The organism is Vibrio sp. 1402, from assembly GCF_033340275.1.
In genome coordinates this window covers 57,672-171,260 of record NZ_JAWOWE010000004.1, presented here as the reverse complement: position 1 = coordinate 171,260, position 113,589 = coordinate 57,672, and the positions used below count along the sequence as shown (strand labels likewise).

The following is a 113,589-nucleotide window of genomic DNA, read 5'->3' as shown; positions in this document are numbered from 1 at the left end:
GTACAAACAATACAGTAACTAATTGCCCTAACAAACGCTTTAAGACGGATTCGCAACGCTCGGCGGTTTTGGTTTGATTTGGCTTTTGTGTTTACGGTGTAGTGGTTGAGTTCTGTGGTACGTTGCTCACCACTTAAGCGGGCGTTAGGTGAAGCAGCGCACAGCAAACAAAAATAATCACCATAACCCCTTTATTTGCGCGGATAAAGCCTCCATATGAGATACGTTGCCCATTCTTTCTAGGAGTTCAAATGAGGGTTTCAGAGTATTTCAACATTAATCGAACACAAGCATATCTAGACTTTGTGGACATTCCTTTAGATACAGATTTAGCAGTGTTTTTGGATCCTAACGCAATAAAATCATTAGACTCTTCTTGGGGGAATGAGCTTTCTTCTTTTCTCCAATCGTTTTTTGAAACGGTCCTTAAGTTAATAAAAAATGGTGAGAATCAGAGGGCTAAAAAGCTTTTAGCGTCATTAAGCGAGGGTAATGAATTTCACCTGGGCTACTCTGTTGGTAAATCTCGGGGTCATGGTTTTGGGGACGAATCAGCCGACTCTGTATGGGATGCATTAACAAAGAGTAAAGCTGCAACCTCTGGTTTACTTCAAGACCTAGAAGATACAGCCTTACTTATTCATGGTATCGGCACTGACATGATTTCTGATGCTGTTTGCAACATTCTTCGCCGTTCTCTGATCAAATATACTCAGGACATGTGCCGATACTATGGTATTCCTTTAACACCTAACGTTGCTTCAGGTCCCTTATGGAATCCTCAGAAAGAAATCTGGGAAAACGAGTTTGTTGATTTACCTATAACCGATTATGGTAAAGTCATCTTGGTTCCTAAGGTTCTAGTGCGCAGCCGTCTTAGTTTTCAATATGATGAATACTATAGATACTACTTGCTTCCACAAATGCAGTCAGAGCACCTTAGAAACCAGACATCGCTTGTAGAAACTCTTAAAAACGGTTCTCAGCGAGTCACTAAAAAGGCACTAATGGAGAAATATGGCAAAGATAAACTTGCCGTAGTTGAACAGACGATTTTAAAACCATATGTCTTGGATGAATATCGTGAAGCTAAAGCAGACAGTCCTTCGAGCCCTCTTTCTCATGAACAGTTTTCTGAACTAGAGCAGATAGATAAACCAGACCTTGAAGAGTTGCTCGCAGAGCTCAAATCTCTGCCTGTCGGCAGAGAGACAGCAGAGGCGTACGAAGACATTATTGAAAAAATCCTTTCAGTAGTTTTGTATCCTTCGTTGTGCAATCCGACGAAACAGCACAAAATTCATGGTGGTCGCAAGAGAATTGACATCACTTACACCAATGAAGCCAAAGGTGGCTTTTTCTATTGGCTGGCAATGCATTACCCAGCTCCACAGATATTTGTTGAGTGTAAGAACTACGGAAAAGAAGTAGCTAATCCAGAAGTAGACCAATTGTCAGGGCGATTCTCCCCAAGTCGAGGTAAGGTAGGAATTCTTATATGTCGTTCTATCGAAAATAAGAAGCTACTGTACAAACGTTGCGTGGATACAGCACGAGATCAACGTGGGTTTATTATAGCTTTAGATGACGGTGATCTTGAATGCTTGGTGAATGAGTACATAGATAACCAAGGCTCCCAAGAATTCCCTCTGTTAAGAGAGTTTTGGAAACAATTGGTGAACTAATCACCTAACAAAGCATTTAAGAGTGATTCGCAACGCTTGGCAGTTTCGCTTCGCTCAAGTATAGCCAAGCGTCGCTCACACCTTAATGCGGCGTTAGGTGATAGGTACATTGGAGTATTTAAGTTGGATGATCCAAAAATATATACAGCTATAGTTGGTGTGATTGCTGCGTGGGTAACAGCAGCATTTGCTTTCTTCAATATGCTTAATACAAAGCATGCTAAGACATCCGAGTTTAGGCAGCAATGGATTGATAAGTTACGGGATGAGACTGCGGAACTACTCAGTACAAGTATGCTTGTCAGCCATTTGAATAAAGAAAGAGCTGAATTGATACAAAATGGTTCAGAAAAAAATAAAGCAGAAATCAAAATCAAAGAAAAAGAAATTTTGGACAGCTTTCAAAAAATAATGCGATTGAGAGTTACAATTTCGCTAAGAATTAATAAAAATGATAAAAATGCGAGTTTACGTAACTTAAACAACGAGTTTTTATCATGGCTAAATAACGTTTCGTGTATGGCAGATAGCCAAGATTTTGAAAGTTGCAAAAAATGTGCAATATCAGCACAAAAAATCGCTTCCCAAATCCTTAAAAAGGAATGGGAGCGAGTTAAGACTGGTGAGTTGGCATTCAAGTTAACAGTATTCTTATGTGTGCCATTTTTGATTGTAGGACTAACTGGTATTGTCTATTTGGTTACAAAAATCACCTAACAAACTGTTTAAGAGCGATTCGCAACGCGTGGCATTTTTACTATGCGGTGGTTTTAGTGTTTAAGGTGGTATGCGGCAGCTTCGGTATTGCGTCGCTCACACCTTAACAGAGCGTTAGTTCTCAAAGTTGTTTTAATATCAGTGGAGTAAGTATGTTTACAGGCATAATTCAGGCGGTAGCCGAAATTGTTGATGTGACAGATCAAAGAGGGATTAGAACTTTTGTTATCGACTTCCCTAAAGGGTTTTGTACTGATCTAGAAATTGGGGCAAGTATTGCTATTGACGGTGTGTGTCTGACAGTCACTGAAATACAGTCAGATGTTCGTGTTAAGTTCGACGTAATGCTGCAAAGCCTCTTGATCACAACTCTGAGTAAGTATTGCTCATCCCAATTAGTTAACGCTGAGAGAGCCGCAAAAGATGGGGCAGAAATTGGCGGTCACCCGCTATCTGGTCATGTGGACTTTAATGTAGCTATCGTCGACGTAAAACAAATTGAGGATAACTATTGTGTTCGCTTAGCACTCCCTGATGCTTGGAAAAGATACGTTTTCCCTAAAGGTTATATAGCTCTAAATGGAGCGAGCTTGACTGTAGCTGACGTAAATAAGCATGAAGGTTGGTTTGAAGTTTGGCTTATTCCTGAGACTCGTAGAATGACTGTTTTCGAATCAAAAGCCAGTGGTGACTTTATCAATATAGAAATCGAGCGTGGTACCCAAGTAGTTGTTGATACGGTTCGTGACACGTTAAATGAAAACCTTGGACCACTATTACCATTGTTTGAAAAACTCCTTTTAGAGCAAGGTGTTGATTTGGATTCACTAGGCTATAAACCTCAGGCACTCAGTGGTTCAAAGAACTAACAAACTGTTTAAGAGTGATTCGCAACGCGTAGCATTTTCACTATGCGTTGTGTTTAGTGTTTAAGGTGGTATGCGGCGGCATCGGTATTGCGTCGCTCACACCTTAACAGGGCGTTAGTACGGGTTTGGCATTAAATGTCATCAGTTTTGGTGTTTATCTGTTTTGGTGCTCGTCTTTACACCTTTCAGTTAGTGCCTTTCACGTTCTTTCCGGTGGCACTATATGCGGAGTGTTTGCTTTGATTTCGCCGTTTACGGTTTCTAACTCTTAGTCTATTTCTTTGACGCTTCTTCTTTTTCATGGTTTTTACTAAGTCAGAATTGTCTTTCTTTGGCGTTGCCGTCGAAGTGCGAGGATCGAATCCTTTTTCAATTTGAAGTCAGTAAAAGTAGGGGAGTTCAGTACGTTTTTCTTCTAGCCAACGTTCGTCTTCCCGACGGGGTAAAGTTTTGTAGCTACCCGTCTCACTTCAGTGTTCAAAGCCTTTCATATCATCTCAGTTTTCAATATCTTGGAGCGCATAAATAGAAGTGGCGCATGTACTAACAAATTGCTTAAGAGTGATTCGTAACGCGTGGCATTTTTACTTTGCGGTGGCTTATGTGATTAAGGCGTCGTGCGGTAGCTTTTGTATTGCGTTACTCACACCTTAGCAAGGCGTTATGTGTGTTGAGGAATTCCATCATGAAGTTAGAGAATAAACCCAAGTTTCCAATTTCAGTTACTTTTCTGGAAGATGGGGAAGTATGGGTACTTGATAATATCAACGAGCTTGGTTCAAACCTTGAGTGGTTCGACTCAAGTGACCCAGAAGAGGAAGCTTTGGTAAAGGATGCTGAGAATCGAGACGTTGTTCTTGTTGTAGAAAAACTTGAAGTGAAAGAGTTTAAGCTTGCTTAAAGCTGAATTATACAAGCTCCGATCGTCTTACAATAATGCAGGTAGTAGAGTCTGATAAACTAAAAGCCTTTAGCATTCGCGTTACCAAAGACCGGAATGGCAAGCGAAAATAACACACATAACAAACTGTTCAAGAGGGATTCGCAACGCGTGGCATTTTCACTATGCGTTGGTTTTGGTGTTTAAGGTGGTCTGCGGCGGGTTCGGCATTGCGTTGCTCACCCCTTAACAGGGCGTTATGTTCTTGGAGGTTTATGGAAAACTTCAAAATTAGCAGAGTCCACACAAAGTTAGGTATTTTCCGACTATCTGGAATCCTCAATAATGAAAGTGGTATTAAAAATATCAGCTATATTTCTGCTGAATATATGGGAACTGATGGCTGGTGCGAACTTAATTTACAGTCGGAGCATACTCAAAATTTACTGAGAGACATTCAAATTGAAGTGTTGCAGTACCTAGCGTGAGCAAGTTTGTTGCATCGACCAGACATAGTTTTGTAAATATCAGTGGCTTCAAATAGCTACGAACATAACAAAGCGTTCAAGAGGGATTCTCAACGCTTGGCAATTTTGGTTTTAAGTTTAGCTTTTGTGTTTATGGCACAATAATTTAGGTTTGGTGGCTTGCGTTGTTCACCCCTTAACGCGGCGTTATGCATCGGAGGTAAGTAAGTGAATCTTGAACAAGTGGTTGAATATATATGGAACAATAGCCATGAGATCAATTTTGGTGAGTCTGACGCATGGGATGACAACACATTCTTGTACGCATGGTTTAACGATAATTACCCCGATAAATGGGTCACTGGAAAGGATAGGCCTGGTTGGTATTGGTTTTCAGTTGATAGTAGCCTCCTAAGTGAGCTGGAGTCGATACAAAGACCAGAACAATTACCATTAAATGCATGTAATTTTGGTGCAGTTTTTACAGAAAACGAAATGTTGTTTGGTGGGGAACTTGTTCACAATAAACTGGAAACTAAAGTTATATATAATGGACATGAGTCAAATGTCATAAGCCGAATTAGGTCTCATTTTTCCGTATCAAATGATAGGACAGGAGCTCTTGGTATCAAGCATTATGATAGTCTTTCTGCTGAACGATGGACTGTTCATATGTTCCTGAAGCAACACCTAGATCTCGATGATGACCTATCTAATGAAGACAAGCTTCAAATCAAGCGTTTATGCGATTCAAAAACAGGACGTGTTGCAATAGAACAGGCGTGGCGTAGCAGATTTGGTTGGCCTGCGTTGTCCAAAGCATAACAAAGCATTTAAGAGTGATTCCCAACGCTTGGCATTTTTCATTCTATCGTTTAGTTCAGTGTTTACAGTGGTCTGGTTTAGTTTCGTGGTAGCGTTGCTCACACCTTAATGCGGCGTTAGGCGACATGAGACAAACGATAGACTAGTGGGTAGTATCTTGGCGTGAATCTAGCTTCAGTTAACAGAAAAGGAGTGGATTAATGAATGGTAAAGCATTTGATAATTGGCAAAAATCTCGAAAGAAAGGATGTTTAAATTGGCTTTTTAGAACCACTTTCGTCACAGCCATTTTGTACATGATTTTTAATGTTACTTTCTTTTACCCATCTTCTAATGCGGCAAGCATTACGATTTTCTTATCGGATAATGCTCTTAATTACTCAATTTACGCGATCGGGATGTTTTTCACATTTTGGGCTATCTGGTTATACAACGAATCTTCGTATGAGAAAGAAGTTAAACGTAGAAATGTCGCCTAACAAACTGTTCAAGAGGGATTCGCAACGCGTGGCATTTTCACTACACGTTGGTTTTAGTGTTTAAGGTGGTATGCGGCGGCTTTTGTATTGCGTTGCTCACCCCTTAACAGGGCGTTATGTAGCCGCGAGAGGACGGTAAGTTAAAAGGATTTATATATGTTAAATATTCGGCAAGCTCGCATTGAAGATATCAGTGTTATCAAGAAACTACAGTTTCAGCTTAATGAGTATCATCAAGCAAATTTACCTGATGACTTTTTATCACCGGAAGAAATTGAACAAAAAATAGACCTACACAAGATAATCAAAAGTGAAAGCTCGATTTTTCTGGTAGCCGAAAGTAATGGGCAGTTAGTAGGTTTTGTTTTTGGTGAGCTATGGGTTCGTAAGTCTTGGACACTCAAACAGCGAAAGATCGCAAGCGTTGAACAGATTGTTGTGGATTCATGCTTTAGGAGTCAGGGGGTTGGACGGGCGCTAATAGAGGCATTTGAGGAAAGGGCTATTTCTAACGGCGGAGAAGAGCTGTGGTTAGAAGTATATTCTTTCAATGAATCTGCTCTAGCTTTGTATCGCAAAGCTGGTATTGCGCCCAAAATCCAAATTGGACAGAAAGCACTACCCTGAAAGTCGGCTACATAACAAATTGTTCAAGAGTGATTCGGCACGCGTGGCATTTTTACTATGCGTTGGTTTTAGTGGTTAAGGTGGTATGCGGAAGCTTCGGTATTGCGTGCCTCACACCTTAACAAGGCGTTATGTGCTTTGGTGTTGATGACTAATAGATGTGCATGAAAGTCATTTTAAATTAGTAAAAGGAATTACTATGTCCAAAAAGGAATCGAATAAAAGTACTGCAATAAAGTTGGGTTTGTTTATGGCTGGCTCGGTATTTGGTGCAGCCTTGTATATCTTTTTTGCGTTTCCAACATCTTGATTGTTCGGGTTGCGAAATTTCGTCGCTTGAATAGTTCATGGTCAGGCTACATGTAGGGATAGAATGTAAGTTGCCATCGTATACATCATTGTCACACTTCTTATGGTTAAAGTGCTTTTAAAGAAGAAAGTCTCCAAAAGTGTACTTTTTTATTTCGCTCATGAACTCTATTTTGGTCCAGTTGCGGTCGCCTCTTATATCGATTTGCTGTTCTGTGAGCAAAGGTGTTCAGTTTAAGCACGCACATAACAAACTGTTTAAGAGTGATTCGCAATGCGTGGCATTTTTACTATGCGTTGGTTTTAATGTTTAAGGTGGTATGCAGCGACTTCAGTATTGCGTTGCTCACACCTTAACAGGGCGTTATGTGCTCTTCTTTCCCATTACCTATTGATTTTAAGTAAATTATCTCCATATCTACAGTTACAAACTTAATCGCATTGAGACATTTAAATGACTAAAGAAGAGTTGTTGGAAAAGATTGAAAGTAAAGAGGCGCAACTTCTCAAAGCGCAGTCTGAAAATACTGCTTGGAACAGAGGTAAGTATAACAAAAGCTCTATCGCGGAAGTCTCAAAAGTCTTTGTGAGCTCTCTACAGTCTGAAATCGCAGATCTCGAAAACCAGTTATCAAAACTAGAATCTTAAAGCCGCTAGAGTGTCTGTTTTGGCAATATAGTGAATGACTTTTAAGTTTACGACAAATTGGTAGCTAAAAGCCCTTAATAAGGGCTTTCTCATTAGGTTACTTATGGTTGTGTGTTTTCAAACTTGGATGTTTGGACTTGTTTTCTGGAGTAACACGACGTCTCTGGTCTGTTTTTCCAGTAGATATCGCTTTAGGTTTTGGTCCACGTTTAATGCTCATATATGTCACCTCTATAAGCTGATGGTTAGCAAAATTGCTTGGCGTATTATACTAGTGGCTTAGCTGGGTGTAAAATCAGTACTGTATACTAAAGCAGGTGTCTTTATTGTTCGAAAACGAGCACATAACAAACTGTTTAAGAGTGATTCGCAACGCGTGGCATTTTTGCTATGCGTTGCGTCTAATGTTTAAGGTGGCATGCGGGAGCATCGGTATTGCGTTGCTCACACCTTAACAGGGCGTTATGTGGCCGAGTACCCCACGTTTAGTAGACACTTTACTAAGTTAGATCTAGGGTCTAATTGAGAGGTGATTTATGGCTAAACATCGTAATCCAGCGTACACCGAAGAGTTCCGTAAAGAAGCAGTTCGCTTGGCCAGTCTTCCTGGCCGAACAGCCGTCTCCGTTGCCAAGGAACTGGGTATCAGTGCTCAGCAGATCCGGAACTGGAAGCGCCAGTTCACACGCCTATCTGATAAACAGTTTAACACCTTAGATGGTGTCGACTATTCGAAGAAAGAGTCCGAAGAGCTTCGAGCGCTAAGGCGCGAGAACAAGAGACTCAAAGATGAAATGGAATTCCTAAAAAAGGTCTCGGCGTACTTCGCGAAGCAGCAAGAGTGAAGTACGAGTTCATTGAAAGCTATGTCGGTGAGTACTCCATTAGCTTAATGTGCCGTACGTTAGAGGTGAGTCGAGGCGGTTACTATAAGTGGTGTCATCATACGCCGAGTGAGCGTTCAAAGCGGCGAAAGCGCTTTGAACAGCTCGTCATGTGTACCTTTGCCCAATATCGGGCACGTTACGGCTCAGTGCGAATAGCAGAAGAGCTAAACGAAGCAGGCCATGCCTGCTGCGTGAATTATGTCGCTGATATCATGAAGGAAAAAGGTATCAGGGCACGTAATGGCAAAGGGTTTAAATACAGCAAGGATGTAGCTGCGATGACGAATGTTGCCGACAATTTACTGCGTAGAGACTTTGAGTCCGAGACACCAAATCAGAAGTGGGTTACGGACATTACGTATATCTGGGTGAAGAGCCGTTGGCTCTTCTTAGCGACAGTGATGGACTTGCATTCAAGACGCATTGTGGGTTGGTCGCTTGGGACAACGATGACCGTCGAGCTAATCACTAACGCTCTAAAAATGGCGTTTGAGTCACGTAAGCCGCCTAAGGGCGTCATTATCCACTCAGACCGTGGTGTACAATACAGAGCCTACAAATATCAAGACTTCATGCGCAAGCATGGAGGTGTACCGAGCATGAGTCGGCAGGGTAACTGCTGGGATAATGCGGTGATGGAGTCGTTCTACAGTCGACTGAAAGTCGAACTGATATACGCAGAAGACTATCAAACTGTCGAAGAAGCCCGAATGGGCATCTTCGAATACATCGAGGTATTTTACAATCGCAGAAGAAGACACTCAGCGTTGGGGCATGTCAGCCCAGTTGAGTACGAAAGTATGTAGTTATGTACTGTCTACTTTTTGTGGGGTACACCAGTGGCAGGAGAGAATTTATGAACCCAGCAGCAGTTCTTGTTCATGTCCCTAATGTAGAGCAGGGATTAGATTGGCATCAAAAGGCCTTTCCTGAAGCGACGCCTGTCTACCACTCAAATTTTGATTTTACGGTATTAGACCTCAATGGCTTTTCTATTGAAATAGTACAAGCTGATGAAAAAGTGGGCTCTGGTAAAAATGGAACTGTTCTTTATTGGTCAGTAAACAATTTATCCAAGTCATTAGCATACTTTGAGGCTCTTGGTGCAAAGCTTTACCGAGGCCCAATGGAAATAGAAAATGGGCTTTCAATGTGTCAAGTTGAAGACCCATTTGGCAACTTAATTGGCTTGAGAGGCAAAGCCACATAACAAAGCGTTCAAGAGGGACTTGGCACGCGTGGCATTTTTAATTTGCGTTGAGTTTAGTGGTTAAGTTGTCATGCGGTTACTTTTGTATTGCGTGCCTGCGCCCCTTAACGCGGCGTTAGCTTTCTGGGGAGAGATAATGAGAATCAGACAAATTAAGGCTTACCGAGTAACATCAATTATTTCTTTGCTGTTAGGCATTACCGCACTACAGGAATTATATATAAGCGAAAACCTATTAATTATTGGTTTTGCTGTCGGTGTGCTGGGTACCTTCTTGCTAGGTAGTGCTGGGTTTTTTACGGTATTTCGATTTGTGTTTGCGTTTTTGAAGGAATCAAGTTTAAGCCTGTCTAGCCGTGTTCTAGGGTGTACTTATTCGGTGTTACCTGTTTTACTTTGGTACTTATGCAACGTTAAGTTCATATTGGTGCCTGCGGTGAATGCTAAAGAGCTTTCAACCTTCTTTATTCCATCGGCTTTGGCTGTGTTAAATGGAGGTATAGGGATAATCTTATTCTTCGGAGTCGTTGAAATAAATAATAAACTTCTGGGGAAAGCAGCAAGCTAACAAACTGTTCAAGAGGGATTCGCAACGCGTGGCGTTTTTACTTTGCGTTGATTTTAGTGTTTAAGGTGGTATGCGGCGGCATTGGTATTGCGTTGCTCACCCCTTAACAGGGCGTTATACGTTTTGGGAAGATCGGAGGCAAGAAAATGTCTGAAGAAGCGATTAAACTAGCAAAGAACCTACTCGAAACAGATGATAATTATATAGAAAACATAATTGCATTATCGCGTATTGGAAACGAAATGTATGGGCAATGCTGGAACACTGATTACCACGTATTTGGTCTCATAGCATCGGAGACGGACCATTTACCACTTAATCATGTTCGTTTGAATTGCTCAGAGGAGTTTCTCGTAAAAGCTGATAAAGAGCTAGTTGAAACGATGAAGTTTTATCGTTCCGATGTTGTTAGTGCTTGCAATAAGATCATCAGAAATATAAACGTATAACAAAGCGTTTAAGGCAGATTCGCAACGCGTGGCATTTTTGGTTTTAATCGGCTTTAGTGTTTACGGCACAATGTTTTAGGTCGGTGGTCTGCGTTGCTCACTACTTAACGCGGCGTTATACGAATAGAGGGAAATTATGTACAAAAGTAATGATTTTAACTTGGATTCAAAAGAGTTCAGGTTTAAGAAAGACTCATATCCTTTGTCTAAGATAAACAATGTTAGGGTTAAAAAGTTAAGTTTTCTTGATAATTTAGGTCAAGTTTTATTCTGGGTATGTGTTTTTTCAGGGGCAGTTTGGTTAGTTATTCCAAGGTTGGAAGAGGTGCCACAATGGCTACTAGTTTTAGTTCTTAGTCTGACGGTTGTAGGTTTGGTTTTTGCTCTTTTTCGTTGTTCTAAATATGCACTTCAAGTCGAGTTTCGTCACATAGATGAAACGGGCGTTCAATGGGTTAATGTCGCTAAGTCATACTCAAAGTCAGATTGTGAGTTATTTGAACAGCAAGTGTTGGCACTGAAGAAATTCGTATAACAAATTGTTCAAGAGTGATTCGGCACGCGTGGCATTTTTACTATGCGTTGGCTTTAGTAGTTAAGGTGTTATGCGGAACCTTCGGTATTGCGTGCCTCACACCTTAACAAGGCGTTAGGTGCTTGAAGGAAAAGGTAAGTATGGAAATTGCTTTTCAGCAGATAAACATTGATGATTTCGAATTGTGCGTAGCTGCGAGAAAAGATGCATACTTTTGTAGTTTTGGGCATTACGATGGTTTCGACGACTTCATCAGTGGTTATCGTGAACGAGTATTAGACCGGCTAGCAACATCAGGATGGTTCTATATCCATATATTTGTGGATGGTCAGTTTGCAGGGCAGTTAGAGTTTCGTAGCTTTTCACCCGAGCCGGAGACTGGCTATGTGCATCTCATTTACTTAAAGCCGAATTTTCGTGGTTCAGGTCTCGCTGCAAAATTGCAGGATTATATTGTAAGCGCATTGAGTACAGCGGGTTGTTTGCGTGCTGTACTTTCAGTAAGCCGAACTAACCATAGAGCTCTCACATTCTACAAGCGCCATGGTTGGGAGTTCGTGCGCAAGAATCCCAAGCACGATGAAACCGACTTTTACCAACTTTGGCTACGCACCTAACAAACTGTTCAAGAGGGATTCGCAACGCGTGGCATTTTCACTATGCGTTGGTTTTAGTGATTAAGGTGGTATGCGGCTGCTTCGGTATTGCATTGCTCACCCCTTAACAGGGCGTTATGCGCTAGTGCATTTAAAGATCGAGGGATGTATGGATAATGAACTACCAAAAGCGATGGTATTGAAAACAATAGATGGTAGACATGTGGGTTTCATGTTGTTAGCTCCCAATTCAGGCGAGTCGGGGGAATGTGTTTTCAGTTTATCTGCGTCATCTGCAGAGGTAATCGATAGCAATTTAGGTGTCGTTCTATCTGAGCTTAAAGTTTCTGGCGAGCATAAATACGTGGTGGAAACCATAAAAGATGGGTACTTAATTAATATTGCACCAATAGGCCTACCTAACGTTCAAGTTCAGCTTAATCATCAGTTCTCCGGAGATATAGTTACTGATATTGAAGGACGAGTCGCTTCTATTGGAACAGCTGAATTAGTGGAGCAAAGCGCATAACAAACTGTTTAAGAGTGATTCACAACGCGTGGCATTTTTACTATGCGTTGACTTTAGTGTTTAAGGTGGTGTGCGGCAGCATCGGTATTGCGTTGCTCACACCTTAACAGGGCGTTATGCGCTCGCAGAAATGGAGATAATCAATCATGGAAGATTTAGCTAATTCGTTAAGAAGTTCTGGCCTAAAAGTCAAAATTAAAAAAGGAAAAATTGCAGTTCGGCTTGACGGGCTTTCAAATCCGGTTTCGATAATAAAAGATATACCTGATGATGAGTATAAAGTGAAAACTAATGATTCGATTCCATCGATAATTGCCTGTCTTTTGCTTTTTATTGGTCTGTCAGGTATTTATGAGTTTAGTGGTAATGCTTTGATAAATATTGCACTTATCTCCGTTTCTATATTGTCTTTTGTTACAGTGTTACTTACAGAGTTTAAGCTGACTAAATTACGCGCTACTGTAGTTGCTTTCAATCGTGGAGAACGCGCATAACAAATTGTTCAAGAGTGATTCGGCACGCGTGGCATTTTTACTATGCGTTGGTTTTAGTGGTTAATGTGGTTTGCGGAGACTTAGGTATTGCGTGCCTCACACCTTAACAAGGCGTTATGTACCTAAGGGGTAACTGGAATTATGAGTGATTTTGTTCGTAAGGTTGGTGAAAACTGGAGTCAGATTGGTGCTGGCGCTAGTATAAAACGTCAATCAGCTGGTGCGACGAATCATGTTTTTCGTATCCAATCCTCAGAGACTTATTATCTTAGAAAATATAGTGTTCGCAATGTTGCTAAGATCAAGTTAGAACATGAGCTGCTGAGAAAGTTATCGCAAAATTTGAATACTATAATTGCCCCTGTTTTGACGCGCGATCACCACTCCTTTTGTAAAATAGGTGATGAGTTTTATGCTCTATTTCCTGAAGCAAAAGGAACGTTAATCGAAAAAAGTGCTCTGTCTGAGTTTCATGCTTTTCAGTTGGGAAAAGCCCTTGCTGACCTGCATGTTCAACTCGCTTCCGAGGTTGGAAACGACTTTCCAACAATTGAGCTTTCTTGGGATAAAAGTGCTTGGGTCGATAGACTACAAAAAATAGTCGCTGCTATTGAAACAAATAGTGAATTTGATATGAATAACTCGGTGCTACGAAGAGTAAAACAACAGCGTGATTATCTAGCTAGCTCAGAAGCTACGCACTCATATACCCCGTTAACAAGCAGGCAATTAATCCACGGCGACTTTCATCATTTCAATGTCTTTTTTGATTCTAATTGCACAGTAAGCGATGTGATCGACTGGGATTTAGTGCAAAACATGCCTCCTGGTTATGAGTTGGCGAGAGCATGCATGTATATGTTCGATTTGGAGCTTCATAGGTCATTAGCTTTATTAAAAGGCTATCTGTCTGTCAAGCCTCTATCCCGATTAGAGCTTCACGATGGAGCAAAGGCGTGGGCTGTTTACGCCGACCACCATGTGTGGGCTTTGGAGGAAGTATTTTTAAAAAATAATACAGCGGCACAGAAGTTCATACCTCAAAGGGACTTTATCCCTTTTATGGAGCAGTGGTTCCAAATTGAAAGTGCCTTGTTTTGAGGCGGTACATAACAATCTGTTTAAGAGTGATTCGCAACGCGTGGCATTTTTTACTATGCGTTGGTTTTAGTGTTTAAGGTGGTATGCGGTAGCATCGGTATTACGTTGCTCACACCTTAACAGGGCGTTAGAACTTACTACTGAAAAATCATAGAGCGAGAAATGAAAGAGTTACTTTTATTATCAGCTTTGCTATTTGGAGCAAACGTTTTAGCACAAGAAAAAATCGACCTTGATAGCTCCTATTGGGAAATCGTTCCTAATGGTCATACTATAATTGAGGCTATTCATGGTGACCTAAATGGAGATGGTAGAGACGATATTGTTTTGATGATACAAGGTACAGACCAAAACAAAATGGTCACTGATGAGTACCGTGGTCAGTTAGATCTCAACCGAAGAGGAATTATTGTTGCTTTAAGAAATAACGACGAGTACGACGTCGTTGTTGAAAATGACAATTGCTTCTTTTCTGTTGATGAAGAAGGAAGGGCTGAAGAAATCTTAATGAGTATTACAAAAGGAAACTTACATATTGATTTTTTAGATGGTCGATTTGAGAACCAGTGGAGTTACAACTTCCGTTACCAAGATTCAGATCTTGAGTTAATCGGTTATGACGCAATGGCTAATCGAGGTCCTAGAGTGGAGGTAGTTACTAGTATTAATTACCTGACAAAAAAGATGCTCACTACAGAAAATGTTAGTGAGCTTGATGATGATGTCCCAATATTTAAAGAGAAGTGGTCAACCTTTGTTCTTGAACACAGATTTAAGTTAAGCCAAATCAGCGACTTTACTGAATTTGGTGATGGTGTACGAAATAGATAGATCCGCAGTGAGACGTAATTCTAACAAACTGTTTAAGAGTGATTCACAACGCGTGGCATTTTTACTATGCGTTGATTTTAGTGTTTAAGGTGGTTTGCGGCAGCTTTTGTATTGCGTTGTTCACACCTTAACAGGGCGTTATAAGCCCGAGTTTTACAGTGGAGAAAAATGGTTGGATAGCAATACAGTTACTGGGTTAGTTTTAGGGGCAGTTATTTCGTATGTACTTCCAAAAATATCGCCATACATTGATGCAAAGCTTAAGACGTTTGGTAATTTAGTTCGAGATAAGTGCTTTGACCCAATTCGAGGTATCTTCAGAAAAAGGCGTTTGAAAAAACTTAAGCAACTACGTATTACAAGGAAGAATAGCTCTGCGGTCACTTTTAAAATAGTATCTGCTCATATCTACTTTCTACTGTTCTGGGGCGTGATTTTCTTCTATGCCCATTTACTAATTCAAACGGATTACGCCAAATTGTTTGAAAGTAATTTTTGGTTTGGAATGCTCTTGTCTACTCCAATTTACTGTTTTGAGTTTGCGTGGCTTCGAGCAGATGGTCATGCAAAAGAACTTGTTAAGCAGCGAGGGCGTCTGGGCTTATAACAAACTGTTTAAGAGTGATTCGCAACGCGTGGCATTTTTACTATGCGTTGATTTAGGTGTTTAAGGTGGTATGCGGTGACTTCGGTATTGCGTTGCTCACACCTTAACAGGGCGTTAGCATACTTTGATAGGAGTTCAGATGACTACGATAGTCGAACAAATTGTTAATCGTGAAATTGACTCGGTCATCGTGTATGAATCTGACCAAGTTATAGCTTTTGCAGATCATGACCCAATCAACTTTGGACATATTTTAATCTGTCCTAAGACTCAATATTGTACTTTCATCGACCTGCCTGAGTCTGTGTTTTTAGAGATCACCGACGTTGCAAGAGATTTATATAAACGTATAGAAGCTAAGTTCAATCCCGATGGTATCGGCTTTATGCAAAACAATGGAGAGGCACCTCATTTCAACGAGCTCGATCACTACCATTTGCATATTTTCCCTAGGTTCCATGGCGACCAGTACGGTTGGGTTAGTAGTGAACTTGGAATTCAAACTATGGATAAACTAAGAGAATCACTTAAAGAACTATGAGCATTGAAAAATATGCTAACAAATTGTTCAAGAGTGATTCGGCACGCGTGGCATTTTTACCATGCGTTAGTTTTAGTGGTTAAGGTGCTATGCGGAGGCTTCGGTATTGCGTGGTTCACACCTTAATTGGGCGTTATGTTCTTGGAGGAAATGGTGGGCTATCAGAGGGATAGGGTAACTTTCAGCGTTTTCCATAAACTTGTTTTAACTATTTACAAGTGCCTAAAATTTAAGATGTTAGGCGAAACTGAAAGCTAGAGTGGCAGCAAATTTTGGTAGCCGATTGTTTGCGTGTTATTAGGTTTTGTAGTTTGGCTTACTGGCTAGCTTCCAAAGTTCAAATGTCGACATCTAATGATAAGCACAAGTTTTGGTCTACTCATATTTTGGGTATTGCGTCACAATACGCAGGTGATATGGGTGGTGCTGAAAGAGCATATTTACAAAGCCAAGATTACGGTTGTGAGCTTTCTTTGAGTTTTAGTTTACAACATTTGGGTAAATTAAACGTTGAGCTTGGTAACTATGAACTCGCTGAAAAGCAGTTTATTGAAGCATTGGCTATTCGAACGAAACTGAAGCGCACAGACTTAATCGATTCGACCAACCGAGCAATACAAGGGTTACAAAAGCTACGAACATAACAAACAGTTCAAGAGGGATTCAGCACGCGTGGCATTTTTGGTATGCGGTGGTTTCGGTGTTGAAGTGCTATGCAGTGGCTTGGTCATTGCGTGCTTCACCCCTTAACTGGGCGTTAGGTGCTTGAAGGAAAAGGTAAGTATGGAAATTGCTTTTCGGCAGATAAACATTGATGATTTCGAATTATGCGTTGCTGCGAGAAAAGATGCATACTTTTGTAGTTTTGGGCATTACGATGGTTTCGACGACTTCATCAGTGGTTATCGTGAACGCGTCTTAGACCGGTTAGCAACATCAGGATGGTTCTATATCCATATATTTGTGGATAGTCAGTTTGCAGGGCAGTTAGAGTTTCGTAGCTTTTCACCCGAGCCGGAGACTGGTTATGTGCATCTCATTTACTTAAAGCCGAATTTTCGTGGTTCAGGACTCGCTCTAAAAGTGCAGGATTATATTGTAAGCACTTTGAGTAAAGCGGGTTGTTTGCGTGCTGTACTTTCAGTAAGCCGAACTAACCATCGAGCTCTCACATTCTATAAGCGCCATGGTTGGGAGTTCGTGCGCAAGAATCCCAAGCACGATGAAACAGACTTTTACCAACTTTGGCTACGCACCTAACAAACTGTTCAAGAGGGATTCGCAACGCGTGGCATTTTTACTATGCGTTGATTTTAGTGTTTAAGGTGGTTTGCGGCGGCTTCGGTATTGCGTTGCTCACCCCTTAACAGGGCGTTATGTTTCCACGGACTCATCTGTGAAATGTATCGACTTTATTGCAGGTGAGACAGCGTTTTCATTGTCTTATAAGCTACTTGTTTTATATTCTTGCTTTTGTTCAATTTCATTGTCAAGGGGCCGCTATGAGCGAAGGAATACTTGAAAAGCGAAAAGGAAATTTTTGTCAGATACAAGGTTTCAAACCAAGCAGAAGATCTTTAAAAGCTATAGAAGAAATGAATCAAGTGATAGAAATGGGCAGTTTGTTGGAAAAAATAATCCCACTTTTGCCTTTTTATTCTATTTTTGCAGGTCGTAAAACGTACGATATAGTAACTATAGGTGCTGCTGGTTGGCAAGCAAACACTTATGATTGGGAAAACTTTCGTAAAGCTATGCTAGTAGTTCCGGCCGTAAAGAGAAGACGATTAGAGAATATTGCAAATTTACAACGACTTCACTCAAAGGGAAAAGAGTATGAATTTTGGACGTGTGTATACAATTCTTTATAGTTTAGTTTCCGTAAGTATTTTTCTCCCATCATATGTATCCGCGCAAGACTTTATTGTAGACATAGAAGATGCATATCGTAACCTAAAGTCGTCGTATGTCAGATTAAATAATGTAGTTGAATCTTGTTTGGATAAGAAAGCTCGAAAGATAGTAATAAGCGATACTTGGCTTAGATCTCAACCAATCGAAAAAAAGAAAGCTATTTTATTTTTTCTACAATATGAAGCAGAAAATAACTGTGTTAAACAGGCAGAACTGGAATACTTACAAGCAGCTTATAAGCTAGCCATACTGGGAGATTCTCAAGCGATAAATGAGTACATCCAGCTAAATAAGTTTGGTGCTATTAGTGAAGATATTCAAAATCAGATAAATAGTGTCGATCGAGAAGAGTTGTCTAGACTTTTAAAATTAGAGAAGTATCAAACTCCATTCGATATTTTCTCTGCTTTTTAGTAATGCGGAGAAAAGAAACATAACAAAGCATTTAAGCGTGATTCCCAACGCTTGGTATTTTCAGTTCAAGGTTGGGTTTCGTGTTTACGGCGCAATGGTTTTGGTTAGGTTGTAGCGTTGCTCACACCTTAATGCGGCGTTATGCTCTAGGAGGTAATTTTGCTCGATTTATTCAAAAAACTGCTTCTAATTAACCTCTCAGCGGCTCTTATTGTTATCGCTCTAGCTCAGTTTGTTCCATTCTTTGCTACGACTCAGTTGGTCGACTTTCTTTTCTTTGTTGTCATCATCATATGGATTTTAGCGAAGCTAATGTGGGAAGGTGGTGTCCATAGTAAGACGACTCGGTTAGATGATCCTAAAAGAGATAAAGTTTACAAAATGGTAGAAGGGCATGATTTCGAAAAAGACGAACGAGAGCACTATCGAATGAACTACCAAACAGGCTTAGTTTTCTTCATAGCCGGTCTACCGGCGTTTATTGCTTGTTTAGTCCTTCAATTTCTTTAAGTACGAGCATAACAAAGCGTTTAAGACAGATTCGCAACGCTCGGCATTTTTGGTTTGCTTTGAATTTAGAGTTTACGGCACAATGTTTAAGTCTGGTGGTGGCGTTGCTCACTACTTAACGCGGCGTTATGCTTAATCATGTAAAATCAGTGGTTTATGTTTTTCTCTGTTCCCTTGGCTGATTGGCTTTGTGCTCATCGGCAAGTTAGCTTCATTGGGCGCTGTTTTCTAGACATCAATTCTTTGGCGCTAAAAATTCGGAGAGTTGCCTCATTCGGTTACAGTGTAAGTGCGAGGTTAGGGCGGCTGGCTCAACCAGAAACCAGCTTTTAGTCAATAATTGTCCAAGCTTGAATTGTCAAAAGTCTAAGTCTGATTTTCAAAAATCATGAGTCATTTCAGTTTTCTAGATTTTGGCTTTTGTTTGTAAATTAAAGCCGAGTTAATCTTGTTTTTGGTAAAGTGTAACCCGTTGAAGCTTAAGCATAACAAGGCGTTCAAGAGGGATTCGTGCCGCGTGGCATTTTTGGTTTGCAGTGAGTCTTGTGGTGAAAGTGGTCTGCTGAAAGTAGGTTTATGCGGCACTCACCCCTTAACGCGGCGTTATAAATCAAGATTGAGATTCGTGTCTGAAAACAGAATATTAAGATGACTTTATTGGTATGTGATTTGTATCATATTTGCTTTGATTGAGGGAATAAGACATGAACGACATACCTGTTCTGAATAAATCTGCGGAAAGGAAGTTAAGCATTATCAATGATACACCTGCAATATTTACTATCGTTGATAGCGATAGCGCAGTCGGTAGAAAGCCATTATACGAAATTGATAGCTTCAGTGAAGTTGGGAAATGGTGCGGTTTGATAATTCATCAATCAAAGAAACATGGTGTAGACCCACGCCTAGTCGCAGCAATAATGTATATGGAAACTACTCATGGCTGGTATGATAAAGTCTATCCTTTGAGAAAAACCATACTGCCGATGAATCTACATTATTCATATTGGAAAGACATTGGCGTCACTAAAGAAGCCCTAGGCTGTCCTTACTACAATATTGAGTTCGGGTCGCTCTATTATCTAGAATACAGGCTCGTATTGAAAATCCGACGATAAGAAAAATAGCTACGATCTATAATTTTTTGGGTGCTGAAGTAGTTAGCGATTACGGTGCATGTGTAGCCAAGCTATATCTTGAGCAACCATGGAGCCCAGCCAAATGTGCCGTTTAAAACACTTTATCGTGTCTATTGTTGTTTCTAGTATTCTAGCTTGCATTCCCCTGTATATTGCAGTTAAACATAACTCAATGGGAGAGTTTTGTACTGCTAAATCTCTAGCTCTAAGTACTTGTAGGTATGACTTTAACTATATTTTTATGGTTTGGGGTAGTTGGTTTGTAATTATCTTTGTTTGTTTAATTGTGCTCACTTTTTTAATGCTAGTCGTCAAACGGCTCGTACAAAAACAGTGGCAATGATTTATAACAAACTGTTTAAGAATGATTCGCAACGCGTGGCATTTTCACTATGCGTTGGTTTTAGTGTTTAAGGTGGTATGCGGCGGCATCGGTATTGCGTTGCTCACCCCTTAACAGGGCGTTATGGCGCAGGGCAAAATTCAGCTAAGGAAGCTAGATGAGTGATAAAGTTAAAGTAGCCTTGCAGTGGCTCAAAGAAATCTTGGATGCAGAGGTTGTGGAGTATCAAATAGTAGGTGGATTAGCGGCAACTATTTATGGTGGAAGTCGGGAAGTCGCAGATATAGATCTTTATATTCGAAACTCAGACGCAGATAAAGTGTTATCGCATGTATCAAAATACATATCCAAACCGTTAACTCATTATGTCGAATATGGTTGGGATTTAGAGTATTTCCAATTGGTTTACCAAAATCAAAAAATTGAAATCGGTTTGTCTGAACATACTAAGATACAATCACATCAAGATGGCTCTTGGCACCAGCTTGAAATCTCCTTTTCAGAATCAGTTATTAAAAATTATCAAGGCATAGAGTTGCCAGTTATCCCAGTTCATCGTTTAGTCGAGTACAAGCGGATATTGGGCAGGGAAGTAGACCAAATTGACATACGAGAGCTAACGTTGAGCGTAGCTCCATAACAAATTGTTCAAGAGTGATTCGGCACGCGTGGCATTTTTACTATGCATTGGTTTTAGTGGTTAAGGTGTTATGCGGAAGCATTGGTATCGCGTGCCTCACACCTTAACAAGGCGTTATTGGAATTTAGATTTAGATATTTAACGTTAAAGGAGTAAAAATGAAATAAAAATCAAGATCTAAGGCGAAAAAACAGGAAACTTTCCCCTCTCATTATGTTGCTATAAATAGAGCAAAAAGGAGCTTTGAGCGTGCTAAAGATAGGCAAAGTGAAAGTTTCACTGAATTTGTAGAAGTCAAATAAAAGAGAAACGGTTTAAACATGGAGGTCAAAGTATACGTAACTAGGGTTCTCAGTGAGGAAAGAAAACTTAACAAAGACCTAGATTTATTAATTCATGACTTTAAGCCGTCACAAGCAAGGTCATCAGATATCATATTTTGGTAAAGAAGTCCCATATCATAGACCAGCTCCTGCAGCAGAAGATGTTGGGTTAATGCATATTCATATACTAGATAAAGTTAAAACGCTAAAACTTGGCTATATTAATACAAGTGATAGTGTCTTAATTTATACTGAGGATGCTACATGCATCAATACTTACTTTATAATCGATTTCTTGGTGGATGGTGCTCATGCGCCGGCGAGAAGACCCGAGTCTATGAGTTGGTTAATTGATAAGGTGGAAGCATTTAGGAATCAGAAATAATGAGTAAAGTTAAGATCAAAGCTACATGGTTTGAGGGTACAGAGCCTAGCGAAATTGGTGTCTACTTAGTTGCAATAAGACATCTTAGTGGTTTTGGCTCGTATGACTACTTATACTGGGATGGTAAATGTTGGTTGAATAAAACGACTTCTGATATTGTCGGCTGGTCGCCAATATCTGACATGCTGACACAACTAGATGCTGGTTGGCCTACTGGTGACTTAGAAACAGATATAGAGTTTGAAAAATACAAGAAACAACATGGTGGTAAGTGTGATGATGATTTCATCGAAGTAGAGTAGCCCATAATAAATTCAAATAACAAAGCATTTAAGAGTGATTCCCAACGCATGGCATTTTTCACTCCATCGTTGGGTTTTGTCTTTATGGTGGTCTGGTTAAGTTTCGTGGTAGCGTTGCTCACACCTTAATGCGGCGTTAGTTTACATGGATAAACTCTCACCCTAATTATGCTTCTAAGGTGAAAATCGTGTTATTTCAGATGATTCTGGGGTAGCTGTGATTGACCTAATACAGCAACAACTAAGATAAAGTTATCTTCTTTGGTGAAATAAGCTGTGTGTTTTCCTATCGGGAAATAAAAGCCATTTGGGTACATCTCGTCACAACTTCTTCCTAAATCTGGATTATCAGCTAGCATCTGAAACCCTGATAGCAGAGTATCTTTACTGTTTTTGCTGATTTTTACTGGCTCGCGTTGTGCGCTTAGAAGTAGTTCGTCGAAATTTTGTTTGGCATCATTGGCTGTTAATGTATGCATGGCCAGTTCCCAATTGAGTGTACAGTTAGATCATAATGTATCGCATGAAATGTTCAATTTAATTAAATCGCGTGATTCGTGCGAAATGTAAACTAACAAACTGTCTAATATTGATTCTCAACTCGTGGCATTAACTGGGCGTTGAGCTCAGTGATTAAATCGGTATGCGGCGGCTTTTGTATTGCGTTGCTCAACTCCAAAAGGTCATTAATACTCAAAGGTCAAATATGGATATTTACCCAGAAATCGAGTTATCTAAAGCGCAGCATAATGCAATTGAAGCTCTTAGAAACAAGTCGTTTCCTGAACACCAAGTTACTCGCTCTTACTATAAGCAACTCCCGCATATGAGAGTTCTGAATTACGAAGGTGATCAGTTAGTTGGTTACATGGGATTAGACTACAGAGCTGTTCGCGTTGGTGATGAAATTTATAAAGTATTAGGTGTGAGTGACTTTTGTGTCGAGAGCACAGTTCAAAGACAAGGTATTGGCACAACAATGTTGTCTCAACTCAGCGAGTATGCGTCCACTAAAGATGTCGACTTCATCATTTTAGTCTCCGATTTGGAGCGTTTTTATCTGGCTAATGGTTATCAGCGCCTTAACTCTCTAAGTTCTTGGTTGCGAGTTCACGAACATAAAAATTACGGTGTTGCTGTAGAGCAACTAGATGATTTATATGTTAAACCTATCAGCGGCAAAACTTGGGCTTTTGGTCATATAGATTGGTTAGGGTATATGTATTAGTCTGTAGTGGGCTAATAATTGGTTCACAACAAGAGTGGTTACACATGGCATTTTCACTATGAGTTGATTTAAGTGATGTGGGGCAGTTTTGTATTGTGATACTCTCTCCTTAATAATGTGCTGTAATTCTTAGGAAGCAAAAGGTTTAATTTATGAAATGTAGAGTACTAGTAACCAGCATAAGTATTGCTCTTTGTAGTGTAGGAGAGGCCGCGAATCCACTAAGTATTCAAAGCGATGAGCAACTGTTTAAAAACTTCGCTCTCTCATCTTGCATTGCGACTAATTACAAAGGATCAGCTGTTGCGAAAGATGCGATAACGGCGATGCAAGGCTACAGAGAGTTTTCCGAGCTTCCTTTGGAGTCACTCTTTGGGGTTAGCGAGCTATTGGAAAAATATGATATGGCTATTTACAAATCAAAAAATGGTAACGTGATCAAATTGGCCTACTGTATAGACTTTTCTAATTCAGACGATGTTCATAAGCTATACATTAATGCGAAATCAGAGTTATAACAAACTGCTCAAAGTTGATTCGCAACGTGTGGTATTTTTACGGCGCAATACGTTGAGTGATTAAGATGATTTTTAGTGGCTTCTGTATTGAATTACTCATCTCTTAGCGGGGCATTATGCGGTGATGTAAATATGAAGATATTTTTAATAGTAGCAACACTCGTTCAGTTTACTCTCCTGAGTTTCTCGAAATACTATTGCTCAATTGCAAATGAGGTGCTTAGAAAGGCGGTGGAAACTAAAGAGAGTAATTTTCTATCTTTCCTTGATAAGTATGATTATTACAATGACTTAGATAATTATCTAGGCTTAGCGTCCGCTACAGTGTGGGTTATGGTCGTGCTCGTGATAAAGTTGAAAAATGTATCAAGCACCGACATGGCTCATGTGGCTGTTTGTTTGCCGTTATTTTTTCATATGGTTTTGATGTCGATGTAGTTTCAATAGTTGTGGTTGGGTGATTAGGTACAACAAACGGTTCAGGCTAGCGTACCATACATGGCATTTCCAATTAGCGTTGCTTATACGTTACGAGAGCGTTTTCCCACAGGAGTAATATGTGATTGTAGTAGCAAGGTTTTCTTTTCCTCATGAAGCTCATATTGCGAGAGCAAGCCTAGATAGTGTCGGAATAGAAAGTTACATCGCTGACGAGCACACGGTAAATACTCAGTGGCTTTATTCAAATGCAATAGGCGGCGTCCGTCTGATGGTGGCCGAAAGTGATGCAGAAGATGCGAAACAAATACTTAGTAGCGATTTCTCAGAATCATTGGGAAATGAAGTTGACGTTGATGAAGAAAAAGACGTTTGCTCTAAATGTGGTAGTAAAGATCTATTTGCAATTACAAAAGGTAAACGCCCAGCTTTCTTAGTTTTTATTTTACTGGGTTTTCCACTGTTTTTTTACAAGCATGGTTATAAGTGTAAGCAGTGTGGGGAGTTTAGTGAAAAACTTTAAATCTTTAGATAACAAGGTATTAAAGAGATAATTTGTACTCGTAGTATTTTTACGATGAGTTATGTCGAGTGCCTATACAAGAAGTCAGAGTTACTGCTTGCTTACAAGCAAAGCATTATACGATAGTGAAGGAATAACATTGAATGAGTGAAATTAAAACAATAGAGCAGTTAAAAGAAATTTACGCAGAGCCAAGTGCGAGAGCTAAAAATAAAGCGCTGCCTGTGCTGGATGTTCATGCGATTACATTAATTAATAACTGCCATTTTGCAGTTCTAAGTACCGCTGATTCACAAGGGTATATCGATCTCTCTCCTAAAGGAGGGGAGCCTGGCTTCGTAAAAGTTTTAGATGAATCAACATTGTTGCTCCCTGATAGCTCGGGGAACAATCGTATAGATAGTCTAAAAAATATCATTAGTAACCCCAAGGTAGGGTTGTTATTGATGGTAAATGGTATTGATGAAGTGCTCCGTATTAAAGGAATCGCAAGTATTCACACCGACTCCAACTTGATATCTGCTTGCCCCGATGGAAGTAAAGATCCTAAGGTTGTTATCAAAATAGTCATAGAGAGTATGTACTTTCATTGTGCGAAAGCGGTGATGAGAGGGAAACTTTGGTCTGATGACTATAAAGTAAATCGCTCAATTCTCCCTTCATTAGCTCAAATCTTTAAAGATCAACAAAAGTTAGAAAGTAAAGCGCTTAATCAAGAAGAGATGTTGAAATATTACCAATCTAGCCTTTAGAACGAGCGTGGTAATATATTGAAAAGATAGAAAAATCAGGTTCGACCGTACTATGAGGAAGTATGGATTAGGTTTAGTGGGGATGTTACTGTCTCAATAGCGTTAGTTCACAAATAAACAATTGTTAGTCCAAATTTTAAAATGAAAAATGCAGGAAAATTTACTCTAGAAAATTACGTTTTGGCTAGTCCGGGAGTTAGGTGTGTTGGACAAATGATTGATCTTTTTGTCAGTTTTAGCATTTTTACTCTCGTTTTATGGGTCGGCTTAGAAATCGGTATTGAAAAAGAGCTTGTGCGCGCTATAGCAGTAACTGCGACTGTATCGTATTACCTTTTTTCTGATTGTTTACCAAATGGTCAAAGTGTGGGTAAAAAACTTTTGGGCATTGCAGTTATAAGTGCAAGAACGGGTAAAAAGTGCAATATTTTTCAGTCGCTCTTTCGAAATGTTATTACTCCATTCTTCGGTTTTATTGACTCAATTTTCATTCTTGGTAAAAAGAGGCAACGTCTCGGTGATAAGTTAGTGAGAACGGTGGTGGTAGTGCACTAAATTGATAGCGCTGAGGACTAGGGTTCAAGTCGGGCTTTGTTTTCGTGGTGGAACAGCCTCGCTTAGGAGGTAGCGTTACTCACATACTTAATGTAGCGTTGTAAGAAAATTGGTATTGGAGTCCAAGTTTTATGTCAGAAAAAGAGAAAATGTTAGCAGGTGAGCTTTATGACCCAAGTGATGAAGAGTTATTAAAGTTAAGGTTGAGCGCTAGGTTACTAACTGAAAAATTGAATGCCACGTCTGTTGAGCATAAACAAAAGCGAGTTCAAATAACTAAGCGCTTGTTCGGCACAACAGGGGACGATATTCATGTTGAATCTTCTTTCAATTGCGACTACGGATCCAACATTCACGTTGGAGATAATTTTTACGCTAATTTTGGTTGTGTGATTTTGGATGTTGCGGAAGTTAAGTTTGGTGATAACTGTTTACTTGGGCCTCAAGTTGGCATTTATACTGCGACTCATCCCTTAGATCCTATCGAGAGGAACAGTGGTTTAGAGCTAGCAAAGCCCATAAACATTGGTGACAATTGTTGGATAGGTGGCCATGCCGTAATCAACCCTGGCGTAACACTTGGGAACAACGTGGTGGTAGCCTCTGGCGCAGTCGTTACAAAGAGTTTTAGAGACAATGTCGTTGTTGGTGGCAACCCAGCCAGAGTACTGAAGGAAATCGTCACTAAGTGATAATAAAGTATATGGACTATTTTGAGCCTGAGTTTAGGACTTGTGATCAACTCACCCCAAGCTTTGATGCGTTCAACGGTTACTTGTTGACGCACTTGAATGTCTAAAATTTGCTTCAATATAGAGTCGTTACACGTGGCGCTTTTGTCGTGCGTTGAGCTTGTTTAAAAGTCTCATACGAAATCATTTGTATTACGTGTCTCATACTTTTATTGGATTTTCGTCACCAATAACAAACCAAAAGGCTGACCCCAAAATGTTAGTAACAAAGATTGAAACGGAACGATTAATTCTAAGAGAGCTAGTTGAAGATGATGCAAGCGAATTGTTTGACATCTTCTCAGACCATGAGGTCATGAAATATTGGAACTCTGGCCCTTGGGTTTCAATTGAAGAAGCGCGGACATTTATAGCCAAGAGTACACAGGCCATGAATAGCAATACAGAAGTGACACTAGGCATCTTCCTAAAGAGCAATGGCCAACTTCTGGGTAAGATAATGCTGTTTAATCACGTGAAAGAGTCTAGGCGCGCAGAAATTGGCTTTGGCGTTAGTCGTCATTTCTGGGGTAAAGGCATTGTATTAGAGGCGGGAACTGCATTAATCGAACACGCATTCAAAACACTGAATCTACGTCGAATCGAGGCTGAGATAGATCCAGACAATGCTTCTTCAGGTAAAGTCTTGGAACGGTTAGGTTTTATAAAGGAAGGTTTCCTAAGGCAGCGTTGGGAAGTGAATGGAGTAGTCTCAGATTCCGCAATTTACGGGTTGTTAGCTAAACCCCTGGACAGCGTTTAGTACCCGGCCTTAAAAGCATCTAATAGATCTAGCCTGCTCGTACTCAATACACAGCCTTACACTTGACGGCGAGGTTTCTTGAATTGACTTGGTGGTCACTGAATGTACTATCAAGGATAGGACTTACTGCAAGGATAGCAGCATGAGCGAGAAATTATTTTGGGTTAATCCCTACCAAACAGAACTTAACTCAAGAGTGACCAATGTAGACGGAAATAAGGTTGAATTGGACCAGACTATCTTCTTTGCAGAGTCTGGAGGCCAAGAGAGTGATAAAGGAACGATTAATGGTATTCCGGTTTTGATTGCTCAAAAGTTAGGTGTTCGACTTATTTACACATTGGAATCCTCTCCAAATTTTACTCTTGGTGACATTGTAACTACGAATATTGATTGGAAGCGTAGATACGCCTTAATGAAGCTACACTTTGCGGCTGAAGTGGTGCTCGAGATGTTTTATCAGCGTCGGGAAGGCATTGTTAAGATAGGCGCGCATATTTCTGAAAATAAGAGTCGCATAGATTTCGAGTGGTCTGAAAGTATTGGCCCGCTATTGAAACTGATGTGCAAGATTTGATTAACTCTGATTCAGTTATTATTAGTGACTTTTCCGATCAAGAGAGCGAAAGAAGGTATTGGAGAGTGGATGGGTTTGCGCAAGTACCTTGCGGTGGCACTCATTTAAAGCGCACATCAGAAGTCGGCCAAATTCAATTAAAACGCAAGAACATCGGTAAAGGCAAAGAAAGGGTAGAGATAACCTTATGCTCGTAAGTCGATAGGGCATTAGAAATAGATTCCTAACACGTGGCATTTTAATTCATGGTGAGATTCACATTTGCGATATGATGGTTGAGATTGAGGGCGTGTTGGCTACTTCTTAACGAAAGGTTACAGGGGCGAGAGGATGATATGTCGAAAGTAACATTGAAAGGCTTTATTTTAGTTCCGGAAAAGGATTTAGAATTAGTAAAACATGCGTTAATAACTCACAAAAGGCTCACGTTAGAAGAGCCGGGCTGCCTTACTTTTCTTGTGACTCAAAGCTCGACTAATCCTTTTCGTTTTGATGTCTATGAGGAGTTCGTCGACAAAGCCTCTTTTAAGCAACATCAGGAAAGAGTTCAAGCCTCACATTGGGGAAAAGTAACTGCCAATGTTAAACGTCAATACGAAATCTTTGAATGTGTGCATGACTAATCGAATCGGAGTGATTTAGAGCGTTTACACTTTGCTTTTCATGTTGCTCTACGCTCTACTATGTTGCTTTATTCAGCTATTCACCTGGCTTAGTGTTCTTAATACTTTGCCGTATTAAATCTAGAAATTTTAATGGAAGTGTTATGTTTAGAGTTGTGTATGAATGGCGTGTGCCAAGTGAAAAAATGGATGAGTTTCAAAATATATGGCGTTCGACGACAGATTCAATTCATCAGTCAGTAGAAGGGGCGCTTGGTAGTTTTATGCTTCGTTCTTACGATGTACCGGAAAAGGTTTTAACTATTGCCAAGTGGCGAACACGTGAAGACTGGGAGCGGTTTTGGGGAACTAGTAACCCAGAAAAAATGAAGAAGATGAGTGAAATTGCAGAGCGTATTTCAGTTGAACCATTCGATGAAATTGAAGATAGAACTAAGTAGGGCAATAGAAACGTTAAAGTGATGCCTAATGAACAGTTTGGCGGACAATATGAAAGACAACCTTAACCAAGGAATAGGGTTATGCAGATTTTAATCGTTGGAGGTAGTAAGGGTCTAGGAAGGTTCTTGGCTACGAACTTACAGGGTACAGAAATTTATGCGATTTCTAGATCAAAGCTAGTTGAGGAGGGAGTCGCTTCTGCTTGTATTGACGTTGATCCCGGTAAAAAGCCAGATTATACGTGCTTCAAAGGTGTAGAGTTTGACATCATAGTTTATTTGGCGTCCATGTGGGGAGAGTCTTCAGAATTGACAACAAACGAACTGATTGAGTTTATGAATGTTGGCCCGATTGGGTATCTTAATTTAGTCAATGAGCTTAACGCTTTAGGTTCACTTAACGATAAATGCAATATTGTATCTATTGGCTCTACAGCAGAGCTTTCAGAAAGTAGTGAATACCCTGCATTCGCCCTCAGTAAAAGATTACTCAAAGATATTTCTAGCCAGCTGCAAAACGTTTATCGTGATTACCGCTTTACTCACTTTACAATAGGTGGGATCGGGCATGCTGAAGAGGAACGTATTGAGTATTCGAGTGTTTTGGAGATTATAAATATGCTAACCAAGCTTGATCCAAACACATACCTTTCAAATATGCATATAAAGTCCAAGCTAGGAATGTAGCTCTCAAGCTGTATTACGTACCTGCTTCTATGGTTTGGCATCATGTGCATTCTTTTTATTGAGCTATGGTTATAACTCCAATGAAAGGAGTTTACTTATGTCATACATTGATGGGTTTGTCGCTGCAGTGCCGACAGCGAATAAAGAAAAGTATATCGCACACGCAAAAATAGCAGCAGAAATGTTCAGGGAGTTTGGGGCCTTAAAGGTTGTTGAGACGTGGGGGAGTGAAGTACCAGATGGTGAGATCACATCATTTCCCATGGCAGTTAACGCTGAAAGCAACGAAACCGTTGTGTTTTCGTGGGTAGTCTGGCCTTCAAAAGAAGTTCGGGACTCATTCGAGGATCATGGGTGATCCTCGAATGAGTCCAGACAATAACCCAATGCCCTTTGATGGAAAGCGTCTCATTTATGGCGGATTTGATGTTATTTTGGAGCAGTAAAATACCAAAGAATCTCAACTCGATTCGTGACACTTGGTGTTTTAATCAGTATTACGCTTCTGATGTACGTTCAATAGAGTATTCCGCGATAAGTGTTGATAAAACTCCACTTGGAGGCTTAGAGTAAAAATGGAAGAGATAAATTATTCACTGATTGTCGTATCAGCTATCGCTGCCATCGCTAGCCCCGGACCTGCAACTCTTGCGATAGCAGGCACGTCAATGAACCACGGTCGACGCTTTGGAGGGTATTTGGCTGCAGGTGTTTTAACGGGGTCTTTATTTTGGTCAACCTCAGCCGCTTTTGGTCTCGCAACCATACTCTATAGCAATGTTTGGCTTTTTGAAATTCTTAGATATTGTGGGGCATTTTATCTTTTATTTTTGGCTTTAAAGTCCGTACATTCTGCCTGCAACATCGAGCAGCTAAAGTTACCCAAAACATACGTAACGACAGAGAAGGGTAACTACTTAACCGGAGTGTTAATTCACTTAACTAACCCAAAAGCTATTCTGTTTTTTGGTGCGCTTTATTCGATAGGGGTTCCTCCTACGGCCAGTCCGTTGGAATTGTTGTCGGTCATTTTTGTTGTAGGGCTGGTTAGTGCTTTGGTTTTCTTTGGCTATGCTTTTCTTTTCGCGTATAAAAAGGTCAGGCAAACCTATCTCAGATCCAAAGCAGTTTTTGAAGGCGTGTTCGCGTTATTTTTTGGTGTGGCAAGTATTAAGTTGCTGCTTAGTGAGGCAGGAAAATGAAGCAAAAAAGGCTTGAAGAAATAAGAATAGATAATCTATCTGATTTGACGGTCTATTAAGTATACTAAGTGGCCGATTTGTTAACTTCCATAAGAGCTGCTGGCTAGAAAAAGCTTACAACCAAACGATGCTAAATATTATCATTCAAAGGGCTAACAAAGGCCCATAATTTAATTCGTATCACTGTTCATGATTGTGCTCTTCGCGCAGTGCTGTAGTATTAGTAACGTGTTGTTAATACTAAATATAACCAATTGAAACCTGGACGTTGCATTACTTGTAGTTCGATGAAATGTTATCCCGCAAGACGTTAATTTGGAGAAAAGAATGGATTCAAACTCACTATTATTATTTGTTGTCGCTTGTCTCGCTATCAACATGATTCCTGGACCTGATGTAATTTATATTGTTTCCAATACAATGAAAGGTAAATTATCTGCTGGGTTGAAAGCGGCTCTGGGGCTTGGTATTGGTTACTTTTTTCATACACTAGCGGCATGTTTAGGTTTGTCAGCAATAATTCTGAGTTCATCTTTGGCTTTTAGCGTTGTTAAATGGTTAGGGGCCGCTTACCTAGTTTATTTAGGTGTTCAGTCATTACTGTCTATGTGGCGTGGAGAAAGTAAAATCGTTGAAAACAAAAATGTTGATAATAATAAAAATGTGTTTGTTCAGGGGGTTATCGTCAGCGTCTTGAATCCAAAAGTAGCGCTATTCTTTCTCTCGTTTCTGCCTCAATTTATTGATACGTCTGCAAGCTCAACATCAATGCAATTATTAGTACTTGGCTTGCTGTTCAGCGTACTTGCGACGACATGTAACGTTTTGTACGCCTCTGTGGGTAATTGGGTATTTAGTCGTCCACACTCTCAGCGTTATTCAAGAACTCTTGAAGGTGTTTCAGGTATTCTACTTATCAGTCTAGCGAGTAAAGTGGCATTTAGTGATCGTTAGATACAGGGCATTTTATTCTCGTGATTATTATATGGCTAATGTTTGCTCAATCTATACGCTAAATGAGTGCTATTGCATAGGTTGAATCACAAATTTCAAAAATACCAATAAGTGAACGTATTTATTTATAGTATGGTTGGCGCGATTTTATCGTAGCTAGGTTAATAACATGAAAAATAAAGTAATTCTGTGTTCCGCATTCCTTTTGGGTTTGTCAGGTTGTGCTTCTGTTCCTACTGTTGATTCGACAGTATCAAATCAAATGAAATCATTTGAAGCACCTCAAAAGGGGAACGCAGGGATTTACATTTACCGAGAAGATGCTTTTGTCGGAGCAGCACTTAAAAAGTATGTTTACGTCGATGGAGAATGTATTGGTGAAACCGCTCCTGGTGTGTTTTTCTACCATGAGGTCGAAGGCAATAAAGAACATCAAGTAAGTACAGAGTCTGAGTTTTCTGAAAATCACTTAACTATCTTAACGGAAGAGGGCCGTAATTATTTCGTTAATCAATACATTAAAATGGGTGTATTTGTTGGTGGTGCGGGCGTAGAACTCGTAGACGAAAGCAAAGGTAAAGCAGAAGTACTAAAAGTCGACATGGCAGAAAAAGGAAACTGTTCTTCGATCTAGTTTTACAAACAGACCGCTTTTTAGATTAAAAAACACATTATCAATGTAACCCAACGCTTGATGAGATCCATTCAGCGTTGGGTTTTGTATTTTTGGCAAACAGTATACCTATTTCAGACCGCATGATTTGCCACCTCCTAGCTTGAGCCCACTTATTGTTCAAAGAATCTACTTGTGAAACGTGAATTTTCGAGAGGATTTCGTAGGGAGCAATCCTACAAACGCGATTAACAGATATGCCATTCCATCATTAACCTTGTCGAGTGTATTGCTAAACTAGGTAGCGGTGTGTCTCCTCTCATTAAACAAATAATAGGTATATCAGTTTTAGCTTCTATGCCTTTACATCATGCACTCGGAGCGCAATTTAAAATCAAAGGGCTAACACCAATATTAGAGAAAAATCTTGAAAGTCACCTTACACCACTAACGAAACTCTCTGTTTCAAACATTACCTCAAATCGACTAACGCAGATGGTTAATAACGCATTAAACCCTTATGGCTACTATCATTCCGAGCTCAGAGTTCAGAGACCAGAGAATGATATCATCACGCTTGAGGTTGACGCAGGGGAGGTGATGTTGGTGGCAAAATCTAACCTTGCTGTGTCGGGGGAGGCCAGTAACGACCAGGATTTCATCGAACTAATTAATCAAGCTCAACTTAAACAAGGGCAGCCGTTGCTTCATTCTGAGTACGACACGCTAAAGCGAAACTTGATTTCATTGGCTCAGCAAAAAGGTTACTTAGATGGACGTTTTATCGAATCGTCGTTGGAAGTCATTCCAAGTTTGAATCAAGCTCATGTGAATCTGCATTTCTTTAGTGGTTCTCGCTACCAATTTGGAGAGCTGTCTGTTCTTACATCGGGTATCGAAACGGCTCGAATAGAAGCGATGAGAACCTTTGAGCGGGGCGACGATTTTGATACTTTGAAATTGAGTCAATATCAGGCCGATCTCTCCAGTACTGATTGGTTTCGCAGTGTGATTGTGAAAGCGGATTTCGAGGAGATATCCGATGGTCATAAGGTGCCGATAGAAGTGCTCGCAGAGCCGAATTCACGTAATATTGTGCAAGTCGGTGGAGGGTATTCGACAGACTTGGGATTACGCGCTTCGCTAAACTGGACCAAGCCTTGGTATAACGCACGTGGACACAGTTTTGAGGCACAAGCGTACGCTTCCAAACCGGAACAATCGCTATTACTAGGTTATAAAATTCCCACCCAAAATGTTCTAACGGATTACTACGGGATTCAGTTTGAATCTAAGCATGTCGACTATCGAGACACATCGAGTTTTTCTAATGATTTATCGTTTGAAAAACACTGGCAGTTAGACAGTGATTGGCAAAGCACCATGCACGTTCGTTATTTGCAAGAAAGTTATCGACAAGCGTCGGAGAATAACGAATCACAGTTGTTATTACCGGGGGTGACATTTTCACTGCTTGATCGCAAGAACGATCAATTAGAAGTAAAGCACCGTCACGTCTACTCATTGGAATACTCAGACCCTAATTTTTTCTCCGATTCTCGTTTGCTGCGTATTGAGGGCAACAGTGTGCTGTCTTGGGATATTAGTGAAAAACACAAGTTTCACTTTCGTTCTAATGTCGGTATTAATGTCGCTGACACTTTGAGCGATATTCCATCCTCGTTACGCTTCTTTGCGGGAGGTGATGGCAATCTTCGTGGTTATGGTTATGAGTCTATCTCTCCGAGAGATGAAAATGGCGATTTAACGGGGGCTCGTTACATGTTTACTGCTGGGTTGGAATATCAATATCAGGTCTACCGCCAACTGTGGCTTGGGGCATTCTATGATGTTGGTGATGCCTTCAACGATAGGGTGGATTGGAAAAGCGGTACAGGGTTAAGTTTGATATGGAATTCAAAATACGTGCCTGTCAAAGTGGACTTTGCTTATGGTTTAGATGCTCCTCAAGGAGACCAATTCCGTGTTCACTTCTCGCTGGGAACGCAGTTTTAGCGGGCATTAAAAGGCTCTCATCCTTGCAGATAGAGAGCCTTTTTAAGTCTTGATTGTTTAGAGTTCGAACTCACCATTCAGTTTCTTGAATATCCAGTTAGGCGCCTTATGCCATCCACCATAGTTTGGATTCTTAGTATGGATCTCATTCATTGATTGCCACTGAGTTTGGCCTTGTCCATCTCGAGATACTCGCCAAAACAGTTCATCTTGTTGTCGAGTTAAGTAGTGCATGACATGTTCTGCAAAGGCTTCGCTTTGGACCAACACACCAAATTCCACATTGAGGAAATCCGATCTTGGGTCGAAGTTTGATGAGCCGATATAAGTCAGCCGATCATCGAGTATCACCGTCTTGTTGTGATAATAAGTATCCTCATGGAAGTAATGGTCATCATTGTTCGCTTGGTTTTTGTACTCAAGTATATGAACGCCCTTATCTAACAGGGTTTGGCGATGCTCCTCGTAATAAGCCGGAATAAAGCCAGAATCATTAGAGGCAGACGAGTTCGTCATTAACGTGATGTCCGCTTTTTGCTCCATCAAGGTATCAATAAAGGCAAATTCACCATCACTCGGTACCACATAAGGCGTTGATATCACTGCTTTGGATGCAGTGGTTATTTGTTGCCAAACTTGGTGTTCTACACGTTTTCTAAAGTAGGGTTTGTTGTTTTCTAACTTGTCTAATGAGTCGAAAACGGGGGTGACTTGCGTAGCAATGAAGTCGGGACTGATCAGTTGTTTTACCTGTTTTTCAACTTCAGCCAGAATGATGCTTTTGTCTTTCTCACCTTTATTAAGCGCTTTAGTAAACGCGGAATAGTTTGGGGTAACGTTAACGATGTTTTCTATTGGCGTAACATGCTCGCTGTCCCAAAGCTGTTGGTAGTTTTTGTCGAACGCTCGAATAATGCTGCCTTTGAACAAGACATCCATATCAAAGAAGTTGGCTTTGCGGCTGTAACCAAAATAGTCGTCGCCAATGTTACGTCCACCTAGAATCATCCATTGATGGTCGACGTTGAAGTACTTCTCGTGCAGACGATTGTCCAAACGTTGTTGGTGAGTAGAGAAGTTGACGGCGCGACCAATCCAACCTGACTTACGTGAATCAAACGGATTGAATAAACGAATTTGAATGTTGTCGTGAGCGCTGAGATCAGCAAGCCATTTCTCGTTAAACACCAATAAATCATCGAGAGTGAGTCGAATTTGCACGCCTCGATCTGCTGCTTGTTTGAGTTCATTGAGTAGCATCAAACCAAGCGTGTCACTCTCCCAAGAAAAGTAAGTCATATCGATGCTTTGCTGAGCGTTTCTTACCAGTTCAACGCGACGAGCAAAGGCTTCTGGAGCGTTAGGAATTAAGTAAACTTCGGCTTGATGCTGAGTAGTTTGCCAATTGGCTTCAAAATCCGGTTCAACTTGTGGGTAGGGCTGAGCACAGCCAACCAACAGCGCGCCGAAGATAAAGAGTAGCAGAGCACGGAGGGCGTTAGGAAACATGAGTAAACCTTCCTAATTATGTTCAAGGAATAAGGATGAAAAAAGCCAGCGAACTGGCTTTTAGGTATTCGGTAACGAGTTTTGAGTGGCTGAGGATGAAGTTACATGTGGCTAAGAATCAGCCCAAGTTCCTCGAGACCGTTGAGGCGACCTTGGCGCAGTTTTGGATCGATGCCTGAGTGATGAGCATTGTCCCAGTCTTGTGTGGATTGAATACCGCCATCGTTATCGATCAGCAATACTCGATCAGTCGCGCTGTTGTATTGGAAGTCTTCAAATAAACGTTCGTTAAACCACATACGAGAGAGCTCGTTCATCATTGCTTTGTCTTTGCTACCTGGGCGAACACTTGAACCATCAAGCTTTAATGCTTTATTAAACACAAATGGTAATTCAGATGCATTACAAGCGCCCACAATACAACTGATGCTTTTGAGTAAATCACCAACGTCGAGATCGCCATTTTCACCTTTGGTGTTGTAAGTCCATACGTTGAATCCAGGTTTGTAGTCAAAGTAGTAGAAGCTTGGCGTCGCTCCTGTTGCTTCTTCAATTGAAGCTTTATGACGGTTTGGACCCGTGAAGAGCAAATCATGCAACGTGGTTTTGAATTGCTGCATGTTTTTGGCCGCGCCATTCAGTTCGCTTTCATCGTTAGGGAAGAAGTCAGTCAGAGCAAGTAACTCCGTGGTTGAATCGGAGTTCCCCAAACCGAAGAACAACTTAGTCATCGCCTCATAAGCGGTGCTAGGTAGCAGTTCAAATAAGTCAGAAAGATCGAGTTCAATTGAAGCTGAATCGCTGAGTAATGAACGATATTCAGCACGTAAACGGTTTAAGTTCGTTTCCGATTCTAGCCACTCAACCATGTATTCGACGATTAAGGTTTCGTCACCACTTTCAATGATTTCTGGCGCTTCTTGGCTCAAGATTTCAATAATAGTTGGGATCAAAAATGTCAGGCTCGGCAGCATGCCCAGAGTATTGCTTTCTGCACTGTTTGAGCCAATTACCGTCGGTACGATCCATTCACTCTCAATCGCTTGTTCAGTAAAGTGATAGCCCGGTACTTCTTTCACTAGAAACGCTGGTGGGCGATGCTCGATGTAAGGCGAAAATGGCATCAACGTAGCTAATGGGCTGTTGTCGCGTGTTGGGCTTATAACCGGAATATTCGCGGCGGTCAGTACCCAGTTCTTAAGACGTTGAATAGGGTCAAGCATCTCGCTCTGTACCTTCATAACCTCTTCAAGTGGCAGTAACGCAAGATCTTCAACGCTTTGCTCTGGTCTTTGGCTCTTGGCTACATCGTAACTTTTATATTCAAAGCCGTAAGCGTTGCTTTGCATGATGGCACGTTGAAAGTGCTCACCTGCGATTGCTGCATCGCCTTTTGATTGCTGTAAAACTCCCACTGACATGGCTCCCGCACCTTGACCCATGAGTGTCACGTTTTGGGGATTACCGCCGAATGCCTCTATGTTTTGTTGAACCCATTCAAGCGCGTGTTTTTGATCGCCTAGGCCAAAGTTACCGCCTTCAGGGTTGTCCAAACCATCAACCCAAACACTGCCCAACAAGCCCAAGCGATAGTTAAAAGTAACAGCAATAAACGGGTTACCATCGTCAGCACCTTGTGCAACCACCATATCACCATGAATCAACGGTTCTGAGCCCGCGCCGTATTCAAAGTCACCGCCGTGAATAAAGACATAAACTGGCAAATCTGCGTACGCTTCTGTCCCGGCTGGTCGCCAAATGTTTAGGTTCAAACAATCTTCTGACTGCGTTTGTGTCGTTGTTTTTAACTGCGGACACGCATCACCGAACTGAGTCGCATCAATATCGCCTTCAAGTGGGGCCACAATGCTGTGTTGAAAGCGGTCTGCTTGCGCAAATTGGATACCTTTGAACGCCTCTACCGCTGCCAGTTTTTCATCCGCATCAAGGGGTGTGATGACAAGGGACTCTTTGGTCGCTTGAATGGTTGCATCGCCAATTTCCAAAGCGATTTGCTCTGGTGGTAAGGGTTGTAGTGGCTTCGGGCTGTTAGGAACGCTAGGTTTACCAGAGTCATCACTGCAAGCTGCTAAGGCAAGAGTGATGGTAATGGCTAAAGTTGAGCGATTGAGTAAAGTCATTGTTATGTCCAAAAAGTCATTTGGTGCGTGCACCGAAAATGTTAAACGGCATCTAACAAGCGACGTCCTGACGCTTTGGCATTAATCCGTGAATGGTTGGATGGCTTGTTGTATTGATGGCTCAAATGGTAGGACATCGGCGACAGTTTCAGTAATCGCCTTTGTAGGATGCAGTCCTACCATCGTCTAGGGGCGGGCTCTTTATGAGAGCTAGAAACGGTAACCAAGATTTAAGGTTACTGACTCTCGAGTTTCCCCTTTGTTATAGAGAAAGGTCAGGTTGTAGTTTTTGCCGATTTGCTTATTGAAACCAGTCAAAAACGCCCATTGATTAAGATCTACACCAATGTCGTAATCGAATTCGATATCACCACTTTTTACATGCCCGTCCATTCGAGCGTCCAGTCCTTGATATTCTGCTCCGACAAAGAACTGCGTGCGATAATCGACAAGTTGATAACCCAACATCGGCTGCACAGTAACAATACCATCGCCCCAATCATCTAAGCCCTTTAAGCGAGTTTGCGAATAGGTACCAGTGACAGAAGCAAAGAATTCTTTATAGCCAACCGAAAGGGTTGTACCTATACCTCGAAGGTCATATTCCAAATGCAACGGCACGTCTAAGCGTCCGCGACTACAAAGTGCAGATAAACCATCGCAAAACTTATCACCTAATCCTGGCAGTTTATCGTTCAGCTTATCTTTTATGTACTGGCCACCTTCACCCGTGTAGGAGGCATCAACATTGGCATCGACATTAACTTTTCCGATGTAACCAAATACATTCCAAAATGGCAGGATGTTTACATCGCCACGAAGCGTCATGCTCTCAGCACTGACGATGCCGACACTGTCTTCTGGATCAAACAGTTCATTAAGGCCGATACCTTCAATCGTGAAATCATTAAATGGAATATTCATATCTTGATTTCGATACGCTAGCGACACACCAAACGGCAGAGGCAAATCGATACCTTGACGACGAACCATATCACCCATTAAAGGAAAAACGCGGTCTAGCTTAACACTGGCTTCTTGCATGCGTGGATCAGAGACCTCATTCAAGCGTTTTTCGTCTAGTACTTGCACGCCAAGCTTATCTTCATAAATCGCTACCGGTTTTACGCTGCTCATCATTTCGAGGGGTTTATTTTTCTTTGAACCAACTATCTTGGTGTTTTTACTGGCAATCGCAATTTTGCCTGATGTTAACTTCTGGAAGAGGATCTCTTGATCGTAAGAATCCACTTGGTAGTTGTGATGTGTGAACGGTTTATCGCTGGTAATGACCATACGTTTCGGTTCACCATTAACCAACTCAATATCAACGCTTAAAAAGCGGAAGTAGGCGATATCTTGAGGAAGACCGTATTTTGAGTAATTGAAGCTGATGATCACATTACCGTTCTGATCCTCTTTTGCTCTTACTGATGACGGATCAAAACTCTCCGCGTAGTTTCGAAGGCGGTATTCTGTTCGTGTGAAAGCTTCGATCTCATCAAGTACTTTTTCATTTTCATCGAGTTGTTCAGGGTTGTACTTGATACGCAGATCAATGTTGCCTTTGTTATCGGTGTTCTTAACCAAGTAGACGGACGAATCGCGAACGCTATCACCGATTTTAACACTTCGGTGGGCATGCTCGACCAAATGCTCGCCTTGAACTAGAGAGCTGATGGCCAGTTTTGGTAAATCATGACTGATACCGTATTTGTCGAACAGCGCTCGGCCTTGCTCGATTACTTCGTTGTAGGTCGTCGTCTCTTCAGCGGCGAAGCCAAAAGTGGGGGTAGTAAGCATTAGTGCGCTCACGAGCACAGTAAGAGAAGACGTCTTGCCGGCGCGTAATTCAAAAAAATTCATGACAGTTTCCACTCTGAATAGTCTCAAACCTTCGAGACTCAGACAGTTAATGTGTCACTGAACTTCTTGTTCAGTTAGATAGATGTGTTTGCTGTGATTGACGTTGTGAATGCAGAGTTTTCGATTGCATTTCGTGAATCAATGAGAGGATTTTATGAGGTGAAGAGAGATTCCGTTAATCGCTTTTGATGGATACTATCCTCGCTTTATGGGTTACGGAGGAATAATGGCTAGCTCACAAACAAACAGCCCCGCAGAGCAGAAGCAATGCAGGGCTTTAGTTTCAAGAACGGAGGTGACGCTTAGACCGTAACGCGAACACGAAACAGATCAGTAAACAACTTGGCAATCATCAAAATAATCATAATGTTTACCAGCATCAGCAAGGGCGTTTCAATTCGATACGCTGGGGTTAAATTGAGCGCTCCTGATGTCAAGACAACCAATAAGTTAATACCTAGAATTCTGTGTACCATCAGCTTTGGTGTGGAAAATACCTTCCAAATCACGATGATGTTGATGAAGTAGAATAGCCCAAGCTGCCAAAGCTCGGTCATCATTGGCATTAGGAAAATGTATTGCAATAGAATCACCGTGCCAGTGCCTATCACACCAAAAAATGCATCTTTAATAATGCTTGGTGGCATAGTAGGAACGATTGAAGAGAACACGCCAGCTAGCATCGGAAAAATGAAACCTCCGGGTACGGGCAGATAAATCCAGATCAACAAAGAAGTGACGAACATGGATACACCTTGCAATACCTTTCTGCCGTCTTCATTCAAATGCTGGATAAACGTTCGATGCTCGTGATGCCAAACTGTGTTTTTCTCTCTTTGCATGACACAAGCAACGTGACCGATGAGAGACGTACTTGGATTTTTAATATCAAAGCTTTGAAGTTGCTGCGTTAGCGTTGGCCAATCGATCTCACGACTTTGCGATTGATCTGCTTGTTCTAGCAATCGGTCTTGGATTTGTGCCATCTCATTTAAACGCGCACGCCATAGCTGACGATGTTCTTTCAAGTGGTAGCTGCCAGTAAGTGGTAAGCCGACCAGTTGGAATAACTTTTCTATGTTGGCGCTGTTGGTCTCAAGAGCTTCAATATCTGTATCATTGGGCGATTTCATAGCGTTAAGCATCGCCTCTCTGCTGGTCTCAAAACGTTGAATGAAGTTTTGTTCTGTACTGACTGGCCAGACTAATCGGTACACAACAGAAAACGTGATCACACCAAGAATAGTCTCTTGCATGCGAAGAACAGCGAAGTGGAACGTTGCTTGACTATCAAATCCTCCCATACATGCGATGATGGAGCACACAGCAAAACCGATAGAGAACACATAACCATACTTTTCGTCGCTCGACATAAAAATGCACGCACCTAAAAACAAGGTGAAGAAGGTGAGAAACAAAAAGCGATCTTGAGAAAACGTCGTGATGAGGAAAAAGGCATAACCGATGCCAAGGAGGGTTCCTAATAAGCGATTATGACCTTTGTTTATTGAGTGAGCGAAGCTTTCATTTAATGCCATTACCGCGACTGCGATCGCTGCCCAATACGGTTTCTCCCATTGAAACCATAAGGCAAGGCAGATCGCGATAACGATAGACAGCGCAGCTTTGATTGCTTCTTTGGTTGAGGCATTAAACATACATTCCACCGCATTATTGTTTGATGATTTTGATAGAGGCCGTCATACCAACACGTAGTTGAAAATCTTTCGGTAAGTGATCTAATTTAACTTTAATTGGAATGCGTTGAGCTAAGCGTATCCACTGAAAGTTAGGGTTCACATTGGGCAAAAGATCGTTACCAGTACTACCATCTTGCTTCGCAATGCCGTAGCCAATGCTTTTGATTTTTCCTTCCAGCACAGCTTCATTGTGCATCATTAAGGTCACGTAGGCTTTATCTTGTGGATCAACGCCAACTAAATCCGTTTCTTTGAAATATCCTTCGATCCAAAAGCTGTCTTCATCAATCAAAGCCACGACTGGAGAGTTAGCGACGACTTGAGAGCCGACGCGTAAGTTCAAATTAGTTATATAACCATTCGTTGGCGCATAAACTTTTGTGTAATCAAGGTTTAGCTTGGCTTCTTCAACATTGGCTTTCGCGAGTTCTACGTTGGCAACGGCTGTCTCCACTGCATTGTCTAGGTTATTCAATGTCAGTACAGGTACGGCGCCAGGTGTGCGCTTTTCTAACTTAAGTGCTCGCTGCTCTTCATTTTTGGCCTTTGCTAGTAATGCAATGGCTTGCTTTTGAGCTGCTAGCGCTTTGTGGTACGCCGCTTTATAGATGCTTGGGTCAATCTCAAACAGCAAATCGCCTTGTTTCACTTGCGAATTGTCTTCAACGTAGACTTGGATGATTTGTCCTGTTACGCGGGGGGTTATAGAAACGATGTGCGCGCTAACTTGGCCATCTCTAGTCCAAGGGTTGTCAGAGTATGATTGGTAGTAGCTGAAAATCACGGTGCCAGCGGAACACAGTAGTAGCAGTGTGATGAGATAACGTTTTATCACGGAATTTGCCTCAAAATATCGTAATGAATCGACCAATAACGCCAGTAAAAATCACAATTAGGCTTAGCTCTGCGAGTGCAGGAAATGCAACGTATTTGTGGAGTCCCAGTTTTGTAGCAACGGTTCCGACCAAAATGGTGAGCATGTAAGCCAATGCAATAACCAGCAACAAGGGTGGGAAGTAAACTTCGCCCCACACAAGTTCATGTGGCATTGAGTTCATGGTGTTTTTCTCTATTAACTTGATGAATGGAAAGATAAGGCAAATGATGGCATCCGTGATAATCGCTTTTGGAGGATCTAATCCATCAAACGAAAGGTGTTATGCGCTATATAGAGGGAATGATGCAACCAAACCGCTTTTTGAAGCGCGAAAACAAAAATAAAATTATTTTGCGATTTATCTGGTGTTCATTGCAGAACGCTAAGTTATTAAATTTTCGACAATTATTGATCGATTTTTGCTTTTGAATATGCGAAGTGATGGTTTCATCCTTCAAATGGGATTACGAGTTGTGAGGTTTTGTTCCTAATATTCGCTTCGAAGCAAACGAGATGCTTTTTAAATTAAATAATCCAACAAATATGAGTGACAGATTATTCGTTAGATTATTTGAGTTTTATATTTATTAGTAAGAGTAAAATTGTCATGGAAATTATTTCTAATCTTTTTGACATGGCACCATTTGTTGCTCTCTTTATTACGCTCTCTCTCGGTTATATGGTTGGTAAAATTACCATTGGTCGATTTGTTCTTGGCGGTGTTGCCGGAACATTATTAATGGGTGTAATTATTGGGCAATTTGGTGTTCATATTGATCCCGGCGTAAAAAGCATTTTCTTTGCGCTCTTTATTTACGCAGTAGGGTATCAAGGTGGTGCGCAGTTCTTCAAAGCATTGAACTTTAGAACCATCAACATTCTACTTTCTGCTGTAGTGATGACGGTGTCTGGCCTGCTTTGTGTACTAGCAGCAGCTTGGATGTTTGATCTAGACAGAGGTACGGCAGCAGGCCTTGCAGCTGGTGGTTTGACTCAATCGGCAATCATCGGTACAGCGGGTGATGCGATCGCACGTCTTGGTGGTGTGACAGAAGAAGCGAAGCACCTAATGCAGACCAACGTCGCAGTAGGCTACGCAGTTACGTACATCTTTGGTTCGCTTGGTCCAATTCTGATGGTGACATGGGTATTCCCAACACTGATGAAGTGGGATATCCGAGCAGAAGCGATTGCGCTAGAAGAGAAAAATTCAAATGGTAAGCGTGATTTAGCGCCGGGTGAGTTCAACGCTGTCACAGCGCTGGTTACACGAGCATTTAAAGTGAGCAAAGATGGTGGGCTAGCAGGCAAAACCTTAGCCCAGTTAAACCAACACGCTCTGGCTGCTTGTATTGAATTGATTCAACGCGATGGCAAAGTGCTAGACGTGGACAAATTCACAGCACTGAAAGAAGGGGATGTCATTGTTGTAACAGGTCGCCGTAATGCAGTACATCAGCTGCAAGATGGTTTGGCTGACAACGAGATTGCACTTCCAGAAGGCTATGAAGTTATTGAAGAAAACCGTCAACTGATCGCAGACAACCGCAAACTGATTGGTAAGTCGCTGCAAGAGATTAAAGAGGCTTCGAACCAAGGCTCTATGCGCGGTATTTATGTGACAGACTATATTCGTGAAGGCAACTCAATTGAAATGACGCCGGATCTTGTGGTGAAGAAAAATGACGTCATCCAGCTTACAGGTACCGCAAAAGACATCAATCGCGTTGAGAAAAACATTGGTCAGCGAATGGGCTCAGCAAACGTGACTGACTTAGTCGTGCTTGGTATGGGCATGGTGGTGGGTCTATTAATTGGTCTAATCAGTTTTAAGATTGCTGGTATTCCCGTCACTATCGGTTCTGGTGCAGGTTGTTTGATCTCAGGTTTGATTGTGGGTTGGTTGCGTAGCCGCAATCCGCATGTTGCTCAGTTTCCTGTGGGGGCCGCGAACTTTATTCGAGATTTCGGTTTGGCAGCATTTGTGGGCATTGTTGGCCTTGAGGCTGGGCCTCAAGCGGTCGACACCATCAAAGAACACGGTATGTCTCTGTTGTTCCTTGGCATGGGTGTAACGATTATCCCTCAGATTATTTCGTTCTTCTTCTCATATTTTGTATTGAAGATTAAGAATCCAGTTGAAGCACTTGGCTGTGTGACAGGTGGACGAAGTGCGAACCCAGCATTTGCGGCTTTAATGGAAAAAACAGGTAATGCAACACCAGTATTCTCATTCACCGTGACTTATGCAGTCGCCAATGTACTGCTTACCCTATGGGGTCCAATTATTGTCGGCATTATTACTTTAAACGCAGGCATGTAATTTAAATAAATTCGAACACTCTTATCGCCTAATTAAATAGGCGGTAGGGGAAGTATTATCCAAATTTTACTAAATAATAAATTCAGGTAAATATTATGACTACGCAAAATACAACAATTGATTTTTCAAAATTTGCAGATTTAAGCCCATTTGAATTAAAAGATAAACTTATTGAAGTGGCACAAACTGTTCCTGACCGCGCTTTATTAGATGCAGGTCGTGGTAATCCTAATTTTCTTGCGACACTACCGCGTAAAGCGTTCATTCGTTTGGGTGAGTTCGCAATATTGGAAGCCGAGCGCACTTATTCATACCTAGATGGTGGTTTCGGTGGCATTCCAGATGGTGTGGGCATTGTTGAACGCTTTGACACGTTTGCAAGCGACAATAAGAAAGACCAAGGTGTGCAGTTCTTAGAAAAGTCGCTGAGCTACGCAAAAGACCGTTTGGGTCTAGAGAAGCAAGCTTTCTTGAATGAACTGGTTAATGCATACCTTGCATGTAACTACCCAGTGCCACCACGTATGTTGACGAACATCGAAACCGTTGTGAAGCAGTACATCGCAGAAGAGATGTACGGCCCAATGCCAATGACAACAGACTTCGATCTGTTTGCAACGGAAGGCGGCACAGCGTCTATGACGTACACGTTCCAAACTATGTTCAACAACGGTCTGTTGAAGAAAGGTGACAAGGTCGCGCTAATCACTCCAATCTTTACGCCGTACCTAGAAATTCCAGAACTGAGTGAATACGAACTGGAAATCGTTGAACTACGTTTGGATGAGACAACATGGCAGCTGCCGATGTCTGAAATCGAAAAGCTTGCAGATACAGGCATCAAACTGCTTTGTGTCGTGAACCCAGCAAACCCAGCGTCTGTGAAGTTCTCGGATGAGACTCTGGATAACCTATCAAATTTTGTGAACAACGAACGCAGCGACCTGTTCATTGTGACTGACGATGTATACGGCACATTCGCGGACGACTTTGTCTCACTGTTCGCGAAACTGCCATACAACACGCTTTGTGTTTACTCGTTCTCGAAGTACTTCGGTGCAACAGGCTGGCGTTTAGGCTCGATTGCGATTCAACACAACAACGTGTTTGACGATGCAATGCGCAGCCTTCCTGAAGCGCTTCAACTTGAGTTGGACGATCGTTACAAAACACTGACTCCGGAACCTCGTGAGATTAAGTTTATTGACCGTATCGTAGCAGACAGCCGCAGCGTAGCGCTTAACCACACAGCAGGTTTGTCTCTTCCTCAACAAGTTCAAATGGCGCTGTTCTCTTTGAACTGCTTGATGGACTCGGAACAAAACTACAAAGAAGCATGTAAACGCATCATCCGCGAGCGTTACAAAACTCTGTACAAAAACATGGGTGTAGAAATTGAAGAAAACAAAGATCGTGTGGACTACTACACACTGCTTGAGCTCGACACTCTGGGCGGCAAATTGTACGGACCAGCATTCGTTGAATGGTTCAAAGCGAGCGAGAAAGGCAAAGACTTCCTGTTCCGCCTTGCACATGAAACCGGCGTTATCCTACTTCCAGGCCAAGGCTTCGATGTAGTGCATGCATCAGTTCGAGTTTCGCTAGCAAACCTTACTCACCACGAATACGAGCTTATCGGTCGTGCAACACGCAAAGTGTTGGATGAGTACTTTGCTGAGTTCAAAGGCTAATGAATCCAACCTGATTAAGAATAAGCCTCGGCGTTGTCGAGGCTATTCCGACCAAATAAGCACAGTGCGCAATATTGTGTTTATTTAGTCGCCAAGCTAACAAACTTCTCAATTAAGAGTGACTTATGAAAAGCATTATTTCTATTCAATCTCATGTGGTTTATGGCCACGCAGGAAACAGTTCTGCCGTCTTCCCGATGCAGAGAATGGGCCTCGAAGTCTGGCCAATTCACACGGTTCAGTTTTCAAATCACACTCAGTACCAGCAAGGTTGGACTGGACAGAAGTTTGGGGCAGATGAAATTCATTCTCTAATGAGAGGCTTAGATAACATTGAGAAGTTAGGCGAATGTGGCGCGATACTGTCCGGTTATCAAGGCAGCGCAGAGCAATGTCGAGCGGTGGCCGAAGCGGTAAGTTTAGTCAAATCGCGTAACCATAGTGCACTTTATGTGTGTGACCCAGTTATGGGTGATCCAGACAAAGGTTGCATTGTGGCAGACGGTGTCAAAGAAGCGATAAGCCATAGCTTGTTGCCCATCGCTGATGTGATTGTTCCTAACCAGTTTGAACTGAGCGAGTTAACAGGTGTGAAAATTGACTCTCTTTATGATGCGGTCACTGCATGTAAAAAAGCCTTAGAGTTAGGACCGAAAATGGTATTGGTGAAACATCTGCATGCTCTAACAGATGACGCCTTCAGTATGATTTTAGCGACGCCGAAAGCAAGCTATTTGGCCCAACGCCCTAGTGTTGAATTTGCTATGCAGCCAGTCGGTGTCGGTGATTTAATTTCTGCGATTTTTACCTCTTGTTTGGTGAAGAAGATGTCTCCTGTCGCAGCCTTTCGTCATACACATAACGCCGTTTACGGTGTATTGGAGATCACCAAAGGCTATGCACATGGGAGCTACAGACGATCAATGCCCAATACGAATTTGTCGAACCGACGCATGAGTTCAACGTCGTGAAAATTGCTTAGCGCAGTACCTAATTAACGGAGAAGCGTAAAGTTAGCATATAGAAACTTGGCATAATTGCTTTGATGGATAGCATCCTACAATCGCGATTATGGGGTTTAGCCGTGCCTAGCTATAGTAACTCCACACAACGAAACGGACTTCATTTTGACCCAATTAACTTCAAACTGAGTCTCTGGTCATACGCCAGAGAACATTAAATGAGACTGATTATGAATCGTTTAATTTCCTCTGGTGTGACGGTTGCACTTTCGCTGCTGATAGTAGCTTGTAGTTCACCTCATACGCTGGATGTTCGTGTTTCTCAAAGCAACTATAAAGATGTCGAGATCGCGAGTTCGACACCAAATGAGCCACTTCGAATGTGGGCCAATGAAGCGCCGGATTTTCTCTACTCAGCGCACAATCAAACCACACCGATCAAAGTAGAAGGTGAACAGCTCAATATTTTGGCCTTATCGGGTGGTGGCGTAAACGGCGCATACGGGGCCGGCGTTTTGATGGGGCTACAGGAAAAGGGGGAGCTAAAAGATTATGCCATCATTACTGGAGTCAGTGCTGGTGCCCTAATCGCTCCTTTTGTTTTCATTGGCGGTGATGCGATGCCAAAGATGAAAGAAGTCATGCTCAACATCAATGATAAGAATATTTTGGGTAAGAAGAACTTCTTAAATACCCTGTTTAAGGACGCGTTTACCGATGGTGAGAACCTCTATGATTTCATCGCAGACGCTTACCCTGAGCCCATGATCGAGGCGATGGCGCAGCAACACCGCAATGGTAAACGCCTCTTTATTGGCAGTACCCATTTTGATTCAGGCGAACTGGTGATTTGGAATATTGGTGCGATTGCGAACAGTGATTTAGCGGACAAATCTGAACTGATTTACAAGGTGCTTGCTGCGAGCGCATCGATCCCTGGTGTTTTCCCTCCACAATTTATCGATGTTGAACATGATGGAGAAACTCTTGAGGAGTTACACGTAGATGGTGGTCTCGCAGCGCAGGTGTTCTTTAATCCGTCTAACTTCAACTATCAACAAATCTCAGATGCTTTGGGGTTAGAAAAAGCGCCTCAGTTGGATGTGATTCGCAATGGTGCGTTAAAAGCGCCGTATCGTCCACTAAAAGACAAAGGTTTGGACTTGGTATCGAAAAGTGTCTCAAGCCTTACGCTAGCGCAAACTCGTGGTGATCTCTATCGAATGAAATACATCAGTGAAATCAACGATATCGAGATGCAGTTTACCTATATTGATCAAGATTTTAGATACGCCAAAGTAACGAAAGATATGTTCGATCACCGCTACTTGCTGACGATTTACGAATATGGATTCAAAAAAGCCACCCAAGGGCAACTTTGGGTAACTGAACTCCCTTAATACAGGAAAACGATACAATGAAAAAAGCCGTTCTTACACTCATGATGCTTACCGCTTCCGCGACTGCATTCGCCCAAAGTGGAGCCCATCTTGACCAGCAAAAAGTGGATAGTGATATGCAGCAACTGTCTGCAATCAAAGAAGAAGGTGCAGCCTTTATCATGATTGACGAGAACTCGAGTTACGTGGCGGTCGAGTTCGTGGGAAAGTGGGAAGAGATCAACAACTATGTGTCACACAAAGAAGCGAAAAAACGTAAATTGGAAAAAGTGAACAAGCAGTTCGTGTACTCTCAGGTCGGTGAAACGTTGGAGTCACTTGAGCAAAAAGTCGTTGACCACATTTACGCTGATCAACCTAAATATTTCAGTGTCGATGTCTACCGTGATTACTATGGTGACTCAGGAGAATTCAACTATTTAGCTCGTGTCGTTGAGTACAACTAAGTGAGAGAAAACCTACTGAAGCTAGTAGGTTTTTTTGTGTCGTCGAGAAGGAATTCAAACGCAGATTGTTTCCGTTACCAAGTAGCAATTCTACGATCTTGTGGTAATTTAATTAGATAACTCTAAAAAGTAAGCACAACCTATGAATTTTAGTTTTGAACAACTTCTCGCGTTCGTAACCGTTTATGAACAGCTTTCGTTTAGTAAGGCGGCGGTCAAACTCAATAAGCACCGAACCACAATAGGGCAGGTGATTACCAATCTTGAAGATCAACTGGCGGTCAACCTGTTTGAGCGAGTGGGGCGCTCGGTAGAACCGACAGAAGATGGTCATCTTCTTTACCACTATGCTAAGCAAACCATCGAACAAGCACGTACTTTCGATAAAGTCGCATTAAGTCTGGCTTACGGTGGGTTAGAGAATGTTAGTATCGCCTATTCAAGCGCTATACCACACCGTTTTCTTGTATTGCTTCGTATTCAATTAGCGGCAGATTTTCCGATGATGCGAGTTAACTTTCTTGTTCGTAATCGCAACGAAATTAAAGAGGGTTTACAGAATGGTGAGTATCAATTCGGTATTGTCAATGTGCATGATAGTCGAGCAATACATAGTCTGGATGCGACGTTTTTAGGTCATTTTGAATTTGTTCCTTTCGTCCAGAAAGGTGGTGAACTCGCTTCTGTGGCACCAGATCGAGTATTGACAGCCTTGAGGAATAGTAAACAATTTGTACTGCGTTCTCTTATTGAAGAGGGAATGGGCGAAAAAGTCATCGTAAGTTCGAACCATGAAGAGGTCGACCAATTGGCCCTAGTAGTGAAAATGGTTGAAGCAGGTTTAGGATGGGCGATTCTCCCCAGAACGTTTGCCCATTCGGAGTTTTCTAATAATCATATAGAGCCAGTGGAAGCTTCTGAATTATTGGAAGGTTTTAAGTTTGGTTTTGGCCTATGGTGCCAACCCTCTAAGCAAGTCGGTGATGTAAAAAATTCAATCATGAAGGTCGTTACAGAATACCGAGAGAAAATAATCCGCGATATGACTTAGCGGCGACATGTATCTTGCTCATCCCTATCAACAACAAGACTCAATGTGAGTCTTGTTTTTTTGTGTCTGAAAAACGTTATCTTTCTAGCGAAGACTAATGTCTATTGGAAGGATATGACCCTCTATATGAGAGTATGGAATCCATACTTTTTGGCTTAATCTAATCTCGCTCAATGGGTAAGCCCAGAGCAAAAAGTGTTTTTACCATATGTCCGCTGCAAGGACGCAGATTTTCAGCCGGGTTTAGTTACCCGGCTTTTTTTATAGTAATAGAAAATGTCAGCTGTCACCCCAAGCTCTCTGTTACAACTGGCTTGTTACTTCGCTTAGCAATCCAGTACGCAACGCTACCCCAAAGCACGGTGAGTGCCCAAAGCGCCGTCCAATGTGGAGCGACTTGTTGCCAGGTTGCCCCCATTTGGTTTAGCGCTAAGAAAGCTTTGATCGCCCAAGTGCTTGGGCTTAAATCAGCAATCCATAATAAGGGAGTAGGTATGGCTTCAATCGGCCAAATAAAACCAGCCAAGAAAATGAGCGGCATAGAGCTCACTAGGACGACTAAGGTGACAAGTTCACGCCGAGGTAATAAGTAACCTAGCCAGAAGCCTAGTCCGCAACAACCTAAAAAGAACGGTAACAACATAGCCAGCAATTCGCCCGCGTTGGCGATATGGTTTACGTTTAAGCGTTCGAAGCTAAAACCAAAATAATAGGCGCCGAGTAAATAATAAATTGCCACAAATACTAACGTTCTCACAAGCAGCAGCGATCCCGTTGATACTTGTGACCAATAGCCACGACCATGACGCTGTGTTCCCGTTTGCAATCCAACCGCCATGATCAACGTTTGTTGTAAAATCAGAACAAATACTGCCGGCACTACGTATTCGATGTAACCCATGGTTGGGTTGAACGTCGGTTTCATGTTAAGCTTAATAGCTGAGTAATTATGGCTAGCCATACTCATGGGCACACCATCTATCACCATTTTACTGACTTTCACTTGGGCCCCTAATGTGCCTCCCGCTTGGGCCAATCCTTCTACCACGGTTCCGTACACGAGAAAATACGAGGCGTCCGCAGCGTAGGCCAGAGTCGGGCTTTTACCTAGCATTAGGTCTTTGTAAAAGTGTTCCGGTATGACTAAAAAACCGGTGATCTCTCGTTGTAAAAATGCTTGCTTTGCATCGGCAATCGTATGAAGTCGAGTGACTACGTTGACTTGTGGGGTGGCATCAACCATACGTTCCAGCTTTAAACTCGTCTGACTACCATCTAGATTAACAATCGCGATTGGTTGTTCACGAGGCGTTTGTTGTGCATAAGGCAAAGGGTATAAAAACGAGTAAAATACGACACCACCAAACACGGTCAACGTAACGACTGGATTGGTTAGAACGGCCTTAAGTTCCGCTTTAATCAGTTGCCACAATGTCATACCGCCTCCTTCGCTTGGCGTGTTGATGAAGCTGTTCGATGTTTACCCATCAAGGCTGCGGTAATGAGCAGGGGCACAACGTAACCAATCATAGGCCATAGCGAGCTTAAAGATTGTGCGGCCGATGCTCCATAGCTTGCTTGACTCACTTGTACTTCAATGTAATGGGTAATCGGCAATAATGAACGCCATGCATAAGCGAGCGTGTTCATGTCAGAAACTGGGAATGTAATTCCCATGAACGCGAAGCTTGGAGCCGTAAATGCGCCAGCAAAACTCATCGCACGTGCAGGATCCATCGACAAGAAGAAGAATAACGCTCCCATAATGATACAGGCGATAACCGTCGCCAATTGTGCTAATAGCATAACCACAAAACTGCCTTCCATTGGCCAATCAAGCACGGAATAAAACCAGTACAAGAACAACGCACCTTGCGCCATAAAGACCGGAATGTACTGACTTAATAGGGTAGTGAGCCTGGCGTATGGCTTTTCGCCCAAAAATGCAAAGCTATTCTTTCCACCATAAATGCGAAAGTGCGCGGCAAGAATCAAAATAGTGCTTACTACAATACATATTTGCCAAATGGCTGGCACGATAGCCGTTACCAAAAATTGTGCGTAGTTATTGTTACGGTTAAATAATGCGGTTATTTGTGTCGACACGGGTACAGCCTGTCCAGCCGCTGCTAACGTTGTGGTGTTACCCTTAGCCAAGTTGCCCATTACTTCAACCTGAGCGTCGAAATAGCCTTGTGCTTGCGCAACGGCAGAGTTGATCAGTTTCGCTACCAAAATGTACTGACTGTTGTAAAAGACAGAAAGTTGAGGTTGGCGGTGCTGGAGAATATCTTGGTCGAACTTAGATGGGATGACCGCGTAAGCGTAGATATCGCCTTCAATCATCGCATTTTTTGCTTCGCTTGCACTGGCGTAATGATAGTTAACAGCCAGACTCGACGACGCATCCAAAGATTGAATGAGCGTTCGAGAAAGTTGGGAATGTTGTAGATCAACCACACCGATTGGCAGATCTCGGGCAATGCCCGCAGAGAACACTCCCCAAATCATCATCGCGAGCAAAATCGGTATCCAAGTAAGGCACGAAAGCAACCACTTGTCTCGTCGTAAGATATGCCGCTGTGAAATCTTAATCGTCATAGCATTAACCTAGTGGTTGTGATTAAAGTTCAACGACAACACTCATTCCCATACGCAGTTCAGGTTCGGGTTGAGCTGGACGAGCTTCTACTTCAAAGGTACGAAGATCAAAACCTTGAGAAGCATCGGTTGCTCTCCACGTTGCAAAGTCACCCATAACGGCAACATGCGTTACTTTGAACTCAACATTTTTATTTAAGGCAGGCAAATAGGCATCAAAGGTTGCTCCTTTTTTAAAGTGTTGAAGGTAATCTTCACGCACATTCAGTGTCGCCCAGGCATCTTCTGTATCTATCACAGTAACGACTGGGAAGCCCTGAGGTGCTAATTCACCACTTTGAAGCAGAACTTGAGAGACTTCGCCGTCGAACCAGCTGTAGATCTGAGTATCTTTCGCATACGCTTCTACTTCGGCTACCGCACCTGATGCCATGCGCGCTTTTTCCGCCGCAGCCACTTTGGTTTCACTTCTAGCGCCTTCTTTTGCCATTTCGTACATTTGAAACGCGGCACTTTCTGTGTATTTCGCTGCTTGCCACTGAGTTAAAGCTTCATCGCGTTTTTGTTCTGCAACCACGCCATCGTTATAAAGGTTATTCACACGATTGTAGGTTTTTTCCATTAAATTCGCAGCGGCTTTGGCTTTCATCCACTGATCTTTTGCTGCTTGGATTTGTTGCTCACGTGCGCCTTTCTCAGCTTCTTGAGCTAAGGCGTCTGCCGCTTTTTCACCTGCTTTTGCTTGTTCTAACTTCGCTTCAATTTCAGGACTATGAAGGGTAAAAATAAGCTGACCTTTCTCTACATCGTCGCCTTTACGTGCCATGACCTCATCAATACGCCCTGGGACTTTTGAGGAAATGCTGTATTGCTGGGCTTCAATTAATCCCTGTAAGCGGATCGGTTCTGGTTGATAGGCTTGGTAAAATTGATACCCAACCCAAGAGGCAACACCCAAAGCACAAAGTGAGAGTAAAACGGGTTTTAGTGATTTAGCTGCCATGATTTATTTCACCTCTTTGGATGTTGAAGCAGGGATATAAGCGGTATTTTGATATTGTTCGAAGCTGTTCATTTCACTGCTCAATGCGAGTAGCTTGGTTAAAGATATTAAATAGCGGAAACGCGCCGCTGAACGTTGTGTTTCTATACTCGCGACATAAAGTTGTGCATCCACAACATCCAGAGAAGACGACAGACCCTGAGTAAATGCTTTTTCACGCAAGCGCAGATTTTCGTTAGCGAGTTCAATGCTAGATGCGAGCCCTTGTACTTCATCAATGGCTTGCTGAGCCTCCAAGTATGTCTTTTGGACTAACAGCGATAAGTCTTGTTTGGCTTGGGACTTTAATGAGTCGACCTGCGAGACGACGCTTTGAGCGGCTTTGACTTTTTCGCTTCGCCCTGATGATTCAATCAGTGGAATGCTGACACCAACACCAACTAACCAGTCAGGCTTCATTTGGCTTGCGAGAGAATCGTCTTCATACAAGCTGTAGTCGCCGTAAAGATAAACTTCAGGGTAGTATTTCCCTTTTTCTGCTTTGATTAAGCTAGAGGCTTGTTTGTGTTTAGCGCTCAGAAGTTCTAACCCCGGATAGGTAAGCAACGTTTGATCGACAAAAGCAGTAAGAGGGGGAAGACTGTCGTTGATAAACAAAGATTCAGCGGGCTCTACGGCATCATTTTGTGCGAGTAATTTACCTAATGCAGCCTGAGCGATACTCAAATCGCTGGCTGCTTTACGTGTTTCTACAGATGCTTTATCTAAAGAAGCCTCGGCTTGCAGGCGCTCAACGTGCGCGATTTGTCCTTGCTCTTCAAGCTTAATGGCAAAATCTCGATGCTTTTTTAGCCCTGCTTCAACCGCTTGCCGCGTTGCGAGTACTTCCTTTGCCAGTACGACAGAAAAGTAGTACTTCGATAAATCTTCAAAACGCGCTTGTTGTTCCATTAGAAGCTGACTTTTCGCCTCATCCGTTTTGCCTTCTGCTGCTGATTGAGCCGCAGAAATTCGACCACCAGTAAAAATTGGCCAAATCGCACGAATAGACGAAGAGAAAATATCGCGCTCGGTTATGGTCGAAGTGGTATTAGCTAAGGCACCAAAAATAGGCTGAAAAGCAGGAGGTACGTTAATGTGTGCTCCTGTGCTGTCTAGGATCTGTTTTCCCGAAAGCGTGATATCGGTATCTAAACGCGTGTAATTCGCGCCAATAGTAACCTGAGGTAAGTTGAGATTGCTGGTGGCACTCTCTTGGTATTGGTAGTTCTCGACGTTTGAGCGTTGAGCTTTGAGAGAATAGTTGTTTTCTAGCAATAGCTGCCATGCGGTATCAAAAGTGATCGGTGCCGCATGACAGGCAAGGGAAATCGAGCTGCTAAGTAAGCCCAGTATCCAAACCTTTCCTGTTTTTTTCATAATGGCTGCTTTGTCGTAGAGTATTAGCTCTAATATAAAGGATTCGTAACTGCGTGTTAAGTAGGAGGGAAAATTGGGCAGTAGTATGCGCCCAGTTATATTTGTGCTGGGCGCGGGAGATGTTACAAATTTATTTCGTATATGGACAGTGAAACTCCGCTCTCCACTCGAGCTGACGAGAACCTCGCATCGTATTCAATAGATCTTTTCCACTCATTTGAGGGAACGATAACAGGACTTTGAGATCAGAAGTACCGCCTCCGTTTTTTTCATAAGCCCTGACGTGTGTAAATGTTGAATACATATTCTCTGACAGCATCGCCTTATTCAGGCATATTCCAAAGGTATCGCGTTCCATGTTTGGTGTTCCTTCTAACTATAAATGCACCTCTGTTTATAGTTTTCCAGTTTTCAGATGGTGTCTAAGTGTTTGTCATATAGTCAGTATTTGTATTTTGTTTTATTTGTGTCCAAACCACTGACATCAATGTTGAGCTTTTAATAGACTTCCAGCTTCACTGCTTTCAAACCGAAACTCTCATTGGTTTCGTTGATTAAAAATTATACGTTGTAAAGTCTAAAAACGCCTCAAAAACCGCTAAAATCGATGTGATCACGATCATGATTTTAAGGGCAATTTATGTATGGAATTGAGTATCAGAGAGGAATGCTAAATTTGGTGAATGGTTGTAATTTTATGTTTCAGCTCGTCGATTAATTAACCGTAAACTCTGCGGTTTGCTTGTCTTCCTCACAGATTTATCACCGCGACAACGTCATGCTGTTAACTGAGTGTTAACGTTACGCTCAAGAGTGAATCACAAGGATGTATCAATGAGTTGGAAAACCATCAGCTTTCGTAAGCGGATGCTCATTATCATGACGCTATCGGGGTTGATAGAGCTGTTATTGCTTGTCGCCGCGGGGTTCACTTATCTCAAAATCAATCAAGAGCAAGAAATGGGAGAAAAAGCACTGGGTGTTGCCCGTTTTTTAGCGGACTCAGCGGTTGTTCGTGAAATGATCGAAACCCAACACCCCCAGCCATACCAACTTCGCTTTAGAGAATTAACCGAAGCCATAGGTGCTGCATTCATCGTTATTGGCGACCATAAGGGAGTACGCTTAATCCACCCTGTTGATGAGCGGTTGGGCAAGCCAATGAGAGGTGGCGACAATCGTCGAGCGCTAGAGCAGGGGTTGTCTTATGTTTCGACGGCACAGGGCTCGTTAGGTTATTCAGTTCGTGGTAAAGCTGCGATTTTTGACGAGCAAGGGAACATCATTGGTGTGGTTTCGGTTGGCTATTTGCTCGACCGACTGCAAGACCGCATCGAACCATTTTTGGCCTTTTTGATTTTAATGGTCATCGTAGTTGTCGTCGCTAATGCCATTGTATCCAATTATGCGTCGAGAAAGTTTCAGCGCGCCATTTTAGGCTTTGAGCCTGAAGAGATAGGGCGGTTGTACGGCGAATTAGAAGTGACGATGAGCACCATCAAAGAGGGCGTGTTAAGCATTGATGCCCAAGGGATACTTCGCTCGATAAATCGTAGTGCCTGCCAGATTCTCGGTATTGATAGAGAATCAGCGCTCAATAAACCTTTGACTGACACGCTGCGTGATAGCGATCTATATACAGTGTTAGAAAGCGGGCAGGAAGATCATGATATTGAGATATTCCTTAATCATAAGCGCCTGATTGCAAATCGCTCTCCAATTTATGTTGATGGAAAAATCGTGGGGGCGGTATCGAGTTTCCGTTTAAGGGATGAAATCAATGATCTAACTGAGCAGCTATCACAAACCAAGGAATATGCAGATTTGTTACGTTCGCAGACCCATGAGCATCGCAATAAGCTCAACACCATTAGTGGGCTAGTACAAATGGGTGAACTTGATGCGGTGCAAAAGTTAATTGGACAAGAAACCGCACACTATCAGGCAATGATTGAGTTTTTAAGAGATACCGTTAAAGACCCGCTAATTGCAGGTATGTTGCTTGGAAAAACTGAACGTGCTCGCGAGTTAGGCTTACAACTGGTGGTTGAGGAAGGCAGTCGTCTGGAGCCCCTGCCTGAGTGGCTAAATTCGGAAGACCTAGTCACAATTTTGGGTAATTTGATTGATAACGCTTTCGATGCCACGTTAACTTCAATTCGCGATGAATCAAATGTTGCGTCAGAACGCAGAAACATTGATGTGTCCGTTAGCGATTACGGAAATGAAGTGATACTTGAGGTGATAGATCATGGCTGTGGCCTCCCAAAAACAATGGATCCACAAACATTATTTACAAAAGGCGTTTCGACGAAATCTCGCCAAAATCGAGGTGTTGGGTTACACCTTGTCAATCAGCTTGCTACTCGATATCACGGCCATGTTGAGATGATACCCAATACAAATTATGGGACAAGAATAACGGTGTACTTACCCAAGGAAGAACAATTATGAGTATGGCGACTCGCGTAATGATCATTGAAGATGATCTGGCTATTGCTGAGCTGCACCACAAATACTTAAGCCAACTGACAGGTTTGGAAGTGGTTGGAATTGCGACCACGAGAATGGAAGCAGAAATGCAACTCGACATTCTTAAGCCAGATTTACTATTGATGGATGTCTATCTTCCCGATGGCACAGGGCTTGAGATACTAAATACACTGCGTGCAAGTAACCAAACGTGTGATGTCATTTTGATTACAGCCGCAAGGGATGTCGATACATTACAACAGGCGATGAGGGGTGGCGTTGTCGATTACCTGTTAAAACCCGTGATGTTTCCACGCTTAGATGCCGCACTGAAAAAGTATGTGTCCCAACGCCAACAACTAGACATCGTGGAGAGTTTGGATCAGAACCTCGTTGATAAAATGCTGCAGTCTCATGCCAATCAAGACAACTTGCCGAACCGATTACCAAAAGGGATTGATGGTGTAACCCTAGACAAGATCAGAGAGTTGTTCCCAAATGGCAGTGCGCTGACCGCTGATGAGGCAGGCGAAAAGATCGGCGCGAGCCGAACAACGGCGAGGCGCTATTTGGAGTATCTGATCAGCACTGGTGAACTAGAGGCTGATTTAAACTATGGGTCGGTAGGTAGGCCGGAAAGGTGCTATAAAAAAGTGACACGGTAGCGTTTATATTGATGCTCTATGCAAAATAAAAAGCGATGGCTTATTGTAGAAACCATCGCTTTACAAATTACAGCTGTTCCGCTCTAAGAGGTTAGAAGTTGTATTCTAACTTCGCTTCGATAGAGCGCTCAGCGCCAAACCAACAGTTATTTTTGTCGTAACAAGAATAGTATTCTTTATCGAATAGATTGCTTGCAGAAAGCGTGACGCTAGCCCCTTTCATTGATTCAGATACCGTTGAGAAATCGTAACTTGCTGCCAAATCAAACAAGGTGTAGTCCGGTACTTTTTGACTATTCTGTGCATCAATTTGTGCTTCTCCGACATAGCGAACGCCAGCACTGGTACGAAGGCCTGAAAGATTTCCTTCAAAGAAGTAATTTGCCCATAGAGAGGCCGTTTGCTCAGGTACCCAAACCGGCGTTTTACCTTCTTGGTTGTAATAACTGTCCTCGGTAATCTCCATATCGGTATATGTATAGCCTAGAGTGAAATCAGCTTGTGCTGTGGCTTGCCATTTTGCCTCAAGTTCAATACCTTGTGATACCACTTCGCCCGCTTGATAGTTCGGTGCATAAGGATTATTCGGATCGGTCAAGATCGCGTTTTTCTTCGTAATATGGAAGAGTGCTAAGTTACCTGAGATATCACCAGATAATGGGGCGTATTTAAAGCCTAACTCCCATTGATGACCGGTTGATGGCTCAAATGCTTTACCAGAAGAGTCGGCACCCGCAATTGGCTCAAAACTTTCCGAGTAAGTAAGATATGGCGAGAGACCAAAGTCTAGCTCATACAAACCACCGACTCGGAAAGATACGTTGGTATCGTCTAACTCTTCCTTGCTGTTGGATACTGCTCCTAGATAATCGCTAACGGCGTCTGTATTTGAATCGTATTTATCCCAACGAAGACCTGCAATCATTACAAGTTGGTCGTAACGAACTTGATCTTGGAAATAAACGCCAATCTGCTTCGTTTTGATATCTAAGTTTTGTTTGTATTGGAAATTCAGTGCATTACGATCAATGCTGTTGTGGTCAGGATTAAAAATGTCCTGAGTTAGCGAATACCCAAGCGTGTCTTTGTATTTTACATCTGAATCTAGATACTGATAATCAAGCCCGAACAATAAGTTATGTTCAAAATTTCCTGTTTTAACGTAGCCAGATAGTTGGTTGTCAATCACAAAGGATTTGGACTTTTCATCGGTTAAATAGGCATTTCGACCAACGGTACGGTTATCCGCTTCAAGTGCACCGTTATATGTGTTTTCCTGATAGGCATCGGCGGTCATGTAGCGGGCATTCTGTAGAAATTGCCAATTGTTGTTAAAGTCGTGTTGGACTTTGTAACCCATCATCAGAACTTCGCGTTCGTAAGTGTTCCAGTCCTCATCCCCCAAATAAGTGCTTGGTGACATCGAGCCAAGTGGGTTTTTAATCACTGAGCCAGACGCAGGCACAGTCGTGTAGATACCTGCTGATGGATCATTTTGATAGTAAACATTCACGTTCACTAATGTGCTTTCTGTCGCTTGCCAATTGAAAGATGGGGCGAGTACATAACGTTCGTCTTCAGACGTATCGGCTTGACCATCTCGCTGTTTAGCTAGGCCTACAATACGGTAATCCACATTAGAATCACCAATTTGTCCTGTGGTGTCGAACGTCAGTTCTTTTAGGTTGTTAGTCCCAGTACTAATCGAGACAGAGTGTGAGGGTGTTGACTGAGGCGCCTTGGCGATAATGTTGACCATACCTCCTGGTGGAATATTGCCGTAAAGAACAGACGTTGGCCCTTTAAAAACCTCGATTTGCTCAAGAGCAACGGAATCGACCTGCGGTTGAAGGTTCCAACCGTTGTACAGCAAAGGAAGACCATCATAAAAGTTGGTGTAGTTAATAAAACCACGAATATTGAATAGGTCAAGTCGGGAAACGGCACCGCCACGCAATTCTGTATTTACGCCAGGCGCGTAACGCAATGCTTCGCTCACCGAGTTTACGCCGCGCAGGTCCATGTCATCTTTAGTGATTACCGTGATCGCTTGCGGTGTTTCCTCCGGTTCTAAAACGGTTTTAGTTGCGGTGTTTCGGTATGTTTCTCCTAGCACCGTAATCGTTTCGTGTTGGGATACGCTCTCAGTCGCATTGGCGTGGCCAGCGAGCAATGCGGATACGACGATAGCAACCGCTGAACGATGAAATCGAATCGGACTTTCCATATTTATAAATTCCACTACTTTTTCTATTTATTGATAATGATTGTTATTTGTATTCTATATTCAAAGAAATAGGAAAAGTTAACAATTTGGTGCAAAACACTAATCTTTGGAACTTATTCTTCTGTTCTTAGGTTTTAAAGATAGCGCGTCGTTTGGCTCGACAGGAATCCAATACTGCATTTGTGCTTGTTCGCTATCAACATCATAACCTTCTGGATAAAGCTCTAACTCATAACCATCGATAGCATGATAATTAGAGTAGGGTAGCCAATGTAAAATAAACCATTCCAGCGTTGAGGCGAGCTCTGATGCTTTGCCTATGTGTGTAATGACGGCGTAGGTTTGCTCAGGAACAGCCAAGAGGTCTAACCCCGAGTTGGAAGAGTTCGTTGATCTTGATGCACCTGCTGTTGGACCGCACTCATAACCTGCCCAGTACTCAAGTTGTTGGTTGTTTGAATACGCTTGAGTCACATCAATCACGCCAAAGTAAGTACTTTCCGAATTGTTAAGGTTTTCAGATGAATAAAGACGTGACCAAAGTGACGGAACTTTGTATTGGAAATCGGGCGTAGCGGAAAACAATCCGTGAATAGGTTCATGATAACCAGCAAGTTCAAAAGCTGGTTTAGTTTCTATTCGAACTTCAATAAAGCGCTGATGTTTTTTCTCTTCCTCTGGTGTCTTACGCAGCGTTAAAGGTTGTCTCAACCCGGAGAGTTGTTGCGTTTTGCGATATTCGCGTGGGCTTTTTGAAAACATATTCCTGAACGCTCGGCTAAATGCGTGTTCAGATGTAAATCCCATTTCTATCGCTATATCTAACGAGCGGTCAGAAGTATGGATTAAGCGCTCAGCCGCAAGGCTAAGTTTAAGCTCTCTGATGTAGTGAGCGACGGATACGCCAGTGTGTTGTTGAAATACGCGTTGCAGTTGCCAGCGCGACCAACAACTTGCTTTCGATATTTCATCTACGCTCAGAGTGCTGTCTAAGTTGGTGTGAATGTAGTCAAGCACCGATTGTATTCGGTTTATGGGGTGTGGGTTAATGGCGCTTGATTTCATGGCGTTCTACTTTCACATTAATAGTGATTTCATTATCTTTAATTGAGTATCATTATCAATAGGGTGATGAAATAAAAAGTAAGTAACACAGATCACGATAAAACTGTAATGGATTGCAAGTATGAGTAATTATTGCCCATATTAGAGTTTTTGCTTAAATTCTGGAGCGTTCAGATGAAACTTTTTTTATCAATAAAATACAATCGCTTATGACGTTTTGTGCAACTTATTTAAACGTTTGCACTGGCAAGTGTTGATGTAAATCAAATAGTCGTAGACAATATTGCCCCGTGTCGGACTCTCCTCCAGCGAGTACAGTGTGTACTTTTGAGACATAAGTGACTTAAATGACCTCAATACGTCGTGTTTCCAAGAATCGGAAATGCAACTTCTTGAGGTTCTTTGGGCCCATAGACTTTACCTATCAACGTAATAGGTAAGACCAATTTTCTATTTTGAGGTGCCATTGATAGGGTTGGCTCATTCTCTAGCCGTATCCGGGCACACAATAAGTACCTCGTTTTTAAGGGAAAGATGATGGTAATACCAGAAAACAGCAGCATCGTTATTTTTGGTGCTTCAGGTGACCTTACGTACCGTAAGCTCATTCCTGCTTTATACCACCTCTACGCGAACAAGCAGCTTCCAGAGAATTTTGCCATTCTGGGTGTAAGTCGCACTGAATACAGTGATGAGTCTTACCGCGCGAAGCTGAAAAAATCGCTTCAGGAAATGGAAAAGACTGAGCCAGAAACGCTTGATGCATTTATTAACCATCTGCATTACCAAGCAATTAATACTTCTGACACACAAGATTACGGTAAGCTATCTTCTCGCTTAGACCAACTTGCGGACGAATATCAATTCGAGCAACGCAATACGCTTTTTTACTTAGCAACCCCACCAAGTTTATACAGTGTGATCCCTGCAAGTCTTGCAGCACATGGTCTTAACAGTGAAGAAGATGGCTGGAAACGCCTGATCATTGAGAAACCATTCGGTTATGACCTTGAATCGGCGCGTATTCTGGACAAAGAAATTCACGAGCACTTCCAAGAGCATCAAATCTACCGAATTGACCATTACTTAGGTAAAGAAACGGTACAAAACCTACTTGTGCTTCGTTTCTCTAATGCGATGTTTGAGCCGCTTTGGAACCGTAACTTCATTGATTACGTTGAAATCACAGGCGCAGAATTCCTTGGCGTAGAGGAGCGTGGTGGTTACTACGACAACTCTGGCGCTGTGCGCGACATGTTCCAAAACCACTTGCTACAAGTATTAGCAATGGTAGGTATGGAACCACCAGCGCAAATCAATGCAGACTCGATGCGTGATGAAGTGGTAAAAGTGCTTCAATGCCTAAAGCCATTAGACGAAAACGCTCTGCGCAATGACCTAGTATTAGGCCAATACACGGCGTCTGAAGTCCGTGGGCAAAGCCTACGCGGCTACCGTGAAGAGCCGGGAGTTGCAGACGATTCTCGTACAGAGACTTACATCGGTTTGAAAGCGTACATCAACAACTGGCGTTGGAATGGCGTGCCATTTTACGTGCGTACTGGTAAGCGTCTTCCAACACGCGTTACTGAGGTGGTTATCCACTTTAAACAAACACCGCATCCTGTGTTTGGTCAAAACGCACCAGAAAACAAGCTGATCATTCGTATTCAACCAGACGAAGGCATTCAAATGAGCTTTGGCTTGAAAGAGCCAGGCGCAGGCTTTGAAGCGAAGGAAGTGAAAATGAACTTCCATTACGCTGACCTGCAAGAAACGCAAATGCTAACGGCATACGAGCGTCTTCTACTTGATGCTTTGAATGGTGATGCTACGCTATTTGCACGTAGTGATGCGGTGGAAGCGTGCTGGCAATACGTACAGCCAATCTTAGATTTTAAGCAAGATCCACAATCCCTCTTCGGGTACGCATGCGGCACTTGGGGACCTAAAGAGTCAGATGACTTGTTACAGCGTGATGGCCGCGCTTGGCGTTTCCCATGTAAAAACTTAACAGATACGGATTACTGTGAACTATGATCAACCATAAGATCTACCAAACAGCAGAACAGGTAGTTGAAAGCCTAGCTAACGATATGAAAGCGTTTAGCGAAATGGGCAGACCTGTTCACATCTCTCTTTCTGGCGGCAGCACTCCTAAAATGCTGTTTAAACTACTGGCTTCAGAGGCTTACGCAACCTCCATTCAATGGGAAAACCTCCACTTTTGGTGGGGTGACGAACGTTGTGTTGCCCCTGACGATGCAGAAAGCAACTACGGTGAAGCGAACACGTTGTTGTTTAGCCAAGTAAATATTCCTGCAGAAAACATTCACCGCATCCGTGGTGAAGATGAGCCTAAAGCAGAAGCCGAGCGCTTTGCAAAAGAGATGGCAGAGGTAATCCCGAATGAAAACGGCACACCTGTGTTTGACTGGATCTTATTAGGCGTTGGTGCAGATGGTCATACAGCTTCTCTGTTCCCTGACCAAACGAATTATGATGATGCGAACCTATCTCTTGTGGCGTCGCATCCTGAATCGGGCCAACTTCGTGTGTCGAAAACCGCACGCGTATTAGAAGCAGCGAAACGCATTAGTTACTTAGTGCTTGGTGCAGGAAAAGCGGACATTGTTGAAGAAATTAACAGTTCACCAGCACACGCACTGCCATACCCAGCGGCTAAGATTCAAGCGAAATCGGGCCTAACGGAATGGTATTTAGATTTAGACGCGGCAGCAAAAATTGCTTAAGACGCTGCTCGTCGATGAAATAAAATTGGAGAGAAACAATGAAAGGTGATATCGGTGTAATTGGCCTAGCAGTAATGGGTCAAAACCTTATCCTAAACATGAACGATCACGGCTTTAAAGTGGTTGCTCACAACCGTACTGCTGCTAAAGTAGACGAGTTCCTGGAAGGTCCAGCAAAAGGCACGAACATCATCGGTGCATACTCTCTAGAAGAACTAGTAGAGAAGCTAGAAACGCCGCGTAAAGTAATGTTGATGGTTCGCGCTGGTGACGTTGTAGACAAGTTCATCGAAGCGCTAGTACCTCTGCTAGACAAAGGCGACATCATTATTGACGGTGGTAACACTAACTACCCAGATACAAACCGTCGTGTTGCTGCACTACGTGAAAAAGGTATCCACTTCATCGGTACTGGTGTATCTGGTGGTGAAGAAGGTGCGCGCTTCGGTCCATCTATCATGCCTGGCGGTGCTGCTGAAGCATGGGAAGCGGTTAAGCCTATCTTCCAAGGTATCGCTGCGAAAACTGACGCTGGTGAGCCATGTTGTGACTGGGTTGGTAACGATGGTGCTGGTCACTTCGTTAAGATGGTACACAACGGCATCGAATACGGTGACATGCAGCTTATCACAGAAGCTTACCAGTTCATGAAAGACGGTCTTGGTATGTCTGCTGACGAGATGCAAGCAGTATTCGCTGATTGGAACAAGACTGAACTAGACAGCTACCTTGTTGAAATCACGGCTGACATCCTTGGCTACAAAGATGAAGACGGTGAGCCTCTAGTTGAGAAGATCCTAGACACAGCAGGCCAAAAAGGTACTGGTAAATGGACTGGTATTAACGCACTAGACCTAGGTATTCCACTAACACTTATCTCTGAGTCTGTATTCTCTCGTTGTCTATCTGCACTGAAAGACCAACGTGTTGAAGCTGAATCTCTATTCGGTAAGACAATCACTCCGGTTGAAGGCGACAAGCAAGAGTGGGTTGATGCACTACGTCAAGCGCTACTAGCTTCTAAGATCATCTCTTACGCTCAAGGCTTCATGCTAATGCGCGAAGCATCGAACGAGAACGGTTGGGACCTAAACTACGGTAACGTAGCACTAATGTGGCGTGGTGGTTGTATCATCCGCTCTGCGTTCCTAGGCAACATCCGTGATGCGTACGAAGCGAACCCAGACATCGCATTCCTTGGTTCTGATGAGTACTTCAAAAACATCCTACAAGGCAGCCTAGCAGCATGGCGTAAAGTAGCAGCGAAATCTCTAGAGTCTGGTATCCCAATGCCATGTACGATTTCTGCGCTATCTTTCCTAGACGGTTACACAACAGCTCGTCTACCAGCGAACCTGCTTCAAGCTCAACGTGACTACTTCGGTGCTCACACTTATGAGCGCATTGACCGTCCACGTGGTGAATTCTTCCACACTAACTGGACTGGTACAGGCGGCGACACAGCGTCTACAACTTACGACGTGTAATCGTTTTAAGTAAACCGACTAAATATAAAGATATAAAGGGATGCCCAAGTGGCATCCTTTTTTGTGTCTGTAAGATATTGGTAGATTTAAAAGTTACATTAAACGTTGATTCGTCACGCACTTCTCAGAAATGGGAGAGCAGGTTTTTTTCTTCCGATTAGAATATGCCGAGTTAAAAAGTCTAAGGAATAGTGGAGATGACCACCGATAAGTTTCAGTGTTTGAGTAAAAGAAATAAAGTTAAAAGAAATGGTTGCTTAAAGAAAATTGAAGAAAATGAAGTAGATATATATGTATTAGATAGCAGAGGCCTCGTTGATCTTTGGATATTTGAAAAAAGATTCAAAGGATTAAGTGAAGAACAAGTTAAGGATCTTGCAGCATCTATGAAAGTTGCTGAGTTTGTTAGCTCGAGGGGAAGTTTATTACATGATATTGCCGCATTCTATATACTCGCAGAAGACCTTCATAAAGGAGGGACGATAATCGGGAAATATGAGATAACTAGGAATGGTTCTAAAAGTTACATCACCTTTAAAGGCAACCACAGACTCAGAAGTATAGTAAAAGGCACACGTTACCTTTTGAACAATGCCAACATTTTGGCTTTAGGAATAGGACAAGCTGGTCTGAAAGTGAGTGCTAAAGGTGGAGTGTTTCTCACAATTATTTATTCAGTCCCCTATCGAACTCTAGAGCTTGCATTTAAAAAAGATTATTTGTTCAGTAATTGGGTTGTCAATGTGAGTTCTGACGTTATAAAAGCTTCAATTTCAGCGACAATTGGATACTTAGCAGGAGCTTATTTTATAGGTGCTACAGGAGTCGTATTATTACCTATTGGAGTTGGTATTGTTGCTGCTTTATTAGTTGGAGAGGTGCTAAATTCTTTGGAAGGAAAGCTCGAATTGAAAGAAAAAGTTATTGCGGCTATCGATGAGCACTTTGAGAAGAGGGCTATACAAGCAATTGACGAAATCAATGAAGACATTGTGAGACGCAAATCTATAAGTCAACTTAAGCGTGCTACCACCAAGGCTATTTTCTTATGATAGAACAGAAGCACCCGGCGCATTCAGCTTTCGTTTTGGTAATATGTATTACCTTGAGTGCGTACTCAAGTTATCGGTTGTATGAGTATTTAACATTAGAGTCTCTCCAACATCAAATAAATAGTAACTTTTTAGTCATATATTTAAGTACGTCTCATGTGATTAGTGTTAGTGGCCTGATTCTAGCTCCGACTTTAAGTGTATTTATAGCTTCTCGTGTTATTTTTAAATCTTCAAGTGTATCGATCAAATGGATGGGTTTTGCAACTGTACTTGCTTTGCTAGTTGCTATTCCTGGAAGACTTTGGGAGTTCGGACGACTGCAAAATATTGCCGAAACCAACGGTTACTTGACATGTCCACCTTTCACAATTGCATCAAGCGGAATGTTTGTAGAAGCTATGGTAAAAGAAGAAAAATACTGTATAGAACCAGAAATTAATCGTATTGGTATGTATGGCTATTTTCACGAACTCGAACGGATTGATAACTATATCAAGTCACACGGAAATGACATCCAATAGAAAAGAGCGCCTAGGCGCTCTTTTCAGTGGTCGTTTTCTTGTTTTGATAAAACCTGTCTTTTAGGTAGAGAATTGCACTGACCACAAGAGCCACTAAAGAAACAGTAAATAGGGCGTACATGCTGAGAATCCATGCGAATGTGGCCGTCAAGAATGCAATGAAGGAAAACATCCTGCTGAAAGACATTACATGGCCAAGTTTGTTACTTTTCATAAACGCCTCCCGAAGCTAAGTGGGAATAGACAATTGTGGTCATATACCACACTTTAATTGTCTGCTCTTTTGGGACGTTTCACACAAAAAAGTGGCTAAAGATTTCTCAAAAAAGGTGAAATATTGAACTGGTAGACAAATCGTTAAACTGAGTTGCACAGATATGACTTCGGTTGTCTATCACTTCAAAGTTTTTAACTACGCAGATTAAGGGCATGTAGCGCTATTATTATCGTATTCGAACTCTACGATACACAATTGCAAGTGAACCTACACTCGTAAGCTCATCCCTGTCGTCAGTTACAGTAAAAGCTTTTTTCTCTGTTTAACAATACCTTAGTAACTACGGGCAATTAAACCCGTTTTTCGATCGAAACTCAGATTGCATAAAAGGTGAAAAAGAGTGCTAGGTAAGCCTTTAAACTACGCCTATAATTAGCGCCCACATGGAGGATGTTTACTATATGAACATCCTTTATTTTTTGAAACTAGCAACAAGGATCCAGTAAAACATGTTTTTCTGGTTTTGTTTACGTCGACCAAGAAGGTAATTAACACAGCAAATTGAGGTTCTAAGATGACTCTTAACAAGTACTTTGTTTTCATTCCAGCAGAATTGGAACAGGAAATGCACAAGGACAATCAAGTGATCTCTGAGAAGGAAACTCAACGTCAGGCATTAGTAAAACAGGCACAACAACAAGGCGGCCTGTAAGCTAGGTTTCAAAGAGAAAGAGCACCGCAACGGTGCTCTTTTTGTATCTGAGGTCGTAGAATTAACTTAATATGCCAAGGCTTTTCAACTTTCTGTAAATGGTATTTCGGCTCACACCAAGCATACGAGACGTTTTGCTAATGTTCCCCTGGTTGGCTTGATATGTTTTGAGCAACTTATCTTCGACGGTTGCACGCAGTTCTGAAGTTGGTTCAGCGGATGCTGCCCCTTCTTGAGCTTGGCTGAGTTTCTTACTTAGGTGGGCTGGGACGTGTGTGAGTTCCAATATTTCTTCACCTTGCGCCATTAAGGCGGATACTTTGATTAAACTATCGAGTTCACGCAAATTTCCTGGCCATGAGTAAGACAGCATCAGAGAAAGTAGGTGAGGGCAAAGCTGTTGTTCAGATTCGGCGTGACGCCGATGAATGTTCTCAATCAGTTGTCGTTTATCTTCACGCTCCTCAAAGCGAGGTAGCTCAATGATCAAGCCATTAAGGCGATAATACAAATCTTGGCGGAACAATCCTTCGCTGACCAAATGTTCCAGATCTTTATGCGTGGCTGCAATGATTTGCGTATCGACTTGAATGCTTTGGTTGGAACCCACGGGAAGCACGGTTTTATCTTGCAATACATGGAGCAATCGGCTTTGAGCTTCCAAGGGTAAATCTGCGATTTCATCTAGAAACAAAATCCCTTTGTGTGCTTGGCGAATTTTTCCCTGATAGCCTTTGCTGTTTGCGCCAGTAAAGGCACCGGCTACGTAGCCAAATAATTCAGATTCAACCAGATCTTTTGGTAGCGCTCCGCAGTTGACGGAAACTAACGGTCCCGTTTTTCTCTGGCTGTTTTTATGGAGTGCTTTCACAAACTCGTTTTTGCCAACACCAGTCTCTCCGAGAATCAACAAACTGATGTCTTTATCGATGACGCGATTGGCTTGCTGCCAACAGTGCTCAACAGCGGAGTCGCCATAATGAAGATCATTGGACGCCGCTACAGCACGAGACTTGACCTTGCTATCTTTATCGGTAAGCGGTTTTGTTTTGAAAACGAAAGGGTGCTCATTTCCCCGAGTGGATAGAATGTCGTCTAAGGATTGCCCAATGATACTTTTTTGCGCAAAAAGTTGAGAGGCTACTTGATTGTGAGCCAAAACTTGTCCGTCTTCATTTGCAATGATAATTCCTTGCCAACCACTATTCAGTAAACCTTTTTCGCACGCTAAATCCACACGAATATGCCCTTGTGGAATCAAGTTAAGTAGTTGATTCTCCACTTGCTGGACCATGTTTTGTACTAGTACTTGCGTTGAGAAGTCATGTCTCTTTTGCTCGCTCGTAATATCTAATACGCCAATGAGGTTACCAAGATGATCGAAAATAGGATTAGCCGAACAGCTAATAAAACGATGGTGTTGGATAAAGTGCTGATCACCAATAACAGAAACGGGCTTTGCTTCAACCAAGGCTGTACCAATCGCGTTGGTGCCTTTGACCTTTTCTTGCCAGCATGCACCAGAGCTTAGCGAGATTTCCGTTAACTTTTCACGAAATCTAGGCTGTCCCCAACTGCCGATGATGACACCATCTGAATCCGTCAAAATTAAGCGACTGTCGCTATGAGCAAATAGCTGATTAAACAGAGGGAGCGCAAATTGAGTGACTGTCTCTAGCAAAAAATTGAGTTGGTGACGCCTATCTTGGAGCGTCGCTGGCGTTACTCGAATATCTTCAGGGCGTCGACGCTGTTTTAAACCCGCTTGTTCACTTCTGACCCATGAAGTTGAAAGCCAATTGTTATCGCTAATATGTTGAAGTTCCATGACTGTACCATTTTGTCACAGTGAGGGTGTGCCATTTTGGAACACTTGAACATTGGTGTTCACACCATACATCCGCTCAAACATCGCTCACTTGGTTTGTTATCGCTTGGTAATCATAGTTTTACATTTAATTAACAACAAGTGTGGCGTAGTTGGCGTGTGACTTGCGTAATGCTCTTTGTGAACAGTGCGATACGACACTGCAATAACACATTGAACGAGAAACAAAAGGAAGAGTTATGATCTATGCACAGCCAGGTAGTGAAAATGCCATTGTTAACTTTAAATCGCATTACGATAACTTTATCGGTGGGGAATGGGTAAAACCAACGGGTGGTGAGTACTTTGACAATATCTCACCAATCAACGGACAAGCGTATTGTAAAGTTGCTCGCTCTGGCGAGGAAGATATTAATTTAGCACTGGATGCCGCGCACAACATCAGAGCAAAATGGGCCAAAACCAGCGTGACAGAACGTTCGAACATCTTGCTGAAAATTGCTGACCGTATTGAGCAGCATCTAGAAGAGCTTGCAGTTGCAGAAACTTGGGAAAACGGCAAACCAGTTCGCGAAACCTTGGCGGCAGATTTACCTTTAGTAGTGGATCACTTCCGTTACTTCGCTGGCTGTATTCGCGCACAAGAAGGCAGTGCGGCAGAACTGGATGAGCACACCGCAAGCTACCACTTCCCAGAACCGATTGGTGTGGTTGGTCAAATTATTCCGTGGAACTTCCCAATGTTGATGGCGGCTTGGAAACTAGCACCGGCACTAGCGGCGGGTTGCTGTGTGGTATTGAAGCCAGCAGAGCAAACCCCAACATCCATTCTGGTTCTGATGGAAAAAATCGGTGACCTTCTTCCTCCTGGTGTCATCAACGTTGTAAACGGATATGGTTCTGAAGCGGGTCAAGCATTAGCAACCAGCAACCGCATTGCGAAACTCGCTTTTACCGGGTCTACGCAAGTTGGCAACCACATTCTGAAATGTGCAGCAGACAACTTGATCCCATCGACAGTTGAGTTAGGTGGTAAATCTCCAAACATCTACTTCTCAGATATCTTCGATTACGAAGATGAGTATCTTGATAAGTGTATCGAAGGTACGTTACTTGGTTTCTTCAACCAAGGTGAAGTTTGTACTTGTCCATCTCGCGTACTGGTTCATGAAGCGATTTATGACAAGTTTGTAGAGAAACTGACGGAACGTGCACAGCTGATTAAACAAGGTAATCCGCTCGATACCGATACTCAAGTCGGTGCTCAGGCTTCTCAAGAACAGTTTGATAAGATTTTAAGTTACCTGGAAATCGGCCGTGAAGAAGGCGCAAAAGTGGTCTTTGGTGGTGGAGTGTCAGAACAGCCAGAGTCTATCAACCAGGGGTACTACATTCAGCCAACCATGTTGGAAGGCCACAACAAGATGCGAATCTTCCAAGAAGAAATCTTTGGCCCAGTGATCGCTATCACCAAATTCAAAGATGAGGCTGAAGCGTTGGAAATCGCAAACGACACTGAATATGGCTTAGGCGCAGGTGTTTGGACACGTGATGCGAACGTTGCATATCGTATGGGCCGTAATATTGAAGCTGGTCGGATCTGGATTAACTGTTACCACGCTTACCCTGCACACGCAGCGTTCGGTGGTTACAAAAAATCGGGTATCGGGCGCGAAACGCACAAGATGATGCTGGATCACTACCAGAACACGAAGAACTTGCTGATTAGCTACAGCATCGACCCGTTAGGCTTCTTCTAGTGAAACTAAGTAATTAATAAAGAAAAAGCAGTATGAATCAAAACCCCGAATCTTCGGGGTTTTTTATTAGCGTGAGCTTGTCGGCTGAAGGGTAACTTAGATGTTTAACCTGCTTATATTGTGATATCAGGAACGTTGAATTATCGCCACTTTTCGTTCCATAAGCTTTTCTACGGCGGCGTTTTGCTTGTCAATATTGAGTTGTGGATCAAAGTCCAAAACGCGATTGCAAGATTCGAGACTGGCAAATTGATTTAAACATTCACCAAGCTCTCTTTTAGAGCTTGTTCGCATCAGACTGCTTTCTGATGAGGAGAGTAGGGTGACTTTACGGCCATGAAACGTTCCTTGCGGCACTGCATCACTTTGCTGCGCTTGTTGAGCGTCATGAACCGATGAATTGGTGTATGTGGATTGGATGTCATTGGACATAAAGACACCTAAACTCTCAAGTCTAAAGTTTGTGGCATCGGTGGTGCCTCATCAATGGTTACATGAGAAGACAATAACGCTTCCCACGACTCGCTGTGCGTCAGCAATTCTGCTAAAGCTGTTTCAAAATATTCGTAATCCAGTCGCCTAATGTTAATGAGTCGGTTTAAACATAGGACATGTCGGTGGTTATCTAAACTAAAAAATAACTGGTGCTCAGGCCAGTGATAATTAAAGGCCAAGAAAGAACGATAAAGATCGGAATTTACAATTTGAAGGCCAACAATCTCAGCTTCGAGCTGCAGAGTTGTCGATTCAGGATGAAAGATGATATGCACCCTTAGATTATCATCAAAGGCTAAGCTTACTTCATTTTCCGTTAGATGCAGTGCAGGCAAGCCTATTTGATGAGCAAACTTTAGCAAAATCTCATCGATAGTTTGGCGTGCTGACATAGGAATAGTCCCTTTTGAAATTTTATCAAGGAAAATATTAGATGTATCTCTTCATGTTTATCAATATTAGTCGGTTGTTATTATATTTTGGCTTTTAAATGTGTTGAGAGAAATAGAAAGGCAAAAGTAAATGTGTTCAGATGCATATCTCGATGGTAATGATATATATGAATATCATTTTTCTCTAATAAACTTCAATTAAGGAAGGAATGAAAGTGAGCAGAAACTGCTTTTGAAATTACAGTCCATGTTAACTACGTGTTGTTGAAAAATGCGATTTATTGTCCGCTTGTAGTATAAATATAAGTTGATCTTTTATATTTTTACATAAAGAATTGTGTGGATTTCAAATGAGCTAGATTATATAAAATAAGTTTATGGGGTCATAATGAACAATTCTATATGGGCTGGTTTTATTGGGTTATTCATACTGAGTGGGTGCAGTCAGACTGTGTCCGTCAATGGGGTGGATGACTTTGATACACAGAGTCAGGCATCAGTCTATGGTTGGGTTTCTGTCGACGGCTACTTTCCACCTTCGATTACTTCTCTTGAAGTGGAAATATGTAAAGTTATTGATAATCAATGTCTTAAATCGGTATCTCAGAGCTACCAAGGCGTTCAGTTGCCTGTGCAGTATTCGTTTTTAATTGCACCAATTCAAGCTGGTGAAGGAAAAATGAAGATTATTGGAAAGCTTTATTCAAACGGTGAGCTCGTTGCGGAAAAAGAAAAGAACTATTTATTTTTAGAGGGAAATAAACAAGAAAACTTGATTCTTGTTCCAAAAATAAACAGATAAAATTTTAAGCACTACATTTTTATTAGAATTTTCTAATTTATAAAAATAAAGACTATATCTTTCCTGTTGTGAAAGATTTGTTGTCTTTTATAAACATTAATTACATGACTTTGAAGTCATCGGGTCAGTTGTTTTTTAGACTCATACTTGTTGCAAAAACAGTATTTTTTATGATTATATCTCGCTCCTTGAACACGTTGGCTTGGCGTTTTAGGCTATAAAATATACATTTTTATGATTTTGGAAATTTAATTTTGTTCTCGAAACGGTGCCGAAATCTATTTAATTGTATTCTAATGTATAACAAAACAACCAAACTTAAATAACGAAATGATATTTAAGTTTTGGCTAATGATAAACGCTATCTGATAAAAATAATAAAGACGGACAGCAGAAATTTACTAAGTCAAACCTTTACCTTCAGGTAAAGGTAATGCTTGGGTTATTTGCTAATTATTCGGGGGGTATGGTAAGTGATAGAACTTCTATGCTCTTTTCTTTGCTTCTTTAATTCATACAGCAGTACTTAGAAATAACAACGATCAAAGTAGTGCTTTGAAAGTTTCTCAACATTTGCACTGAGAAACTCAAAATAATGAAGGGTAGAAAATGGATGTGTCAGGCCAACTAAACTCAGAAAGGGTCGACTCGAGTTCACGAAAAATTCGTAGTTTTTCCTGCTATGAAAAATCTGACGAAGTATTTCACTCAGACCAGTCTCACATTGTTGTCGTTCACAATGGTCAGCTTCGAGTTCAAACAGGTGATTGCACAATCGATGTTGCTGCAGAAAATGGGGTATTTCTATCTCAAGGGGATTACTTGTTAGAGTACTCTCCGCTAGATGGGGCATACAAAGCGTCGATTATTGCTTACGACAATGAACTCGTTAGTCAGTTGCTGCAAAAACACAGTGATCTCTTGATGATGCTGCCTAAGGTAGACAAAGTTTGTTCTGGTTTGTTTACTTTTGGTTTGAACATACTCGTTGAACAAGTGCTTTCTAGCATGCAGACGCTTGAGCAACAAGCGTACCCTGATGCCATTATGTGCCTAAAATACGAAGAACTACTCATTCTCTTGCTACACAGCAAAGGAGGAGAATCACTGTATGCGTTGCTGTCACAACAAACAAACCGTACGTCGGAACGGTTACGTCGATTTATGGAACAGCATTACTTAAAAGAATGGAAGTTGACAGACTACGCGCAGGAGTTTGGTGCCAGCTTAACCACTTTTAAAGAGCTTTTTAATGAGCACTATGGCATTTCTCCAAGAGCTTGGATCAGTGAGCGTCGACTACTGCATGCTCATAAACTGCTGTTGACGAGCAAGATGAGCATCGTAGATGTGGCGATGGAGGCAGGGTTTTCCAGTCAGTCTTACTTTACGCAGAGTTACCGTCGTCGTTTTGGAACGACCCCAAGCCGCGTACGTTCGGGAGACGATCAAGTGGCTATCGCGAAATGAAATGACTTGGGACTAAAATTTTCTGACTAATTTTGAAAGTCACTCACCAGTGTAAATTCTATTATGTATCGTGTAACAACGAACGATTAAAAATTATTACATCTCTTTCTTTCTGGATTGTTCGAAAGGGGTGCGGAGACGAACATAAATGAAAAAGCAGCATTGGCGACGCCGTTCGCTTTTTCCAGACAGCATAGTGACACAGCGGAAAGTGACTGTTTTACAAAGAGGAGCTCGTTATGAAAGCGCCTCGAAACCTACGCAGGATCTCAATGTTGTGCACGTCAATCACCGACAATTGTTGAGTGAAGGCGTCATAAATTATGAGCAGTTATCTTTACTTCAACGCTTGTTGGATAGAAATGTCGTCGATAGCCTATGCGCTAGCCAGTTAGTTAAAACGTATCAAAAACTTGGTGCTTCGATAGACCGGTTTGCCATGCGTTTATTTTTGGAGATTGGATCGCAGCTCAGTGATAGCAGCACAATCACAACGTTCGAACAAAGGCTGGACTACATCAACTCTCGTCTGGGCTTTCGCTTTAATTTGGCTGTCCCAAAAACGTTGATGCTTTGTTTCCATTTATCACTCAACGAGTGGATTAACCGACAAGTCGATCAAAGTGCTCTTCATGCTTCGATTAAAGTTGAACAACTTATCAATCAACTCGATATTCAGAAGGAATATTGGTCGAAGCTATCAGGGGAAGACACCAGTGCCGTCTTTGTTCAACAGCAACTCGATCTTATTAAGAGCCAGCAGCATCAACTTAAAAAGCAACTTGGGACGTTAAGCGAACAACAGTTGCAAGTGATTGAATGTCATCGTTTGTTAATTGAGAAGTGGCAACCGTCTTTAGACGAGCTGAAAGGGTTCGCGGAGTACACCTCTACAACCGAACAATTTATTTCTGAGTGGAAAAATTGGTGTTCGGAAGTGCGACTTGAAGCCCCCGAGCTGAACGAAGTTTGGGATGCATGCGATGTGGTTTACAACGACCAAAATGCGGTTGCGAAAGTATGGCAATGGTTCAAGAACATGCAAACTGTTGGTGATATCGATCACTACTATTTTGATACTCAAAGTGGTCAGTGCGGCCAGGCTTGCAATCACCTCAGCCAGATCTAAATAGGGCGTTAAATGTTAGATAAGATGATGAAATCTTTAGCGGAAGCGCTAAAGGTAGGGGATTTTATTGCCTCAGAAAATGGTTCTTACAACATCGAGGTTGACCAGTTATCACTGACCATCAAGCAACATGCGTCATGGATTTTATGGGAAGCGACGTTACCCTTCCAGTTTAAAGAGCATCTAGATTATCAACAAGAACAAGCGTTACAACGTTGCATGCAGCTCTCATTAAAAACCATTCGTGAGGATGGCGGCGTACTGACAACCAATGATGATCAGCAATTGATTTTGCAAAGTAAAGTAAGGGTTGAGGACTGTTCGGTGGAACGGTTCTCTGCTTTGCTTTCTAAGCACGTCAATCTATGTGAGCGTTACATTGCATTATTGGAACAAGAACGCGTGAACCACACAATCAACCATACAGTGTGGTTACCATGATGCTAAAAATCTTTCCCAACATTAGGCGTGCTGCAACAAAGGCATTGTTATGCGCAGTGAGTGTTGTTCCTTTGGGATACGCGCAAGCAACAGACTTACACTGGCCCGAACAACCGTTCCGCTACTATGCAGATAATGACTCATTAAAAGAGTTGTTGAATAACTTCGGTGCAAATTATCGTGTCTCGGTTTCTGTTAGTGACAAAGTCAACGATCGAGTGAATGGGCGTTTTACCCCTGAAGATCCGGCGGAATTCCTCGATTACTTATCGCAAGTGTACAACTTGATGTGGTATTTCGATGGAGCCGTCTTACATGTCTATAAGGCGACAGAAACTCGCTCACGTTTACTTCAATTGGAATTACTTACGGCTAGAGAGCTACGCAGTACGTTAATTTCCACCGGCGTTTGGGATTCTCGTTATGGTTGGAGAGCTGCTGAGAGCAAAGGGTTAGTCTATCTTGCGGGTCCTCCACGTTATGTCGACTTAGTGGTACAAACGGCGGAGGCATTGGAAACGCGCTTGCTGCAGAAATCGAATTCAACCGACGAATTATTCGTTGAGATAATTCCTTTGAAGTACGCTTCTGCAACGGATAGAGAAATTGCATATCGAGATCAGACAATTACGGTCCCGGGCATCGCATCGGTGTTAAAACGGGTCGTGTCTGGTGTTCAAACGCAAGTGGCGAGTGCGTCTAGCAAAGAAGTTACCAGTCCAGATAAGCCTGTAAAAAGTAATAAAACCGCCTCAGTTCATGGTGGCGCAACAGTTGAAGCAGAGCCGGGTCTTAATGCGATTATCGTTCGTGATACTCAAGCACGATTACCGCTCTATCGTAAACTGGTCGCGCAATTAGACCAGCCGCAATCAAGAATTGAAGTCGCGCTATCGATTGTCGATATCAGTGCCAACGATTTAAGTCAGTTAGGCGTGGATTGGCGAGCGGGAGTGTCTGTCGGAAACAACCGCATTGTCGATATCAAAACAACAGGTGATGTGAATTCGGGGGATGTGACGCTCGGCAGTGGACAGAACTTTAAGTCCTTGCTTGATTCAACCAACCTAAATTACTTGCTGGCTCAAATTCGTTTATTGGAATCCAAAGGCAGTGCTCAAGTGGTTTCAAGACCAACATTGTTAACTCAGGAAAATGTCGAAGCGGTACTGAACAACAGCAGCACTTTTTACGTCAAGCTGGTTGGTAAAGAAACCGCAGCGCTGGAAGAGGTCACGTATGGCACGTTACTGAGAATTGTCCCACGTATCGTTGGTGATAGATTTGCTGCACGACCTGAAATTAACCTGAGCCTTCATCTCGAAGACGGTGCAAAGATCGCTGATGGTGGCGTCGATGATCTTCCTTCCGTTCGTAAAACTGAAATCAGCACCTTAGCGACGGTTAAACAAGGGCAAAGCTTACTTATCGGTGGTGTGTACCGAGATGAAGTGAGCCATCAGTTACGTAAAGTGCCATTGCTAGGAGACATCCCATATTTAGGCGCGCTGTTTAGAAGTAATACCAACACTAAGCGCCGCACAGTACGAATGTTTATTTTAGAACCTCGAATTGTTGTGGATGGTATTGGCGATAGTGTGTTGATTGGCAACGAATATGACTTGCGACCAAGTATCGGCAAGCTTAACAACATCTCCAACAATAGCGCTGAATTTAAATCGGTAGTGGAAGTATATAGCTGCACATCGAGGGTTCAAGCCGAGCGCTATCAACAAGACTTATTGTCACAGCAAAAGTCGTCTCAATTAACGCAGTGCCAATTACCAACAGGGCAAAAGGGTTGGCGGGTGAAAGTATTGGAATGTGATGACTCACAAAGTGAGTGTGTGCGCCCTTCAGAGGAGTCTTAACCGCGATGCAGCAATGGAAAATTCGTATTTTATCAGGCGTGCATACCGGAGTAGAAGTCACCTTACCTGAAGGTGCTCTCGTGCTTGGCAGTGACGACTTTATTGCTGATCTTGTACTGTCTGATGCTGGGGTCGAAGCGAACCATTTCACCCTCGTTTGCCAGCAAGACTCGGTCATTTTACGAGGCTGCGAAGAGGCAAATATTAACAGTGAAGACATCGCTGTTGCAGGTGATGGTATCGAGTTGTCACGCCATGCTGTTGTCTCGGTCGGCGTTGTGAAGTTCGCTCTGGGATACGCGGAAGATGCGTTAATTGTGAGTAACGTCAGCGACGAATCTAGCCAACAGAATACACCTGTGGTTGCTGTGCAACGCTCTAGCTGGAAAAAAACAACGCTCATCGCTTTGCTCTGTAGTTTTGTCCCGAGTGTCATTTTTGCCGGTATGTGGTACAGCCAAGCTAACGGAAACAACAATGAAATTGTTACAGAAGCAGAACCCATTGTTTTGGTACGTAACATCTTAGGCGAGCTCAAACTTAGCGACGTTCGTGTGGAATGGAATGCCGCCGCACGCCAAGCAGTCTTAGAGGGCTATGTTGAAGACCGAACACAGAAACTCGATCTGCTTGGTCGAATTGATGTATTGGGCATCAATTACAAAAGTGACTTAAGAACGATGGAAGAAATCCGTCGCGGGGTTCGATTTATTTTGCGCAACCTCGGCTATCACCAAGTGAAAGTCGAAAATGGCGATGAGACCGGCACACTGCTGCTGACGGGCTATATCGATGATGCAAGCCGCTGGAACCAAGTTGAACAAATCTTGGAGCGAGACGTGCCGGGTCTTATTGCGTGGAAGGTTGAACTGCAGCGAGCGGGTGCCTACATGGATACGCTAAAAGCGTTATTGACGGATGCGGAGTTACTGAAAAAAGTCCAGTTGGTCACCAGCGGTGATCGCATCGAAGTTCGTGGTGAGCTTGATGATATCGAAACGACTCGATTTTACGGTGTGACCCGAGACTTCCGGGAACAATATGGTGAGAAACCGTACTTAGTTTTGAAATCCATACCTAAGGTGAGTAAAGGCACCAACATCGATTTCCCGTTTCGTAGCGTCAACTTTGGCCAGGTTCCATATGTGATTCTGACCGATAACGTTCGCTATATGGTCGGTGCAAGAACGCCTCAGGGCTACCGAATATCCAGTGTTACACCTGCTGGTATTGAGTTGGTTAAAGGCGGGCGGGTGATAACAATAGAACTTGGATATGAAGGTGAGACGAACAATGACAAATCTTGAACAAATTTTAAATAACGACACAAACGGTGCGGAAGTGCACAAGATTAAGAGCAAGCTCTTAGAAGCACAAGCGATGGTGAAACGTCAGTTGGATTTAGGGTGCTCACCACAGCAGTACCAATTGCTACTCAAACAGTATGAAGCTTACACAGCCGCCCATGCGGTCGTTGAATCATACGAAGCTAACTAAAAAATACGAGGAAGTCTTATGTCATTTTACGATGCTAGTAACAGTGTAAACCTTGATGATGTTAAAGCTAAGTTAGAACAACAAGCGAAAGATGCCAACACAGAAGTGACGGCAGCCATCAAGAACCTAGAAACCAATGCCGATGATCCATCAAAGCTTGCCGAGCTTCAGCACGCGATCAACAAATGGTCTGTTGTTTACAATATCAATGCGACCACCACTCGTGCGATTAAAGATGTGATGCAGTCGATTCTCCAGAAGGTGTAAAGCATGGAACGAGAAACGCGCCAACTGCTGGCTGAAATCGCGCTGATGGCAACAGGTATGCATCGTCATCAAGAAGCCAACACCATTGCAGATGGCCTTGAAGCAAGCTCAGGTTCTGAAGAGACCGTTGCGATGATTCGTGCAATGAGCCTCATGAATAAAGGCTTGTATGAAGAGGCTCATCAATTACTCGAACCACTTTGTAACGCCTATCCAGATCTGATCAGCTTAGCGGCTCTTGCTTCTGCCAAAGCCGGTTTACTGAGCAAAGCGGAAAGCTGGGTAGAACTTGCGTCACAAGGAAGCGAAGAAAGCCAAGCATTTGCTGCGAGCTTTTCTCAGGACATTAGGAATCTTGGATGATCATTGATTCAAGTAACCTAAGTCTTCAACACCAATCTTTGCGTCAGTCGGAGTCGCGCCATTATGAGCGGAGCGATGAAGACAAGATGAAAGCACTCATGGAGCGAAGTAACAAGCAAGAGCAAGTTTCACATGTTTCTCCAAAAGAGACGCTAGAGAAAACAGAAGCCAAACTGGCGGAGATTAAAGCGTGGTACGAATCATTAAAAGACGCAGAGGTTGTCAGTAAACAAAGTGTCTTATCATCGTTAAATGAAGCGTTCTCCGACCCTCAAGTTAAACGAGAGGCAATGTGGTACGCCTTTCATGAGGCGAAGAGTGCAAAAGGCAACGAGCAGCCACAATCTGATTTGTTAAAGGTGTTGAAGCAGGAGTTACTAGGGAATTTTTCGGGACAGCTTATTGCCGAACCACCTGCTGATAAAACAGCACTAAAAGCAATGCTAGCGCAGCATTTTCCACTGGGTGCCCAGAAAGAACAAGCCTTATGGCATTGCTGGGCAGAGTTGAAGTCGTTACCTGATATGGCATCAACACTGGACATGGTTCGTGATGAACTTAGCTTCATGATCCAAAAAAATGCGATGGTGAAAAACATCATGACTCACAGTCACAAGTTAGATTTATCTTAGGAGTACATATGATAAACACGCAGTACACCGAGGTGATGCAAACCAACATTGATAAGTTACAGGATGCGCAAGTCGAAGACGGTTTAAGCGAACGTTTTGAGCAAGCTATGTCGGTTCCCGAGGCAAATAATGGCCTGGAGGGCGGTTTGCTAGAAAACATCAGCGAGTTGAAAAACACTATCGATAACGCGAAAAGTAACCTGCAAGACAACATGAAGATGGTGGGTGATGATCCGGCGCAATTGCTGCAAATGCAGTGGGCATTGACACGCATTACTTTTCAAGAAGAGCTGATCGCGAAAACCGTGGGTAAAACCACACAAAACGTAGAAACGTTATTGAAGGCACAATAGTGATGATGAATAAAATGAGAGCAGTTTTCATCATGCTCACGTTGTTTCTGGTAGGTTGTCAGACCGAGCTATACACCAACGTTACTCAGAAAGAGGGTAATGAGATGTTGTCGATCTTACTATCCGAAGGTGTCGTTGCAACAAAAGAACCTGACAAAGACAACACCGTCAAGTTAATGGTAGACAGTTCTCAAATCGCCTTCGCGGTAGATGCGCTAAAGCGAAAAGGTTATCCAAGAGAGCAGTTTTCCACACTGAAAGAAGTGTTTCCCAAAGACGATTTGATCTCGTCACCATTAGCAGAACGAGCACGTTTGGTATACGCGAAATCTCAAGAGCTCTCGTCAACCTTATCTCAGATTGATGGCGTGCTGGTGGCACGTGTTCATGTTGTTTTGGAAGATCAAGATCTGCGTCCAGGAGAGCGCCCAACTCCAGCTTCTGCCTCCGTATTTATTAAACACGCAGCAGATATTGCGCTTGATTCATATGTTCCGCAGATCAAATTATTAGTGAACAATAGCATTGAGGGGCTGAACTACGATCGAATCAGCGTAGTGATGGTACCCTCATCAGAGGTTCGAGTTGCTACTCAAAACAATCAATTTAAAAGCATTTTGTCGGTTCAGGTCACCAAAGAGACGGCGAATAATCTTATCGCCATTTTGGTGTTCTTGGTAGCGGCACTCATCGGCTCGAATATCGCTACTTTTACATGGTGTCGTAGGAACACGAAGCGTGGTTAAACCAGAAACACCACTCGCGCAGGTACAACACCAGTTTAACTATGCGCCTTGCCAGTACATCCATAGAAGTTGGATAGAGCAAAAGCAGCCTTGGTTACTAAATATCGAAGGTTGGAGAGATAACCCCATGTTCAACCAATGGTGTATCAATGAGTGGGCGTTATCTCCCGTTCCTGAGACGGCTTTTAACAGACCTTGTCATAGTTTGGCATTGCTCCCGACAGACGCGTTGAATCAACTCGTATTGATGGTGGGTGGAGCTTTGCATTGTGTTGCGATGCGAAGCGTTGTCTTAAAACATCCTAAACAGGTTCTGAACAACGTTTTTGGTTTGGAAGGCGCTCGGTTCTTAATTCAAAACGGGCCGATGCTGTTATCCTGCTGGCCGCAAGGCTGGCAGCGTTCGTTACCAGAACTACTGGATGAAAGGTCTGTTGAAGCAAGCATGAGGGCGCTGGGATATTTTTGGATGAGGTTTATTTTGATTAACTCACCGGAAGATGTTGTTCTTCGTTGGCAATTCAAATTGGAAAAGCAACTTAGCGAAAACGCAGAAACAGCTAACTGGTTGGAAGCGGATCAACGAGATCTGGCGTATCGACTCACAAAAAAAATCGCAAAACAGGTTATTCCTCAATGGTTTCATTTGTTGAAATAAAAACAGACAATTTGCAGCTGGCACCTGGCTTAAAGGTGCTGAAAGCGAAAGATTATGCCAGTTATCTGGATTCGCAACACTTAGTTGAAGCCGCGAACTCCAAAGCTGAAAGCATCATTGCTAATGCCCAACAAGCCTACGAAACCGAAAAACAACGTGGTTATCAAGATGGCCTTGCACAAGCCAAGATTGAAAATGCGCAAACGATGGTTGAAACCTTAGCACGTTGTAATGACTACTATCAGCAAGTCGAAGAAAAAATGACAGGTGTGGTGTTAGAAGCAGTACGTAAGATCATCGATACCTTCGATGATGTCGATACCACGGTGAGTGTAGTTCGAGAAGCGTTGCAACTGGTGAGTAACCAAAAGCAGGTCATTTTACATGTCCACCCAGAGCAGGTTGTTGAGGTGAGAGAAAAGGTGGCTGGTGTATTAAGTGATTTCCCTGAAGTCGGTTACGTTGACGTGGTAGCAGATGCGCGCTTGAAAAATGGAGGCTGCATTTTGGAAACAGAAGTTGGGATCATCGACGCTAGTATTGATGGACAGCTGCATGCATTAAAGCAAGCCATGGTGAAGCAGCTCAGCGAGCGTAAAATTACGATTCATGAATGAACCTCAAAAACTCAGCACTTGCTGAGTTTTTTCATTTTAATGCCTTTAAACAAAAAAAATCCGACCATTTCTAAAATATTCACTGCCATAAATCCTTAAGAATACACCTAAGAAAGCTGCTTAGTTGATAAGTCTTGCAACTAAGCAGCGCATCTAAAACAACAAAAATAGGATTATTTAGTCGAATGGCTAATGGATTTATAACTTCTTTACTGACAGATTTTGCCAGCCGCTGCCAATTGGAGCCGTTGGTTTTTGATGAGGATGATTGTTGCCATCTACTCGTTGAGCAAAACACAGCAATCACAATTCGTGCACAAGAAGATCGTGTGACGCTTATCGGGCTGATTTCAGGTAATAAACCGAGTGCTGATATTTTGCATCAACATATGAAAGATGCCTTAACGCAAGGCTCTCCAGCGGTATGCTGGGAGGAAGAGACCGGATATATCGGTTTCATACACCTGCCTCAGCAACTGCTAACTGCATCTTTTTTCGATGAGTCATTTGCGAATTTCATCGAGTGGTTAAAAAGTGCGAATACACAAGAAGTAACCAATAAAACAACCGAAGTACCGGAAACGAATACCACTCATTTTTCCACATTAAGGGTTTAAAACATGATCAGTTTTGGAAGTGTTAGCGCGTTGCAGGCTGCCATGCCGCAAGCTCGTAACGAGATACTTAACCAAGGTAAGCTGAGTATTGGTGGCAAAGAATACCAAATCAACGCAGCGACCCAAGAATTTACTCGCGCCAATCCTACGAATGGTGCAGTAGCGCGATTTTTTGAAGCGACAGGAAAACTGTTTCGCGAAGGTAGCCCACAATCGGTAGCGAAAGCCCTTACAAAAGCCGTATTTGATAATGAGCAAGGACAAGCTCAGCGTTTACAAGCTGCTTCTTCTGTTGAGCATGGACAAATGTTCTTCAAAGATGGAAGCATAAAAACCGCATCAGATGTCTTAAATGCCTTTGCGAAGTTAGACAGTAAATCAGTTCAGTCGAACTCTGCTGAGCTAAACCAGTTAGCAGAGCGAGCGATGACAGAGGCAATGTTAGAAACCGATTCTGGTAAAAACCTCACATCACTGATTGGCGAAAGTGCAGCGAAGTCGCTTGCTGGACGTGTAGTAAAAGACTACGGCGGTGGTGTATCTGCAGCGCAGAAAAACCCGGCAGGTAGCATTAATCAAATGCAAGCGGTGTTTGATATGGAGGTGATGCATCTTAAATCGGCGCAACGTCATATCGAAGGTCTAGCAAGCACCGATCTAAGCCAAGGTGTATACGCTGAAGGACTGGCGGAGGGTGCGTTTAACAAAAGTGGCGTAACCAATAATGTTGAAAGAGCTGCGGCGTGGATCATTAATGCTTCTAACTCTAAAGGAAACGATGCCGAAAATATTACGTCTTTACTGAAAGAATACGCGTCTAATGGTAAAGATTTATTGAATATGGAAAACCTAAAAGAGCTACACGCTCGATTGGTGCCTAATGTTGAGCGTGATTACCGAGGGCCAAATATTTCGGGTGGCACTTTGCCGTCAAGTATTGGCGGTGAGGGCATGTTAAAGCAGCACATTGAAGGCTTTTTGAAAGAGAACCCTGTAGAAGATAAAGACTTAGGTAAACATTTGTTCGCCGGAGTTATCGGGTACCATGGCTTTACCGATGGAAATGGTCGCATGGGGCGCATGCTATACGCGATAGCAGAACTTCGTAACGACTCGTTCAATCCTTTAGCTATGGATGCAGAAAATAGCCTTCACGGTATTAAGTGATTTTCTACTTCTATTTAATTTTTGGAGCGGCGATTGCCGCTCTTTTATTTTCCAGCTTAACCTTAATTTTTCTTCTCAATAAAACGGCTAATAGCAATAAAAATGAGACGTTGAAATAAAGTGTCGGTTTCTATCTCGCCATAAAATCTCTTTTATCCTTATTCGCTTATTTAAATGAGCCGTTATACCCAAGTGGCTTCGCTGAAATAAATATATCGATGTCACTTAGTTATAATAAATTAGACAGGACACAACATGGATACAGGAAAGATTAATATGCTTCTCTCTGAGCTAGGAGAAGTGCTGAACCTTGAGCGCGTGACAGCGTATGACGATCAAATGTGGTCACTGCATTTTGCTGAAAACAACAGTGTCGATGTTCTGCTCGTAGAGGAAAAAGGCGAGTTATTGATTTCCAAAAACCTGCTTATAGAACAAGATGATATTACGCTAGATAAACTTCAAGTTTTACTTGAATACAACTTCTTGTATCGAGAAACAGGTGGTGTGCAGTTTTGTGTGAATCCAACACGCAAAGACGTTGTTCTTCAAGTTGCTATCGCGGCTGGAAGTGAACTCACCAACATTGCTAACTTAATCATTCAGTTGAATGAATTAGTTGATACTTGGGGACAGTTATTTCAAAACAACACGGTTGTAGATTTTAGCCAAACAGACGTACACGCATTTATTCAAGTTTAAGGCATCACACATGGTCAATATTAATACATCGCACATGCACTCGTTGAGTCAGTTAACGTCACATTTGGCGACACAAAATCAGGCTGACGACAAAGAGGTTCGAGCACACAACGGCAAAGATATTTTTGTTAAAGAGGGTGCACCAAAAAATAAAAGTATCAGCGCGCGTATTAGCCACCAGAATAAAGCGAAAGATATTGTAGTGAACCTGCTTACTAAGCAGGGTATTCCTAAAGATGTTGCGAAGCTCATGCTGAAAAATGTGTTGAACGGTGAGAACAAGTTAACGCTTGGGAGCCTGAAAAATCTTGAGAGATTGTCGTCTGGCCCTAGCTCAAATTGGCCAACGGCACAAACGGCAGCCTCTTCTTCCAAAACCAATAAAGCCTCATCGAGTGTCGCGCTTATCAACGAACATAAAGCCAACCTTCAAAAGCTTGGTGATTTTGCCTGTACGGACTTAAATACGTTCGGTGTTAAGGGGTCACAGTTTTATGAAACAAAAGGAAAGCCACGACTAAAAGAGCTTCACGCGGATCAAGCGCGAATCATGCAAGATCACAGAGCGACGATGTCCGCAAACGGAGTTCAAGCTGCAGCACAAAGAGGAACCGCACCGCAATTAAGCACTCTACAGAACATTGCTAAGGCAGTACAAACCGCGAAAGCCGGCTGCTGTACTACATTTGCTTTTGCTGCCGCCGCTGAGATGATTCAAGGCATGTCAGGAACACCTGAAAGTGAACCCAAAGTAGAAGTGGTTGCGTTTAAAAAGGGTCATTCAGGTACACACCTTTATGTACTGGTTGGTCGACAAGAGGGGAGCGACATAAAAGATCCATCAACGTGGAGTAAGGATGTGAAAATTGTTGACCCGTGGGCGACATCTGCATTCGGTGCACCAATGTTTGGAGATGCACAACGACCACCTGTTTCGAATATGTTCCCGCCAACAGAAGTCATTTTTGATAGCCATAAACTGGGTTAGTCACTCTGCAAAAGAAGTGAGCAAATACACCATGCTAAGCATCTAACCTTTATTGAAAGAGCAGCTCTTTTTTATTACTCTGGCAACTCGTTTTTAGAGCGAGATTTCTGCGGAAAACCTCACAATGAAGGCGAAAAAGTGACAAAAATAAAGCCATTACCGACATCGTTCAATCTGCAATCGTTGTTCAATAGAGTTATTGAAACAAAAGGAAAAAGTTATGAACACGATTCAACAACTGCTCTTGGAGTTTTGCCAACTCAATGAGTTGCCCGAACTGAATTTTGAAGAAAATGAACGTTGTCAGCTACTGGTCGATGATCGCTACATGTTGTATTTCATCGCTACAGATACGGATGATTTGATGCTGTCTGTAACGTTCGGAGGGTTAGAAAAATCCGGTGAACAACGACTAAAAGGTTTAGAGCTTCTTGCTCATGCTAACTATCAAGGAATTGGTAGTGGCAGCCTCGCACTTGCTTTAGCTCCAAATGGTCGACAGCTTGTCTTAGCAGGACGTAAACCCGTTGAGCATCTAAATACGACGAACCTTACCGCTTGGTTTCACGAAGTTATTGAACAGGCCGAGCTGTGGCAAGCGCGTTTCGCAATGTTGGATCAAGCGATTCCAACCACCTCTAATCATGAACAAGCTCATGTTCAATCACTTCGTGTGTAGGAGAGAAAAATGGTTAATACAACACAAAAAATCAGCCAAAGCCCAGTACCTGATCTAGAGCAGTTTCGTGCAGTTGCTGCGCAAAAAGATGACCGAGTGATCAGTAAAAGAGGTGAAGTAAAAGAACCTTCCACATTCCACAAAGGTCACAAGTTTGCTTCTATTCACGAAGGCGTATTGAGAAGCAAATACACTAAGTTTTTCCAAGAAAACATCAAAACTCACCTTGATTTAAAGCAGGCGCTACTTAAGCAAGAAAAACCTGAGGTTGCGCTGTTGGCTTACTCCCTAGTGAGTCCTTCAGGCTATCGCGGTGAGCCACTTACTGAGCGTAAAATCTTAGAAGTTGTCAGCCTATTGGATGAAATAAAAGTGAGCAGCGATACGTACCAGCAGCTTAAAAATACGTTTGATGCGATCAGCAAAGATCCGCGTATGCAGGTAAGCTTAGAAGCCCAGTATCCGGGAAAAATGGATGGCTTTGCTGCTGAACTGCTGCAGATGGGCAAAGAAAAGCTAAAAGGTTCTGGTGTTAACGCCGTTATTAACTTGGCATTACCTGGCGTTGGCTTATTGATTTCTACAGGTCGAGAGCTACACAAAGCGGCCGTAAATGGTGATGCTGAGGCTTACCATCATCAGTTAGAACAAATTTCACAGCTGCCAGGGCGAGATCAACGTCTTTCTATGCCGATGCAGCAAACCTTGGCTCAAGGTCATGCGGTACTGTCGGCTGAAGGTGGCATTGGAGCTACATTAGGTATGGCGACGGGGAGCCTGGGCACGTTCGGTGTTAGCTCTGTAGCAACGGTGGGCGTCACACCGATAGCAAAAGAGGCAATCGGTTCTGCGGCAACGACTGTTATCATGAGCGGCGGTGGTTTTGTGGCGAACCAAGCTGGGGCATACGGGTTAAATACGGAAGTAAAAGAGCAACTTATGCAAGGTGAAATGTCTGGTGTTTTACCTAGACTTGAAGTTTCCAATGCAAAAGGAGACTTTACCTTCAGTATGCAAGATCCGGCTTCTGTCCGCGCATTAATGGCGTACCTTGGTCCTAAGGAGAATACTGAAATGACTTCTCCTCAAGCGCCTAAAGAGGCACAAGAGATGGAAGCCGCTCGATTAACACTGAAAAAGATGTTGGGTTCAGAGCCAAGTGAGCACTTGGTTCCTGACGTAGATTCTATCTTGAAGCTAAGCCCAGAGGATGCACCAAGTAAAACCGAGTCTATTGCTAACGGGGCGTTTAAAAAACTGTTAGGAGAAGATTGGGATTGGCTCATGCCAGCTGTTCGAGCGATTGATAAAGGGGAAGCAAGTAAAATAAACGAAAAGTTAACCTACAAGCTCCCCCTAGATGCAGCAAACGGACGAGTTTATCTTGATAAATGCCCAAACCTGAGTGACGTCCAGTTAGATGCGCTAGAAAAATTAGGCTCACCAAGTCAATTGCGATTGATGTACTTGGCAGAAGGCTGGGTGTAATTTCAAATGGTAAAGTAGGGAGTAGGTGCTGCTCCTTACTTTATCTACCGTCAGCGTTCCTTTTTGGGGCTGGCTAATATCGGTTGAATTTAACTTTTCGACTGAAGAAACAAACACACAAGTGTCAACGTTATACCAACCCAACCAATGAAAGAAATTTCTTCCCCAACAATCGCAACTGCTAGTGCTGCTGCGATAACAGGTTCAAATAGCGTGAGTATGCTAGCTCCACTGGCTGTAACAAATCGTAACCCAAACCCAAAAGCGACGTAACCTAACCCCATTGGAATCAAGGCCATGTAGAGCATGACCGTCGTATTAGTTGACGATGCAAATAGATTATCACCCGTGATGAAAAGTGTTGGTAGAAGCAAAACTCCACCAATACCAAAAACACTTCCCATGGCCGTTTGCGATTCAATGCCGTGGTCAATCATAGCCTTTACTCCCCATGAGTAAATGGCGTACGTCAGACCTGCCAATAGGCCAAGTAATACACCCCAATGCTTCATATCATGATCAAATAAGCTATTTGCGGATGACTCAGAAGCCAACAACAAGGTAATACCAATGACCCCGATTGCGAAACTCATCACCCAGCGCTTGGTTATGGTCTGATTTCGGCTAAAGAGACACTCTAACAAAGCAGAAAAGAAAGGTGCAGTGGAGATAGAAATAACCGTACCAATAGCCACACCAGCGAATCGCATTGATGAATAAAAAGCCAGTGGGTAGGTGGCTAAGGCGATAATACTAATCAGTAACGTTTTCTTCTTATGTACGACTTTTCGAAAATCTCTCTTCAGTGACTTCGCAGATAGACATGCTTGCATAAAACCACCAATACCCATAGAAAATGCGCCAATGGCGAGAGCACTGACATCCGGTGCCAAGCTAGCAGCGGTGCCCGTCGTCCCCCACAGGGTTGAAGCAAAAAGTATGGATAAAGTTCCTAATTGATAGTCGGTGAAATGTTTTTTTAACACTGTAGTTTCTACCTAGTGAATGGCTGTTTTAGGGTAGAAAGAATAAAAGAAAGCGATAGAGAGTTTTGTGCTGAAAAGACGGAATACTTGTTCCAGAAGACTATTTTAGTGACTATCGGGAAAACTCTCTAGGAGACATACCAAAATGCATTGAAAACCGTCGACTAAACGCGGAAAGGTCACTATAGCCAACTCGTTCAGCTATCAACTGAACTGGAAGGTCTGTATGAGTCAGTAGTGCTTTGGCTTTTTCCATACGTTGTAGTGTAATGTACTTATGGACGCTTACTTTTAATTGCTCTTTAAAAAGCTTTTTAAACTGCGTCGGACTCAAGCAAGCGGCATTCGCTAATGAGGCAATGGTGAGTGGCTGATCAAGCTGCTCGGCGATCACAACCTGTACATCTCGAATACGCGAATCTACGGAGCGAGACCGCTTTTGCTGCTCTAGCAACAGATAGAAGGTTGCAACCATTGAGTTTTCAATTTCATCATTAACCTGATACTCAAGTTGCTTTTCGACAAATTGGATAAAGCTCAGTAGAGGCGGGCTAATCGAAAACACAGCCACACTATTATCCATCAAATGAGTGGGCAAAGTGGTCATATCCGCAACAATAAAGCGTGATGACTCTTCGGCATTAAAACCGTGAGCACAACTTTTGGGGATGACTATGCAGTCGCCAACCGCCACCTTTCCGACATAACTATCCATATCAATATGTATGTTGCCCTGGAGAGGAAGCACCAGTTGATGATAATCACTATGAGTATGTCGGCTCATACGTTTCGTGTAGGAGCGAATGCTTAAGCTAGATTTCATAAAAACAACATACAGTTAAAGGATACCGCATTATAGCGTTGAAAGTATCGAGGTTGAAAGCTGGGCAGTTGTAAGCCCAGATCTTGAATGGGATGTGGTTTGTCAGTCCGCCTCGGACTCTAACGAGGCCAACCAACGAAGCACTTCCGCAGTTGCTTCAATAAGATCGCTTGGGATGTACTGGTCGACGTTGCCGTCGGCGTATAGTGCACGAGCAAGAGGGACTTTTTGCATCACAGGAACGCCTTCTTCTTTAGCGATTGCGACCATACGTTTGGCTACCGCCTCGGTTTCCATCAAAGTGATGACGGGCAGGGGCGTTTCGCCTTTCTTGTAATAAAGGCCAACCGCGATATGTGTTGGGTTTGTAACTAATACATTAGAACGTTTAACGTTTTCGCGTTGATTGGAGGCTTGTAGCTCTTGGTGCAACTGACGACGTTTGCTTTTTATTTCTGGACTGCCTTCCATCTCTTTGTATTCGCGCTTCACTTCGTCCTTGCTCATTTTGAGCTTTTTCGTGTGATCAAACTTCTGGTACGCAAAATCTGCTGCAGCGATGACGATGAAGCCTACCGAAGAGATAATCATTAATTGTTTAATCATGACGCCAGTAATGGTCGGGACACATTCTAGCCCACAAGTTGGAATTTGCATTAAAGCGTTGATGTTACCGCGTAATGTCACCCAGATAATGCAGGAAAGAAGAGAGACTTTAAGGATCGACTTGATAAACTCAATCACACTCTTGAGGGAAAAAATGCGTTTGGCCCCTTCGACGGGATTGATCTTTTTGATGTCGGGTTTAACGGATTCACCACTAAATAGGAAGCCGAACTGCCCCATATTGGAAAAGATGGCGACGAGTGCAGCAACCAGAATAATCGGGGCGAGTAGATAGGCAATTTCTTTTGCGATGGCAATAGCGACATCGACTAGCGCATCTTGGAAACCCTGATAAGCAAGCTTACTTGGTAGTAGAATAAGCGCTGAGATGTGCGACATGTAATAATCGGCGAACGCAAACAGTACAATTATGAGCGCCAAAATTAATGCAGACGATACGATTTCTTGGCTTTTGGCAACCTGACCTTTCTGTCGAGCATCGCGTAACTTTTTTGCGGTGGGTTGCTCTGTTTTTTCTGCACTCATAAAGAATCCTAAGCGTTATTGCCAAATGGTATTGAGTTGTTCTGCGAATCGGGTAATGCCGTAAAACTGTACTTCAAAGTGATCCATCATTATTCCGAGATACACGATCAGTAAAACACTCGCGATGGCACTTTTTATTGGCATGGCAAGGAAAAAAACATTCAATTGCGGTGCAAAACGACTGATAAGCGCCAGACCAAACTCAGCAAGAAACATTGCCAACACTAATGGAGCGGACATCAACACACCAAGCCACATAAGCTGTTCAAATTGCGCGTAGAAGAAGCTCACCCATGCGTCGCTAACGGTTGGGAGAAAGTCCACGATCGGCCAAGATGTATAGCTTTTGAATAACGCATAGATAAAAGTGACAAAGCCCCCGCCAGAGAAGAACAGGGTAATCAACGTTTGGGTCAGTAATACCGCTGTTGGTGTGGATTGTGAGCCTAGCGTTGGGTTAAACATACTTGCCATGGCAGCCCCACGTTGGTTGTCGACCAGAAAACCGGCCGCTTCTATCGCCCAAAAAGGGATAGCAGCAACAAACCCTATCAATAGCCCAATTAATACCTCCTTACCCAAAATCACTATCAGCCAAATGCCTTCGGTTTCTGCAGGCAAGCTTTGCTGATTAATCATCGGAAATATAAACAGCGCGAGTGAGCAAAGTACACCATTTCTCACCATGGTGCCGCCTAGCATTTGCTTGCTCAAAATAGGCAAAAAGATGAAGCATGCCATTAACCGAGGTAACGTCAGGCTGTACAAAAATAAAGCCTGGTGTAAGTCGTGATAACTCATCGTATTTGAGGAATTTTATCCATAGCAAGCGAGGCGAAGGCGTGGAGCTCTGCCCCTAGCCATTGCGTTGTGACGAACAGCGTAATAATGACCGCGATAAGCTTGACCACAAAGCCTAACGTTTGTTCTTGGACCTGAGTTAACGCCTGAATAAGCGACACCAATGTACCAACCAATGCTGCGACTAAAATCGGCGGTAATGACAAGTACAACACTAGGGTTAATGCTTGAGTCGTGAAATGAATGATTTCAGCAGAATGCATACTTTCTCCGTGATTAACCGTAACTCAACACTAAGCCGTGGGTGAGCTTTGTCCAGCCGTCAAGCAAGACAAAAAGCAACAATTTGAAGGGGAGGGAAATCGTCATTGGCGATACCATCATCATCCCCATCGCGAGTAGGATATTCGACACAATTAGGTCAATAGCGATGAACGGTAAGTACAACAGAAAGCCAATTTCAAAAGCGCGAGTAAGCTCGCTGACGGTAAATGCGGGCAGTAAGAGCAATAAGCTGTCCGACTCTAAACGGTCTACGTACTTCTGTGGCCACAATGTGCGTGCAGCATCAGTGAAGAATATGGCTTCGGTTTCCCGAATATGCTTTTTCAAAAATTCTCGATAAGGCTGTAAACCGCTTTCAATGAGGCCTTCTACACTTGCAGAATCTTCAAGGGAGATATCATGCTGCTTTACGTAGTCGTAGGTTTCAAACCCGACGGGAGCCATGATGAAAATTGACAGAATGATAGCCAATCCGTAAAGCGCCATATTCGGCGGAATTTGCTGTACACCGAGAGCGTTACGCAGCAGTGAGAATACAACGGCGAGTTTCACAAATGACGTCGCCATCATGGCGATAAATGGGATCAGTGCCAGCAGTGCTAAGCTGACAATGAGATTGAGCTCGTCGGGTAACTGGATCATGCTGGCTCCTGCGTGCCACCGAACAGCTCCAGTACGCGCACACCTAAATGTTCGTTAACATTAACCAGTTCACACTCACCAATGATTTTGCCGTTGGCACGCAATGTTACCGGCTTAGATACAGGCTGGTTTAGCTCGAATACGTACCCTGGCTGAAGCTGGTTAAGCTGCTCTAGCGTGATGGTTTGATGGCCGATATCAAACGTGAGTTCCACAGGCAGTTGCTGGTGGTCGGTTAACATTTCTGAAGTGTTTACGTCATTCATATTGGTTTCTTTTTCAATAATGTGAAGAGTTTGGTCATCTAACTGGCAGCGCCAGAGATTCTGGTTAGATACTTGAAAAATGGCTTGTTGCTTGGCGATGTAACCATCGTCAAAAAAGATGACATCTCCCAGCTCGAGCGAATTAAATTCGCTTAACGTCAAATGGGTCCTTCCAAGACTTAACCACACAGGTAAAGCGAGGTGTCGAGCTTGTAGAGCAGCGCTGTTTGGTAGCGCATCCAACAACACGTCTGATCCTTCGCTAACCCACAAACAAAGAGAGCCGTTAGGCTTATTGAGCGTTAACATTAAAGTATGCTCTTGGGCCTGGCTCGCCTCTAACGGCTGTAGTTGACTAAGAATGGGTAACTGACCAAATAGCGCTTTGATTGCCTCACTATGCGGTTCTATCTGTGAGCTCAAAAGTGCTAACTGGAGGGAGTTAGGCAGGGACTCAAACGCAGTAGCATTTAAGGTCGATTTCAGCCAATGTTGGAGCTGCGCACGAGAAAAGTCTACTTGTAGGGTTTGCCCTCCAATCAACGTGGTTAAACGGAACCCTTCAAATGAAGGGATTTGAGCAACAGTAATCGATACGCTCTGACCATCAGTCCCTTGGAAGTGGCACTGTTTTGCACAAAGTTGATTGCTGAGCGCGATACTTTCTGCATCCACTTTGGGTATTATTAACGGTGTCATAGGTCATTCTCCGCTTGCCATTCTTCATACACGCTGCGTTGTTGGCGTGAGTGTTGTTGTTCATGTTGTTGTTGATCGAGCTGTTGAGTTTGTTCGCTGATCGCTAAGCGAAGTGGCTGCTCACCACCGAATCGGTTTAGCCGTTCAGCAAGATCTTGTCTAGCTTGCTGGCTAATAATGGAAAGGGCATGCTCTTGTCGAATCGTCACGCTATACCCTTGAGCGTCCAACTTGATGTGGATTTCGCCACCTTTTAATTGTCCTTCACTTAGAAACAGCCGAACCTCTTTGTTGTCCGATGCGGTTGGCAGAGCAACATAGATTTTATCCACCAATTGCTGGAGTAATTGGTTTACGTCTCGCGTTGGGCTTGGTTGAGCCTGCGAAGCAACACTTTTTAGGATGACATCGCCTTGTGTTACCGCACTTGCAAGGGGTTGAGAAGGCACTTTTTCTTCATCCGTTTTAACGGCGACTAGTGCGCTTTTCGTCACGATTTTTTCAAGAGGCTTGGTTTCAGGCAGGCCACCAGTTTGGTCTGATCGTTTGCCTGTATTCTGTAGCGGCGGAGTTGCACGCTTATTGTGCGTTTTTTCAGTTTGCCTTTTCGTTAAGCCAACAATGTTAATCCCATCTTGAGCGAGCTCTGTCGCTGTCGCATTTTGGGGGAGCAAGCCAGATTCAAGCGTAGAGAGATACTCCGGCGAGGTATGTTTATCCATCGGCGTCGGTTTATCATCTTTCAAATGAGCTTGAAAGTGAGGATCAACACGCTCGGTAGAAGGGGAGCTTAGAACTGTGTCGCCATCGCTTTTTCCATCATGTTTAAGCAATTTATTGTTTTTGCTAATTATTTCTTCGCTATTTGCTGCGTCGTCTTGCGATTTCTCTATATCTCTCTTACTGACGACGTCACTTTGACCTTTTAAAGTGGAGATGTTTTTGTCAGCGTTGGCTTCTTGGTTCGATAGGTTAAGTTTCTTATCTAGACCTTGAGATGTCTTATGCCTTAGCGGTATGTCTTCTTCGCCAGTATGATTTTTTTGGGGATTCCCAACGATAGACTCCTTTCCCTTGCTAGGCTTCTTCGTCATTGCATGCTCGAATTGTGATTGAAGCTCGGCCTCCTTCTCGAGAGGCGCTTGTTCCGGCGTTGATTTGTGCAGCGTATTCGATGTTTCAGTTGTTGGGGTAATGCGCATAGTGAACCTTTAGATAATGTCGACAGTGCGAAACTCTTCCTGTTCGAGTTCTTCTTGGTATTGCCTTTCTCGCGATTTTTCCGCGACTTCTTGTTGCTGCAACTGAACGAATTTTTCTTTGGTTTTATGGGCTTGTCGCGCCTCTTTTTGCTTTTCTTTAAGTGCCGAGCGTTCGATTTCAAGCGCTTTTTTTGACTCGGCCACACGTTGTTTAAGTTCGGCTTCTCTCTCTCTTAACAACGCGATTTCTTGTCTTAATGTTTCCAGCTCTTTAAGAACGAGCGTTTGTTGTTTTGCTTTAGCAAAACGTCGCTCTTCTTCTTCCTGGCGCCAAACGTGATAGTCCGCGACAGAACGTTCGGCCTTTTGAACCTGTGCTGCGGCGTTTGACACTCGGTATTCTTGACGCTTGACGGCTTTATCCGCACGGTCAGCGCGAATTTTTTTGATTTCTAATAAGCGTTCTATCATTGTTTCGCCATCCCTTTAAGTTGAGCGATAGCGCCATCAAGATCGCTTAGTTCATGAGTGCCTTGGCGTAAAAAGGCGCGTATATCATCACTTTGTGCAATGGCCATATCCGCTCGGCTATCTGCGCCATGTTGGTATTCGCCAATTTTGATTAGCAGTTCAACTTCTTCATACTTAGCTAACATTTCGCGAATATGAGCAGCAGACGCCTGATGATCGGATTCAACGATTTGATTCATCACTCGGCTTGCTGAGCGAAGTACATCAATGGCGGGATAATGGTTCATTGCCGCAAGTTTGCGCGAGAGAATGATGTGCCCGTCTAAAATTGAGCGAGTTTCATCCGCGACAGGCTCCGTCATGTCGTCACCTTCCACCAACACGGTGTACAGTGCCGTAATTGATCCTTTGTCTGATTGTCCAGCTCGTTCCATCAGCTTTGGCAAAGCGGCAAAAACAGAAGGCGGATAGCCACGTCGTGTTGGTGGCTCGCCTGCGGCTAGTCCAATCTCCCTCTGTGCGCGGGCGAAACGCGTTACAGAATCCATCAGCAGTAGCACGCGTTTACCTTGGTCACGAAAATATTCTGCGATAGAAGTGGCAACAAAGGCGGCTTTGGCGCGCTCCATTGCTGGGCGATCAGAGGTAGCGACCACTAAAACCGATTTGGCCATTCCTTCTTCGCCTAGGTCATGCTCAATAAACTCGCGCACTTCGCGTCCACGTTCACCAATCAAAGCGAGAACGGTCACGTCAACTTCTGCGGAGCGAATCAGTTTTGCCAGTAGGGTACTTTTACCCCCGCCAGCCGCTGCAAAAATACCCATGCGCTGACCTTCACCACAGGTCAGTAGCCCATCAATGGATCGAACGCCAAGAGAGATTGGCTTTTCAATCAGTTTACGTTGCATTGGTGGTGGTGCATCGCGATAAACAGGATACCAAGCGCTTGGTTCTTGACTTTGCGTACCATCGAAAGGACGTCCAAGCCCGTCAAGCGTTGTACCTAACAGGTGGTCGCCAACACCCACTTCGTGCATTTTACCCATTGGGCTTACTTCTGTATTTGAGGAAATCCCAAACATATTTCCTAACGGAGTGAGCAAAGCGTGATGCTGCTGGAAGCCAACCACTTCCGCTAACAAAGACAGAGTTTGATCGGGATTACGCAACTCACACAGTTCACCTACACGAACGCCAGGGACGACAGCTTTGATAATGGTGCCGGTGACTTGCGTAACGCGCCCGCGAATTTGGATCAAACGCGTGTGTTTAATCGCAGATTGTTGGATATCAGTGATGTATGAGAAATCGTTCAAGGTAAAAATATGCGCAATGATTGATGCTGAGAGAATAGAAAGTATAAGAATCAATTTATAGTGAATATCAGTCGGGAGTTTTTAGAAAACTGAAAGCGCACTAAAAAAACACGTCTGATTTTGACAGCTTCAACAAAGCGCACTTCCTATAATTCGCCTGTATTGTGCGGAAGGAGTGCAAGTGAATGAGTATTATCAACAATCATATCGCAACAAATCCAAAGTTTGATGCGTCTATCCAAAACGGGTTGGAATCGTCTCGCCCCGACGTTTCACAAAAAGGCAATTATCGCGGTGAAACCGTCCGTGTTCACAATGCCACACAATCACTTTTTGATGCGATGGAAGAACTCACTTCACTCGGTTCCGAAAAAGCAGAGAAAGATCTGACTAAGCGCAAAGTGAAAGACAGTGGTGTTCGAGTTAATGAAGCACATGAACTCGTTTCGGACTACTTAAGAAAAGTCCCTGATCTTGAAAAGAATCAAAAGATCAAAGATTTGGCTACAAAAATGGCGGGAGGAAATATCTCGACCATCGCGCAATTACAAGCCTACTTGAATGGGTTTTCCGAGGAGAAAAGCCATCAATACCTCGCGCTAAAAGCCGTTAAAAAGTTTTTGAGTGCGAGTCCAGAAAGTAAACACCTACTAGCGCTGATTGACCAAGCACTTCTAAGAATCGAGCAAAACCCAGATACATGGTCTCAAATCGATACGGAAATCCGCGTCTCAAATTTTGCTGATGAATACAGCCAAGAGCAAGAGTTTAGCTCTTTGCATCAGCTGCGCGGCTTCTACCGCGATACCGTTCATAGTTATCAAGGGCTCGGCGCGGCTTATCAAGATGTTGTGGCGCGCTTTGGTGAGCAGGAGGTATCGACCGCTGTTGACTTTATGCTGCAAGGCATGAGTGCAGATCTTAGTGTTCAAGGTAGCAGTATCGATTCGGTTAAGTTGAAGTGGTTGATGTCCGATATGCAAAAACTCAAAACTCTAAATACGTTGCAAGATCGTGTGAGTCAGCTGTTCCAAATGTTTAAATCGGAAAGGACGAATTATGGCTTATCAAGTTTCTAATTTGATGGCTGATGTGATTGCGTTGGTAGAGCAGCGATGGGTAAGCAGTGATGAGATATGGAAAGTCGTCAACGCAATGGAATTGACGGCGGTAGAACAAAAAATCGATTTTTTTCGAGAGTTCCATAAGTTAGTTCGCGCAATCCCAATTGACGTATTCGCCGATGAAGAACAACGACAGAATTTAATCCAAGCGGTACAAAAGGCGCTAGACGAAGCCATTGATATAGAAGAAGAGGAAGCGTGGGAAGATGAGTTGGATTGATGCATCCGTCGATGAATTTTGCCGAGGAATGGGGCTCGATGCCGTCGATTTCTCATCAGCTGGACGGGTGCAGTTGGATTTTGAGCAAAGTGGTACGCTGCATATTGAGCGACAGGGTGAGCAGTTATTCTTGATGTTGTCTCGAGCGTTATCTTGGCATCAAACCAGTGACATGATTCAAAGTGCACTGTGTTTGTGTCATGCCGATCAAGGCTGGCCTTTCGAAATTAAAACCGGCTTGTTAGATGAACAAACTCTGGTTTTTTCAGCAAGGCTAAAAGGAGAAGAAGTAACACTTCCGACCTTAGAGCAAGCGTTTACGCTTTTGGCTCGTCTACATAACGATGTGGCAGGCACATGACTCGAGTCAGCACTTTAAACGTAGGCATCGAAGCCTTTACGCATGTTACTCATAGTGAAGTTAAGGCCGATTTCCCAGAGCGATTTCAATTGCTTCCTGATGGTCAGGCGGTCGCTACACATTTAGAGAAGCTCTATGATCTCAGGCCTTCAGACCAATATCTCATCGCGTTAACTAAGCCCAAGCTGCTGCACTCAGAGTTGTTGCGTCCAGAAAAATACCGTCAACAATTTGATGAAACGTTATCTCAGCTGCAAGTTCTTGCACAGGATTCAGGCTCCGCTTCTTTTATCAAAGCATCTGAAACGCTACAAAGTACGCAACTAGATCAGCGTTACCTCACTATGGCGCTCAATCTCCTTATTCAGGTCTAACCAACATGTTGAGATCCAAAGACATTGAACTCTTACTTGTTCACGCTGCGCTACAAGTTCAATACCAAAAGCCAGAGCATGCCATTTCTATTCTCGATGCGGTTCTAGAAATAGAACCGCAGCACAAAGAGGCGATGCAAACACTTGCTGTGGCGTGTTTACAAAGTGGTCGATATACCCGGGCGATTGAGGTGTGTGAGCACTTATTAAAATCTGACCTTCATCCTGACTCGGCAGGACTCTGGTTTTGTTTAAGCCAAGCGCGTTGGAAACAAAATGACGTCGATGGGGCACGCCAAGCGCACCGACGCTATCTGCAATCTTTAAATAGTGAATCACATGAATAAGTTGATCGATATTCTAAACAAAGTAGGGCAACGCAAAGACATCATGCTTGCGGTGATGTTACTCGCGATCGTCTTTATGATGATATTGCCACTTCCTACCGCACTGGTGGATGTGCTGATTGGCACCAACATGAGCATTGCGGTGGTGCTGCTTATGTTAGCGATTTACATCACCACGCCACTTGAGTTCTCTGCATTTCCTGCGGTGCTATTGATCACGACATTGTTTCGTCTGTCTTTATCTATCACGACAACCCGCTTGATCTTGCTACAAGGCGATGCTGGTCAAATCGTTTATACATTCGGTAACTTCGTTGTGGGCGGTAACTTAGTGGTCGGTATTGTTGTGTTCCTGATCATTACCATTGTTCAGTTTATGGTGATCACCAAAGGCTCAGAAAGGGTAGCAGAAGTTAGTGCGCGCTTCTCACTCGATGCGATGCCTGGTAAGCAGATGAGTATTGACGGTGACATGCGTGCTGGAGTAATTGACGTACACGAAGCTAGGCACCGACGATCACTGATTGAAAAAGAAAGCCAAATGTATGGCTCGATGGATGGCGCGATGAAGTTCGTTAAAGGCGACTCCATTGCGGGTCTGGTCATCATTGTGGTCAACATCTTAGGTGGCGTCACGATCGGGGTAACGCAAAAAGGCATGAGTGCTTCTGAAGCACTTGAGTTATTTGCGATTTTGACCGTTGGCGATGGTTTGGTGTCGCAGATCCCGGCACTCTTTATCGCGATTACCGCCGGTATTATCGTGACGCGTGTTTCTCATGAAGACTCTTCTGATCTTGGGTCGGACATTGGTGGACAGGTCATTGCTCAGCCACGTGCGCTTCTTATTGGTGGTGTGCTTTTGGTGCTGTTCGCACTCATTCCTGGGTTTCCAAAAATCACTTTTCTGGTCTTGGCCGCCGTGGTTGGTGGTGGTGGTTTCTTCCTTTTCTATCAACAGAAAAAACAAGCGGAATCAGATAGCACCGACTTATCAAGCTTTGTTTCGCAAGGGGCCGGTTCGCCAGCGGCGAAGCCAAGCAAACCCACGCCTTCTAGAAACAGCAAAGGTAAGTTAGGTGAGCAAGAAGAGTTCGCCATGACGGTCCCGCTGTTGATTGATCTTGACGCGAGCCTTCAGGAAAGCTTGGAAGCGGTCGCATTAAATGAAGAGCTAGCAAGGGTTAGACGCGCACTATATCTCGACCTAGGCGTGCCTTTCCCAGGCATCCACCTGCGCTTTAACGAGGGGATGCAAAATGGCGAGTACTTAATTCAGTTACAAGAAGTCCCGGTTGCACGAGGACGAATTGTTAAAGATCAACTCTTGGTGACAGAAGGGAATGAACAGATCGATTTATTAGGCGTGCCTTATGAGCAAGATGAAGATTTTCTACCCGGCATTTCTAGCATTTGGGTGGCACAGAGTTATGAGCAAAAACTCGTAGCCAGTCATGTCGGTTTTCTCACACCCGACAGGATTTTAACGTACCACTTGTCTCATGTTCTTAAGGAGTACGCACAAGACTTTATTGGTATTCAGGAGACGCGTTATCTGTTGGAGCAGATGGAAGGCAGTTATTCGGAGCTAGTCAAAGAGGCCCAGCGTATTGTTCCGTTGCAAAAAATGACGGAAATCTTGCAACGCTTGGTTTCTGAAGACATTTCTATCCGAAACCTTCGCGTGATCTTGGAAGCGATGGTTGAGTGGGGCCAAAAAGAGAAAGATGTTGTACAGCTGACGGAGTACATTCGTTCCAGCTTAAAACGTTACATTTGCTACAAATACGCGAGCGGACAAAACATGTTGCCCGCTTACTTATTGGATCAAAATCTCGAAGACACAATACGCAGCGGTATTCGTCAAACCTCAGCAGGGAGTTACTTGGCGTTAGATCCGTCAGTAACGCAACAATTTGTCAGTGATGTGAAACAGACCATTGGTGACTTAAGCCGCATGCCGAATAAACCTGTGCTAGTTGTGTCTATGGATGTACGCCGATATGTGCGAAAGCTTATTGAATCGGAATACTACGATCTGCCCGTTTTGTCATTTCAAGAACTAACCCAGCAAATCAATATTCAGCCACTTGGAAGGGTGGGGATGTAATGAAAACAAAACTAATACTCTCGCTGGCGCAAGCGGGGATCGAAGTGACGCCATACTTTTGGCAACAAAGTGAAATTCAACTTGGTTATCGAATTGAAGTTGAGGGCTTAGAGCTCGTTTTTCGGGTGGAGGACGGTGAAATCATCATCGTTCTTCTGAAACGCGTTCGTCCAAAATTGGGGTTGAGTAACCCCTTTGCCGGCTTATTTCTCTTGGCTGAACATGCCATTCAACTTTATCCCTCCGATTGGGTCATTCGCGGCAACGTCGATGTGTTACGTGGTAGCAACATGAGCAGCCAGCGATTGGCACAGTTCTATCTAAAAGCATGCGGTGCAAGCCATGATGAGCTAGAAGACTGGTACTGTTTACGCCTAGCAGATTATAGACCTTTGAAAAAGTTGAAAAAGTAAAAACTCACGACTGTTACTGACAGCACCGATGAGATGACCCGCTTTAAGATAGGAATCAAGATGAAGCAACCGTTTACCGATGCGATTGAGAACGCTGAGCTTGCCATTAGAAAAGCTGAAGACAGAACCGATATTTTTAACGAGCTATTGGAAGGCTTAGGTGTTGGTCCTGTTGCGGGGGATGTTTTACTTGGCGGCATAAAAGCGCCAGTAGATACCATGAAACGTGCAGAGCAAGAGCTAATAGACGAAGTCCAGCGCCGCCGGCAGCAACAAACTCAGCTACAAGGTACGTCAGGTAAACGCAGAAAGCGTCCCACAGTGATGCGCGGCATGATGATTTAGAGGTTTGGAAATGACGAATATGAAAACGACTGGCTCTACGACAGGAGCAACAGACACAGCTGCGAGTAGTGCACCATTACCCACTTTCCAACAAAACTTGATAGAGGCATTTACCCCTGTACTGGGTGAAGCAGAGACTCAGCAACTTGCCTCGATAATCTCTTCATTGCCAACTATCTCGGGACAAACGGAATCACAAAGCATCGCGCTTTATGTTGATACGCTTGAAAACCTAAAAGCGAAAAATAACGCGTTTGCTGGTATATCATTGACCGACACCGCATCGGTTTGGATAAAGTCGCTACAAAGTGCTAACTCAGATGGCGAATTAACCGCAGCCGAGTTTAATGCTCAAACAAACCAAACGCTATCAAATCAGTTTCAGGCTTGGTTTAGTAAGCTACTGACGGAAAACGTAGATAGCTCGTTATCTACTGAGTTTGTTAGTCAATTTAATCTGGGCACCCAGAGTAACCAAGCGGAGCAGATCGCCAACCTCTCCGAGACAGAACTGGCTAATGCCACCAAAGAAATTTCTCTTTTTGTTGCAGAGCTTGCTAATCAAATGGGCTCCCGTGAAGTGAGAGATGCTTCTATTTCTTTTCTTCGCAATGCCTTTAGTAGCTTAGGTTCCGTTAATCTCGCGCAACTGAAGAGCTCGGACTTTCTGTTGACTAAAGAGAGTTTCGCCCTTCAAGTCTCAGCTCAATTAAAAAGTAGTTTTCAAGGCATTGGTATTACTTTAAGCACCGATGACGCAAGTGCGCTAGCTAGCAGAATTACCTGGACTCCTGGTATTTCTAAACAGCAGCTTAAAGAAGCGTTAGATGAAATGGCCGCTCAAGTGAAAGGCCAATATAGCGCAGCTTATGGTGAGGCGAGTGGAACGAACAATCTAAAAGCAACACTTAATACTGTCATTGGTGGAACTGAGCCTTTGACCCTTTCTAGTCTGTTCGCCAACTTCGCGGTGAGTTTAACAAATATAGAAATCGATGACTTTTACCAGGACAGCGCGATAGCCGATGTCCAAAAGACACAAATAACGGCAGCTCAAGTTAATTTGATCAAAGAAAACACCGAACGAGATATCCGATTACAGTTTGAAAAAATAGTAAAAGGTGAATCTACCGGGGCTTCATTTACTGAGCGATACGAGGCATTGCGCAAAAACTTAGGGGCATTGAAAGAGCGTCTACTCAATATCACCGATAAAGAGAAAGCGGATCGCGAGGTGAGAGCAGAGCACTCTCTAACGGCTCGTGATTTGTTGGCCGTTGTTGAGTCCAGCATTGGAGACCGTTTTGATGAGCAAGTGCTGCTTGCACTAAATGAGCGTCGTGTTAACCGTTTAGAGAAACGTAATGACCAGAAAGAGGCATTAGAGGATCTCACAATACAGCTTAAAGTTTTTGGTGTTGTGCAATCAAAAATTCACTCTACGCAAAGTGTTGATGGGGTTTATAAACCGGGATATCCAGAAAGTAACTTCAAAGCGAGTGACTTTAACTACAGCAATCAAACGGATTTTGAAGCTTCACCTGAGTACAAGTATTTGACGGATAATAAGATAACAAACCATCGAGACTTCCTTCAAACACAAGGTATTACTATCGGTGATGGTGCTTCGTACCAAGACGAAGAGAAGTCGAAAAAGCTGTCTAATTTTTCTAGTTCTGTCAGTGCTAAATCCAAGTTGCTTAACGATGAAGTGCAAATCAAAACCACTGAGCTGAACGACACCAGTTCTCAATACAACTCGACCGTTGAAGCGATGAACAAGTTTGTTCAGAAGTACCACAGTATTTTACAAGAAATCCTACGAGCCATTTAAGGATAACCAACCATGACTAAAACAAACGCGACCGATCCATCTCAAATGCAAGCAGAAGAACTGCTGTCTTTTTTGGAAGAGGGAGGCACGCTAAAAATGTTGCACGATGTGTCTCAGGACACCATCGAACACATTTATGCCGTAGGTTACAACTTTTTCCAATCGGGAAAGATTGAGCAAGCAGCGAAAGTATTTCAATTACTCAGCATGCTTGATCATTATCAGGCGCGATTTTTCATTGGCCTTGGCGCGGCTCGTCAGGAGTTGGGTGAGTATCTGCAGGCAATAGACGCCTACAGCTACGCAGCGCTAGTGGACGTAAATGATCCACGCCCACCTTTTCACTCTGCTGAATGTCACCTTAAACTGGAACAACTGACAGAAGCAGAGAGTGGGTTTTACAGCGCGAAGGAGATGTCTGCCGGAAAATCACAATATGCAGATTTGCATGAGCGTGCAGGCATCATGTTAGAAGCGGTGAGAAATAAAAAGGAGTAATTAGACTATGAGTTCTATTGCACTTGACCGCATCCAGACACAGGTTTATAGCCCTGAATCTGGCCAAGCCACGTTAGATAACGTGCAGAAAACGGCGTCTACAGCGACGCCTTCTGTGACGGTAGAAAACGTGAAGAGTAAAGATGCAGATGTACTGAACACCGGAAAAGTAAAAGTTCAGTTAGATGCACCTAACGCAGCTGTTAGTGACAAAGTGAATGATTTGACGCTAAAAGCCATGGCACAGCTGCAAAAGATCGTCGATACCATTGCAAAATCTCTCCATGCAGTTGCAGACCAAACAGGTTCGATTGCCGTCAAAATCATCGCAGGATCTGCTGATGATTTTGAAGTAGAGCTTGCTGCTATCACGGATAAACTGAAAAGTGCTCAAAACGAGCTGAAAATTCAGGAAGTGAAGGTCGCAAAAGCTAAGCACGAAAAAGAGATGGTGGAAAACCAAGACAAAATCAAAGAATCGGAAGCCGCTGCAAAAGAAGCCCAAAAATCAGGCTTAGCAGCGAAGATCTTTGGTTGGATCAGTGCGGTGGTTTCTATTGTTGTTGGTGCCGTAATGGTGGCAACGGGTGTTGGTGCAGCAGCCGGTGCACTTATGATCGCTGGTGGCGTCATGGGAGCAGTGAGCATGGCGTTGCAAGAGCCAGCCGTTCAAGATGCGCTAAAAGAAGCGGGCGTAAATGTCGATGTGCTAAACAAAGTCGTAATGGCATTAGAAATCGCCGTCGCGGTTATCGGAGCTGTTGTGACGTTTGGTGGTGCAGCTGCTGGCGGTATCGCGAAACTTGCAGCAAAAGGTGCTGGTAAGGTAGCTCAAAAGGTCACGGAAATCGCTACGAAAGCCGCTGCAAACATGGCGAAAGTGGCGGATATGGGCACAAAAGCTGCGACAACAACAGCGAAAGCGATTCGTTATGGCGCAGAAACCGTCGATCTTGCCGTCAACGTGGGTAAAGGCGCAACGGACAGTGTCCATGCTGCTAACAATGCTCACGTAACAGAGATTCAGGCTGATATCACAGACCTTCGAGCCAAAATGACGTTAAGCCAGGCTGTCATTGATAAGCTCAAAGAAGAGATTGGTAAGTTGATGGAAGACTTCCAAGAGCTGATGAGCCTCATCATGCAAATGATTCAAGCGAAAAGTGAAACTATGCAAACGGTGTTAAGCCGTCCTGCAACGGTATAAGGAGTTTATTATGCTAGATAAAGTAGGCGGAACGGGTCGTGGTGAACTATACGGTTTAGGCGATACCATTAAAACCAACAAAGCAGAAAAAGCGCCGGAAACAAAGCTTGAAGCGGGTGCCGTTAAAAGCCAAAGTGAGTCAGGTGTTTCTGGTGCAGCACGCTACCAGTTAGAGACACCTAAAGCTCCCACAGTGAGTAACCAAGCTCAAGTTGTTGCAAACTTAATGAGTGCTCTTGCGCCGACGGTGAGCTCATTAATGAGCACAACGATGAAAGCGCTTAACGGTGAGGAGGTGATCAAGTCACCATCAGATGCGGTATCACAATCGTTGACGCTATTAACATTGTTGTATCAAGTATCAAAGCTGAGCCGTGAGCAGCAAGTGCTACAACGTGAAATTGCTGTTGAAGCAAACGTCGCGAGTTTAGAAAGCCAAGCGGCAGAACTAAACAACTCGGCAAGCGCAATGATCGCGATGGCAGTCGTTTCGGGTGTATTAGCGGGTGCTACCGCAATTATTGGTGCCCTTGGTTCTTTCAAAGCAGGGAAAGAAATCAAGAATGAAATGGCGAGCAATAATGTACTGAAAACGCAAAAAGCTGGCTTCGATCAAGCAGAAGAGTTATTAAATAACAATAGCTTGTCTAAAACGCAGCAAGATCAGGTTAAGCGTGCGCACTCACTAGCGAAAGACAATATCGCAGACACGACAGCGCAGCTGACAAGTGGTGGCCGTAAGTTCGATAAGTTGATGAGCTCAAACCAAGCGAAGAACGCGATTCTTCAAGCTTTGGGCCAGATGGCAAACTCAGCATCGAATGTAGAGCAAACCAAAGCGCAAGCGCGCAGCAAAGATGATGAAGTACAAGCGACTCGCGCACAAGCAGCCAAACAGAAAGCCGATGAAAACATTGGTTTCCAAGAAGGTTTATTGAAAGAGCTACGTGACTTGTTCCGATCTATCTCAGATAGCCAGAACCAAGCGTGGCGAGCGTCAGTCCCAACGGTGTAACCATCCGTTTCACTAACTACAAAGCGTTGTTTATACAACGCTTTTTTTATGGGATAAAAGTATAAACGCTATTTATCAGCAGGTTAAGTTGATAAAAAAATATATATCTATAAATCAACCTCCAAGGATGAGAACTCAAACGTTATCAAATTGTTAACGGTTGCTATACTTAAACGGTCATCAACACAGGTAAAAGGGATGTTCAATGTTTAAGTTTAAGCAAATCGCACTTGCGGCTTCTTTGGCTGCACTCACAACAGGCTTTTCTGCGTCTGCGGAGGAAACGTTTGTCACGATTGGTACCGGTGGCGTAACAGGGGTTTATTATCCGACTGGTGGCGCTATTTGTCGCTTGGTTAACAAATCGCGAGAAGAGCACGGTATCCGTTGTTCGGTAGAAAGTACTGGGGGATCGATTTATAACATCAACACTATTCGTGCTGGTGAATTGGACCTCGGTATCGCGCAATCAGACTGGCAGTATCATGCTTACAAAGGAACCAGTAAGTTTGAAGAAAGCGGGCCTTTTAAAGAGCTGCGCGCCGTATTCTCCGTTCATCCAGAACCGTTTACTGTCGTTGCACGTAAAGACGCGAACATCAAAACTTTTGATGACTTGAAAGGTAAGCGCGTCAACATTGGTAATCCTGGTTCTGGTCAGCGAGGTACTATGGAAGTGCTAATGAACCAGTATGGTTGGAGTAACGACGACTTTAAGCTTGTCTCTGAGTTAAAAGCAGCAGAGCAATCAAAAGCACTTTGTGATAACAAAATTGATGCGATGATTTATACCGTTGGTCACCCAAGTGGAGCGATTAAAGAAGCCACTACGTCGTGTGATAGTAATATCGTAACGGTAGCTGGACCTAATGTAGAAAAACTGGTTGCAGACAACAGCTTCTATCGTGTCGCAAATGTCCCAGGTGGTATGTATCGTGGCACAGATAGTGATGTTCAAACCTTTGGTGTGGGCGCGACGTTTGTTTCTTCTACTGCGGTACCAGAAGATGTGGTTTATAACGTGGTTAAAGCGGTATTTGAAAACTTCGATGATTTCCGCCGTCTCCACCCAGCGTTTGCAAACTTGAAGAAAGAGGAAATGGTAAAAGACGGTTTATCTGCGCCTCTTCACCCAGGTGCGCTCAAATACTACAAAGAAGTAGGGCTGATTAAGTAAGCGTTACTTTCTCTTATTATTGATGTAAAACGCCATCTTTCTCGATCAATGCCACTCGTTTAACCGCGAGTGGCATATTTCTATTTCTCGTCACCCTGTACAGCGACGAAGGAGCGTGATACAGGCTCTTCCATCCGAGCACTTTGTGATCAAAATGGTTTCATTAGCCGCTCAGTGTAGTGCTATTAGATTCCTAACCTCGCTGGAGTGACACAAAAAATCGTTAAGCCATCTGCATTAATCTTTCGCGCTGGCGTTTTTGTAGGAGTGTTATCCACTTGTACAAGTTTTGCTTAAACATAAACATCAATGAAAAAGTAGATAGTGATGAGAATAGAAGAAAGAGCAACAAACCCTTTAACATGATTAGGATTCAGTTGACGAGAGACACGAGCTGCAAGATACCCACCTACCAACGTACCGACCAAAACAACACTACCTGTGTGCCAGTCAATGGAGCCATTGGCAACAAAAATCACGATAGCAATGAGTGAAACACACGTAGATACGAGCAATTTCAAACCGTTCATTAAATTAATGTCTTGGTGGCCAGCTACTACCAGATAGCTCAGAACAATAACCCCTAAACCTGCGTTGAAAAAACCACCGTAAGCAGAGACACCAACAAGTAGTGAACCCAACGCGATTGCTCCGAGTATGCCAGCATGTTTGTGCTCTTTCGCGACAGTTTTGATTAGCATTGTTAAACGAGAACCGGTGAGAAAAAGCACGGTGGCAAATAAGAGTAACCAAGGGATAGCTTCCATAAATAGCGATTCTGGCGTGTTGAGCAACAGATATGCTCCGACAGCGCCGCCGACTAAACTGAATGAGACTGTGAACAGCAGTTCATGCTTGTTCTTCATGATCTCTTCTCTGAACCCGACGGCTCCACTAATGTAACCCGCACATGAAGCATATGTGTTTGTTGCGTTAGCCATAATAGGAGGAACACCAACTGCCAATAGAGCCGGAAAAGTAATAAAGCTTCCGCCTCCCGCTATGGAGTTAATGATCCCACCAATTACGCCAGCAATGAATAAAAGTGAGAGTTCTAAAAGCATAAACAATCCTTGTTATGTTCTTTTTTATTGTTAGAGCTTCAGATGATCTAACCTACATGCTCTAATGTTCTGATATGAGGTTTACTTTACCCGCTCTAAAACAAAATTGTTCAGTTCTGTAACGTTTTTGATGACATGAACGGCTTTACTTTGAGAGTACCCTTCGAGGCGATACATAAAGTCATCATTCCAGAATGCGGGGCATTGCTGAAGAACTTTGTAGCTTTGTAACGTTCCTTTCAGTACCGAACTACCATCAGGCCAACCTTCAGGTTTTATGAATAGTCCTTTAAGGAGACGTTTCGTCACAAACCAATAGCTTACGGAGTATGGTAGATCAATATAAATGAGAGTATCGGCTGCATCTAAACGAGCGTTGAAAGAGCTGATCGGTCCAAGGCCATCTATAATCCAACGATCTGAGCTTAGTATATTGCTATGGGCTTCATCAAAAACGTTACGCTCAACGGGAGCACCGTTTGGTTTATAGACTATTGAATCTAATTGATGAAGAGGAAGACCGGTAGCAGACGCGATTGCTTTACTTACCGTCGATTTTCCACTGCCGGGTTTACCAAAAACTGCTATTTTTTGCATTGTGACCGCCTCCAAGAGAGCTTTTCCCATACGGTAGAGACAGAAAACCCACCGCTATGGGTGGGTTCGATAAATACTGAGCGCATCAAAAAATCCCACCATTCCTATGGAATGATGATAATTCGTTGGTTAAGTTGCGCTAAGTGTGTGTTCATACAATCACCTTCATATAACGACAGTGATTTGTCAATACCATCTGCACAATAAGCGAACGATTTGGAGGGTGGAAGATAAAGCCATCACGATGGATGGCTTTATCTAGGTTGAAAGAGACAGCGATTACTGCTCAACGCTGACTGGCTGTGCTTTAAACTTTTGAATCAGCTTTACGATTAGTGGACTTGCCAATACCAATACAGCTAAAACAGTAAAGGTAAGGGTAATAGGACGCTCCCATAGGAAACTCAGTTCTCCATCTGAAATCATTAATGCGCGGCGTAAGTTCTCTTCCATTAATCCTCCAAGGATGAAGCCCAGCAATAAAGGTGCGAGCGGGAAGTTAGCGAGCCGAAGTGCAATGGCAGCCATAGCCACAATCAGCATCACGAACACATCCATAGTGTTAAAAGAGACCAAATAAACCCCGGTGATTGAGAAGAATAAAATCATCGGTAGAAGCACCGTTCTTGGAACCGCCAAAAGCTTTGAAATGTACGGAATCAATGGTAAGTTCAGGATCACAAGTACGATGTTGCCGAAGTACATGGAAATGATCACTGACCAGAACACATCTGGGTGTTCAACAAATAGGCGAGGTCCAGGTTGAATACCATAAGCGATCAGCGCACCGAGCATTATTGCTGTTGTACCAGAGCCCGGAATACCAAGCGTTAATAGCGGTACAAATGAACCACTAGATGCTGCATTGTTCGCAGACTCTGGCGCAACCAAACCACGGATACTGCCTTTACCGAACTCATCCTTTTTCTCTTTAGGTGCGAGGTTGCGCTCCATACCATAGCTTAAAAAAGCAGCAATGGTTGCCCCTGCGCCAGGAAGAACGCCAGTGAAGAAACCTAATATTGAAGAGCGAATTGAAACAGGCGCAACATCTTTGATTTCTTCCTTGGTCACTTTCATTGAGCCAATGTTGCTCAGCTTTTCTTGTTCTTCATCGCTGGTGTCTTTTGATGGTTTAAGAATGCCCATCAATGTTTCACCCAGTGCGAATGTCGCCATTGCAAGCAACAAGAAGCTAAAGCCATCCATTAAATCCGTTAAACCGAAGGTAAAGCGTTCAACGCCTACGCCTTTATCGATTCCAACTGTAGATAGCATCAAACCAAGAATGGTCATCATCCACGCTTTGATTACCTGACCTTTCCCCGCAAAAGCCGCGACTGCTGATAACCCAAGTAGCATCAACGCAAAATAGTCCGACGATTGGAAGCTAAGGGAGACGCTAGCCAATGCTGGTGCGGCAACAAGCAACATAATGGCAGATAGCGTACCGCCAGTGAAAGACGAATAAGCTGCCAAAGCTAATGCTTTACCTGCCTGGCCTTTTTGAGCCATTGGGTAGCCGTCGAATGCTGTGACCACGGTTGAAGAACAACCCGGCGCGTTAATTAAAATCGACGATGTAGAACCACCAAATACCGCACCGTAATAAACACCCGCCATTAAAATAAGGCCAGAGGAGGGCTCTAGGCCATAAGTAATTGGGATCATCAAAGCAATGGCTGAGATCGGCCCAAGTCCAGGTAACATGCCGATAAATGTACCGACGAAGCAACCAACGATCACCATCATAATGTTCATTGGCATTACTGCAGTGGATAAACCTTGTAGAATTCCATCTAACATAATTCAGTCCTTTCTTTGACTACCAGATGGTGAAAATCAAACCCGGTTCGAGATAGATGTCCAAACCTTGAGTGAGTAATAAGTAGAACGCGATCACGAATGGAAACGACGCGCCAAACAGAACGGGTTTACGTCTTTCCCCGAGCAGATAAAAGCCAGCCAATAAAAAGAAGCCAGTAGCTATCACAAAACCTAAGTAAGTCAGGCCCACGCCGTAGAGCGCCATTAAAATTAAAAAGGCAATCAGTAACTTCCAATTGAAGGTCAGCACTGCGCCACTTTGTTTATCTGGTTGTCCTGTCACCAGCAATAGCAAAGAAAGGCCGACACCAACGTAAGTCAGGATGGTTGGCAGAGTACGTGCGGTGAATGGTTCATACTCATCACCTGGAAACAATGGAATCTGCGAGGTTTGATAACCGTAGCAAAGACAGAAGAGTAGAAAGATCATTGCGCCGACACGGTCACGACAGAGCAAATATTCTTTGGTGAAAAAGTTGGTTGAACGAGACATATTCAACTCCTAACAAAAATAAAAAAGACCGCATATGGACGTTAATGAATAAACTAAACCATTAACAATTAAGCATTTCGCTGCTAGTCGAGCTGCTTTGGGTATATAAACAAAGGAGTGTGCATGCCGATTGTCGACAATGTCCATATGCGGTGAAACTTAGAGTGCAAATACAATGGGGAAATACCAACCTACGTTATTCATTGAGGTTGGTATCTGAGGGACCCCAATTCGATTGTTACTTCAGGAAGCCTAACTCGCGCATTAAGTCACCCATCTGTTGCTCTTGATCTTCAAGAAACGCGAAGAATGCTTTATCCGCTTTATAGTTGTCGATCCAACCATTGCGGTCTCGAACGACTTGCCA

The 113,589-nt window shown here is 43.1% G+C and carries 127 protein-coding genes and 3 pseudogenes (2 of these 130 running past the window's edge); 96 read left to right on the top strand and 34 right to left on the bottom strand.

The window, feature by feature from the left end:
* The 10 genes from R7044_RS09745 to R7044_RS09695 form a co-directional block, all read left to right on the top strand.
* Positions 1-22: the 3' portion of a DUF4145 domain-containing protein gene (locus R7044_RS09745; RefSeq protein ID WP_193268670.1), read on the top strand. The gene continues 578 nt to the left of window position 1, outside the view; the window shows 22 of its 600 coding nt (coding positions 579-600); its start codon lies off the left edge, out of view; its stop codon occupies positions 20-22.
* 229 nt (positions 23-251) lie between these two features.
* Complete coding sequence (locus R7044_RS09740) at positions 252-1,685, top strand: hypothetical protein (protein ID WP_225455509.1); 1,434 nt, start codon at positions 252-254, stop codon at positions 1,683-1,685.
* A 123-nt stretch (positions 1,686-1,808) separates the two neighbouring features.
* Positions 1,809-2,402, top strand: coding sequence for a hypothetical protein (locus tag R7044_RS09735; RefSeq protein WP_213987838.1), 594 nt, complete (start codon positions 1,809-1,811; stop codon positions 2,400-2,402).
* 152 nt (positions 2,403-2,554) lie between these two features.
* Positions 2,555-3,271, top strand: coding sequence for a riboflavin synthase subunit alpha (locus R7044_RS09730; protein WP_225455508.1), 717 nt, complete (start codon positions 2,555-2,557; stop codon positions 3,269-3,271).
* A gap of 685 nt (positions 3,272-3,956) precedes the next feature.
* Positions 3,957-4,172: a hypothetical protein gene (locus R7044_RS09725; RefSeq protein WP_047517973.1), complete on the top strand. Its 216-nt coding sequence runs from the start codon at positions 3,957-3,959 to the stop codon at positions 4,170-4,172.
* Positions 4,173-4,426: 254 nt separating this feature from the next.
* Positions 4,427-4,639, top strand: coding sequence for a hypothetical protein (locus tag R7044_RS09715; protein WP_225455507.1), 213 nt, complete (start codon positions 4,427-4,429; stop codon positions 4,637-4,639).
* Between the two features lie 207 nt (positions 4,640-4,846).
* On the top strand, positions 4,847-5,443 hold the full coding sequence (locus R7044_RS09710; RefSeq protein ID WP_069546263.1) for a hypothetical protein: 597 nt from the start codon (positions 4,847-4,849) through the stop codon (positions 5,441-5,443).
* Between the two features lie 200 nt (positions 5,444-5,643).
* Positions 5,644-5,922, top strand: a complete 279-nt coding sequence (locus R7044_RS09705; RefSeq protein ID WP_225455506.1) for a hypothetical protein — start codon at positions 5,644-5,646, stop codon at positions 5,920-5,922.
* 156 nt (positions 5,923-6,078) lie between these two features.
* Entirely contained in the window at positions 6,079-6,549 is a 471-nt protein-coding gene (locus R7044_RS09700; RefSeq protein WP_152815896.1) for a GNAT family N-acetyltransferase, read from the top strand.
* 763 nt (positions 6,550-7,312) lie between these two features.
* Entirely contained in the window at positions 7,313-7,507 is a 195-nt protein-coding gene (locus tag R7044_RS09695) for a hypothetical protein (protein ID WP_225455505.1), read from the top strand.
* A 97-nt stretch (positions 7,508-7,604) separates the two neighbouring features.
* Here the strand turns inward: R7044_RS09695 and R7044_RS09690 are convergent, their stop codons facing one another.
* A complete protein-coding gene (locus R7044_RS09690; RefSeq protein ID WP_263856996.1) occupies positions 7,605-7,727 on the bottom strand; it encodes a hypothetical protein in 123 nt (40 codons plus the stop codon).
* A gap of 316 nt (positions 7,728-8,043) precedes the next feature.
* Between R7044_RS09690 and R7044_RS09685 the strand changes: the two genes are divergently transcribed.
* The 22 genes from R7044_RS09685 to R7044_RS09560 all read left to right on the top strand — a co-directional run bounded on the left by R7044_RS09685 (position 8,044) and on the right by R7044_RS09560 (position 21,825).
* On the top strand, positions 8,044-8,352 hold the full coding sequence (locus R7044_RS09685; RefSeq protein WP_004413754.1) for a transposase: 309 nt from the start codon (positions 8,044-8,046) through the stop codon (positions 8,350-8,352).
* Positions 8,349-9,200, top strand: a complete 852-nt coding sequence (locus R7044_RS09680; protein WP_230238872.1) for an IS3 family transposase — start codon at positions 8,349-8,351, stop codon at positions 9,198-9,200. Before R7044_RS09685 ends, R7044_RS09680 begins: the two co-directional genes overlap by 4 nt.
* Positions 9,201-9,250: 50 nt before the next feature.
* Complete coding sequence (locus R7044_RS09675; RefSeq protein WP_172563190.1) at positions 9,251-9,604, top strand: glyoxalase/bleomycin resistance/dioxygenase family protein; 354 nt, start codon at positions 9,251-9,253, stop codon at positions 9,602-9,604.
* A 136-nt stretch (positions 9,605-9,740) separates the two neighbouring features.
* Positions 9,741-10,172 carry a hypothetical protein gene (locus R7044_RS09670; RefSeq protein ID WP_172563191.1) on the top strand — a complete coding sequence of 144 codons (432 nt, stop codon included), beginning with the start codon at positions 9,741-9,743 and terminating at the stop codon, positions 10,170-10,172.
* Between the two features lie 146 nt (positions 10,173-10,318).
* Entirely contained in the window at positions 10,319-10,621 is a 303-nt protein-coding gene (locus R7044_RS09665; RefSeq protein WP_054730763.1) for a hypothetical protein, read from the top strand.
* A 136-nt stretch (positions 10,622-10,757) separates the two neighbouring features.
* On the top strand, positions 10,758-11,156 hold the full coding sequence (locus tag R7044_RS09660) for a DUF6232 family protein (RefSeq protein WP_025539256.1): 399 nt from the start codon (positions 10,758-10,760) through the stop codon (positions 11,154-11,156).
* 140 nt (positions 11,157-11,296) lie between these two features.
* Positions 11,297-11,773, top strand: a complete 477-nt coding sequence (locus R7044_RS09655) for a GNAT family N-acetyltransferase (RefSeq protein WP_005500215.1) — start codon at positions 11,297-11,299, stop codon at positions 11,771-11,773.
* 148 nt (positions 11,774-11,921) lie between these two features.
* Positions 11,922-12,281, top strand: a complete 360-nt coding sequence (locus R7044_RS09650) for a hypothetical protein (RefSeq protein WP_104979452.1) — start codon at positions 11,922-11,924, stop codon at positions 12,279-12,281.
* Positions 12,282-12,427: 146 nt separating this feature from the next.
* Entirely contained in the window at positions 12,428-12,775 is a 348-nt protein-coding gene (locus tag R7044_RS09640; RefSeq protein WP_172563192.1) for a hypothetical protein, read from the top strand.
* A gap of 141 nt (positions 12,776-12,916) precedes the next feature.
* Positions 12,917-13,876, top strand: a complete 960-nt coding sequence (locus tag R7044_RS09635; protein WP_033907124.1) for a phosphotransferase — start codon at positions 12,917-12,919, stop codon at positions 13,874-13,876.
* A gap of 162 nt (positions 13,877-14,038) precedes the next feature.
* Positions 14,039-14,707, top strand: a complete 669-nt coding sequence (locus R7044_RS09630; RefSeq protein WP_025769008.1) for a hypothetical protein — start codon at positions 14,039-14,041, stop codon at positions 14,705-14,707.
* Positions 14,708-14,879: 172 nt separating this feature from the next.
* Positions 14,880-15,314, top strand: a complete 435-nt coding sequence (locus R7044_RS09625; protein ID WP_029853527.1) for a hypothetical protein — start codon at positions 14,880-14,882, stop codon at positions 15,312-15,314.
* Positions 15,315-15,453: 139 nt separating this feature from the next.
* Positions 15,454-15,855: an HIT family protein gene (locus R7044_RS09620; protein WP_172563193.1), complete on the top strand. Its 402-nt coding sequence runs from the start codon at positions 15,454-15,456 to the stop codon at positions 15,853-15,855.
* A gap of 311 nt (positions 15,856-16,166) precedes the next feature.
* Positions 16,167-16,499 carry a tetratricopeptide repeat protein gene (locus tag R7044_RS09615; RefSeq protein ID WP_225455504.1) on the top strand — a complete coding sequence of 111 codons (333 nt, stop codon included), beginning with the start codon at positions 16,167-16,169 and terminating at the stop codon, positions 16,497-16,499.
* A 139-nt stretch (positions 16,500-16,638) separates the two neighbouring features.
* Positions 16,639-17,115, top strand: a complete 477-nt coding sequence (locus R7044_RS09605) for a GNAT family N-acetyltransferase (RefSeq protein ID WP_225455503.1) — start codon at positions 16,639-16,641, stop codon at positions 17,113-17,115.
* Between the two features lie 242 nt (positions 17,116-17,357).
* A complete protein-coding gene (locus R7044_RS09600) occupies positions 17,358-17,726 on the top strand; it encodes a hypothetical protein (RefSeq protein ID WP_050550124.1) in 369 nt (122 codons plus the stop codon).
* Positions 17,692-18,183 (top strand): hypothetical protein, encoded by a 492-nt coding sequence (locus tag R7044_RS09595; protein WP_033907468.1) that lies wholly within the window; start codon positions 17,692-17,694, stop codon positions 18,181-18,183. The genes R7044_RS09600 and R7044_RS09595 overlap by 35 nt, the downstream gene beginning before the upstream one ends.
* 159 nt (positions 18,184-18,342) lie before the next feature.
* Positions 18,343-18,693 (top strand): hypothetical protein, encoded by a 351-nt coding sequence (locus tag R7044_RS09590; protein WP_033907469.1) that lies wholly within the window; start codon positions 18,343-18,345, stop codon positions 18,691-18,693.
* Between the two features lie 704 nt (positions 18,694-19,397).
* Complete coding sequence (locus tag R7044_RS09580) at positions 19,398-19,811, top strand: hypothetical protein (protein WP_033907470.1); 414 nt, start codon at positions 19,398-19,400, stop codon at positions 19,809-19,811.
* Between the two features lie 521 nt (positions 19,812-20,332).
* Entirely contained in the window at positions 20,333-20,815 is a 483-nt protein-coding gene (locus R7044_RS09570) for a MazG-related protein (RefSeq protein WP_172563212.1), read from the top strand.
* Positions 20,816-21,211: 396 nt separating this feature from the next.
* Entirely contained in the window at positions 21,212-21,523 is a 312-nt protein-coding gene (locus R7044_RS09565) for a type II toxin-antitoxin system YafO family toxin (protein ID WP_198039106.1), read from the top strand.
* Entirely contained in the window at positions 21,523-21,825 is a 303-nt protein-coding gene (locus R7044_RS09560) for a hypothetical protein (protein ID WP_033907473.1), read from the top strand. Before R7044_RS09565 ends, R7044_RS09560 begins: the two co-directional genes overlap by 1 nt.
* 191 nt (positions 21,826-22,016) lie before the next feature.
* On the opposite strand, the gene R7044_RS09555 is transcribed toward R7044_RS09560, so the two are convergent.
* The gene (locus R7044_RS09555; RefSeq protein WP_081886442.1) at positions 22,017-22,304 is read right to left on the bottom strand and encodes a type II toxin-antitoxin system RelE/ParE family toxin; all 288 of its coding nucleotides are present in this window, start codon (positions 22,302-22,304) and stop codon (positions 22,017-22,019) included.
* 227 nt (positions 22,305-22,531) lie between these two features.
* On the opposite strand from R7044_RS09555, the gene R7044_RS09550 reads away from it, so the two are divergent.
* From R7044_RS09550 to R7044_RS09475, 16 genes and pseudogenes are all read left to right on the top strand, one after another.
* Positions 22,532-23,053 (top strand): GNAT family N-acetyltransferase, encoded by a 522-nt coding sequence (locus R7044_RS09550; protein ID WP_033907474.1) that lies wholly within the window; start codon positions 22,532-22,534, stop codon positions 23,051-23,053.
* 152 nt (positions 23,054-23,205) lie between these two features.
* Positions 23,206-23,571 carry a T6SS amidase immunity protein Tai4 family protein gene (locus R7044_RS09545; RefSeq protein ID WP_050550125.1) on the top strand — a complete coding sequence of 122 codons (366 nt, stop codon included), beginning with the start codon at positions 23,206-23,208 and terminating at the stop codon, positions 23,569-23,571.
* Positions 23,572-24,130: 559 nt separating this feature from the next.
* Positions 24,131-24,532 carry a DUF2007 domain-containing protein gene (locus tag R7044_RS09540; RefSeq protein WP_033907476.1) on the top strand — a complete coding sequence of 134 codons (402 nt, stop codon included), beginning with the start codon at positions 24,131-24,133 and terminating at the stop codon, positions 24,530-24,532.
* 143 nt (positions 24,533-24,675) lie between these two features.
* On the top strand, positions 24,676-25,284 hold the full coding sequence (locus R7044_RS09535; protein WP_033907477.1) for a pyridoxamine 5'-phosphate oxidase family protein: 609 nt from the start codon (positions 24,676-24,678) through the stop codon (positions 25,282-25,284).
* Positions 25,285-25,425: 141 nt separating this feature from the next.
* Entirely contained in the window at positions 25,426-25,839 is a 414-nt protein-coding gene (locus tag R7044_RS09530) for an RDD family protein (protein WP_033907478.1), read from the top strand.
* A 131-nt stretch (positions 25,840-25,970) separates the two neighbouring features.
* Entirely contained in the window at positions 25,971-26,531 is a 561-nt protein-coding gene (locus tag R7044_RS09525; protein WP_005377080.1) for a sugar O-acetyltransferase, read from the top strand.
* Between the two features lie 256 nt (positions 26,532-26,787).
* Positions 26,788-27,333, top strand: coding sequence for a GNAT family N-acetyltransferase (locus tag R7044_RS09520; RefSeq protein WP_025768089.1), 546 nt, complete (start codon positions 26,788-26,790; stop codon positions 27,331-27,333).
* Positions 27,334-27,475: 142 nt separating this feature from the next.
* Positions 27,476-28,107 (top strand): annotated as a pseudogene (locus tag R7044_RS09515) (alanine--tRNA ligase-related protein).
* 138 nt (positions 28,108-28,245) lie between these two features.
* On the top strand, positions 28,246-28,533 hold the full coding sequence (locus R7044_RS09510; protein ID WP_005377083.1) for a putative quinol monooxygenase: 288 nt from the start codon (positions 28,246-28,248) through the stop codon (positions 28,531-28,533).
* A 143-nt stretch (positions 28,534-28,676) separates the two neighbouring features.
* Complete coding sequence (locus tag R7044_RS09505; protein WP_033907479.1) at positions 28,677-28,973, top strand: antibiotic biosynthesis monooxygenase family protein; 297 nt, start codon at positions 28,677-28,679, stop codon at positions 28,971-28,973.
* Between the two features lie 81 nt (positions 28,974-29,054).
* A complete protein-coding gene (locus R7044_RS09500) occupies positions 29,055-29,660 on the top strand; it encodes a hypothetical protein (protein ID WP_017821464.1) in 606 nt (201 codons plus the stop codon).
* Between the two features lie 97 nt (positions 29,661-29,757).
* Positions 29,758-30,106 (top strand): annotated as a pseudogene (locus R7044_RS09495) (DUF1428 domain-containing protein).
* 129 nt (positions 30,107-30,235) lie between these two features.
* Positions 30,236-30,862 (top strand): LysE family translocator, encoded by a 627-nt coding sequence (locus R7044_RS09490; RefSeq protein WP_017821466.1) that lies wholly within the window; start codon positions 30,236-30,238, stop codon positions 30,860-30,862.
* A gap of 327 nt (positions 30,863-31,189) precedes the next feature.
* On the top strand, positions 31,190-31,816 hold the full coding sequence (locus R7044_RS09485) for a LysE family translocator (protein ID WP_033907480.1): 627 nt from the start codon (positions 31,190-31,192) through the stop codon (positions 31,814-31,816).
* Between the two features lie 169 nt (positions 31,817-31,985).
* A complete protein-coding gene (locus R7044_RS09480; RefSeq protein ID WP_005377099.1) occupies positions 31,986-32,450 on the top strand; it encodes a DUF2846 domain-containing protein in 465 nt (154 codons plus the stop codon).
* A gap of 336 nt (positions 32,451-32,786) precedes the next feature.
* The gene (locus R7044_RS09475) at positions 32,787-34,445 is read left to right on the top strand and encodes an autotransporter assembly complex protein TamA (RefSeq protein WP_225455500.1); all 1,659 of its coding nucleotides are present in this window, start codon (positions 32,787-32,789) and stop codon (positions 34,443-34,445) included.
* Positions 34,446-34,502: 57 nt separating this feature from the next.
* Here R7044_RS09475 and R7044_RS09470 read toward each other — a convergent pair whose 3' ends face one another.
* The 6 genes from R7044_RS09470 to R7044_RS09445 all read right to left on the bottom strand — a co-directional run bounded on the left by R7044_RS09470 (position 34,503) and on the right by R7044_RS09445 (position 42,719).
* Entirely contained in the window at positions 34,503-35,954 is a 1,452-nt protein-coding gene (locus R7044_RS09470) for a phospholipase D family protein (protein ID WP_225455499.1), read from the bottom strand.
* 101 nt (positions 35,955-36,055) lie between these two features.
* A complete protein-coding gene (locus R7044_RS09465; protein ID WP_225455498.1) occupies positions 36,056-38,095 on the bottom strand; it encodes a carboxylesterase family protein in 2,040 nt (679 codons plus the stop codon).
* Between the two features lie 210 nt (positions 38,096-38,305).
* Positions 38,306-39,961: a hypothetical protein gene (locus tag R7044_RS09460; RefSeq protein WP_225455497.1), complete on the bottom strand. Its 1,656-nt coding sequence runs from the start codon at positions 39,959-39,961 to the stop codon at positions 38,306-38,308.
* Between the two features lie 302 nt (positions 39,962-40,263).
* Positions 40,264-41,619, bottom strand: coding sequence for an FUSC family protein (locus R7044_RS09455; RefSeq protein WP_225455496.1), 1,356 nt, complete (start codon positions 41,617-41,619; stop codon positions 40,264-40,266).
* 13 nt (positions 41,620-41,632) lie between these two features.
* Positions 41,633-42,496: an HlyD family secretion protein gene (locus tag R7044_RS09450; protein ID WP_005377105.1), complete on the bottom strand. Its 864-nt coding sequence runs from the start codon at positions 42,494-42,496 to the stop codon at positions 41,633-41,635.
* Positions 42,497-42,506: 10 nt separating this feature from the next.
* Entirely contained in the window at positions 42,507-42,719 is a 213-nt protein-coding gene (locus tag R7044_RS09445) for a DUF1656 domain-containing protein (protein ID WP_005377106.1), read from the bottom strand.
* Between the two features lie 426 nt (positions 42,720-43,145).
* Between R7044_RS09445 and aspT the strand changes: the two genes are divergently transcribed.
* The 6 genes and pseudogenes from aspT to R7044_RS09415 all read left to right on the top strand — a co-directional run bounded on the left by aspT (position 43,146) and on the right by R7044_RS09415 (position 50,411).
* Positions 43,146-44,861 (top strand): aspartate-alanine antiporter, encoded by a 1,716-nt coding sequence (gene aspT / locus R7044_RS09440; RefSeq protein ID WP_042523827.1) that lies wholly within the window; start codon positions 43,146-43,148, stop codon positions 44,859-44,861.
* A gap of 95 nt (positions 44,862-44,956) precedes the next feature.
* Positions 44,957-46,552, top strand: a complete 1,596-nt coding sequence (locus R7044_RS09435) for a bifunctional aspartate transaminase/aspartate 4-decarboxylase (protein ID WP_213915347.1) — start codon at positions 44,957-44,959, stop codon at positions 46,550-46,552.
* A gap of 125 nt (positions 46,553-46,677) precedes the next feature.
* Positions 46,678-47,534 (top strand): annotated as a pseudogene (pdxY, locus tag R7044_RS09430) (pyridoxal kinase PdxY).
* Positions 47,535-47,744: 210 nt separating this feature from the next.
* The gene (locus R7044_RS09425; RefSeq protein ID WP_017634571.1) at positions 47,745-48,914 is read left to right on the top strand and encodes a patatin-like phospholipase family protein; all 1,170 of its coding nucleotides are present in this window, start codon (positions 47,745-47,747) and stop codon (positions 48,912-48,914) included.
* A 17-nt stretch (positions 48,915-48,931) separates the two neighbouring features.
* Positions 48,932-49,360 (top strand): hypothetical protein, encoded by a 429-nt coding sequence (locus R7044_RS09420; RefSeq protein WP_005377111.1) that lies wholly within the window; start codon positions 48,932-48,934, stop codon positions 49,358-49,360.
* 142 nt (positions 49,361-49,502) lie between these two features.
* Positions 49,503-50,411 (top strand): LysR family transcriptional regulator, encoded by a 909-nt coding sequence (locus R7044_RS09415; RefSeq protein ID WP_017821360.1) that lies wholly within the window; start codon positions 49,503-49,505, stop codon positions 50,409-50,411.
* A 286-nt stretch (positions 50,412-50,697) separates the two neighbouring features.
* Here R7044_RS09415 and R7044_RS09410 read toward each other — a convergent pair whose 3' ends face one another.
* The 5 genes from R7044_RS09410 to R7044_RS09390 form a co-directional block, all read right to left on the bottom strand.
* Complete coding sequence (locus R7044_RS09410; protein WP_047009844.1) at positions 50,698-51,849, bottom strand: ABC transporter permease; 1,152 nt, start codon at positions 51,847-51,849, stop codon at positions 50,698-50,700.
* A complete protein-coding gene (locus R7044_RS09405; RefSeq protein WP_225455495.1) occupies positions 51,846-53,012 on the bottom strand; it encodes an ABC transporter permease in 1,167 nt (388 codons plus the stop codon). Before R7044_RS09405 ends, R7044_RS09410 begins: the two co-directional genes overlap by 4 nt.
* A gap of 22 nt (positions 53,013-53,034) precedes the next feature.
* Positions 53,035-54,015: an HlyD family secretion protein gene (locus R7044_RS09400; RefSeq protein ID WP_225455494.1), complete on the bottom strand. Its 981-nt coding sequence runs from the start codon at positions 54,013-54,015 to the stop codon at positions 53,035-53,037.
* Between the two features lie 3 nt (positions 54,016-54,018).
* Positions 54,019-55,434 carry a TolC family protein gene (locus R7044_RS09395; RefSeq protein ID WP_225455493.1) on the bottom strand — a complete coding sequence of 472 codons (1,416 nt, stop codon included), beginning with the start codon at positions 55,432-55,434 and terminating at the stop codon, positions 54,019-54,021.
* 130 nt (positions 55,435-55,564) lie between these two features.
* Positions 55,565-55,792 (bottom strand): hypothetical protein, encoded by a 228-nt coding sequence (locus R7044_RS09390; RefSeq protein ID WP_005377125.1) that lies wholly within the window; start codon positions 55,790-55,792, stop codon positions 55,565-55,567.
* A gap of 476 nt (positions 55,793-56,268) precedes the next feature.
* On the opposite strand from R7044_RS09390, the gene R7044_RS09385 reads away from it, so the two are divergent.
* Positions 56,269-57,888, top strand: coding sequence for a sensor histidine kinase (locus R7044_RS09385; protein WP_054579564.1), 1,620 nt, complete (start codon positions 56,269-56,271; stop codon positions 57,886-57,888).
* On the top strand, positions 57,885-58,571 hold the full coding sequence (locus tag R7044_RS09380) for a response regulator (RefSeq protein WP_005377133.1): 687 nt from the start codon (positions 57,885-57,887) through the stop codon (positions 58,569-58,571). The genes R7044_RS09385 and R7044_RS09380 overlap by 4 nt, the downstream gene beginning before the upstream one ends.
* Positions 58,572-58,662: 91 nt before the next feature.
* On the opposite strand, the gene R7044_RS09375 is transcribed toward R7044_RS09380, so the two are convergent.
* Together R7044_RS09375 and R7044_RS09370 are read right to left on the bottom strand one after the other, a co-directional pair.
* Positions 58,663-60,798, bottom strand: a complete 2,136-nt coding sequence (locus R7044_RS09375; protein WP_017634564.1) for a TonB-dependent siderophore receptor — start codon at positions 60,796-60,798, stop codon at positions 58,663-58,665.
* 99 nt (positions 60,799-60,897) lie between these two features.
* Positions 60,898-61,863, bottom strand: a complete 966-nt coding sequence (locus R7044_RS09370; RefSeq protein WP_182039233.1) for a helix-turn-helix domain-containing protein — start codon at positions 61,861-61,863, stop codon at positions 60,898-60,900.
* 537 nt (positions 61,864-62,400) lie between these two features.
* Here R7044_RS09370 and zwf point away from each other — a divergent pair.
* The 5 genes from zwf to R7044_RS09345 all read left to right on the top strand — a co-directional run bounded on the left by zwf (position 62,401) and on the right by R7044_RS09345 (position 67,679).
* Positions 62,401-63,903, top strand: a complete 1,503-nt coding sequence (gene zwf / locus R7044_RS09365) for a glucose-6-phosphate dehydrogenase (RefSeq protein ID WP_017634563.1) — start codon at positions 62,401-62,403, stop codon at positions 63,901-63,903.
* Positions 63,900-64,616, top strand: a complete 717-nt coding sequence (gene pgl / locus R7044_RS09360) for a 6-phosphogluconolactonase (RefSeq protein WP_225455492.1) — start codon at positions 63,900-63,902, stop codon at positions 64,614-64,616. The genes zwf and pgl overlap by 4 nt, the downstream gene beginning before the upstream one ends.
* Positions 64,617-64,654: 38 nt before the next feature.
* Positions 64,655-66,103 carry a decarboxylating NADP(+)-dependent phosphogluconate dehydrogenase gene (gene gnd, locus R7044_RS09355; protein WP_005377160.1) on the top strand — a complete coding sequence of 483 codons (1,449 nt, stop codon included), beginning with the start codon at positions 64,655-64,657 and terminating at the stop codon, positions 66,101-66,103.
* Between the two features lie 197 nt (positions 66,104-66,300).
* On the top strand, positions 66,301-67,155 hold the full coding sequence (locus R7044_RS09350) for a hypothetical protein (protein WP_053350327.1): 855 nt from the start codon (positions 66,301-66,303) through the stop codon (positions 67,153-67,155).
* Positions 67,152-67,679, top strand: coding sequence for a hypothetical protein (locus R7044_RS09345; RefSeq protein WP_225455491.1), 528 nt, complete (start codon positions 67,152-67,154; stop codon positions 67,677-67,679). Before R7044_RS09350 ends, R7044_RS09345 begins: the two co-directional genes overlap by 4 nt.
* A gap of 10 nt (positions 67,680-67,689) precedes the next feature.
* Here R7044_RS09345 and R7044_RS09340 read toward each other — a convergent pair whose 3' ends face one another.
* On the bottom strand, positions 67,690-67,893 hold the full coding sequence (locus R7044_RS09340) for a hypothetical protein (RefSeq protein WP_005377162.1): 204 nt from the start codon (positions 67,891-67,893) through the stop codon (positions 67,690-67,692).
* A 577-nt stretch (positions 67,894-68,470) separates the two neighbouring features.
* Here R7044_RS09340 and R7044_RS09335 point away from each other — a divergent pair.
* The gene (locus R7044_RS09335) at positions 68,471-68,608 is read left to right on the top strand and encodes a hypothetical protein (protein ID WP_005377165.1); all 138 of its coding nucleotides are present in this window, start codon (positions 68,471-68,473) and stop codon (positions 68,606-68,608) included.
* 61 nt (positions 68,609-68,669) lie between these two features.
* Here R7044_RS09335 and R7044_RS09330 read toward each other — a convergent pair whose 3' ends face one another.
* Positions 68,670-70,436 carry a sigma-54-dependent Fis family transcriptional regulator gene (locus R7044_RS09330; RefSeq protein ID WP_225455490.1) on the bottom strand — a complete coding sequence of 589 codons (1,767 nt, stop codon included), beginning with the start codon at positions 70,434-70,436 and terminating at the stop codon, positions 68,670-68,672.
* Positions 70,437-70,675: 239 nt separating this feature from the next.
* Here R7044_RS09330 and R7044_RS09325 point away from each other — a divergent pair, with 239 nt between their 5' ends.
* Positions 70,676-72,196, top strand: coding sequence for an aldehyde dehydrogenase family protein (locus R7044_RS09325; RefSeq protein WP_005377169.1), 1,521 nt, complete (start codon positions 70,676-70,678; stop codon positions 72,194-72,196).
* Positions 72,197-72,322: 126 nt separating this feature from the next.
* Here the strand turns inward: R7044_RS09325 and exsE2 are convergent, their stop codons facing one another.
* A complete protein-coding gene (exsE2, locus tag R7044_RS09320) occupies positions 72,323-72,628 on the bottom strand; it encodes a T3SS regulon translocated regulator ExsE2 (protein ID WP_005387156.1) in 306 nt (101 codons plus the stop codon).
* 8 nt (positions 72,629-72,636) lie between these two features.
* The gene (gene exsC / locus R7044_RS09315) at positions 72,637-73,083 is read right to left on the bottom strand and encodes a type III secretion system regulatory chaperone ExsC (protein ID WP_005377174.1); all 447 of its coding nucleotides are present in this window, start codon (positions 73,081-73,083) and stop codon (positions 72,637-72,639) included.
* A gap of 388 nt (positions 73,084-73,471) precedes the next feature.
* On the opposite strand from exsC, the gene R7044_RS09310 reads away from it, so the two are divergent.
* The 20 genes from R7044_RS09310 (at position 73,472) to R7044_RS09215 (ending at position 89,570) form a co-directional block, all read left to right on the top strand.
* Positions 73,472-73,885, top strand: a complete 414-nt coding sequence (locus R7044_RS09310; protein ID WP_031778954.1) for a YscW family type III secretion system pilotin — start codon at positions 73,472-73,474, stop codon at positions 73,883-73,885.
* A 609-nt stretch (positions 73,886-74,494) separates the two neighbouring features.
* Complete coding sequence (locus tag R7044_RS09305; protein ID WP_005377191.1) at positions 74,495-75,355, top strand: AraC family transcriptional regulator; 861 nt, start codon at positions 74,495-74,497, stop codon at positions 75,353-75,355.
* Between the two features lie 148 nt (positions 75,356-75,503).
* Positions 75,504-76,484, top strand: a complete 981-nt coding sequence (locus R7044_RS09300; RefSeq protein ID WP_005377193.1) for a T3SS regulon anti-activator ExsD domain-containing protein — start codon at positions 75,504-75,506, stop codon at positions 76,482-76,484.
* Positions 76,485-76,496: 12 nt separating this feature from the next.
* A complete protein-coding gene (locus R7044_RS09295) occupies positions 76,497-76,925 on the top strand; it encodes a YscB family type III secretion system chaperone (RefSeq protein ID WP_005377195.1) in 429 nt (142 codons plus the stop codon).
* Positions 76,922-78,796 (top strand): type III secretion system outer membrane ring subunit SctC, encoded by a 1,875-nt coding sequence (gene sctC / locus R7044_RS09290; protein ID WP_005377196.1) that lies wholly within the window; start codon positions 76,922-76,924, stop codon positions 78,794-78,796. The genes R7044_RS09295 and sctC overlap by 4 nt, the downstream gene beginning before the upstream one ends.
* Before the next feature lie 5 nt (positions 78,797-78,801).
* Positions 78,802-80,103 carry a type III secretion system inner membrane ring subunit SctD gene (gene sctD / locus R7044_RS09285; protein ID WP_005377197.1) on the top strand — a complete coding sequence of 434 codons (1,302 nt, stop codon included), beginning with the start codon at positions 78,802-78,804 and terminating at the stop codon, positions 80,101-80,103.
* Positions 80,090-80,293 carry an EscE/YscE/SsaE family type III secretion system needle protein co-chaperone gene (locus tag R7044_RS09280; protein ID WP_225455489.1) on the top strand — a complete coding sequence of 68 codons (204 nt, stop codon included), beginning with the start codon at positions 80,090-80,092 and terminating at the stop codon, positions 80,291-80,293. The genes sctD and R7044_RS09280 overlap by 14 nt, the downstream gene beginning before the upstream one ends.
* An 18-nt stretch (positions 80,294-80,311) precedes the next feature.
* A complete protein-coding gene (gene sctF, locus R7044_RS09275) occupies positions 80,312-80,560 on the top strand; it encodes a type III secretion system needle filament subunit SctF (RefSeq protein WP_005377199.1) in 249 nt (82 codons plus the stop codon).
* Positions 80,561-80,563: 3 nt separating this feature from the next.
* A complete protein-coding gene (locus R7044_RS09270; protein WP_005377200.1) occupies positions 80,564-80,923 on the top strand; it encodes a YscG family type III secretion system chaperone in 360 nt (119 codons plus the stop codon).
* Positions 80,920-81,555 (top strand): YopR family T3SS polymerization control protein, encoded by a 636-nt coding sequence (locus R7044_RS09265; protein ID WP_005377201.1) that lies wholly within the window; start codon positions 80,920-80,922, stop codon positions 81,553-81,555. The genes R7044_RS09270 and R7044_RS09265 overlap by 4 nt, the downstream gene beginning before the upstream one ends.
* Before the next feature lie 8 nt (positions 81,556-81,563).
* The gene (gene vscI / locus R7044_RS09260) at positions 81,564-81,908 is read left to right on the top strand and encodes a SctI family type III secretion system inner rod subunit VscI (RefSeq protein WP_005377202.1); all 345 of its coding nucleotides are present in this window, start codon (positions 81,564-81,566) and stop codon (positions 81,906-81,908) included.
* On the top strand, positions 81,908-82,654 hold the full coding sequence (sctJ, locus tag R7044_RS09255) for a type III secretion system inner membrane ring lipoprotein SctJ (RefSeq protein ID WP_086012989.1): 747 nt from the start codon (positions 81,908-81,910) through the stop codon (positions 82,652-82,654). Before vscI ends, sctJ begins: the two co-directional genes overlap by 1 nt.
* Positions 82,647-83,312, top strand: coding sequence for a SctK family type III secretion system sorting platform protein VscK (vscK, locus tag R7044_RS09250; RefSeq protein ID WP_005377204.1), 666 nt, complete (start codon positions 82,647-82,649; stop codon positions 83,310-83,312). The genes sctJ and vscK overlap by 8 nt, the downstream gene beginning before the upstream one ends.
* Positions 83,291-83,929, top strand: a complete 639-nt coding sequence (locus R7044_RS09245) for an HrpE/YscL family type III secretion apparatus protein (RefSeq protein ID WP_005387146.1) — start codon at positions 83,291-83,293, stop codon at positions 83,927-83,929. The genes vscK and R7044_RS09245 overlap by 22 nt, the downstream gene beginning before the upstream one ends.
* 185 nt (positions 83,930-84,114) lie before the next feature.
* On the top strand, positions 84,115-84,546 hold the full coding sequence (locus R7044_RS09240; RefSeq protein WP_005377206.1) for a type III secretion system chaperone: 432 nt from the start codon (positions 84,115-84,117) through the stop codon (positions 84,544-84,546).
* 3 nt (positions 84,547-84,549) lie between these two features.
* Positions 84,550-85,713, top strand: coding sequence for a VopS family T3SS effector adenosine monophosphate-protein transferase (locus R7044_RS09235; protein WP_005377207.1), 1,164 nt, complete (start codon positions 84,550-84,552; stop codon positions 85,711-85,713).
* A 255-nt stretch (positions 85,714-85,968) separates the two neighbouring features.
* Positions 85,969-86,415 (top strand): type III secretion system chaperone, encoded by a 447-nt coding sequence (locus tag R7044_RS09230; protein WP_033906168.1) that lies wholly within the window; start codon positions 85,969-85,971, stop codon positions 86,413-86,415.
* 10 nt (positions 86,416-86,425) lie between these two features.
* Positions 86,426-87,403 carry a type III secretion system effector VopR gene (vopR, locus tag R7044_RS09225; RefSeq protein WP_054579503.1) on the top strand — a complete coding sequence of 326 codons (978 nt, stop codon included), beginning with the start codon at positions 86,426-86,428 and terminating at the stop codon, positions 87,401-87,403.
* A 220-nt stretch (positions 87,404-87,623) separates the two neighbouring features.
* A complete protein-coding gene (locus R7044_RS09220; protein ID WP_005387141.1) occupies positions 87,624-88,082 on the top strand; it encodes a CesT family type III secretion system chaperone in 459 nt (152 codons plus the stop codon).
* 9 nt (positions 88,083-88,091) lie between these two features.
* The gene (locus R7044_RS09215) at positions 88,092-89,570 is read left to right on the top strand and encodes a hypothetical protein (RefSeq protein WP_042523794.1); all 1,479 of its coding nucleotides are present in this window, start codon (positions 88,092-88,094) and stop codon (positions 89,568-89,570) included.
* An 89-nt stretch (positions 89,571-89,659) separates the two neighbouring features.
* On the opposite strand, the gene R7044_RS09210 is transcribed toward R7044_RS09215, so the two are convergent.
* From R7044_RS09210 to vscN, 10 genes are all read right to left on the bottom strand, one after another.
* A complete protein-coding gene (locus R7044_RS09210; RefSeq protein WP_154204541.1) occupies positions 89,660-90,556 on the bottom strand; it encodes a DMT family transporter in 897 nt (298 codons plus the stop codon).
* Between the two features lie 112 nt (positions 90,557-90,668).
* Positions 90,669-91,379 (bottom strand): helix-turn-helix domain-containing protein, encoded by a 711-nt coding sequence (locus tag R7044_RS09205; protein WP_206958226.1) that lies wholly within the window; start codon positions 91,377-91,379, stop codon positions 90,669-90,671.
* Between the two features lie 102 nt (positions 91,380-91,481).
* Complete coding sequence (gene vscU, locus R7044_RS09200; RefSeq protein ID WP_042523790.1) at positions 91,482-92,531, bottom strand: SctU family type III secretion system export apparatus subunit VscU; 1,050 nt, start codon at positions 92,529-92,531, stop codon at positions 91,482-91,484.
* A gap of 15 nt (positions 92,532-92,546) precedes the next feature.
* Positions 92,547-93,332, bottom strand: a complete 786-nt coding sequence (sctT, locus tag R7044_RS09195; RefSeq protein WP_225455488.1) for a type III secretion system export apparatus subunit SctT — start codon at positions 93,330-93,332, stop codon at positions 92,547-92,549.
* On the bottom strand, positions 93,329-93,595 hold the full coding sequence (vscS, locus tag R7044_RS09190; protein WP_005377227.1) for a SctS family type III secretion system export apparatus subunit VscS: 267 nt from the start codon (positions 93,593-93,595) through the stop codon (positions 93,329-93,331). Before vscS ends, sctT begins: the two co-directional genes overlap by 4 nt.
* A gap of 13 nt (positions 93,596-93,608) precedes the next feature.
* Complete coding sequence (gene vscR / locus R7044_RS09185) at positions 93,609-94,259, bottom strand: SctR family type III secretion system export apparatus subunit VscR (protein WP_005377232.1); 651 nt, start codon at positions 94,257-94,259, stop codon at positions 93,609-93,611.
* Positions 94,256-95,224, bottom strand: a complete 969-nt coding sequence (gene vscQ, locus R7044_RS09180) for a SctQ family type III secretion system cytoplasmic ring protein VscQ (protein WP_025768125.1) — start codon at positions 95,222-95,224, stop codon at positions 94,256-94,258. The genes vscR and vscQ overlap by 4 nt, the downstream gene beginning before the upstream one ends.
* Positions 95,221-96,426 (bottom strand): type III secretion system needle length determinant, encoded by a 1,206-nt coding sequence (locus tag R7044_RS09175; RefSeq protein WP_033906162.1) that lies wholly within the window; start codon positions 96,424-96,426, stop codon positions 95,221-95,223. Before R7044_RS09175 ends, vscQ begins: the two co-directional genes overlap by 4 nt.
* Positions 96,427-96,435: 9 nt before the next feature.
* Positions 96,436-96,897, bottom strand: a complete 462-nt coding sequence (locus tag R7044_RS09170; protein ID WP_005377236.1) for a type III secretion protein — start codon at positions 96,895-96,897, stop codon at positions 96,436-96,438.
* Entirely contained in the window at positions 96,894-98,216 is a 1,323-nt protein-coding gene (gene vscN, locus R7044_RS09165) for a SctN family type III secretion system ATPase VscN (RefSeq protein ID WP_054576988.1), read from the bottom strand. The genes R7044_RS09170 and vscN overlap by 4 nt, the downstream gene beginning before the upstream one ends.
* Positions 98,217-98,401: 185 nt before the next feature.
* Between vscN and sctW the strand changes: the two genes are divergently transcribed.
* From sctW to R7044_RS09100, 13 genes are all read left to right on the top strand, one after another.
* Positions 98,402-99,295: a type III secretion system gatekeeper subunit SctW gene (gene sctW / locus R7044_RS09160; RefSeq protein WP_225455487.1), complete on the top strand. Its 894-nt coding sequence runs from the start codon at positions 98,402-98,404 to the stop codon at positions 99,293-99,295.
* On the top strand, positions 99,276-99,560 hold the full coding sequence (locus R7044_RS09155; protein ID WP_170893405.1) for a TyeA family type III secretion system gatekeeper subunit: 285 nt from the start codon (positions 99,276-99,278) through the stop codon (positions 99,558-99,560). Before sctW ends, R7044_RS09155 begins: the two co-directional genes overlap by 20 nt.
* Positions 99,547-99,921 carry a type III secretion chaperone SycN gene (sycN, locus tag R7044_RS09150; RefSeq protein ID WP_225455486.1) on the top strand — a complete coding sequence of 125 codons (375 nt, stop codon included), beginning with the start codon at positions 99,547-99,549 and terminating at the stop codon, positions 99,919-99,921. Before R7044_RS09155 ends, sycN begins: the two co-directional genes overlap by 14 nt.
* Positions 99,918-100,295, top strand: coding sequence for a type III secretion system protein VscX (gene vscX, locus R7044_RS09145; protein WP_017821329.1), 378 nt, complete (start codon positions 99,918-99,920; stop codon positions 100,293-100,295). The genes sycN and vscX overlap by 4 nt, the downstream gene beginning before the upstream one ends.
* A gap of 5 nt (positions 100,296-100,300) precedes the next feature.
* Entirely contained in the window at positions 100,301-100,642 is a 342-nt protein-coding gene (gene vscY / locus R7044_RS09140) for a type III secretion system chaperone VscY (protein WP_005377248.1), read from the top strand.
* Positions 100,626-102,752 carry a SctV family type III secretion system export apparatus subunit VcrD gene (gene vcrD / locus R7044_RS09135; protein ID WP_086013006.1) on the top strand — a complete coding sequence of 709 codons (2,127 nt, stop codon included), beginning with the start codon at positions 100,626-100,628 and terminating at the stop codon, positions 102,750-102,752. The genes vscY and vcrD overlap by 17 nt, the downstream gene beginning before the upstream one ends.
* A complete protein-coding gene (locus R7044_RS09130) occupies positions 102,752-103,165 on the top strand; it encodes an LcrR family type III secretion system chaperone (RefSeq protein WP_005377252.1) in 414 nt (137 codons plus the stop codon). Before vcrD ends, R7044_RS09130 begins: the two co-directional genes overlap by 1 nt.
* A 60-nt stretch (positions 103,166-103,225) precedes the next feature.
* Positions 103,226-103,510, top strand: a complete 285-nt coding sequence (locus tag R7044_RS09125) for an LcrG family type III secretion system chaperone (RefSeq protein WP_005377254.1) — start codon at positions 103,226-103,228, stop codon at positions 103,508-103,510.
* 10 nt (positions 103,511-103,520) lie between these two features.
* Positions 103,521-105,344, top strand: coding sequence for a virulence-associated V antigen (locus R7044_RS09120; RefSeq protein ID WP_272870541.1), 1,824 nt, complete (start codon positions 103,521-103,523; stop codon positions 105,342-105,344).
* Positions 105,345-105,356: 12 nt separating this feature from the next.
* Positions 105,357-105,842 carry a SycD/LcrH family type III secretion system chaperone VcrH gene (gene vcrH / locus R7044_RS09115; protein ID WP_005377258.1) on the top strand — a complete coding sequence of 162 codons (486 nt, stop codon included), beginning with the start codon at positions 105,357-105,359 and terminating at the stop codon, positions 105,840-105,842.
* A 7-nt stretch (positions 105,843-105,849) separates the two neighbouring features.
* Positions 105,850-107,049, top strand: coding sequence for a type III secretion system translocon subunit VopB (gene vopB, locus R7044_RS09110; protein ID WP_005377260.1), 1,200 nt, complete (start codon positions 105,850-105,852; stop codon positions 107,047-107,049).
* 10 nt (positions 107,050-107,059) lie between these two features.
* Positions 107,060-108,064, top strand: coding sequence for a type III secretion system translocon subunit VopD (vopD, locus tag R7044_RS09105; RefSeq protein WP_005377262.1), 1,005 nt, complete (start codon positions 107,060-107,062; stop codon positions 108,062-108,064).
* Between the two features lie 205 nt (positions 108,065-108,269).
* A complete protein-coding gene (locus R7044_RS09100) occupies positions 108,270-109,241 on the top strand; it encodes a TAXI family TRAP transporter solute-binding subunit (protein WP_005377264.1) in 972 nt (323 codons plus the stop codon).
* Between the two features lie 293 nt (positions 109,242-109,534).
* Here R7044_RS09100 and R7044_RS09095 read toward each other — a convergent pair whose 3' ends face one another.
* The 5 genes from R7044_RS09095 to R7044_RS09075 form a co-directional block, all read right to left on the bottom strand.
* Complete coding sequence (locus R7044_RS09095; protein WP_005377266.1) at positions 109,535-110,305, bottom strand: sulfite exporter TauE/SafE family protein; 771 nt, start codon at positions 110,303-110,305, stop codon at positions 109,535-109,537.
* 81 nt (positions 110,306-110,386) lie between these two features.
* The gene (locus tag R7044_RS09090; RefSeq protein ID WP_005377268.1) at positions 110,387-110,902 is read right to left on the bottom strand and encodes a hypothetical protein; all 516 of its coding nucleotides are present in this window, start codon (positions 110,900-110,902) and stop codon (positions 110,387-110,389) included.
* 279 nt (positions 110,903-111,181) lie between these two features.
* Positions 111,182-112,708, bottom strand: a complete 1,527-nt coding sequence (locus tag R7044_RS09085) for a tripartite tricarboxylate transporter permease (protein ID WP_005388177.1) — start codon at positions 112,706-112,708, stop codon at positions 111,182-111,184.
* Positions 112,709-112,727: 19 nt separating this feature from the next.
* Entirely contained in the window at positions 112,728-113,222 is a 495-nt protein-coding gene (locus R7044_RS09080) for a tripartite tricarboxylate transporter TctB family protein (protein WP_205461543.1), read from the bottom strand.
* Between the two features lie 238 nt (positions 113,223-113,460).
* Positions 113,461-113,589, bottom strand: partial view of a tripartite tricarboxylate transporter substrate binding protein gene (locus tag R7044_RS09075; protein WP_005388181.1) — the 3' portion only. The gene runs 843 nt beyond the window's last position; the window shows 129 of its 972 coding nt (coding positions 844-972); the start codon falls outside the window, past its right edge; it ends in the stop codon at positions 113,461-113,463.

What these genes read in the sequence shown, in the direction of transcription:
- R7044_RS09740 (WP_225455509.1), top strand. Translation starts at nt 252, where the DNA reads ATGAGGGTTTCAGAGTATTTCAACATTAATCGAACACAAGCATATCTA.
- R7044_RS09730 (WP_225455508.1), top strand. Translation starts at nt 2,555, where the DNA reads ATGTTTACAGGCATAATTCAGGCGGTAGCCGAAATTGTTGATGTGACA.
- R7044_RS09725 (WP_047517973.1), top strand. Translation starts at nt 3,957, where the DNA reads ATGAAGTTAGAGAATAAACCCAAGTTTCCAATTTCAGTTACTTTTCTG.
- R7044_RS09715 (WP_225455507.1), top strand. Translation starts at nt 4,427, where the DNA reads ATGGAAAACTTCAAAATTAGCAGAGTCCACACAAAGTTAGGTATTTTC.
- R7044_RS09705 (WP_225455506.1), top strand. Translation starts at nt 5,644, where the DNA reads ATGAATGGTAAAGCATTTGATAATTGGCAAAAATCTCGAAAGAAAGGA.
- R7044_RS09700 (WP_152815896.1), top strand. Translation starts at nt 6,079, where the DNA reads ATGTTAAATATTCGGCAAGCTCGCATTGAAGATATCAGTGTTATCAAG.
- R7044_RS09695 (WP_225455505.1), top strand. Translation starts at nt 7,313, where the DNA reads ATGACTAAAGAAGAGTTGTTGGAAAAGATTGAAAGTAAAGAGGCGCAA.
- R7044_RS09690 (WP_263856996.1), bottom strand. Translation starts at nt 7,727, where the DNA reads ATGAGCATTAAACGTGGACCAAAACCTAAAGCGATATCTACTGGAAAA.
- R7044_RS09685 (WP_004413754.1), top strand. Translation starts at nt 8,044, where the DNA reads ATGGCTAAACATCGTAATCCAGCGTACACCGAAGAGTTCCGTAAAGAA.
- R7044_RS09675 (WP_172563190.1), top strand. Translation starts at nt 9,251, where the DNA reads ATGAACCCAGCAGCAGTTCTTGTTCATGTCCCTAATGTAGAGCAGGGA.
- R7044_RS09670 (WP_172563191.1), top strand. Translation starts at nt 9,741, where the DNA reads ATGAGAATCAGACAAATTAAGGCTTACCGAGTAACATCAATTATTTCT.
- R7044_RS09665 (WP_054730763.1), top strand. Translation starts at nt 10,319, where the DNA reads ATGTCTGAAGAAGCGATTAAACTAGCAAAGAACCTACTCGAAACAGAT.
- R7044_RS09660 (WP_025539256.1), top strand. Translation starts at nt 10,758, where the DNA reads ATGTACAAAAGTAATGATTTTAACTTGGATTCAAAAGAGTTCAGGTTT.
- R7044_RS09655 (WP_005500215.1), top strand. Translation starts at nt 11,297, where the DNA reads ATGGAAATTGCTTTTCAGCAGATAAACATTGATGATTTCGAATTGTGC.
- R7044_RS09650 (WP_104979452.1), top strand. Translation starts at nt 11,922, where the DNA reads ATGGATAATGAACTACCAAAAGCGATGGTATTGAAAACAATAGATGGT.
- R7044_RS09640 (WP_172563192.1), top strand. Translation starts at nt 12,428, where the DNA reads ATGGAAGATTTAGCTAATTCGTTAAGAAGTTCTGGCCTAAAAGTCAAA.
- R7044_RS09635 (WP_033907124.1), top strand. Translation starts at nt 12,917, where the DNA reads ATGAGTGATTTTGTTCGTAAGGTTGGTGAAAACTGGAGTCAGATTGGT.
- R7044_RS09630 (WP_025769008.1), top strand. Translation starts at nt 14,039, where the DNA reads ATGAAAGAGTTACTTTTATTATCAGCTTTGCTATTTGGAGCAAACGTT.
- R7044_RS09620 (WP_172563193.1), top strand. Translation starts at nt 15,454, where the DNA reads ATGACTACGATAGTCGAACAAATTGTTAATCGTGAAATTGACTCGGTC.
- R7044_RS09605 (WP_225455503.1), top strand. Translation starts at nt 16,639, where the DNA reads ATGGAAATTGCTTTTCGGCAGATAAACATTGATGATTTCGAATTATGC.
- R7044_RS09600 (WP_050550124.1), top strand. Translation starts at nt 17,358, where the DNA reads ATGAGCGAAGGAATACTTGAAAAGCGAAAAGGAAATTTTTGTCAGATA.
- R7044_RS09595 (WP_033907468.1), top strand. Translation starts at nt 17,692, where the DNA reads ATGAATTTTGGACGTGTGTATACAATTCTTTATAGTTTAGTTTCCGTA.
- R7044_RS09580 (WP_033907470.1), top strand. Translation starts at nt 19,398, where the DNA reads ATGAACGACATACCTGTTCTGAATAAATCTGCGGAAAGGAAGTTAAGC.
- R7044_RS09570 (WP_172563212.1), top strand. Translation starts at nt 20,333, where the DNA reads ATGAGTGATAAAGTTAAAGTAGCCTTGCAGTGGCTCAAAGAAATCTTG.
- R7044_RS09565 (WP_198039106.1), top strand. Translation starts at nt 21,212, where the DNA reads ATGACTTTAAGCCGTCACAAGCAAGGTCATCAGATATCATATTTTGGT.
- R7044_RS09560 (WP_033907473.1), top strand. Translation starts at nt 21,523, where the DNA reads ATGAGTAAAGTTAAGATCAAAGCTACATGGTTTGAGGGTACAGAGCCT.
- R7044_RS09555 (WP_081886442.1), bottom strand. Translation starts at nt 22,304, where the DNA reads ATGCATACATTAACAGCCAATGATGCCAAACAAAATTTCGACGAACTA.
- R7044_RS09550 (WP_033907474.1), top strand. Translation starts at nt 22,532, where the DNA reads ATGGATATTTACCCAGAAATCGAGTTATCTAAAGCGCAGCATAATGCA.
- R7044_RS09545 (WP_050550125.1), top strand. Translation starts at nt 23,206, where the DNA reads ATGAAATGTAGAGTACTAGTAACCAGCATAAGTATTGCTCTTTGTAGT.
- R7044_RS09535 (WP_033907477.1), top strand. Translation starts at nt 24,676, where the DNA reads ATGAGTGAAATTAAAACAATAGAGCAGTTAAAAGAAATTTACGCAGAG.
- R7044_RS09530 (WP_033907478.1), top strand. Translation starts at nt 25,426, where the DNA reads ATGAAAAATGCAGGAAAATTTACTCTAGAAAATTACGTTTTGGCTAGT.
- R7044_RS09525 (WP_005377080.1), top strand. Translation starts at nt 25,971, where the DNA reads ATGTCAGAAAAAGAGAAAATGTTAGCAGGTGAGCTTTATGACCCAAGT.
- R7044_RS09520 (WP_025768089.1), top strand. Translation starts at nt 26,788, where the DNA reads ATGTTAGTAACAAAGATTGAAACGGAACGATTAATTCTAAGAGAGCTA.
- R7044_RS09510 (WP_005377083.1), top strand. Translation starts at nt 28,246, where the DNA reads ATGTCGAAAGTAACATTGAAAGGCTTTATTTTAGTTCCGGAAAAGGAT.
- R7044_RS09505 (WP_033907479.1), top strand. Translation starts at nt 28,677, where the DNA reads ATGTTTAGAGTTGTGTATGAATGGCGTGTGCCAAGTGAAAAAATGGAT.
- R7044_RS09500 (WP_017821464.1), top strand. Translation starts at nt 29,055, where the DNA reads ATGCAGATTTTAATCGTTGGAGGTAGTAAGGGTCTAGGAAGGTTCTTG.
- R7044_RS09490 (WP_017821466.1), top strand. Translation starts at nt 30,236, where the DNA reads ATGGAAGAGATAAATTATTCACTGATTGTCGTATCAGCTATCGCTGCC.
- R7044_RS09485 (WP_033907480.1), top strand. Translation starts at nt 31,190, where the DNA reads ATGGATTCAAACTCACTATTATTATTTGTTGTCGCTTGTCTCGCTATC.
- R7044_RS09480 (WP_005377099.1), top strand. Translation starts at nt 31,986, where the DNA reads ATGAAAAATAAAGTAATTCTGTGTTCCGCATTCCTTTTGGGTTTGTCA.
- R7044_RS09475 (WP_225455500.1), top strand. Translation starts at nt 32,787, where the DNA reads ATGCCTTTACATCATGCACTCGGAGCGCAATTTAAAATCAAAGGGCTA.
- R7044_RS09470 (WP_225455499.1), bottom strand. Translation starts at nt 35,954, where the DNA reads ATGTTTCCTAACGCCCTCCGTGCTCTGCTACTCTTTATCTTCGGCGCG.
- R7044_RS09465 (WP_225455498.1), bottom strand. Translation starts at nt 38,095, where the DNA reads ATGACTTTACTCAATCGCTCAACTTTAGCCATTACCATCACTCTTGCC.
- R7044_RS09460 (WP_225455497.1), bottom strand. Translation starts at nt 39,961, where the DNA reads ATGAATTTTTTTGAATTACGCGCCGGCAAGACGTCTTCTCTTACTGTG.
- R7044_RS09455 (WP_225455496.1), bottom strand. Translation starts at nt 41,619, where the DNA reads ATGTTTAATGCCTCAACCAAAGAAGCAATCAAAGCTGCGCTGTCTATC.
- R7044_RS09445 (WP_005377106.1), bottom strand. Translation starts at nt 42,719, where the DNA reads ATGAACTCAATGCCACATGAACTTGTGTGGGGCGAAGTTTACTTCCCA.
- aspT (WP_042523827.1), top strand. Translation starts at nt 43,146, where the DNA reads ATGGAAATTATTTCTAATCTTTTTGACATGGCACCATTTGTTGCTCTC.
- R7044_RS09435 (WP_213915347.1), top strand. Translation starts at nt 44,957, where the DNA reads ATGACTACGCAAAATACAACAATTGATTTTTCAAAATTTGCAGATTTA.
- R7044_RS09425 (WP_017634571.1), top strand. Translation starts at nt 47,745, where the DNA reads ATGAATCGTTTAATTTCCTCTGGTGTGACGGTTGCACTTTCGCTGCTG.
- R7044_RS09420 (WP_005377111.1), top strand. Translation starts at nt 48,932, where the DNA reads ATGAAAAAAGCCGTTCTTACACTCATGATGCTTACCGCTTCCGCGACT.
- R7044_RS09415 (WP_017821360.1), top strand. Translation starts at nt 49,503, where the DNA reads ATGAATTTTAGTTTTGAACAACTTCTCGCGTTCGTAACCGTTTATGAA.
- R7044_RS09410 (WP_047009844.1), bottom strand. Translation starts at nt 51,849, where the DNA reads ATGACATTGTGGCAACTGATTAAAGCGGAACTTAAGGCCGTTCTAACC.
- R7044_RS09405 (WP_225455495.1), bottom strand. Translation starts at nt 53,012, where the DNA reads ATGACGATTAAGATTTCACAGCGGCATATCTTACGACGAGACAAGTGG.
- R7044_RS09400 (WP_225455494.1), bottom strand. Translation starts at nt 54,015, where the DNA reads ATGGCAGCTAAATCACTAAAACCCGTTTTACTCTCACTTTGTGCTTTG.
- R7044_RS09395 (WP_225455493.1), bottom strand. Translation starts at nt 55,434, where the DNA reads ATGAAAAAAACAGGAAAGGTTTGGATACTGGGCTTACTTAGCAGCTCG.
- R7044_RS09390 (WP_005377125.1), bottom strand. Translation starts at nt 55,792, where the DNA reads ATGGAACGCGATACCTTTGGAATATGCCTGAATAAGGCGATGCTGTCA.
- R7044_RS09385 (WP_054579564.1), top strand. Translation starts at nt 56,269, where the DNA reads ATGAGTTGGAAAACCATCAGCTTTCGTAAGCGGATGCTCATTATCATG.
- R7044_RS09380 (WP_005377133.1), top strand. Translation starts at nt 57,885, where the DNA reads ATGAGTATGGCGACTCGCGTAATGATCATTGAAGATGATCTGGCTATT.
- R7044_RS09375 (WP_017634564.1), bottom strand. Translation starts at nt 60,798, where the DNA reads ATGGAAAGTCCGATTCGATTTCATCGTTCAGCGGTTGCTATCGTCGTA.
- R7044_RS09370 (WP_182039233.1), bottom strand. Translation starts at nt 61,863, where the DNA reads ATGAAATCAAGCGCCATTAACCCACACCCCATAAACCGAATACAATCG.
- zwf (WP_017634563.1), top strand. Translation starts at nt 62,401, where the DNA reads ATGGTAATACCAGAAAACAGCAGCATCGTTATTTTTGGTGCTTCAGGT.
- pgl (WP_225455492.1), top strand. Translation starts at nt 63,900, where the DNA reads ATGATCAACCATAAGATCTACCAAACAGCAGAACAGGTAGTTGAAAGC.
- gnd (WP_005377160.1), top strand. Translation starts at nt 64,655, where the DNA reads ATGAAAGGTGATATCGGTGTAATTGGCCTAGCAGTAATGGGTCAAAAC.
- R7044_RS09350 (WP_053350327.1), top strand. Translation starts at nt 66,301, where the DNA reads ATGACCACCGATAAGTTTCAGTGTTTGAGTAAAAGAAATAAAGTTAAA.
- R7044_RS09345 (WP_225455491.1), top strand. Translation starts at nt 67,152, where the DNA reads ATGATAGAACAGAAGCACCCGGCGCATTCAGCTTTCGTTTTGGTAATA.
- R7044_RS09340 (WP_005377162.1), bottom strand. Translation starts at nt 67,893, where the DNA reads ATGAAAAGTAACAAACTTGGCCATGTAATGTCTTTCAGCAGGATGTTT.
- R7044_RS09335 (WP_005377165.1), top strand. Translation starts at nt 68,471, where the DNA reads ATGACTCTTAACAAGTACTTTGTTTTCATTCCAGCAGAATTGGAACAG.
- R7044_RS09330 (WP_225455490.1), bottom strand. Translation starts at nt 70,436, where the DNA reads ATGGAACTTCAACATATTAGCGATAACAATTGGCTTTCAACTTCATGG.
- R7044_RS09325 (WP_005377169.1), top strand. Translation starts at nt 70,676, where the DNA reads ATGATCTATGCACAGCCAGGTAGTGAAAATGCCATTGTTAACTTTAAA.
- exsE2 (WP_005387156.1), bottom strand. Translation starts at nt 72,628, where the DNA reads ATGTCCAATGACATCCAATCCACATACACCAATTCATCGGTTCATGAC.
- exsC (WP_005377174.1), bottom strand. Translation starts at nt 73,083, where the DNA reads ATGTCAGCACGCCAAACTATCGATGAGATTTTGCTAAAGTTTGCTCAT.
- R7044_RS09310 (WP_031778954.1), top strand. Translation starts at nt 73,472, where the DNA reads ATGAACAATTCTATATGGGCTGGTTTTATTGGGTTATTCATACTGAGT.
- R7044_RS09305 (WP_005377191.1), top strand. Translation starts at nt 74,495, where the DNA reads ATGGATGTGTCAGGCCAACTAAACTCAGAAAGGGTCGACTCGAGTTCA.
- R7044_RS09300 (WP_005377193.1), top strand. Translation starts at nt 75,504, where the DNA reads ATGAAAAAGCAGCATTGGCGACGCCGTTCGCTTTTTCCAGACAGCATA.
- R7044_RS09295 (WP_005377195.1), top strand. Translation starts at nt 76,497, where the DNA reads ATGTTAGATAAGATGATGAAATCTTTAGCGGAAGCGCTAAAGGTAGGG.
- sctC (WP_005377196.1), top strand. Translation starts at nt 76,922, where the DNA reads ATGATGCTAAAAATCTTTCCCAACATTAGGCGTGCTGCAACAAAGGCA.
- sctD (WP_005377197.1), top strand. Translation starts at nt 78,802, where the DNA reads ATGCAGCAATGGAAAATTCGTATTTTATCAGGCGTGCATACCGGAGTA.
- R7044_RS09280 (WP_225455489.1), top strand. Translation starts at nt 80,090, where the DNA reads ATGACAAATCTTGAACAAATTTTAAATAACGACACAAACGGTGCGGAA.
- sctF (WP_005377199.1), top strand. Translation starts at nt 80,312, where the DNA reads ATGTCATTTTACGATGCTAGTAACAGTGTAAACCTTGATGATGTTAAA.
- R7044_RS09270 (WP_005377200.1), top strand. Translation starts at nt 80,564, where the DNA reads ATGGAACGAGAAACGCGCCAACTGCTGGCTGAAATCGCGCTGATGGCA.
- R7044_RS09265 (WP_005377201.1), top strand. Translation starts at nt 80,920, where the DNA reads ATGATCATTGATTCAAGTAACCTAAGTCTTCAACACCAATCTTTGCGT.
- vscI (WP_005377202.1), top strand. Translation starts at nt 81,564, where the DNA reads ATGATAAACACGCAGTACACCGAGGTGATGCAAACCAACATTGATAAG.
- R7044_RS09245 (WP_005387146.1), top strand. Translation starts at nt 83,291, where the DNA reads ATGGTTTCATTTGTTGAAATAAAAACAGACAATTTGCAGCTGGCACCT.
- R7044_RS09240 (WP_005377206.1), top strand. Translation starts at nt 84,115, where the DNA reads ATGGCTAATGGATTTATAACTTCTTTACTGACAGATTTTGCCAGCCGC.
- R7044_RS09235 (WP_005377207.1), top strand. Translation starts at nt 84,550, where the DNA reads ATGATCAGTTTTGGAAGTGTTAGCGCGTTGCAGGCTGCCATGCCGCAA.
- R7044_RS09230 (WP_033906168.1), top strand. Translation starts at nt 85,969, where the DNA reads ATGGATACAGGAAAGATTAATATGCTTCTCTCTGAGCTAGGAGAAGTG.
- vopR (WP_054579503.1), top strand. Translation starts at nt 86,426, where the DNA reads ATGGTCAATATTAATACATCGCACATGCACTCGTTGAGTCAGTTAACG.
- R7044_RS09220 (WP_005387141.1), top strand. Translation starts at nt 87,624, where the DNA reads ATGAACACGATTCAACAACTGCTCTTGGAGTTTTGCCAACTCAATGAG.
- R7044_RS09215 (WP_042523794.1), top strand. Translation starts at nt 88,092, where the DNA reads ATGGTTAATACAACACAAAAAATCAGCCAAAGCCCAGTACCTGATCTA.
- R7044_RS09205 (WP_206958226.1), bottom strand. Translation starts at nt 91,379, where the DNA reads ATGAAATCTAGCTTAAGCATTCGCTCCTACACGAAACGTATGAGCCGA.
- vscU (WP_042523790.1), bottom strand. Translation starts at nt 92,531, where the DNA reads ATGAGTGCAGAAAAAACAGAGCAACCCACCGCAAAAAAGTTACGCGAT.
- sctT (WP_225455488.1), bottom strand. Translation starts at nt 93,332, where the DNA reads ATGAGTTATCACGACTTACACCAGGCTTTATTTTTGTACAGCCTGACG.
- vscS (WP_005377227.1), bottom strand. Translation starts at nt 93,595, where the DNA reads ATGCATTCTGCTGAAATCATTCATTTCACGACTCAAGCATTAACCCTA.
- vscR (WP_005377232.1), bottom strand. Translation starts at nt 94,259, where the DNA reads ATGATCCAGTTACCCGACGAGCTCAATCTCATTGTCAGCTTAGCACTG.
- vscQ (WP_025768125.1), bottom strand. Translation starts at nt 95,224, where the DNA reads ATGACACCGTTAATAATACCCAAAGTGGATGCAGAAAGTATCGCGCTC.
- R7044_RS09175 (WP_033906162.1), bottom strand. Translation starts at nt 96,426, where the DNA reads ATGCGCATTACCCCAACAACTGAAACATCGAATACGCTGCACAAATCA.
- R7044_RS09170 (WP_005377236.1), bottom strand. Translation starts at nt 96,897, where the DNA reads ATGATAGAACGCTTATTAGAAATCAAAAAAATTCGCGCTGACCGTGCG.
- sctW (WP_225455487.1), top strand. Translation starts at nt 98,402, where the DNA reads ATGAGTATTATCAACAATCATATCGCAACAAATCCAAAGTTTGATGCG.
- R7044_RS09155 (WP_170893405.1), top strand. Translation starts at nt 99,276, where the DNA reads ATGGCTTATCAAGTTTCTAATTTGATGGCTGATGTGATTGCGTTGGTA.
- sycN (WP_225455486.1), top strand. Translation starts at nt 99,547, where the DNA reads ATGAGTTGGATTGATGCATCCGTCGATGAATTTTGCCGAGGAATGGGG.
- vscX (WP_017821329.1), top strand. Translation starts at nt 99,918, where the DNA reads ATGACTCGAGTCAGCACTTTAAACGTAGGCATCGAAGCCTTTACGCAT.
- vscY (WP_005377248.1), top strand. Translation starts at nt 100,301, where the DNA reads ATGTTGAGATCCAAAGACATTGAACTCTTACTTGTTCACGCTGCGCTA.
- R7044_RS09130 (WP_005377252.1), top strand. Translation starts at nt 102,752, where the DNA reads ATGAAAACAAAACTAATACTCTCGCTGGCGCAAGCGGGGATCGAAGTG.
- R7044_RS09125 (WP_005377254.1), top strand. Translation starts at nt 103,226, where the DNA reads ATGAAGCAACCGTTTACCGATGCGATTGAGAACGCTGAGCTTGCCATT.
- R7044_RS09120 (WP_272870541.1), top strand. Translation starts at nt 103,521, where the DNA reads ATGACGAATATGAAAACGACTGGCTCTACGACAGGAGCAACAGACACA.
- vcrH (WP_005377258.1), top strand. Translation starts at nt 105,357, where the DNA reads ATGACTAAAACAAACGCGACCGATCCATCTCAAATGCAAGCAGAAGAA.
- vopB (WP_005377260.1), top strand. Translation starts at nt 105,850, where the DNA reads ATGAGTTCTATTGCACTTGACCGCATCCAGACACAGGTTTATAGCCCT.
- vopD (WP_005377262.1), top strand. Translation starts at nt 107,060, where the DNA reads ATGCTAGATAAAGTAGGCGGAACGGGTCGTGGTGAACTATACGGTTTA.
- R7044_RS09100 (WP_005377264.1), top strand. Translation starts at nt 108,270, where the DNA reads ATGTTTAAGTTTAAGCAAATCGCACTTGCGGCTTCTTTGGCTGCACTC.
- R7044_RS09095 (WP_005377266.1), bottom strand. Translation starts at nt 110,305, where the DNA reads ATGCTTTTAGAACTCTCACTTTTATTCATTGCTGGCGTAATTGGTGGG.
- R7044_RS09090 (WP_005377268.1), bottom strand. Translation starts at nt 110,902, where the DNA reads ATGCAAAAAATAGCAGTTTTTGGTAAACCCGGCAGTGGAAAATCGACG.
- R7044_RS09085 (WP_005388177.1), bottom strand. Translation starts at nt 112,708, where the DNA reads ATGTTAGATGGAATTCTACAAGGTTTATCCACTGCAGTAATGCCAATG.
- R7044_RS09080 (WP_205461543.1), bottom strand. Translation starts at nt 113,222, where the DNA reads ATGTCTCGTTCAACCAACTTTTTCACCAAAGAATATTTGCTCTGTCGT.